Source organism: Streptomyces sp. Ag109_O5-1 (assembly GCF_003814875.1).
GTDB lineage: Bacteria > Actinomycetota > Actinomycetes > Streptomycetales > Streptomycetaceae > Streptomyces > Streptomyces sasae.
The window spans coordinates 3,826,882-3,940,827 of the sequence record NZ_RKQF01000001.1; the positions used below are offsets into that span (position 1 = coordinate 3,826,882).

The 113,946-nt window shown below is 70.5% G+C and carries 97 protein-coding genes, 5 tRNA genes and 4 pseudogenes (2 of these 106 cut by a window edge); 35 read left to right on the top strand and 71 right to left on the bottom strand.

Translation table 11 applies throughout. The features are described 5' to 3' along the window. A protein-coding gene (locus EDD90_RS56375; RefSeq protein WP_221305110.1) for a site-specific integrase crosses the window boundary here: on the top strand, nt 1-1,254 show its 3' portion. 1,056 nt of this gene lie to the left of the window's left edge; only the last 1,254 of its 2,310 coding nucleotides appear in the window; its start codon lies off the left edge, out of view; it ends in the stop codon at nt 1,252-1,254. Between the two features lie 147 nt (nt 1,255-1,401). Then, nucleotides 1,402-1,905: a DUF6262 family protein gene (locus tag EDD90_RS17275; protein WP_123973878.1), complete on the top strand. Its 504-nt coding sequence runs from the start codon at nt 1,402-1,404 to the stop codon at nt 1,903-1,905. 380 nt (nt 1,906-2,285) lie between these two features. On the opposite strand, the gene EDD90_RS17280 is transcribed toward EDD90_RS17275, so the two are convergent. Then, nucleotides 2,286-3,296, bottom strand: a complete 1,011-nt coding sequence (locus EDD90_RS17280; RefSeq protein ID WP_123973879.1) for a GlxA family transcriptional regulator — start codon at nt 3,294-3,296, stop codon at nt 2,286-2,288. An 87-nt stretch (nt 3,297-3,383) separates the two neighbouring features. On the opposite strand from EDD90_RS17280, the pseudogene EDD90_RS56380 reads away from it, so the two are divergent. Next, nucleotides 3,384-4,319, top strand: a pseudogene (locus EDD90_RS56380) (NADP-dependent oxidoreductase); the annotation flags it as partial. Between the two features lie 30 nt (nt 4,320-4,349). After that, nucleotides 4,350-5,111 (top strand): annotated as a pseudogene (locus EDD90_RS57355) (nuclear transport factor 2 family protein); the annotation flags it as partial. A gap of 61 nt (nt 5,112-5,172) precedes the next feature. Here the strand turns inward: EDD90_RS57355 and EDD90_RS17295 are convergent. The 4 genes from EDD90_RS17295 to EDD90_RS17310 form a co-directional block, all read right to left on the bottom strand. Next, nucleotides 5,173-5,691 (bottom strand): enoyl-CoA hydratase/isomerase family protein, encoded by a 519-nt coding sequence (locus EDD90_RS17295; protein WP_123973881.1) that lies wholly within the window; start codon nt 5,689-5,691, stop codon nt 5,173-5,175. 464 nt (nt 5,692-6,155) lie between these two features. Beyond that, nucleotides 6,156-7,013: an aldo/keto reductase gene (locus tag EDD90_RS17300; RefSeq protein ID WP_123973882.1), complete on the bottom strand. Its 858-nt coding sequence runs from the start codon at nt 7,011-7,013 to the stop codon at nt 6,156-6,158. Then, nucleotides 7,010-7,444, bottom strand: a complete 435-nt coding sequence (locus tag EDD90_RS17305) for a cupin domain-containing protein (RefSeq protein ID WP_123973883.1) — start codon at nt 7,442-7,444, stop codon at nt 7,010-7,012. The genes EDD90_RS17300 and EDD90_RS17305 overlap by 4 nt, the downstream gene beginning before the upstream one ends. A gap of 72 nt (nt 7,445-7,516) precedes the next feature. Further along, nucleotides 7,517-7,837 carry a carboxymuconolactone decarboxylase family protein gene (locus tag EDD90_RS17310; protein ID WP_123973884.1) on the bottom strand — a complete coding sequence of 107 codons (321 nt, stop codon included), beginning with the start codon at nt 7,835-7,837 and terminating at the stop codon, nt 7,517-7,519. Nucleotides 7,838-8,049: 212 nt separating this feature from the next. Between EDD90_RS17310 and EDD90_RS17315 the strand changes: the two genes are divergently transcribed. Beyond that, entirely contained in the window at nt 8,050-8,961 is a 912-nt protein-coding gene (locus tag EDD90_RS17315; RefSeq protein ID WP_123973885.1) for a helix-turn-helix transcriptional regulator, read from the top strand. Between the two features lie 126 nt (nt 8,962-9,087). Beyond that, nucleotides 9,088-9,522 (top strand): hypothetical protein, encoded by a 435-nt coding sequence (locus EDD90_RS57365; RefSeq protein WP_260327904.1) that lies wholly within the window; start codon nt 9,088-9,090, stop codon nt 9,520-9,522. A 159-nt stretch (nt 9,523-9,681) separates the two neighbouring features. Here the strand turns inward: EDD90_RS57365 and EDD90_RS17325 are convergent, their stop codons facing one another. From EDD90_RS17325 to EDD90_RS17335, 3 genes are all read right to left on the bottom strand, one after another. Continuing rightward, entirely contained in the window at nt 9,682-10,596 is a 915-nt protein-coding gene (locus tag EDD90_RS17325) for an alpha/beta hydrolase (protein ID WP_030928346.1), read from the bottom strand. A 217-nt stretch (nt 10,597-10,813) separates the two neighbouring features. After that, on the bottom strand, nt 10,814-11,500 hold the full coding sequence (locus EDD90_RS17330; protein WP_123973886.1) for a TetR/AcrR family transcriptional regulator: 687 nt from the start codon (nt 11,498-11,500) through the stop codon (nt 10,814-10,816). A 41-nt stretch (nt 11,501-11,541) separates the two neighbouring features. After that, a complete protein-coding gene (locus EDD90_RS17335; RefSeq protein WP_123973887.1) occupies nt 11,542-12,297 on the bottom strand; it encodes an SDR family oxidoreductase in 756 nt (251 codons plus the stop codon). Nucleotides 12,298-12,886: 589 nt separating this feature from the next. On the opposite strand from EDD90_RS17335, the pseudogene EDD90_RS17345 reads away from it, so the two are divergent. After that, nucleotides 12,887-13,546, top strand: a pseudogene (locus EDD90_RS17345) (FAD-dependent oxidoreductase); the annotation flags it as partial. Here EDD90_RS17345 and thiD read toward each other — a convergent pair. Together thiD and EDD90_RS17355 are read right to left on the bottom strand one after the other, a co-directional pair. Then, nucleotides 13,521-14,336 carry a bifunctional hydroxymethylpyrimidine kinase/phosphomethylpyrimidine kinase gene (gene thiD / locus EDD90_RS17350; RefSeq protein ID WP_123973888.1) on the bottom strand — a complete coding sequence of 272 codons (816 nt, stop codon included), beginning with the start codon at nt 14,334-14,336 and terminating at the stop codon, nt 13,521-13,523. The pseudogene EDD90_RS17345 and the gene thiD overlap by 26 nt on opposite strands. Beyond that, nucleotides 14,333-15,298, bottom strand: coding sequence for a thiamine-phosphate kinase (locus EDD90_RS17355; RefSeq protein ID WP_123973889.1), 966 nt, complete (start codon nt 15,296-15,298; stop codon nt 14,333-14,335). Before EDD90_RS17355 ends, thiD begins: the two co-directional genes overlap by 4 nt. A 206-nt stretch (nt 15,299-15,504) precedes the next feature. Between EDD90_RS17355 and EDD90_RS17360 the strand changes: the two genes are divergently transcribed. Both EDD90_RS17360 and EDD90_RS17365 read left to right on the top strand, forming a co-directional pair. After that, nucleotides 15,505-15,738, top strand: coding sequence for an Lrp/AsnC family transcriptional regulator (locus EDD90_RS17360; RefSeq protein ID WP_093498875.1), 234 nt, complete (start codon nt 15,505-15,507; stop codon nt 15,736-15,738). 20 nt (nt 15,739-15,758) lie between these two features. Continuing rightward, nucleotides 15,759-16,247, top strand: a complete 489-nt coding sequence (locus EDD90_RS17365) for a DUF3515 domain-containing protein (protein ID WP_123973890.1) — start codon at nt 15,759-15,761, stop codon at nt 16,245-16,247. A 110-nt stretch (nt 16,248-16,357) separates the two neighbouring features. Here the strand turns inward: EDD90_RS17365 and EDD90_RS17370 are convergent, their stop codons facing one another. From EDD90_RS17370 to EDD90_RS17380, 3 genes are read right to left on the bottom strand one after another with little or no spacing between them, the layout of a single operon-like run. Further along, nucleotides 16,358-17,515: a D-alanine--D-alanine ligase family protein gene (locus EDD90_RS17370; RefSeq protein ID WP_123973891.1), complete on the bottom strand. Its 1,158-nt coding sequence runs from the start codon at nt 17,513-17,515 to the stop codon at nt 16,358-16,360. Between the two features lie 59 nt (nt 17,516-17,574). After that, a complete protein-coding gene (locus EDD90_RS17375) occupies nt 17,575-18,585 on the bottom strand; it encodes an NAD(P)H-dependent glycerol-3-phosphate dehydrogenase (RefSeq protein WP_123973892.1) in 1,011 nt (336 codons plus the stop codon). Continuing rightward, nucleotides 18,582-19,370 carry a 1-acyl-sn-glycerol-3-phosphate acyltransferase gene (locus tag EDD90_RS17380; protein WP_123973893.1) on the bottom strand — a complete coding sequence of 263 codons (789 nt, stop codon included), beginning with the start codon at nt 19,368-19,370 and terminating at the stop codon, nt 18,582-18,584. The genes EDD90_RS17375 and EDD90_RS17380 overlap by 4 nt, the downstream gene beginning before the upstream one ends. Before the next feature lie 177 nt (nt 19,371-19,547). Between EDD90_RS17380 and cofC the strand changes: the two genes are divergently transcribed. Together cofC and EDD90_RS17390 are read left to right on the top strand one after the other, a co-directional pair. Beyond that, a complete protein-coding gene (cofC, locus tag EDD90_RS17385) occupies nt 19,548-20,186 on the top strand; it encodes a 2-phospho-L-lactate guanylyltransferase (RefSeq protein ID WP_123973894.1) in 639 nt (212 codons plus the stop codon). 9 nt (nt 20,187-20,195) lie between these two features. Further along, entirely contained in the window at nt 20,196-20,399 is a 204-nt protein-coding gene (locus tag EDD90_RS17390; protein WP_123973895.1) for a hypothetical protein, read from the top strand. 151 nt (nt 20,400-20,550) lie between these two features. Here the strand turns inward: EDD90_RS17390 and EDD90_RS17395 are convergent, their stop codons facing one another. The 4 genes from EDD90_RS17395 to leuC all read right to left on the bottom strand — a co-directional run bounded on the left by EDD90_RS17395 (nt 20,551) and on the right by leuC (nt 23,855). Beyond that, entirely contained in the window at nt 20,551-21,171 is a 621-nt protein-coding gene (locus tag EDD90_RS17395; protein ID WP_123973896.1) for an HU family DNA-binding protein, read from the bottom strand. Between the two features lie 140 nt (nt 21,172-21,311). Then, nucleotides 21,312-21,542, bottom strand: coding sequence for a hypothetical protein (locus EDD90_RS17400; RefSeq protein WP_123973897.1), 231 nt, complete (start codon nt 21,540-21,542; stop codon nt 21,312-21,314). Between the two features lie 288 nt (nt 21,543-21,830). Next, nucleotides 21,831-22,424 carry a 3-isopropylmalate dehydratase small subunit gene (gene leuD, locus EDD90_RS17405; RefSeq protein WP_123973898.1) on the bottom strand — a complete coding sequence of 198 codons (594 nt, stop codon included), beginning with the start codon at nt 22,422-22,424 and terminating at the stop codon, nt 21,831-21,833. A gap of 6 nt (nt 22,425-22,430) precedes the next feature. Further along, nucleotides 22,431-23,855 (bottom strand): 3-isopropylmalate dehydratase large subunit, encoded by a 1,425-nt coding sequence (leuC, locus tag EDD90_RS17410; RefSeq protein ID WP_123973899.1) that lies wholly within the window; start codon nt 23,853-23,855, stop codon nt 22,431-22,433. 210 nt (nt 23,856-24,065) lie between these two features. On the opposite strand from leuC, the gene ndgR reads away from it, so the two are divergent. After that, nucleotides 24,066-24,782 (top strand): IclR family transcriptional regulator NdgR, encoded by a 717-nt coding sequence (ndgR, locus tag EDD90_RS17415; RefSeq protein ID WP_123973900.1) that lies wholly within the window; start codon nt 24,066-24,068, stop codon nt 24,780-24,782. Nucleotides 24,783-25,070: 288 nt separating this feature from the next. On the opposite strand, the gene EDD90_RS17420 is transcribed toward ndgR, so the two are convergent. Continuing rightward, on the bottom strand, nt 25,071-25,568 hold the full coding sequence (locus tag EDD90_RS17420; protein WP_123973901.1) for a DUF4188 domain-containing protein: 498 nt from the start codon (nt 25,566-25,568) through the stop codon (nt 25,071-25,073). Between the two features lie 81 nt (nt 25,569-25,649). Here EDD90_RS17420 and EDD90_RS17425 point away from each other — a divergent pair, with 81 nt between their 5' ends. Next, nucleotides 25,650-26,294, top strand: coding sequence for a MerR family transcriptional regulator (locus tag EDD90_RS17425; protein WP_123973902.1), 645 nt, complete (start codon nt 25,650-25,652; stop codon nt 26,292-26,294). Nucleotides 26,295-26,350: 56 nt separating this feature from the next. Here the strand turns inward: EDD90_RS17425 and EDD90_RS17430 are convergent. The 10 genes from EDD90_RS17430 to EDD90_RS17475 all read right to left on the bottom strand — a co-directional run bounded on the left by EDD90_RS17430 (nt 26,351) and on the right by EDD90_RS17475 (nt 32,670). Continuing rightward, a tRNA-Glu gene (locus tag EDD90_RS17430) sits at nt 26,351-26,423 on the bottom strand. 28 nt (nt 26,424-26,451) lie between these two features. After that, nucleotides 26,452-26,523: transfer RNA gene (locus tag EDD90_RS17435), tRNA-Gln, on the bottom strand. 20 nt (nt 26,524-26,543) lie between these two features. Next, a tRNA-Glu gene (locus EDD90_RS17440) sits at nt 26,544-26,616 on the bottom strand. Nucleotides 26,617-26,644: 28 nt separating this feature from the next. After that, nucleotides 26,645-26,717: transfer RNA gene (locus EDD90_RS17445), tRNA-Glu, on the bottom strand. A gap of 39 nt (nt 26,718-26,756) precedes the next feature. Next, nucleotides 26,757-26,828: transfer RNA gene (locus EDD90_RS17450), tRNA-Gln, on the bottom strand. A 91-nt stretch (nt 26,829-26,919) separates the two neighbouring features. Further along, nucleotides 26,920-27,651: an HAD family hydrolase gene (locus EDD90_RS17455; RefSeq protein ID WP_123973903.1), complete on the bottom strand. Its 732-nt coding sequence runs from the start codon at nt 27,649-27,651 to the stop codon at nt 26,920-26,922. A gap of 27 nt (nt 27,652-27,678) precedes the next feature. Then, entirely contained in the window at nt 27,679-29,934 is a 2,256-nt protein-coding gene (locus EDD90_RS17460) for a hypothetical protein (RefSeq protein WP_123973904.1), read from the bottom strand. Nucleotides 29,935-30,103: 169 nt separating this feature from the next. Continuing rightward, a complete protein-coding gene (gene gltX, locus EDD90_RS17465; RefSeq protein ID WP_123973905.1) occupies nt 30,104-31,588 on the bottom strand; it encodes a glutamate--tRNA ligase in 1,485 nt (494 codons plus the stop codon). Then, nucleotides 31,572-32,357 (bottom strand): fumarylacetoacetate hydrolase family protein, encoded by a 786-nt coding sequence (locus tag EDD90_RS17470; protein WP_123973906.1) that lies wholly within the window; start codon nt 32,355-32,357, stop codon nt 31,572-31,574. The genes gltX and EDD90_RS17470 overlap by 17 nt, the downstream gene beginning before the upstream one ends. Before the next feature lie 124 nt (nt 32,358-32,481). Beyond that, entirely contained in the window at nt 32,482-32,670 is a 189-nt protein-coding gene (locus tag EDD90_RS17475) for a hypothetical protein (RefSeq protein ID WP_123973907.1), read from the bottom strand. A gap of 573 nt (nt 32,671-33,243) precedes the next feature. Between EDD90_RS17475 and EDD90_RS17480 the strand changes: the two genes are divergently transcribed. The 8 genes from EDD90_RS17480 (at nt 33,244) to EDD90_RS17515 (ending at nt 43,885) form a co-directional block, all read left to right on the top strand. Next, nucleotides 33,244-37,104 (top strand): nitrate- and nitrite sensing domain-containing protein, encoded by a 3,861-nt coding sequence (locus EDD90_RS17480; RefSeq protein WP_123973908.1) that lies wholly within the window; start codon nt 33,244-33,246, stop codon nt 37,102-37,104. 9 nt (nt 37,105-37,113) lie between these two features. Continuing rightward, a complete protein-coding gene (locus EDD90_RS17485; RefSeq protein ID WP_121890767.1) occupies nt 37,114-37,527 on the top strand; it encodes a roadblock/LC7 domain-containing protein in 414 nt (137 codons plus the stop codon). Between the two features lie 110 nt (nt 37,528-37,637). Continuing rightward, a complete protein-coding gene (locus tag EDD90_RS17490; RefSeq protein WP_019058642.1) occupies nt 37,638-38,036 on the top strand; it encodes a DUF742 domain-containing protein in 399 nt (132 codons plus the stop codon). Next, the gene (locus EDD90_RS17495; protein ID WP_046729249.1) at nt 38,017-38,592 is read left to right on the top strand and encodes an ATP/GTP-binding protein; all 576 of its coding nucleotides are present in this window, start codon (nt 38,017-38,019) and stop codon (nt 38,590-38,592) included. The genes EDD90_RS17490 and EDD90_RS17495 overlap by 20 nt, the downstream gene beginning before the upstream one ends. Before the next feature lie 392 nt (nt 38,593-38,984). Beyond that, nucleotides 38,985-42,233, top strand: coding sequence for a nitrate- and nitrite sensing domain-containing protein (locus EDD90_RS17500; protein WP_123973909.1), 3,249 nt, complete (start codon nt 38,985-38,987; stop codon nt 42,231-42,233). 10 nt (nt 42,234-42,243) lie between these two features. Beyond that, a complete protein-coding gene (locus EDD90_RS17505) occupies nt 42,244-42,657 on the top strand; it encodes a roadblock/LC7 domain-containing protein (RefSeq protein ID WP_123973910.1) in 414 nt (137 codons plus the stop codon). A 96-nt stretch (nt 42,658-42,753) separates the two neighbouring features. Further along, on the top strand, nt 42,754-43,323 hold the full coding sequence (locus tag EDD90_RS17510; RefSeq protein ID WP_123973911.1) for a DUF742 domain-containing protein: 570 nt from the start codon (nt 42,754-42,756) through the stop codon (nt 43,321-43,323). Then, the gene (locus EDD90_RS17515; protein ID WP_123973912.1) at nt 43,304-43,885 is read left to right on the top strand and encodes an ATP/GTP-binding protein; all 582 of its coding nucleotides are present in this window, start codon (nt 43,304-43,306) and stop codon (nt 43,883-43,885) included. The genes EDD90_RS17510 and EDD90_RS17515 overlap by 20 nt, the downstream gene beginning before the upstream one ends. A 428-nt stretch (nt 43,886-44,313) precedes the next feature. On the opposite strand, the gene EDD90_RS17520 is transcribed toward EDD90_RS17515, so the two are convergent. Then, entirely contained in the window at nt 44,314-44,511 is a 198-nt protein-coding gene (locus tag EDD90_RS17520) for an acyl-CoA carboxylase subunit epsilon (protein WP_123973913.1), read from the bottom strand. A 35-nt stretch (nt 44,512-44,546) separates the two neighbouring features. After that, entirely contained in the window at nt 44,547-46,142 is a 1,596-nt protein-coding gene (locus tag EDD90_RS17525; RefSeq protein ID WP_123973914.1) for an acyl-CoA carboxylase subunit beta, read from the bottom strand. Between the two features lie 468 nt (nt 46,143-46,610). On the opposite strand from EDD90_RS17525, the gene EDD90_RS17530 reads away from it, so the two are divergent. Beyond that, nucleotides 46,611-47,207 carry a YceI family protein gene (locus EDD90_RS17530; protein ID WP_123973915.1) on the top strand — a complete coding sequence of 199 codons (597 nt, stop codon included), beginning with the start codon at nt 46,611-46,613 and terminating at the stop codon, nt 47,205-47,207. 116 nt (nt 47,208-47,323) lie between these two features. Here the strand turns inward: EDD90_RS17530 and EDD90_RS17535 are convergent, their stop codons facing one another. Continuing rightward, the gene (locus EDD90_RS17535; RefSeq protein ID WP_123973916.1) at nt 47,324-47,911 is read right to left on the bottom strand and encodes a YdeI family protein; all 588 of its coding nucleotides are present in this window, start codon (nt 47,909-47,911) and stop codon (nt 47,324-47,326) included. A 37-nt stretch (nt 47,912-47,948) separates the two neighbouring features. Then, nucleotides 47,949-48,632: a DUF899 family protein gene (locus tag EDD90_RS17540; RefSeq protein WP_185149127.1), complete on the bottom strand. Its 684-nt coding sequence runs from the start codon at nt 48,630-48,632 to the stop codon at nt 47,949-47,951. 268 nt (nt 48,633-48,900) lie between these two features. On the opposite strand from EDD90_RS17540, the gene EDD90_RS17545 reads away from it, so the two are divergent. Beyond that, nucleotides 48,901-49,494, top strand: coding sequence for a YdeI family protein (locus EDD90_RS17545; protein WP_123973917.1), 594 nt, complete (start codon nt 48,901-48,903; stop codon nt 49,492-49,494). Here the strand turns inward: EDD90_RS17545 and EDD90_RS17550 are convergent, their stop codons facing one another. Next, nucleotides 49,495-49,899 (bottom strand): ATP-binding protein, encoded by a 405-nt coding sequence (locus EDD90_RS17550; protein ID WP_260327905.1) that lies wholly within the window; start codon nt 49,897-49,899, stop codon nt 49,495-49,497. Between the two features lie 254 nt (nt 49,900-50,153). On the opposite strand from EDD90_RS17550, the gene EDD90_RS17555 reads away from it, so the two are divergent. Further along, nucleotides 50,154-50,612 (top strand): MarR family winged helix-turn-helix transcriptional regulator, encoded by a 459-nt coding sequence (locus EDD90_RS17555; protein ID WP_123973919.1) that lies wholly within the window; start codon nt 50,154-50,156, stop codon nt 50,610-50,612. On the opposite strand, the gene EDD90_RS17560 is transcribed toward EDD90_RS17555, so the two are convergent. Further along, the gene (locus tag EDD90_RS17560; RefSeq protein WP_123973920.1) at nt 50,609-51,664 is read right to left on the bottom strand and encodes an FUSC family protein; all 1,056 of its coding nucleotides are present in this window, start codon (nt 51,662-51,664) and stop codon (nt 50,609-50,611) included. The genes EDD90_RS17555 and EDD90_RS17560 overlap by 4 nt on opposite strands. Nucleotides 51,665-51,725: 61 nt before the next feature. Between EDD90_RS17560 and EDD90_RS17565 the strand changes: the two genes are divergently transcribed. After that, complete coding sequence (locus tag EDD90_RS17565) at nt 51,726-52,148, top strand: MarR family winged helix-turn-helix transcriptional regulator (RefSeq protein ID WP_123973921.1); 423 nt, start codon at nt 51,726-51,728, stop codon at nt 52,146-52,148. A gap of 1 nt (nt 52,149) precedes the next feature. On the opposite strand, the gene EDD90_RS17570 is transcribed toward EDD90_RS17565, so the two are convergent. Together EDD90_RS17570 and EDD90_RS17575 are read right to left on the bottom strand one after the other, a co-directional pair. Beyond that, nucleotides 52,150-53,523, bottom strand: a complete 1,374-nt coding sequence (locus EDD90_RS17570) for a hypothetical protein (protein ID WP_123973922.1) — start codon at nt 53,521-53,523, stop codon at nt 52,150-52,152. Nucleotides 53,524-53,563: 40 nt separating this feature from the next. Then, nucleotides 53,564-56,575 (bottom strand): glycoside hydrolase family 3 N-terminal domain-containing protein, encoded by a 3,012-nt coding sequence (locus EDD90_RS17575; protein ID WP_123973923.1) that lies wholly within the window; start codon nt 56,573-56,575, stop codon nt 53,564-53,566. A 127-nt stretch (nt 56,576-56,702) separates the two neighbouring features. Here EDD90_RS17575 and EDD90_RS17580 point away from each other — a divergent pair, with 127 nt between their 5' ends. After that, a complete protein-coding gene (locus tag EDD90_RS17580; RefSeq protein ID WP_123973924.1) occupies nt 56,703-58,592 on the top strand; it encodes a ricin-type beta-trefoil lectin domain protein in 1,890 nt (629 codons plus the stop codon). Nucleotides 58,593-58,685: 93 nt separating this feature from the next. On the opposite strand, the gene cimA is transcribed toward EDD90_RS17580, so the two are convergent. The 6 genes from cimA to ureA all read right to left on the bottom strand — a co-directional run bounded on the left by cimA (nt 58,686) and on the right by ureA (nt 65,916). After that, entirely contained in the window at nt 58,686-60,296 is a 1,611-nt protein-coding gene (gene cimA / locus EDD90_RS17585; protein WP_123973925.1) for a citramalate synthase, read from the bottom strand. Nucleotides 60,297-60,601: 305 nt separating this feature from the next. Beyond that, on the bottom strand, nt 60,602-61,711 hold the full coding sequence (locus EDD90_RS17590) for a WD40 repeat domain-containing protein (RefSeq protein ID WP_123973926.1): 1,110 nt from the start codon (nt 61,709-61,711) through the stop codon (nt 60,602-60,604). Between the two features lie 108 nt (nt 61,712-61,819). Then, nucleotides 61,820-62,419 (bottom strand): TetR/AcrR family transcriptional regulator, encoded by a 600-nt coding sequence (locus EDD90_RS17595; RefSeq protein WP_123973927.1) that lies wholly within the window; start codon nt 62,417-62,419, stop codon nt 61,820-61,822. An 18-nt stretch (nt 62,420-62,437) separates the two neighbouring features. Then, nucleotides 62,438-63,478, bottom strand: coding sequence for an agmatine/peptidylarginine deiminase (locus EDD90_RS17600; RefSeq protein ID WP_123973928.1), 1,041 nt, complete (start codon nt 63,476-63,478; stop codon nt 62,438-62,440). Between the two features lie 27 nt (nt 63,479-63,505). After that, entirely contained in the window at nt 63,506-65,218 is a 1,713-nt protein-coding gene (locus EDD90_RS17605) for an urease subunit alpha (RefSeq protein WP_123973929.1), read from the bottom strand. Then, complete coding sequence (gene ureA / locus EDD90_RS17610; protein WP_123973930.1) at nt 65,215-65,916, bottom strand: urease subunit gamma; 702 nt, start codon at nt 65,914-65,916, stop codon at nt 65,215-65,217. The genes EDD90_RS17605 and ureA overlap by 4 nt, the downstream gene beginning before the upstream one ends. 169 nt (nt 65,917-66,085) lie before the next feature. Between ureA and EDD90_RS17615 the strand changes: the two are divergent. After that, nucleotides 66,086-67,541, top strand: a pseudogene (locus EDD90_RS17615) (cytosine permease). 546 nt (nt 67,542-68,087) lie between these two features. Here EDD90_RS17615 and EDD90_RS17620 read toward each other — a convergent pair. Next, the gene (locus tag EDD90_RS17620; RefSeq protein WP_123973931.1) at nt 68,088-69,176 is read right to left on the bottom strand and encodes a branched-chain amino acid aminotransferase; all 1,089 of its coding nucleotides are present in this window, start codon (nt 69,174-69,176) and stop codon (nt 68,088-68,090) included. A 262-nt stretch (nt 69,177-69,438) separates the two neighbouring features. After that, nucleotides 69,439-70,482 carry a 3-isopropylmalate dehydrogenase gene (locus tag EDD90_RS17625; RefSeq protein ID WP_123973932.1) on the bottom strand — a complete coding sequence of 348 codons (1,044 nt, stop codon included), beginning with the start codon at nt 70,480-70,482 and terminating at the stop codon, nt 69,439-69,441. A gap of 131 nt (nt 70,483-70,613) precedes the next feature. On the opposite strand from EDD90_RS17625, the gene EDD90_RS17630 reads away from it, so the two are divergent. Then, nucleotides 70,614-72,176 carry a metallophosphoesterase family protein gene (locus tag EDD90_RS17630; RefSeq protein WP_123973933.1) on the top strand — a complete coding sequence of 521 codons (1,563 nt, stop codon included), beginning with the start codon at nt 70,614-70,616 and terminating at the stop codon, nt 72,174-72,176. A 78-nt stretch (nt 72,177-72,254) separates the two neighbouring features. On the opposite strand, the gene EDD90_RS57375 is transcribed toward EDD90_RS17630, so the two are convergent. From EDD90_RS57375 to EDD90_RS17645, 3 genes are all read right to left on the bottom strand, one after another. Further along, entirely contained in the window at nt 72,255-72,386 is a 132-nt protein-coding gene (locus EDD90_RS57375) for a hypothetical protein (protein WP_089098576.1), read from the bottom strand. Between the two features lie 284 nt (nt 72,387-72,670). Next, complete coding sequence (locus EDD90_RS17640) at nt 72,671-73,210, bottom strand: GNAT family N-acetyltransferase (RefSeq protein WP_123973934.1); 540 nt, start codon at nt 73,208-73,210, stop codon at nt 72,671-72,673. A 20-nt stretch (nt 73,211-73,230) separates the two neighbouring features. Then, a complete protein-coding gene (locus EDD90_RS17645; protein ID WP_123973935.1) occupies nt 73,231-73,926 on the bottom strand; it encodes an SDR family NAD(P)-dependent oxidoreductase in 696 nt (231 codons plus the stop codon). A gap of 88 nt (nt 73,927-74,014) precedes the next feature. On the opposite strand from EDD90_RS17645, the gene EDD90_RS17650 reads away from it, so the two are divergent. Continuing rightward, complete coding sequence (locus tag EDD90_RS17650; RefSeq protein WP_123973936.1) at nt 74,015-74,878, top strand: helix-turn-helix transcriptional regulator; 864 nt, start codon at nt 74,015-74,017, stop codon at nt 74,876-74,878. Between the two features lie 86 nt (nt 74,879-74,964). Here the strand turns inward: EDD90_RS17650 and pruA are convergent, their stop codons facing one another. Then, nucleotides 74,965-76,596 (bottom strand): L-glutamate gamma-semialdehyde dehydrogenase, encoded by a 1,632-nt coding sequence (gene pruA, locus EDD90_RS17655; RefSeq protein ID WP_123973937.1) that lies wholly within the window; start codon nt 76,594-76,596, stop codon nt 74,965-74,967. Nucleotides 76,597-76,655: 59 nt separating this feature from the next. Then, a complete protein-coding gene (locus EDD90_RS17660) occupies nt 76,656-77,582 on the bottom strand; it encodes a proline dehydrogenase family protein (RefSeq protein ID WP_123973938.1) in 927 nt (308 codons plus the stop codon). 142 nt (nt 77,583-77,724) lie between these two features. Between EDD90_RS17660 and EDD90_RS17665 the strand changes: the two genes are divergently transcribed. After that, complete coding sequence (locus EDD90_RS17665) at nt 77,725-79,020, top strand: CdaR family transcriptional regulator (protein WP_185149128.1); 1,296 nt, start codon at nt 77,725-77,727, stop codon at nt 79,018-79,020. Between the two features lie 30 nt (nt 79,021-79,050). On the opposite strand, the gene EDD90_RS17670 is transcribed toward EDD90_RS17665, so the two are convergent. Continuing rightward, nucleotides 79,051-80,466 carry a PLP-dependent aminotransferase family protein gene (locus EDD90_RS17670; protein ID WP_123973940.1) on the bottom strand — a complete coding sequence of 472 codons (1,416 nt, stop codon included), beginning with the start codon at nt 80,464-80,466 and terminating at the stop codon, nt 79,051-79,053. A 47-nt stretch (nt 80,467-80,513) separates the two neighbouring features. On the opposite strand from EDD90_RS17670, the gene EDD90_RS17675 reads away from it, so the two are divergent. Then, complete coding sequence (locus EDD90_RS17675; RefSeq protein WP_123973941.1) at nt 80,514-81,755, top strand: MFS transporter; 1,242 nt, start codon at nt 80,514-80,516, stop codon at nt 81,753-81,755. Nucleotides 81,756-81,768: 13 nt separating this feature from the next. Here EDD90_RS17675 and EDD90_RS17680 read toward each other — a convergent pair whose 3' ends face one another. Next, nucleotides 81,769-82,344 carry a TetR/AcrR family transcriptional regulator gene (locus tag EDD90_RS17680; protein ID WP_123973942.1) on the bottom strand — a complete coding sequence of 192 codons (576 nt, stop codon included), beginning with the start codon at nt 82,342-82,344 and terminating at the stop codon, nt 81,769-81,771. Nucleotides 82,345-82,442: 98 nt separating this feature from the next. Between EDD90_RS17680 and EDD90_RS17685 the strand changes: the two genes are divergently transcribed. Further along, the gene (locus EDD90_RS17685) at nt 82,443-83,960 is read left to right on the top strand and encodes an MFS transporter (RefSeq protein WP_123973943.1); all 1,518 of its coding nucleotides are present in this window, start codon (nt 82,443-82,445) and stop codon (nt 83,958-83,960) included. 63 nt (nt 83,961-84,023) lie between these two features. Here EDD90_RS17685 and serA read toward each other — a convergent pair whose 3' ends face one another. From serA to EDD90_RS17715, 6 genes are all read right to left on the bottom strand, one after another. After that, a complete protein-coding gene (gene serA / locus EDD90_RS17690) occupies nt 84,024-85,613 on the bottom strand; it encodes a phosphoglycerate dehydrogenase (protein ID WP_123973944.1) in 1,590 nt (529 codons plus the stop codon). 230 nt (nt 85,614-85,843) lie between these two features. Further along, nucleotides 85,844-86,842 (bottom strand): ketol-acid reductoisomerase, encoded by a 999-nt coding sequence (ilvC, locus tag EDD90_RS17695; protein WP_123973945.1) that lies wholly within the window; start codon nt 86,840-86,842, stop codon nt 85,844-85,846. A gap of 120 nt (nt 86,843-86,962) precedes the next feature. Beyond that, the gene (gene ilvN / locus EDD90_RS17700) at nt 86,963-87,487 is read right to left on the bottom strand and encodes an acetolactate synthase small subunit (RefSeq protein ID WP_123973946.1); all 525 of its coding nucleotides are present in this window, start codon (nt 87,485-87,487) and stop codon (nt 86,963-86,965) included. 21 nt (nt 87,488-87,508) lie between these two features. Further along, nucleotides 87,509-89,359 carry an acetolactate synthase large subunit gene (locus EDD90_RS17705; RefSeq protein WP_185149129.1) on the bottom strand — a complete coding sequence of 617 codons (1,851 nt, stop codon included), beginning with the start codon at nt 89,357-89,359 and terminating at the stop codon, nt 87,509-87,511. A gap of 243 nt (nt 89,360-89,602) precedes the next feature. After that, nucleotides 89,603-92,605, bottom strand: coding sequence for an EAL domain-containing protein (locus EDD90_RS17710; RefSeq protein WP_185149130.1), 3,003 nt, complete (start codon nt 92,603-92,605; stop codon nt 89,603-89,605). Between the two features lie 399 nt (nt 92,606-93,004). Next, nucleotides 93,005-93,955, bottom strand: coding sequence for a 2-hydroxyacid dehydrogenase (locus EDD90_RS17715; RefSeq protein WP_123973949.1), 951 nt, complete (start codon nt 93,953-93,955; stop codon nt 93,005-93,007). 74 nt (nt 93,956-94,029) lie between these two features. Here EDD90_RS17715 and EDD90_RS17720 point away from each other — a divergent pair, with 74 nt between their 5' ends. Both EDD90_RS17720 and EDD90_RS17725 read left to right on the top strand, forming a co-directional pair. Then, the gene (locus EDD90_RS17720; RefSeq protein ID WP_123973950.1) at nt 94,030-95,028 is read left to right on the top strand and encodes an aldo/keto reductase; all 999 of its coding nucleotides are present in this window, start codon (nt 94,030-94,032) and stop codon (nt 95,026-95,028) included. 215 nt (nt 95,029-95,243) lie between these two features. Then, entirely contained in the window at nt 95,244-96,398 is a 1,155-nt protein-coding gene (locus EDD90_RS17725; RefSeq protein WP_185149131.1) for a sorbosone dehydrogenase family protein, read from the top strand. Between the two features lie 30 nt (nt 96,399-96,428). On the opposite strand, the gene EDD90_RS17730 is transcribed toward EDD90_RS17725, so the two are convergent. The 6 genes from EDD90_RS17730 to EDD90_RS17755 form a co-directional block, all read right to left on the bottom strand. After that, a complete protein-coding gene (locus EDD90_RS17730) occupies nt 96,429-99,467 on the bottom strand; it encodes a helix-turn-helix transcriptional regulator (protein WP_123973952.1) in 3,039 nt (1,012 codons plus the stop codon). Nucleotides 99,468-99,622: 155 nt separating this feature from the next. After that, entirely contained in the window at nt 99,623-99,814 is a 192-nt protein-coding gene (locus tag EDD90_RS17735) for a hypothetical protein (RefSeq protein WP_123973953.1), read from the bottom strand. Nucleotides 99,815-100,011: 197 nt separating this feature from the next. Next, on the bottom strand, nt 100,012-100,614 hold the full coding sequence (locus tag EDD90_RS17740; RefSeq protein ID WP_123973954.1) for a hypothetical protein: 603 nt from the start codon (nt 100,612-100,614) through the stop codon (nt 100,012-100,014). A gap of 36 nt (nt 100,615-100,650) precedes the next feature. Then, nucleotides 100,651-101,223 (bottom strand): GNAT family N-acetyltransferase, encoded by a 573-nt coding sequence (locus tag EDD90_RS17745; protein ID WP_123973955.1) that lies wholly within the window; start codon nt 101,221-101,223, stop codon nt 100,651-100,653. Continuing rightward, nucleotides 101,201-103,429 (bottom strand): MMPL family transporter, encoded by a 2,229-nt coding sequence (locus EDD90_RS17750; protein ID WP_123973956.1) that lies wholly within the window; start codon nt 103,427-103,429, stop codon nt 101,201-101,203. Before EDD90_RS17750 ends, EDD90_RS17745 begins: the two co-directional genes overlap by 23 nt. A gap of 203 nt (nt 103,430-103,632) precedes the next feature. Next, nucleotides 103,633-103,953: a hypothetical protein gene (locus EDD90_RS17755; RefSeq protein ID WP_123973957.1), complete on the bottom strand. Its 321-nt coding sequence runs from the start codon at nt 103,951-103,953 to the stop codon at nt 103,633-103,635. Between the two features lie 186 nt (nt 103,954-104,139). Here EDD90_RS17755 and EDD90_RS17760 point away from each other — a divergent pair, with 186 nt between their 5' ends. Further along, nucleotides 104,140-104,949: a cyclopropane-fatty-acyl-phospholipid synthase family protein gene (locus EDD90_RS17760; RefSeq protein ID WP_123973958.1), complete on the top strand. Its 810-nt coding sequence runs from the start codon at nt 104,140-104,142 to the stop codon at nt 104,947-104,949. A 65-nt stretch (nt 104,950-105,014) separates the two neighbouring features. On the opposite strand, the gene gatB is transcribed toward EDD90_RS17760, so the two are convergent. The 8 genes from gatB to ligA all read right to left on the bottom strand — a co-directional run. Next, nucleotides 105,015-106,529 carry an Asp-tRNA(Asn)/Glu-tRNA(Gln) amidotransferase subunit GatB gene (gene gatB, locus EDD90_RS17765; RefSeq protein WP_123973959.1) on the bottom strand — a complete coding sequence of 505 codons (1,515 nt, stop codon included), beginning with the start codon at nt 106,527-106,529 and terminating at the stop codon, nt 105,015-105,017. Between the two features lie 15 nt (nt 106,530-106,544). Next, nucleotides 106,545-106,787: a hypothetical protein gene (locus EDD90_RS17770; protein ID WP_123973960.1), complete on the bottom strand. Its 243-nt coding sequence runs from the start codon at nt 106,785-106,787 to the stop codon at nt 106,545-106,547. Then, nucleotides 106,784-108,277, bottom strand: coding sequence for an Asp-tRNA(Asn)/Glu-tRNA(Gln) amidotransferase subunit GatA (gene gatA / locus EDD90_RS17775; RefSeq protein ID WP_123973961.1), 1,494 nt, complete (start codon nt 108,275-108,277; stop codon nt 106,784-106,786). Before gatA ends, EDD90_RS17770 begins: the two co-directional genes overlap by 4 nt. A 5-nt stretch (nt 108,278-108,282) precedes the next feature. Continuing rightward, nucleotides 108,283-108,579 (bottom strand): Asp-tRNA(Asn)/Glu-tRNA(Gln) amidotransferase subunit GatC, encoded by a 297-nt coding sequence (gene gatC, locus EDD90_RS17780; RefSeq protein WP_018531282.1) that lies wholly within the window; start codon nt 108,577-108,579, stop codon nt 108,283-108,285. Between the two features lie 288 nt (nt 108,580-108,867). Further along, entirely contained in the window at nt 108,868-109,359 is a 492-nt protein-coding gene (locus tag EDD90_RS17785; protein ID WP_123973962.1) for a cupin domain-containing protein, read from the bottom strand. 31 nt (nt 109,360-109,390) lie between these two features. Further along, on the bottom strand, nt 109,391-109,762 hold the full coding sequence (locus EDD90_RS17790) for a DUF4267 domain-containing protein (RefSeq protein ID WP_123973963.1): 372 nt from the start codon (nt 109,760-109,762) through the stop codon (nt 109,391-109,393). Nucleotides 109,763-110,113: 351 nt separating this feature from the next. After that, nucleotides 110,114-112,345: a bifunctional diguanylate cyclase/phosphodiesterase gene (locus EDD90_RS17795; protein WP_123973964.1), complete on the bottom strand. Its 2,232-nt coding sequence runs from the start codon at nt 112,343-112,345 to the stop codon at nt 110,114-110,116. 213 nt (nt 112,346-112,558) lie between these two features. After that, nucleotides 112,559-113,946, bottom strand: the 3' portion of a protein-coding gene (ligA, locus tag EDD90_RS17800) for an NAD-dependent DNA ligase LigA (protein ID WP_123973965.1). 805 nt of this gene lie beyond the right edge of the window; the window shows 1,388 of its 2,193 coding nt (coding positions 806-2,193); its start codon lies off the right edge, out of view; the stop codon is at nt 112,559-112,561.

Below are 113,946 nucleotides of genomic sequence, written 5' to 3' on the forward strand. Positions count from 1 at the left end.
GCCCACCCCGCGCTCCTGGAACGCCAGGACATCGTCAACTTCAGCAACCGTCTGGCCTTCCTTGCCGAGCAGGGGGAGATCAGCACCTACACGTGGATCTTTGTCGCCCGCGCGGTGAGGAAGTGGCTCAGCCTGATGCGGAGCATGGGCCTGACCCGGTCCGGGCAGCCCCTGCACGGCCTGCCCGCTGACTTCATGCTGCTCACCCAGGACATCCCCGACGAGCCCGAGGACTCCGAAGCCGGCAAGGACCTGCCCGACGAGGTGATGCGTCAGCTCTGCGCCCACCTCGACGTCCTGGAGGAGAAGTCAAGCCGCGAGGTACGCGTCGCCGTCGAGCTGCTCATCGACACCGGTCGGCGCCCCTTCGAGATCTGCCACCTGCCCTACGACTGTCTGCCCCGGGACGCCGATGGCAAGCCCGTCCTGCTCTACGACAACCAAAAGGAATTGCGCCTGCGCCGTCGCCTGCCCATCCCTGAAGCCACCGCGGGGCTGATCATCGCGCAGCAGGCACGGGTCCGCGCCCGCTTCCCCGCCACAGCGCTCGGCCGGCTTGTGCTGCTGCCCTCCGTTGTGTCCAACCCCGAGGGGACCAAGGCGATCTCCGATGTGCTCACCCAGCATCGTGACTGGGTCGCAGCGCTGCCCAACGTGGCGCTGACGATGACCGTGCAGGAGGAGGGGAAGCCCGTGGCCAAACAGCTCTGCTTCGACAAGGAGAAGATCTTCCCCTACGCCTACCGGCACACTTACGCCCAGCGTCACGCGGACGTCGGCGTACCGGTCGACGTGCTCCGCCAGCTCATGGACCACCGGCAGTTGACCACCACTCAACGCTATTACCGGGTCGGCGAGCAGCGCCGTCGGGAGGCCATCGACAGGGTCACCGCGATGCAGTTCGACCGGCACGGTAACCGGATCTGGCGGAGGGCGAAAGCCCTGCTGGATTCCGAGCACGCCCGCCGCGCGGTCGGGGAGGTCGCGGCCGTACGGGGTGTGCACCGAGCCGTCGAACGTCGCGGCCGGCGGTCACGACTGCCCCGTCCGCTTCCGCTGTGTGGGCTGCGGGCACTTCCGCACCGACGTGTCCTACCTTCCCGATCTGGAGGCCTACCTCGCCGATCTGCTGCGCAGTCGGGAACGGCTCGCCGCGTTCAGCGCCGACACCTGGGCCAGGGAAGAGGCGATGCCGTCCGACGAGGAAATCACTCGTGTACGGCGGCTTATCCGGCGCGTCCGCACCGACCTTGACGACCTCACCGACGAGGACCGGACGCAGATCCAGCAAGCCGTCGCAGTGGTCCGCCTCAGCCGCCAGGTCGTCACCCTCGGCATGCCCCGCGTCGCTGCGCCCGTGCTCAACCCGCGTCCCGAAAGGCCTTCCGTGTGACCAGCCGATTGACTGAAGGCAGAACTGCGGACTCCGCCCGCCGCCGCGAAAGGGTCCTCAAGGCCCTCGACACGGCAGTGCGGACCGGTGGAGACATCACCGTCTCCGGTCTCGCCCGCGCCGCCCGGGTTGACCGTACCTTCCTCTACCGCCACCGTGACCTGCTCGAACGCGTCCACGCCGCTGCCACGGCCCCGGCGGGGGACGGGGCGGTGGCAGCAGTCAGCCGTGCCTCGCTTCAGACCGACCTGGCCAACGCCCTGGAACGCAACAGCCGCCTGGCCGCACGTCTGCGGCAACTGGAGAAGCGCCTATCGACCGAGCTTGGCGAGCGTGTCTGGGCCGCGTCCGGGCTTGGGGCACCCACTGACATCGACAACCTTCAGCGGCGCATCACACTGCTGGAACAGGAACTCGAAGACACCCGTGGTGAGTTGGAGGAGCGCAAGCAGGAACTGACAGCCGCGCGGGCCGCGAACCGAGAGCTCACCCGCGCCCTGAACCAGTCATAGTCGTCCCCTGGTGTCCGAGGCGCCTTATCACCCAAGCCCGGTCGTCACCTGACCAGAACTTGACGGGCTCGGCGTAGCTCCGGCGGGCGTGGTGGCCGCGCCGTCGCAATGCCCAGGTGACCGCCCGGGCAGCGGTTCTGGGCGACCCGAAATCCAGTACGGCGCGGCAGGTGAACCAGAAAGAGGCACTCTCGGACGGCACTGCGCTGACAGACACTAGCCCGTGCCTTCGCGGGTGCGCATGCGCAGGAGGTCGACTTCGAATTCGGCGAAGGTGGGCGTCGAAGCCGATCTCGTCGAGCAACTCACGGGTGCGTTTGCTGTCATACCCGCGACCGATACCGGTCCCCAGCATAGCCGATGGTATGACGTACATAATTTTACGGTCCAGGGCGACATGCTTGCCCGTCCCGCCGAGCATCCGCCGCGGCGGCACGGCTCGTTGCCGGTGCGCCTCGGAAGGTCCGCCGGTAGGCCAGTGGTGTGACGCCGATAGCGGCGTGCAGGTGTTCGCGCAGCGAGGTGCCGCCGGCGAAGCCGACCTGGCCGGCGATCTCGTCGACCGGCAGGTCGGTGGATTCCAGCAACTGCCGGGCCCGGTCGACGCGTTGCTGGATGAGCCAGCGTCCGGGGCTCAAGCCGACTTCTTCCTTGAAGCGGCGGGCGAAGGTGCGCTGGCTCATGTTCGACTGCTCGGCAAGGTCGCTCAGAGTCAGCGGCTTGTGCAGGTTCTGCAGCGCCCACTGCCGGGCGGCGGACGTGTCGTTCGCCGTTGCATCGGGAACCGGGTGTTCGATGTACTGCGCCTGGCCTCCGTCGCGCCACGGGGGGACGACGCAGGTGCGGGCCACACGGTTGGCGATCTCGCTGCCGTGGTCCTTGCGGACAAGGTGCAGGCAGACATCGATGCCGGCAGCGGCACCGGCCGAGGTCAGCACGTCGCCTTCGTCGACGAACAGGACGTTCGGGTCGAGTTCCACCTGCGGGTACCACTCCCGGAAGAGGCCCGTGGCGTGCCAGTGCGTGGTGGCCCGGTGCCCGTCGAGCAGCCCCGCCGCGGCCAGCACGAAGGCGCCGGTGCAGGTGGACACGATCCGGGTGCCGGGGGCCACGTACGCGAGGACTTGCGCCAGGTCGACCGGCGTTTGACGGCGGGGGTTGCCGGTGTGGAACGGTGGGATGATGACGGTGTCGGCGGTGCGCAACGCCTCCGGGCCGTGCTCGACGGTGATGGAGTAGTCCGCGTTGGTGCGCACCGGGTGACCGTCGATGGTGCAGGTCACGACCTCGTAGCGGCCGTCCGCGGCGCCGAAGACGCGGTGGGGAATGCCCAGGTCGAACGGGTACACCCCGTGTGAGGCGAGGACAACGACGCGGTGCACCTTGATCATGGCAGGATCCCGTCGAAAATTGGCGATCGCGCGATTGTAGCTGCCTGTGACGGCGGCAAGGCTGGGCCCATGACGGACACCGAAACCATGCGAGCCATCAGCCAGAACACCTACGGCACCCCCGACGTGCTGCAGGAGACCCTGCTGCCCAAACCGGCGCCAGGGGTGAGCGAGATCCTGGTCGCCGTCCACGCGGCCGGGGTCAACCCGACCGACTGGGGGAACCGTGGCCAGTCCGCGACCATCGCCCGGATGCCGCTGGTGCTCGGCTGGGACGTCTCCGGCGTCGTCGAGGCCGTCGGCGTGGGCGTCACGCTGTTCAAGCCCGGCGACGAGGTCTTCGGCATGCTGCCCTACCCGGGCGGAGTCGGCTCGCACGCCGAGTACGTGACCGGGCCGGCCCGCGTCTTCACGCACAAGCCCGCCGGCATCGACCACGTCCAGGCCGGTGCGCTGCCGCTGGCCGCGCTGACCGCCTACCAGGCACTGGTCGACACCGCCGGGGTCCGGGCCGGGCAGCGAGTCCTGATCCACGCGGCGGCCGGCGGCGTCGGTCACCTCGCCGTGCAGATCGCCAAGGACCGCGGCGCGTACGTGATCGGCACCGCCAGCGCCGCCAAACACGACTTCCTGCGATCCCTCGGTGCCGACGAGGTCATCGACTACCACAGCGTCGACTTCACCGAGGTGCTCAGCGACATCGACGTGGTCTTCGACCCGATCTCCCGTGACTCCGCCGCCCGCGCCCGATCCGTGGCCGTGCTGCGCCCGGGCGGCACCCTCGTCTCGATCCTTCCGGTACCCGTCGACGCCGGCGAACTGGCGGCGATCGCCGAGCGGGGGATCCGCTACGAGTCGCTGCTGGTCGAGGCCGACCACGCCGGCATGCAGGCCATCGCCGCCCTCGTCGAGACCGGCGCACTGCGCGCCCACATCGAGGCCACCTTCCCGCTCGCCGAGGCCGCGAAGGCGCACACGCTCGGCGAGACCGGCCGCACCACCGGCAAGATCGTGCTGACCGTCCGAGACAGCAAGGCGCAACTTGCCAAGCAACTACTGGAGGACGTGTTCGTCCGCGGTGACACGGCCATCGTCGATCGGGTCGTGCGGCCCGATTTTTACATCCAGCACAACCCCCTGGCGCCCGACGGAGCCGACGCCCTCAAGTACTTCAGCGGAGGCGTCCGACAGCAGTTCCCGCAGGCCGCCTTCGAGCCACGACGGATCATCACCGAAGGTGATCTGGTGCTGCTGCACTCCCGCTACGTCATGGTGCCGGGCACCGAGGGTCTGGCCGTGTTCGACCTGTTCCGCTTCCAGGACGGCAAGATCGCCGAGCACTGGGACGTCATTCAGGAAGTGCCCGCCACCACGGCCAGCGGCAACGACATGTTCGCCACGCTCAGCGAGCCGCGGACCGACGCGGTCGGGCAGCGCTGGTTCACCGCCTACCACAAGGAACTGGTCACCGCGTTCGTCGACCAGCTGCTGGTCCGCAAGAACCTGACCGCCATCGACGCCTACGTCGGCGCCGACTACCACGAACACAGCCCGAACATCTCCGACGGCGCGGCCGGCCTCAAGGCCGACCTGGGCAGCTACTTCGACAAGTTCCCGCAGTCGAGTGTCACACCGAAACGCGTCATCGCCGAAGGCGACCTGGTCGCCGTGCACAGCCACTACGTCGACACGCCGGGCGAGCGTGGCCGGTCGGTCATCGACCTCTTCCGGGTCCGCGATGCCAGGATCGTCGAGCACTGGAGCTCCGAACAGGCCGTGCCCGAGACCGCCGCCAACGACAACACGATGTTCTGACAGCCGCCGGGGGCGGGGCGAATCGTGTCCAGCCCCCACAAGAGCGACCGGCATTAGGCCATCAGCGCGGCGATCCCCGAACCGTCGATCCCGTCGCTCTTGAACCGACGCCCAGCCGTCTCGATGATCCGCCACCGCGTCTCCTGCTTGCGCTCTCGCCCGTATCGGGCCCCGCACTCTCCTTCACTCGTCCAGCTGGCCGCTGGCCGTAGCGCAGGTCACAGGCGAGGGCCAGCTCGTTGCCGGCACCCCGGGTACGGCCCCGGATGGCCGCGATGCTGACGAACGGAGCCTTGCTCAGCCGCAGGACCATGTCGGTCCACAACGGGTTGTCGTCCTCGTGCTCGGGCGTGGGAAGGTCGGCGGCCGCGGCGGCGTCGAATTGATTGATGAAGAAGTCGGGGAGCTCGCTGGCGAAGACGACGACCTGGATGTCCGGGTCGTTCTCCAGCTCCGAGACGATCTTGTGCAACGTCACGATCGACTCGGGAACCACCAGGTTCACGGGAGGATTCGAGAACGTGATCCTCGCGGTCCGCGGAGTCGTCCGCTCAAGGCGGATCGTGCTGGACTGGCTCATGGCGTGGCTTCCGTCTGATCAACCGCGTCAAAGCGGACCTCGACGACCTCACCGCGGAGGAGCAAGCGCAGATCCAGCAGGCGGTCTCGGTCATCCGCCGCGGGCGCAGCGTGATGCTCGGGATGCCTCGCATCGGCCAGCCCCTGCCCGACGTCCGACCGAGGAGGACTACGTGAGCTCCGCGATGAGCGCCGGCCGCAAGGCGGACGGCGATCGGCGCCGCCAGCGGGTCGTGAAGGCCATCACCGCCGCCGCACAGAAGGGAAGCCGCATCACGGTCTCGGGCATCGCCCGTCAGGCCGGTGGCTCTGTTCACGAGAACCGACAGCACCTGTACAGGAGTTTGGGGGGCATCGACGGCGCGTTGTGTTCGATATTCACGGAGAACCACACGGCCTGGGCGCAAGCCCCTCACATGTCCTTCGGCCGGATTTATGGGGGTGCGCACAGTGGCCCGTCCGGCGTCACTTGCCGCTGTAGACGGGGAACGCACTGTGTTCGCCGTAGTCCACGCCGCGCAGGTCCCGCAGGACGTCCATGTCGGCGCCGGAGATCTCGAAGTCGACCTCGGCGTTGGAGCGCATGTGCTCGGGGTTGGCCGTCTTGGGCAGCGACACCGTGCCCAGTTGCAGGGTGTAGCGGATGCACAGCTGAGGGACGGACGCGCCGTACTTCTGTGCCATCGCCTGGACCTCGGCGTTCTTCAGGATCGCGCCGTGGGCGATCGGCGAGTACGCCTCGATGAGGATCTGCTTGCTCTGGCAGTAGGCCAGCAGGTCGGAGGGGGTGTTGCCGGCGTGCACGAGCAGCTGGTTCACGTGCGGGACCACGCTCGCGCCTTGCAGGATGTTCTCCAGGTCGTGCTGCTGGAAGTTGGAGACGCCGATGGAGCGGATCTTGCCGGCCCGGTGGGCGTCCTCCAGGGCACGCCATGCCTCGCGGTTGCCCTGGGCGTAGTCGCCGCCGCGGAAGTCGTCCCAGGGCTGCGGGCTGTGGATCAGCATGAGGTCGACGTGGTCCAGGCCCAGCGTGGTGAGGGAGCCGTCGATCGCGGCGATCGCCTGGTCGTAGTCCTTGATCTCGGCGGCGAGCTTGGTCGAGACGAACAGCTCGTCGCGAGGCTCCCCGCAGGAGCGTACGCCGTCGCCGACGCCGTGCTCGTTGCCGTATGCCTTGGCGGTGTCGATGTTGCGGTAGCCGATCCCGACGGCCGCACGCACCGCCTCGGCCGCCTTGTCGTCGTCGATGAACCAGGTGCCGAGCCCCAGCTTGGGGATCTCGACCCCGTTGGACAGTGTGTAGATCTCGTCCAGGGCGGTCATGCGTGCGCTCCGTTCTGCGGCAGCTGCCCGTACGTCTCGTCGGTGACGGGCTCCAGCCATTCGTTGCTGACGTTCTCGCCCGGGGTGATGAAGGCGAGGTGGGAGAACCACGAATCGGCCTTCGCACCGTGCCAGTGCTTTGTGCCCGCCGGGACGCGGACCACGGTGCCCGGCTCCATGCTGACGGGCTCCTCGCCCTCGGCCTGGTACCAGCCGCTGCCCGCCGTGCACAGCAGGATCTGGTCGCCGCCCCCGCCCGTGCCGTGGTGGATGTGCCAGTTGTTGCGGCAGCCCGGCTCGAAGGAGACGTTGCTGACGGGAACGCTCCCCGTGGCCAGCGGGGCCAGGTAGCTCTGGCCGGTGAAGTACTGCGCGTAGGCGTCGTTCTTCTCCCCGAGGGGGAAGATCTGGTCGAATTCGCCTGCGGTCATGGTGTTCTCTCCTCGTCGGTCTCGTACGGCCGGCTGGCCGTACCGGGTGTGTTGCGTCGCTCGCGCCGAAGGTCAGGCGGAACGCTCGTCGGCGATCTTCTTCAGCTGCGTGATCGCGGTCATCGCGTTGGGCCAGCCCGCGTAGAACGCCAGATGCGTGATCGCCTCCGACAGCTCCTCCGCACTGAGCCCGTTGTCCAGGGCAACACCGAGGTGGTAGCCGAGCTGCTCACTGCGGTAGAGCGCCGCCAGGACACTCACGGTCACCAGGCTGCGGTCGCGCGGCGACAGCCCGGGGCGCTCCCAGATGTCACCGAAGAGAACCTCGTCGGTGACCTCGACCAGCTTCGGGGCGATCGCGGCAAGCGCCTGGGGGGCGGACTGCTTCGGCATGAGAAAGGTCTCCTAGATCGAACGGGTGGACCAGGCTGGTTCCACAATGTGTCGGACCGGGCACCACGGCAGCCTGCTCCCGTACGGCTCCCGACCGCGCCGGCGGCCTGTGATATCGAGGAAACACCAGGTCAAGAAGGTGGAGAAGGGTCTGCTGTTACAGGTACCGACAGGCCCCCCACATTTGCCCCGCCCGGCTTAGCGTGGAAGGCATGAGTACCGAGAGCGACATCCGCGAGTTCCTGGCCTCCCGCCGCGCCAAGATCACCCCGCAGCAGGCCGGGCTGCCCGCCTACGGCGGCAACCGGCGCGTGCCCGGCCTGCGCCGCGAGGAAGTCGCCCTGCTCGCCGGCGTCAGCATCGACTACTACGTCCGCCTGGAGCGCGGCCACCTCGCCGGAGCCTCCGAAGAAGTCCTCGACGCGCTCGCGAACGCCCTCCAGCTCGACGACGCCGAACGCGCCCACCTGCACGACCTGGCCCGCGCCGCCGCCCACCGCCCCACCCGTCGCACCCGGCGCCCCCGCGGCCCCCTGCCCGACAGCGTGCTGCGCGTCCTGCGCTCCATGGACGACTGCCCGGCCTTCATCCGCAACGGCCGCCTCGACGTCCTGGCCACCAACCCCCTCGGCCGCGCCCTGTACAGCCCGCTCTACGCCACCGGCGCACGCGAACCGGTCAACATCGCCCGCTTCCAGTTCCTCGACCCCACCGGCCCCGACTTCTTCCCCCGCTGGGAGGAAGCCGTGAACACCACCGTCGCCCTGCTGCGTACCGAAGCCGGACGGGCCCCGCACGACACCGAGCTGACCGGGCTGATCGGCGAGCTCGTCACCCGCAGCGACGAGTTCCGCACCGCTTGGGCCAAGCACAACGTGCGCCTGCACCACACCGGCCGCAAAGCCTTCCACCACCCCGCCGTCGGCGAGATCACCCTCGACTTCGACGCCATGGAACTACCGGCCCAGCCGGGACTGACCCTGACCGCCTACAGCGCCGCCCCCGGCACCCCCGACCACGACACCCTGCGACTCCTCGCCACCTGGGCCGCCACCGAGCACGCCCCAGGTGCAGACGGACTCCCCGGCAAGTCGTCAACCGACACCACCTCTGGCAGGCGCTGAGAACGCCGATCCGACAGCGCTCGTCGCGCCCGGCATCAGCGGACTGTTCGATTCCTGCAGTGAGTCGAGTGCTGTCCAAACTCGTGTACAAGTGCTGTCGGTTCTCGTGAACAGAGCCAGGCCGGGGTGGACCGGACCTTCCTGTACCGGCACCGGGATCTGCTCGCCCTTGTTCACGCCGCCGAGCTCGAGCCGCCTGAGCAGGACCCGTCGTCGGGTGCCTCCGCGGTGAGTAGGGCCTCGCTGCAGGCAGATCTCGCGAACGCGCAGGCCCGCACCGTCCGCCTGTCCGCACGAATTCGGCAGTTGGAGAGGCGCTTGTCTCAGGAACTGGGCGAGCAGGCCTGGCGCGAGTCCGGCCTTGGCGCTCCAACCGACATCGAGGAGCTGCAACGAACGATCACGAGACTCGAGCAGCGTAACGTCGAATTGACCGAGGCGCTGGAAGAGAGCAAGGCCGATCTGAAGGCAGCCCGGGAAGCCAATCGTGAACTGACCCGGACCCTCAACCAGCGTGGAGACCGGAACCAGGACGCACCCGCCGGCAGTAAAGCTGGATGAGGCCCCGGGGCGGGCCCGTCACAGATCTGTCCTCCCACTCCGGGGACCAGGACGGTTGGTTTGTGGACAGGGGTGAGAACTGACCGATGACCGCTCTCAGCCTTGGCCCAGGAAAGTCAGGGGCGCGGTGACATTACGTGAAGGCCGGTGCCGCCGACGTCAGTTGACAGGTTGGGGCCGGTCGGCACTCAGGTGGGCGGTGAGGAAGCTGGCGGCGCGGTCCAGTGCGGCATCCGCCTCGTCGAGACGGCCGTAGTGGAGCTGGAAGACATGAGGGAGGCCAGGCCCGACCTCGAGCGTGACCTCGACGTCGTCGGCGCCCGCACGGCCGGCCAGCCGGACCGCGTCGTCGAGCAGCACCTCGTTCGCCCCTACCTGCACGAGCAACGGCGGCAGCCCGGTGAGGTCGGCGAACAACGGGCTGGCCAGGGGATGCGCCCGGTCGCCCGCACCGACGTAGTGATCGGCGAGGGCGCGCAGGTCGGCCTCGATGAAGAGGGGGTCGGCGTCCTGCTTGGCACGCATGCTTTCACCGGCGAGGGTGAGGTCGACCCACGGGGAGAAGACGACCACGGCCGCTGGTTGCGGCAGTCCGGCGTCCCGGGCTGCGAGGAGCGTGGCGATGCTCAGGCCGCCGCCGGCGGAGTCACCAGCCACGACGAGGTTGCGTGGGTCGATGCCCGCGTCCAGCAGCTCGCGATACGCCGCGAGCCCGTCGTCGACGGCCGCCGGGAAGGGATGTTCGGGAGCCAGCCGGTAATCCACCGACACCGCGCGCAAACCGAGGCGGCGGGCCAGTTCACCGACCAGCCCTTCATGGGTGTCCGGTGAGCCGACGACGTAGCCGCCACCGTGCAGGTAGAGCAGCCGGCCCCGGCCGGAGACTTCGGCCGGCTCCAGCTCCAGGGCCGGCCGTCCACCCAGAACGGTCTGGCGGGTGACCACGCCCGCTTCAGCGGGCCGGGTGAGAGCCGCGCTGAATCCGCTGCGTTGTTCCGCCACCGTGGGGGGCGTCTCGCTCCGGGGGGCGGAACGGAGCATGGCGTCCAGGGCGTCGCGCTCGGATCGGGACATGGGAAACCTCTATCGGCCAGAAGGACAGCACGTCGCAGCGGGACCGGCATCGGCCCCGGGTTCGCACGTGCTGGAGGATCGCGTTGATCACTGGTCGATGCTCACGCCACCGGGCGCAAGGCCGGGGTGTACGCCGGCAGTACCGGGAGGGCGCGTGCACCTGTCCCGGTAAGGGGACGTATCGGGGTTGTGGCAGCGTGAAGTGGTGGTGCGGGGTTCAGGATCCGGTGCTGTAGCGCTTGAGCATGAGGGCGACGGCTTCGTCCACGATCGCGGGATCAGTGGGGCTGGGCGGGACGAAGTCGGTCCGTACGAGTTGAGGCCACAGCAACTGGCTGCAGATCATGCCGAGGAACTGCTCGGCCACGACGCATGCGGACTGCGGCTGTCCGTCGGCCGAACGGAAGTCGAGTGTGCCGGCGTGTGCTTCGGCCTCCAGGTAGTCGCGGAGCCGGTCGAAGAAGGGTCCGCGGTCGATGGCGAAGCCGGTGCCGACGATGTCGGCGAGTTCCGGCATCTGGGGAAGCTCGGTGATGATGAGCCGGCACAGCGCCGCCGTGCCGGGCCGCGCGACCAGGCAGGCGTAATCGCGGCCGATGTGGTCCAGACCGAACCGGGGATCACCGGGCGGTGGCGGTGCGGCGTACTGCACGTCCAGCTGCCATTGTTCGGAGGTGACGGCCGCGAACAGCGCGGCCTTTGTGGGGTACCGCTTGAAGAGGGTGCCGGTGGAGACGCGGGCCTCCTTGGCGATCTGGGCCAGGGAGGTCTTGTCGTATCCCCGGGCGAGGAAGAGGTCGCGGGCGGCGCGGATGATGCGGGCGCGGTTCTCCGCTTTGATCTGCGCGTGATACCCGGCCTGGCACGTGTCGCCACCGGTTTCCGCTCGGTCCTCCACCGACATACCTAACGTCCCTCGCCCGTTTCCCGGCCACGTCCTCGCTGTCAGAGGACGGTCTGGCCGCCGTCCAGGATAAGGTCCTGGCCCACCGCGAAGGCGGAGGCGTCGGAGGCCAGGTACACGACGGCTTCCGCGACCTCCTCCGGCAGACCCATGCGGCCCAGCGGGATGCCGGCGCTGATCCCCTCCAGGACCGCCGCCTGGACCGCGGGGTCCTCGATCCCGAGCTTGGCGTAGAGCGGGGTGTCCACCGGGCCGGGGCTGACCGCGTTGAACCGGATGCCGTGCGATTTGAGCAGGTCCGCGTTCCACGACCGCATCAGGGAGCTGAGAGCCGCCTTCGTCGCGGCGTAGGCGTTCGCCTGCCCGTAGCCGCCGTGCACGCTGGCGGACGCGTTGAGGATGACCGAGGACGGGTTGGCCAGCACCGGCACCAGGGCCTGCGTCAGGAAGAAGACGCTCTTGACGTTGATGTCGAAGAGCCGGTCGTAGCTGTCCTCCGTGTGGTCCTCGAACGACCGCCAGTCCGAGACGCCGGCGTTCAGGAACGCCACGTCCAGCCCCCCGAAGTGCTCACCCACCTGCTTGGCCAGGCCGCGCTGCGCATCGAGATCGCAGGCGTCGGCCTGCACCACCGGCACCTTGTCCCCGAGGACCTGCCGCGCCCTGTCGATGCTGGCCGGGGTCACGCCCGTGACCAGCACGTCGGCCCCCTCCGCGAGGAACCGCTGCGCGGTCTCCAGACCGATCCCGCTCGTGCCGCCGGTGATGAGGGCGCGCTTGCCCGCAAGACGAGTCATGTTCATTGTTCCTTGCCGAGTCGAAGGTGAGTCGATTGACTTACCTTTTTGAAGGTAGCTCCCGCGCTACCTCTATGGCAAGTCGATCCACTTACCTTAAGGACCTGAAGCGGTCCGGCACTGCCGGAGAAGGTGGCCGGCACCGACTCAAGGACATGGCGCCGCCGTCTGCGACGAGCCAGCCGATGCTGGCTTTCCCAGCGCCGGGCGACCCCGCAAGGTGGTGGAGGTGAGGCGCCGCTGGGCGACCATGCGGGCACAGCAGTGGCGTCCACCGGCGAGGACCTGGCGCCGCGCGGTGTTCGCGTGAACACCGTCTCCCCGGGCGTCGTAGCCAGTCGGCTGTGGAGCGGACCCGGACGGTTTCGGCGGCAAGGTCGCCGCCACACTCGATGTCGGCCACGGCGACCAGCTCGCAGGCCTGCCCGGGCAGGCCTGCATCGCCTCGGGGCGCCTACGGCGCGCCCCTTACCTGATCGGGTGATAGCGCCACACCTGTTGCACGAGATAGCGTCCTTCGTACTGCTGCTGAGCTGCACTGATCCTCACCGGATCACGCTGCACGACGGTTGACCCCGCTAGAAGCTGCCACTACGTGGCCGGCTTCGACGTCCCCAACCACCTGGCCCTGGACCGCACCGGCCGCGTCTACAGCGAGCCCGGCCGCGCGGCCGTCGTCGGCAACTACGACGGCGACCCCGACCGGGCCGGCGCGCTGCTGGTCTTCCGGTCCGAGGAGCTGTCGTACGACCGCAGGGACGTCACGGCGGTCAAGCGGATCCTGGCCGAACGCTTCGCCGGGATGGGCTGGGAGCTCCCCGCCGTCCTCAAGGCGCTCGAAGAGGCCGACGACGTCTACTTCGACGCGATCGCCCAGATCCATGTCGACCGGCTGGTCAAGGGGCGGGTGGTCCTGCTCGGGGACGCCGGATACGGGGCGACCATGGGCGGGATGGGGACCGGGGTGGCGATCGTCGGGGCGTATGTCCTCGCCGGTGAACTCGCGCTCGCGGGCGGTGACTTCCGTGTCGCGTTCGCGGAGTACGAGTCCCGGATCCGGGACTTCGCCAAGGGCTGCCAGAAGATCTCGGGGAACGCGGGCCCGTTCTTCGCCCCGCCGACCGAGCGGCGCATCCGCAGCCGGGACCGGATGTACCGGCTGCTCGCCTCCCGCCCGCTGGCCCGCTTCTTCAAGCGGATGACCGAGAAGGCGGCGACCGACATCAAGCTGCGGGAGTATCCCTTCTGAGCCCCGTCCCTAGGGCCCAGCCGTGGTCCACGGGCCCGATCCCGGCGCCGAGCGCGAACCCGGCCGCGATCGCCCCGGTGACGTACTCCTTGGCCGCCGCCACCGCCTCCGGCACGGACCGCCCCTTCGCGAGCTGCGACGCGATCGCCGACGCGAGGGTGCAGCCCGTGCCGTGCGTGTGCCGGTTGTCGTGCCGGGGAGCGCGCAGCAGGTGCTCGTCGGTGCCGTCCGTGAGCAGGTCGACGGCTTCGCCGGGGAGATGACCGCCCTTGATCAGCACCCACTTCGGTCCGTACGACAGCACGGCCGCCGCGGCCCGTCGTAGATCCGCCTCGGACTCGACGTGTACGCCGGTGAGTTGGGCCACCTCGTCGAGGTTCGGGGTGGCGACGGTGGCAAGCGGGAGGAGCCTGGTGCGGACCGAGTCCAGGGCGGAGGCGGCGAGCAGCGGGTCGCCGTGCTTGGAGACCCCGACCGGGTCGACGACCACCGGCGCGTCGGTCCCGGCGATCAAGTCCGCGACCGTCTCGACCAGTTCGGCCGAGGCGAGCATCCCGGTCTTCACGGCGTCGACGCCGATGTCGTCGACGACACTGCGGTACTGGGCCCGGACGGCCTCGACCGGAAGCTCCCAAGCGCCCTGAACGCCCTGGGAGTTCTGCGCGGTGACCGCGGTGAGCACGCTCATGCCGTGCACACCGAGCGCGAGCATGGTCTTCAGATCGGCCTGGATCCCGGCCCCGCCGCCGGAGTCGGAACCCGCGACCGTCAGCACGCGCGGGACGCTCATGACTCGATGTCCCCGAAGTGGTCCCAGCCGCCCTTGCTGGTCCAGGGCGCGCCGTCGACGGTCACCTGGGGCAGCGCGGACGGGTTGAGGACCTCGCCGATGACCTTCCAGCGGGCGGGCAGCTTCACGTCCTGGGGGAAGGTCGCCACGATCGCGTGGTCCTCTCCCCCGGTCAGCACCCACTGGATGGGGTCGACGCCGACGGCCTGGCCGATGTCGTTCATCTGGGTCGGGATGTCGATCGCGCCGGAGCGGATGTCGATACGGACCTTGCTGGCCTCGGCGATGTGCCCGAGATCGGCGATCAGCCCGTCGCTCACATCGCACATCGCGGTCGCGCCGAGGGCGGCGGCGGCCGGGCCCGCGTGGTACGGCGGCTCGGGCCGGCGGTGGGCCTCCACGAAGGCGCGCGGCGAGCGGAAGCCCCGGGAGAGCACCGCGTAGCCGGCCGCGGACCAGCCCAGCCAGCCCGTGACGGCCACCAGGTCGCCGGGCTGGGCGCCGGCCCGGGTGACCGGCTCCTGGTTGCGCAGATCGCCGAGCGCGGTGATCGACACCATGATCGTGTCGCCGCGGACCACGTCGCCGCCGACCACCGAGGCGCCGGCCACCTGGCACTCGTCGCGGATGCCGTCCATCAGCTCGCTGGGCCAGGTCACGGGCAGTTCGGCGGGCACGACCAGGCCGAGCAGCAGGGCGGTCGGCACGGCGCCCATGGCGGCGATGTCGGCGAGGTTCTGTGCGGCGGCCTTGCGGCCCACGTCGTAGGCCGTGGACCAGTCACGGCGGAAGTGCCGGCCCTCCAGCAGGATGTCGGTGCTCGCCACGACCCGGCGGTCGGGCGCGGCGACCACCGCGGCGTCGTCGCCCGGGCCGACCCGGACCGCCGGAGTGGTGGTCAGACGGGAGGTGAGCTCCCTGATGAGCCCGAACTCACCTAGCTCACCAACAGTGCCCTTCATTGTGCTTGCGCCCCTTCTGTGCCTTGCCGTGCCCGCTCGCGCGTCATCGTCGTCCTGGATACGGTCGAGGTGACCGTCAACTTCTGTCCTGCCTGCACCCTGGCGCGCAAGCCCCTGTCCGCGCAGGTCTCCCCGCGGTGAGCGACGACGCGATACCGTGGCGTTCCTTTTCCCCACATGATCCTCGTGGCCGCCCTGGAGGTTCCGTGGTACAGGCGTACATCCTGATCCAGACGGAGGTCGGCAAAGCGTCGACCGTCGCCGAGATCATCAGCAAGATCCCTGGAGTGATCCAGGCCGAGGATGTGACAGGACCGTACGACGTCATCGTGCGCGCGCAAGCGGAGACCGTCGACGAACTCGGCCGGCTCGTGGTCGCGAGAGTCCAGCAAGTGGATGGCATCACGCGTACCCTGACCTGCCCGGTCGTCCATCTGTAGCCCCCGTCTACGCTTGGCCGGTGAACTTCTTCCGTCACCGGCCATTCGGTCTGCCCGCGCTCGCCCTGCTGACGATCGCGGCGGCGGGCTGCTCATCAGCAGACGACGGCCCGTCGGCGACGGTTCCCCACCCGGGGGCGGCGGTTACGAAGCTGTGCCGGCACCTCGACGAGGTGCTGCCGACGAAGGTCGACAAGCTGAGCCGACGTGATCCGGAACCGGCCTCTCCGCTGACCGCCGGCTGGGGTGGCGACCCGGCGATCATACTGCGGTGTGGTGTGGATCGGCCTGCGAAGATGTCCGACCCCGAAGCCGACGGGGTCGAGGTGAACGGGGTCGGGTGGCTGCTGGAACAGCGGTCGGACAAATCATTCCGGTTCACCACGACGTTGCGGAAGGCGTATGTCGAGGTGACGATTCCGGCGGGGCGGACCGTGGATGGCATGGCGCCGTTGGTGAGTCTGGCGCCCGCCGTCAAGAAGGCGATTCCGGAGGGGATCGCCGACTAGGCGCCGTGGGCGGACCGGTCGACTGTCGGCCCACGGTGCGTTGTGGCCGGTCGCGCCCACGCGGCGGTAGCCGCATATTCAATACGGCCCCGCGCCCCTTTCGGGGCGCTCTAGCGCAGCCCGGTCGAGCGGCTCAGCGCTGCCTGCACCAAGCGGTCGATCAGGTCCGGGTAGCTGATACCCGACGCCTGCCACATCTGCGGGTACATCGAGATCGGTGTGAAGCCCGGCATCGTGTTGATCTCGTTGATCACGAAGTCGCCGTCCTCCGTGAGGAAGAAGTCCGCGCGGACCAGGCCCTCGCAGGACGCGGCCTCGAAGGCGTCCACCGCGAGCTTCTGGACCTCGGCGGTCTCCTCCGGGGTGAGGGGGGCCGGGACGATGCCGGGGGTGGAGTCGATGTACTTGGCCTCGAAGTCGTAGTACGCGTGCTCGGAGGGCGGCGGGATCTCGGCGGGGACCGAGGAGCGCGGGCCGTCCTCGAACTCCAGGACGCCGACCTCGATCTCGCGGCCGCGGACGGCCGCTTCGACCAGGATCTTCGGGTCGTGGGACTGGGCCTCGGCGATCGCCTCGTCCAGGCCGGACAGGTCGTCGACCTTGGTGATGCCGATCGACGAACCCGCACGCGCGGGCTTCACGAACAGCGGCCAGCCGTACTCGCCGGCGAAGTCGACGATCCTCTTGCGGGCCGCGGACTCGTCCTGCCGCCACTCACGGGGGCGGATCACCAGGTAGGGGCCGACCTTGAGCCCGAACGAGGTGAACACCCGCTTCATGTACTCCTTGTCCTGGCCGACGGCCGAGGCGAGCACGCCCGCGCCGACGTAGGGGACGCCGGAGAGCTCCAGGAGGCCCTGCAGGGTGCCGTCCTCGCCGTACGGGCCGTGCAGCACGGGGAAGACCACGTCGACCTCGCCGAGCGCCTTGGGCACCGAGCCGGGCTCGCTGTAGACGACCTCGCGGTTGGCCGGGTCGACGGGGAGGACCACGCCGCCCTCGGTGGACTCGGCGAGGTCACCGACCTCGGGCGTCCGGCGCTCGGTGATGGCCATGCGCTCGGGTTCGTCGGCCGTGAGCACCCAGCGGCCTTCCCGGGTGATGCCGATCGGCAGGACGTCGTACTTCGTCCGGTCGATGGCGTTCAGGACGGCTCCGGCGGTGACCGTGGAGATCCCGTGCTCGGAGCTGCGACCGCCGAACACGACGGCCACGCGCGGCTTGCGAGCGGGCTGCTCAGGGCTCTGGGGGAGGTTCTCGGTGCTCATATCGGGTTGAGAGTACCCGGTGGTAGGGCCCCGAGACAGCGTCCGTCGCGTGCCGTGGCTCAGCGTCGCTCGGGCTTCGCGCTGCGCGACATCAGCTCCTTGAGGGCGACCACCGGCGGCTTGCCCTCGTGCACGATGTCCACGACCGTCTCGGTGATCGGCATCTCCACACCGTGCCTGCGGGCCAGATCGGCCACGGACTCGCAGGACTTGACGCCCTCGGCGGTCTGCTTGGTGACCGCGATGGTCTCCTCCAGGGTCATGCCCTTGCCGAGGTTGGTGCCGAAGGTGTGGTTGCGGGACAGCGGCGAGGAGCAGGTGGCCACCAGGTCGCCGAGACCGGCGAGTCCGGAGAAGGTCAGCGGGTCGGCGCCGAGCGCCATGCCCAGGCGGGTGGTCTCGGCGAGACCACGGGTGATGAGGGAGCCCTTGGCGTTGTCGCCGAGGCCCATGCCGTCGGCGATGCCGACCGCGAGCCCGATGACGTTCTTGACCGCGCCGCCGAGTTCGCAGCCGATGACGTCGGTGTTGGTGTACGGCCGGAAGTACGGCGTGTGGCAGGCGGTCTGGAGGCGCTGGGCGACCGTCTCGTCGATGCAGGCGACCACCGCGGCGGCCGGCATCCGGGCGGCGACCTCACGGGCGAGGTTGGGGCCGGTGACGACGGCGATGCGGTTCGGGTCGATCTTGGCGACGTCCGCGATGACCTGGCTCATCCGCATGGTGGTGCCGAGTTCGATGCCCTTCATGAGGGACACCAGGATCGTGCGGGGCGCCAGCAGCGGCGCCCAGTCGGCCAGGTTGGCCCGCATGGTCTGGGAGGGCACCGTCAGGACCGTGAAGTCGGCGCCGGCCGCGGCCTCGGCGGGGTCGGTCGTGGCCCGCAGGTTCTCGGGGAGTTCCACTCCGGGCAGGTAGTCGGGGTTGGTACGGCCGGAGTTGATGGCCTCCACCACCTCCGCGCGCCGCCCCCACAGGGTGACGTCGCACCCGGCGTCGGCCAGCACCATCCCGAATGCCGTACCCCACGAACCCGCGCTGAAGACCGCCGCCTTGGCAGGCTTGCTCACTTGCCGCTCTCCTCTTCCACACCGCTCTGCGACTTTTCCAGACCGCTCTGCGACGCACGCGTCCGGCGCCGCTGCTCGATCCGCACCTGGCGTGGATCGTAGGGGGTTGCGGGGGCCTTCTCGCCGCGGATCTCCTCCAGCTGGCGGGTGATGGCGGCCATGATGACCTCGGTCGCCTCCTTGAGGACGTCCTGGGTCATCTCCTTGTCGTAGAAGCGCGAGAGGTCGACCGGCGGGCCCGCGAGGACGTGGTGGGTCTTGCGGGGCAGCACGTTGAGCTTCTTCGCGTACGGCGGGAGAAGTTCGTTGGCGCCCCACTGGGCGACCGGGATCACCGGGCACTTGGTCTGCAGGGCGACGCGGGCGGCACCGGTCTTGCCGGTCATGGGCCACTGGTCCGGGTCGCGGGTGATCGTTCCCTCGGGGTAGAAGGCGACGCACTCGCCGCGTTCCACGGCGTCGATCGCGGCCCGGAAGGCGCTGAGCGCGTCGGTGGACTCGCGGTAGACGGGGATCTGCCCGGTGCCCCGCATGGCGGCGCCGACGAATCCCTTCTTGAAAAGCCCGCTCTTCGCCAGGAAACGCGGAACGCGGCCGGTGTTGTACTGATAGTGGGCGTAGGCGAAGGGGTCGACATGTGAATTGTGGTTCACCGCGGTGATAAATCCACCCTCGGCCGGAATGTTCTCCATTCCGCGCCAGTCCCGCTTGATCAGAACCACCAGCGGAGGTTTGCAGAGCACCGCAGCGAAGCGGTACCAGAAGCCGATTCTCCGGCGGGGCACGCGGACACCTTCCTCTAGGACTTCTTCCCGGTCTCCGGGACTTCCTCTCCCGGACCGGGGGCTGGGAGAAGTGTGGCCCCGGTCCGCCGGTCTGTCGAGGAACACCGTACGCCTCGCTGCCGCTCCTGCCTCGGGGCCCGGGTGACAATGAGGCAACAAGGGAGGGACGGTACGTCGGTGCAGTGGACCTTGGTCATACCCCTCAAGCCCTTGGCTCGCGCCAAGAGCAGGCTCGCGGACACCGCGGCGGGCAGTTTGCGTCCGGGACTGGCCCTGGCCTTCGCCCAGGACACGGTGACCGCGGCCCTGGCCTGCCAGGCCGTGAAAGATGTGGCAGTCGTCACGGACGACACGCTGGCCGGACGCGAGCTGTCGGCGCTGGGTGCGCGCATCGTGCCGGACACGCCGGGAAGCGGCCTGAACGCCGCGCTGCGGCACGGAACGGCGGCCGTACGCGCATCGCGACCGGAAAGCCCCGTGGCGGCCCTGAACGCCGATCTGCCGGCGTTGCGCCCGCTGGAATTGTCCCGGGTGCTGGACGCGGCCGCGGAATTCCCGCGCGCTTTTGTCCCGGACGCCGCGGCAATCGGCACCACCCTGCTGGCGGCGACCCCCGGCAATGAATTGGCGCCCGCATTCGGTCCCAATTCCCGCGCCCGCCATGCCGCCTCGGGCGCCGAGGAACTGCGGCTGATCGGCGTGGACTCGGTACGCCAGGACGTGGACACCGGCGCGGACCTGCGCACGGCCCTGGCCCTGGGCGTGGGCCCGCGCACCGCGGCAGTGGCGGCCCGCCTGCTGATCCCGGACCAGTAGGCTGCGCTCATGCAGGCGACCGCATACACGTACGACCCGGAAACCCACGCCGGCCAGGTGCTCCTGGACGACGGAACTCCGGTCCCCTTCGACGGCAAGGCCTTCGAGGCGGGCGGACTGCGGCTGCTCCGACCGGGTCAGAGGGTACGGATCGAGACGGAGGGGTCCGGCGAGAATCTTCGCGTCACCCTGGTGACCTTGCAAACGTTCTGAGGCGGAAGCGCCCCTTCGGGGGCGCGGGGAACTGCGCGACCAGCCCCCACCCGAAACACAACGCACCCAGAACACACCGCGGGCCGGACTCCCCAAGGGAGTCCGGCCCGTCGCGTGAGTGTCCCAACCCCGCCGTGCAGCGGGCCTCGCCCTAGCGCGCCGTCGCCGTCTTCTTGGCGGTGGCCTTCCGCGCCGTCGACTTCTTGGCCGGCGCCTTCTTCGCGGTGACCTTCTTGGCCGGCGCCTTCTTCGCGGCCGTCTTCTTCGCCGTCGCCGTGGTCTTCTTGGCGGTCGCCTTCTTCGCCGTGGTCTTCGCGGCGGCGGCCGTGGTCTTCTTGGCCGGCGCCTTCTTCGCGGTGACCTTCTTGGCCGCGGCGGTCGCCTTCTTGGCGGTCGTCTTCTTCGCCGCCGCCTTCTTGACCGTCGCCGAAGCGCCGCCGGTCAGGCTGCCCTTGGGCGCCTTCTTGACCGCGACCTCACCGCCGCGCGGGAGCTTCTTCGTTCCGCTGACCAGGTCCTTGAAGCCCTGGCCGGCGCGGAAGCGCGGCACAGAGGTCTTCTTGACCCGAACCCGCTCGCCCGTCTGAGGGTTGCGGGCGTAACGGGCCGGACGGTCCACCTTCTCGAAGGACCCGAAGCCCGTGACCGAGACCCGGTCACCCGCGACGGTCGCACGGACGATGGCGTCCAGGACCGCGTCGACCGCGTCGGCGGCCTGCTGGCGGCCGCCCACCTTGTCGGCAATCGCTTCTACGAGCTGCGCCTTGTTCACGTCTTCCCCTTCGGAGACATCGCCAGAACGAATGTGTTCAAGCTTTTTCGCACGTTAGGCAGATATATACCGCAAATCAAACACGAAACGGGCTTATCACCCTTGTGCCGCAACGGATTCGGTCGTCACGGGCGGTCCAGTCAGCGTTCCTCTTCAGGGATTCGACCCTCGTCGAGGTCCGCGTTGAACCGCTCGAGCCGCCTTGCCGCGTCGGCGAGGTCGTGCTTGGCCGCGGCCGTAATGACCAGCAGCTTCCGGGTCAGCGCCATCCGTACGCCCTCCGGGACTTGCAGTGCGCGCACTTTTGTGTGCGCTTCCTTGAGTTGGCCCGCGACCGCCGCATAGAGCTGGAGTTGGCCGTCGTGTTCCATGCACAGATTGTGCCATCTGGGGCGAGTTGTCGCCTGCGCAGGGGGCAACTGCCGCCTCAAATGGCCTTCCGGGCACTTGCGGAAGCCACGGACACAGCACTCACGTACCCCCACAACATCCGCCCTAACGTGGGAAGTTGGCAAGACCTGCGACAACGCGAGCGCCCGTTCGGGTGCAGACATGGCTGTACCCCCAATCGTGGCGATCGGGGGTACAGGCGGGATGTTGCGGTGGCTGAAACCAGCCGTATTCAGATGTGGTGGATCACGCCCTGACCGGGCTCCGGATCAGACCTGGAGCGTCCGCGGCTTGTACGACGGCCGCTTGGCCTCGTACGCGGCGATGTCGGCCTCGTTCTGGAGGGTGATGGAGATGTCGTCCAGCCCGTTCAGCAGCCGCCAGCGGGAGTTCTCGTCCAGCTCGAAGGAGGCGGTGACGCCCTCGGCGCGCACCTCACGAGCCTGGAGGTCGACCGTGATCTCGGCCTGCGGGTCCTTCTCCGTGAGCTCCTGCAGCGCCTCCACGACCTTCTGGTCCAGGACCACCGTGAGCAGGCCGTTCTTCAGCGAGTTGCCCCGGAAGATGTCGGCGAAGCGGGAGGAGATCACGGTCTTGAAGCCGTAGTTCTGCAGCGCCCAGACGGCGTGCTCACGGGAGGAGCCGGTGCCGAAGTCGGGACCGGCGACCAGGACGGTCGCACCCTGCCGCTCGGGGCGGTTGAGGATGAAGTTCTCGTCCTTGCGCCAGGCCTCGAACAGACCGTCCTCGAAACCGTCCCGGGTCACCTTCTTGAGCCAGTGAGCAGGGATGATCTGGTCGGTGTCGACGTTGGAGCGGCGCAGCGGGACGGCCCGGCCGGTGTGCGTGGTGAATGCTTCCATGGCTGATCAGACTCCAGCGGGCGTACGAGCGTCGGACAGGTCGGCCGGGGAGGCCAGGTGGCCCAGGACGGCCGTGGCGGCCGCGACCTGCGGGGACACCAGGTGGGTACGGCCGCCCTTGCCCTGCCGGCCCTCGAAGTTGCGGTTCGAGGTGGACGCGGAGCGCTCGCCCGGGGCCAGCTGGTCGGGGTTCATGCCGAGGCACATCGAGCAGCCCGCGTGCCGCCATTCGGCGCCGGCGTCCTTGAAGACGACGTCCAGGCCCTCGGAGACGGCCTGCAGACCGACCCGCGCGGAGCCGGGGACAACCAGCATCCGTACGCCGTCGGCGACTTTGCGGTCCTTGAGGATCTCGGCGGCGGCGCGCAGGTCCTCGATACGGCCGTTGGTGCAGGAGCCTACGAAGACGGTGTCCACGTTGATGGAGCGCAGCGGCTGGCCGGCCGCCAACCCCATGTACTCCAGGGCCTTTTCTGCGGCGAGGCGCTCCGAAGCGTCTTCGTAAGAAGCCGGGTCGGGGACGTCGGCCGAAAGCGGCGCGCCCTGGCCGGGGTTGGTACCCCAGGTGACGAACGGCGAGAGGGCGGCGGCGTCGATGTGGACCTCGGCGTCGAAGACCGCGTCCTCGTCCGTCTTCAGGGTCTTCCAGTACGCGACGGCGGCGTCCCAGTCCTCGCCCTCGGGGGCGTGGGCGCGGCCCTTGATGTACGCGAAGGTGGTCTCGTCGGGGGCGATCATGCCCGCGCGGGCGCCGGCCTCGATCGACATGTTGCAGATGGTCATGCGGGCCTCCATCGAGAGCTTCTCGATGGCGGAGCCGCGGTACTCCAGGATGTAGCCCTGGCCGCCGCCGGTACCGATCTTGGCGATGATCGCCAGGATCAGGTCCTTGGCTGTGACGCCGTCGGGCAGCTCGCCGTCGACCGTGATGGCCATGGTCTTCGGGCGGGCCAGCGGCAGCGTCTGGGTGGCCAGCACATGCTCCACCTGGGAGGTGCCGATGCCGAACGCGAGGGCGCCGAAGGCACCGTGCGTGGAGGTGTGGGAGTCACCGCAGACGACGGTCGTACCGGGCTGCGTCAGACCCAGCTGGGGGCCGACGACGTGCACGACACCCTGCTCGACGTCGCCCAGCGGGTGCAGCCGGACGCCGAACTCGGCGCAGTTCTTGCGCAGCGTCTCCAGCTGAGCCCGGGAGACCGGGTCCGCGATGGGCTTGTCGATGTCGAGGGTGGGGGTGTTGTGGTCCTCGGTCGCGATGGTGAGGTCGAGGCGCCGCACCGGGCGGCCGTTCTGCCGCAGACCGTCGAACGCCTGCGGGCTGGTCACCTCGTGCAGCAGGTGCAGATCGATGAAGAGGAGGTCGGGCTCGCCCTCGGCGCGCCGGACGACGTGGTCGTCCCAGACCTTCTCCGCGAGTGTCCTACCCATCGCTTTCCCTCCGGCCGGCAAACGTCCACCGGCCCAACTAGAGATCTTGAGGAAGCGGCGGCTGCCCTTCAACCAAGGGCCCCTGAAGTCGTGATTCCGGGCGTCCGCCGCCGGGCCCGTTGGTCCGCGGGCCACTGTGTCTCTCCAGGGTGGCGCGTTCCACGGAAAATTGAACTTGCGTTTCACAGAGTGAGACGTGAGTATCGTTGCATGGACAACAGTAGCGGCGTCGGCGTTCTGGACAAGGCGGCCCTTGTCCTCAGCGCTCTGGAGTCCGGTCCGGCCACCCTCGCGGGTCTGGTCGGGGCCACCGGACTGGCACGACCCACGGCCCATCGGCTGGCCGTGGCTCTGGAACACCACCGCATGGTGGCACGCGACATGCAGGGCCGTTTCATTCTCGGCCCGCGACTCGCGGAACTGGCCGCGGCGGCCGGCGAGGACCGCCTGCTCGCGACGGCGGGCCCGGTGCTCACGCATCTCCGTGACATCACCGGTGAGAGCGCGCAGCTCTATCGCCGTCAGGGCGACATGCGTATCTGCGTCGCCGCCGCGGAACGCCTGTCCGGCCTTCGGGACACGGTCCCGGTCGGCTCGACGCTCACGATGAAGGCCGGGTCCTCGGCGCAGATCCTGATGGCCTGGGAGGAGCCGGAGCGGCTGCACCGCGGCCTCCAGGGCGCCCGCTTCACGGCGACGGCCCTGTCGGGCGTCCGCCGCCGCGGCTGGGCCCAGTCCATCGGAGAGCGGGAGCCGGGCGTGGCGTCGGTGTCGGCGCCGGTGCGCGGGCCTTCCAACCGGGTGGTGGCGGCCGTCTCCGTCTCCGGCCCGATCGAGCGCCTCACGCGCCACCCCGGCCGTATGCACGCACAGGCCGTGATCGACGCGGCGGCCCGCCTGTCCGAGGCACTGCGCCGCTCGGGCTGAGGCCCCAGGGATGTTCTTGCCGGAAAGGGCCGGCCTCAACGCCGCGGCAGGCCCTTTCCGAGGAGAGCTGAACCTTTTGGGCACGGGAACCGGTCCCGCCCAGGGGCGCTGGGGGTGCCCCCGGCCGAAGGCCGGGGGAGGAACTGCGCGACCAGCCCGATGCGGCCCGCACCCGCCCAGTGGCCGAAGCCCCCACGGCGCCACGTCTGCCCCCACCCGCCGTCGTCCGGCCGCCGCGCCGTCGTGGCTTGTCGCGCAGTTCCCCGCGCCCCTGACGGGGCGCTCCACTCACGCGGATCGATAAGCGAACCGGTCCTTCCCGTACCGCCCCCGCTGTTCCACCGGCACCACCCCGTTCGCCGCGCCCAGGCCGAACTCCGGCATGTCGAAGTAGATCGACTCGTACGAGCCCTCGGGTGCGACATACGTCTCGTGCCACAGGCCCACGTGCCGGCGCAGCTTGCCCGCCCGCTCCTTGCGGTTCAGGACGGCCCACATCCCGTGGTGGAGCATGTCCGGCGAACTCGCGTACTTGTACAGCTTCTCCTTCGATTCCCAGTACTGGACGACGTAGTACGTACGCGGCGAGGCCGTCAGCAAGACGTGCCCCCGCAGCCCCCGCTCAGGGGCCCGTCCAAGCTCCCGCAGCATGCGGATCATCGACCACATGACCGGGAACCACTGGTGCGCCGCCCAGAAGTGGTTGATCCGCATGCCGATGAGCAGCACGACCACATCTCCCTCGGCAGCCGCGGTCGTACGGCCCGGCACCGGTTTCGCGAACATGACGGTCCCCCTCGTCGGATAGCGTCACTATCCTTCCGGCAATGCTTGGATAGTGGCACTTACCAAGGAAGGGCGCAAGAGATGCGGCTTGCCCAGTTGAGCGCGCGCAGCGGGGTGTCCGCCGCGACGATCAAGTACTACCTGCGCGAAGGGCTGTTGCCGCCGGGCCGCCAGGTGAATGCCACGACGGCCGAGTACGACGAGGAGCATCTGCGCCGGCTGCGGCTGGTGCGGGCGATGATCCAGGTCGGCCGGGTGCCGGTGGCGAAGGTGCGCGAGGTGCTCGGGCACGTGGACGACGACTCCCTGGGCCGCACGATCCGCCTGGGCGCGGCGCTGTGGGCGCTGCCGCAGGTGCCGGAGCCGGACGAGGACGACGAGTACGTCCGGGCCGCGCACGACGAGGTCGGCACGCTCCTCGACCGGCTCGGCTGGGAGAACGCCAAGCAGCTCACGACCATCTCCCCCGCGTACCGCTCGCTGGTGGTGGCGGTGGCCGCGTTCCGCCGGCTCGGCTACGACTGGGGCGCCGAAGTGCTCGCGCCGTACGCCGAGTTGATGCACCGGACGGCCGTCCTCGACCTGGACCTCCTGGAGACGCAGCCGTCGGAGCCGGAGCGGATCGAGTTCGCGCTCCTGGGGGCGATCCTCAACGAGCCGGTGCTGCAGGCGCTGCACCGGCTGGCCCAGGAGGAGGAGTCGTCGCGGCGCTACGGCTTCGAGTAGCCGGCGCCGCCGGGTACGACGAAGGCCCTCCGCCGAAGCGAAGGGCCTTCTTCCTGTACCCCCGACCGGATTCGAACCGGCGCTACCGCCTTGAGAGGGCGGCGTGCTAGGCCGCTACACAACGGGGGCGTGGATCTTACGTTTCCGCAGATCCGAGCTGGTCTACCTGGACTCGAACCAAGACTAACTGAACCAGAATCAGTCGTGCTGCCAATTACACCATAGACCAATGTGGTTTAGACCAGTTCGTACCCCCGACCGGATTCGAACCGGCGCTACCGCCTTGAGAGGGCGGCGTGCTAGGCCGCTACACAACGGGGGCCCTAGCGATCATCCACAGATGATTACCGTACCCCCGACCGGATTCGAACCGGCGCTACTGCCTTGAGAGGGCAGCGTGCTAGGCCGCTACACAACGGGGGCTTGCGGATGTGATCCGCGCGTGCAGATGAGCTCTGCGAGCTGGCCTACCTGGACTCGAACCAAGACTAACTGAACCAGAATCAGTCGTGCTGCCAATTACACCATAGGCCACTGGAACGCAAGCCCCTGAGGGGTTCTTGTTCTAGTTGTGCTCCTCCGGTTCCGGCCTTTCGGCCCGCTCCCCGGCGGCGCAGGAAGAACATTACCTGAAGGTGGACGGGGCTCCAAAACGGGTATCGGCGCGGAGGATCGCGGGCAGTTCGGCGAGGGACGTGATCCGGTGGGGCCCGACGGGTGCGTCGGCCCCGGTGGACGGCCCGCGACGGTCGATCCACACCGACAGCAGCCCGGCGTCGGCGGCTCCGCGCCCGTCGATCTCCGGGTGGTCGCCGACGTACGCGACCTCGTGCGGGGCGAGTTCCAGCGCCTCGCAGGCCGCCAGGAAGGCACCGGCCGCGGGCTTGGAGACGCCCAGTTCGGCGGCGCACAGGATGGCCTCGAAGCGGTCGTGCACACCGAGCGTGCGCAGCTTGTGGTCCTGGACGTGGAGGCTGGAGTTGGACAGCACGGCATGCCGGTGGCTGGCCGCGAGCGCGTCCAGGGCCGGCAGGACGTCCGGGAAGAGGGCCCAGGCGTCCTCGTAGTGGGCCCGGTAGCGGCGGAACCAGTCGTCGGCCTCGGCGTCGCTCAGTGTCACGCCCAGGAACACCCGCACCCGGTCCCGCCGCTGCCCCTCGAAGCTCACCTCGCCCGCCGAGAACCGCGCCCACTGCTGATCGGTGATCTCCCGCCACCGCACCAGGGCGGCCTCCGCGCTCTCCCATCCCGCGAGCAGCTCCTCCGCCGCCAGATACGCCCGCATGCCCTCGCGGTCGGCACTCGTGTAGTCGAAGAGAGTGTCGTCCACGTCCCAGACCACGGCCCTGATCGTCATGACACCGACCGTACTCTCCGCGCGCCGTCAGCCCAGGGTGATCGTGCCGGTCAGGGTCAGGTTCCGGCCCTGGCCGTCGCGGGGGCGCGCCGTGAGCTTCCAGGTGTACCTGCCGGTCGCGGCGGCGGCGCCGCTGTCGGTCCTGCCGTCCCAGGCCGGGCGTACGGCCGCGCCCGTGGAGGTGCCGGTCAGGGTGCGCCGGACCGTGCCGGAGGGGGTGGCGAGCGTCAGGGTCCAGGAGGACGGCTTGCTGAGCTGCCACACCGGTGACCACGGGGCCGACCTGGTGATGACGGACGGCGAGTAGACCTGCGCCTCCAGCTGGGCCAGCGGCGAGGTGGGGACTCGGCTGGGGACGATCCACACCTTTCCGCCGTACCCGAGGTAGGCGATCGGGCCGCCGAACCGGTCCACGGCCCAACGGCCGTTGCTGCCGCCGGTGTTCTGGTCGGTCGTGGGCAGCACGGCCAGGACGCCGGTCTTCGCGGTACCGGTGTGGACGTCGGTGAGCAGCAGTTCGTGCGTGGTCCGGTTCTCACGTACCAGGAAGCCGTCGCCGAGGCGGGCCGGAGCGGAACCGGCGGGTACGGGGACGTTCCGCCTGGCCGTCCGGTCGTAGACGCCGGCCGGGCCGGAGGCACCGCAGCTCCAGTAGAGACGGCTGCCGACGGCCTGGATGTCGGTGGGCGTGCACCGGGCACCGGTGACGACGGTGGCCGTGGTCCTGCCGGTCTTCAGATCGCGGCCGGTGATCGATCCCTTGGTGCTGCCGGGCGTCCACAGGACCTGGCCCCACAGGGCGGCGGCGGTGCGGTTGCGGCTGAGCGGGATCCTGCCGGTCGTGGCGCCGCGCGGGAAGTCGACGATCTTCTGCACGCCCGGCGTACCGCCGTTGTAGAGCACGTAGCGGCCCGTGCCACCGGCGATGCGGCCGCGGGAGTCGCCGATCGGCACACTCTGCAGGGAGGCGGTGTCGAGGCCGAGGCCGGTCCGGACCACGTACTCCCGGCCGGAGGAGTCGGTGAAGAGGAGGGCGACGTGTCCGTCACCGAGGGCCTCCAGCTGAGGGCAGGCGGTGTCGCCGGGGAGGCAGGTGGCGTCCGCCAGGATGGGGCTGCGCCCGGTCTGGGGTCCGAGCGGTGCGCCGACGGCGTTGAGCGCGAAGCCGGAGATCCGGTGGCCGTTGCCCTGCCTGCCGTCCAGGAACAGCTCGCCCCCGGCCATCGCCAGCCCCTCGACCGGTATCCGGTCGGCGGGGACCCGGGCCACCTTCGTGGTGGCGGTGCCGCCGTCCGCGGTGGGGGTGATGCGGTGGACGTTCCAGTCGAAGCTGGAGGGCCCGGCGGTGGCGAGCGCGCCGCCGTCCGGGGTCGGGACCATCCCTCCGTAGGAGTTCGCAAGGACGATGCCGGTTTCGCCGGTGGTGAGCGAAAGGGCGGTCAGCGCGGGCTTGGTGCCGGGCAGGACGAAGGCCGGGTTGCCGATGAGGAGCTGGTCACCGACGACGGCCACCGGCTCGGCGGGCGAGCGGGGAAGCCGGCCGGGCTCGGTGCCGGGGGCGGCGTCGACGCGGATGTGTCTCCAGTCGACGACCAGCCAGCGGTCGTTGAAGCGGACCTGCGGGGCGGCGGCCACTCCCGTGACGTAGCTGCGGAAGGTGCCGTCCCGCAGGTCCACGAGACCCACGGAGGTCGTGCCGTCCAGGGTGTAGACGATCGCGGCGCGGCGGACCGAGCCCCCCGGAACGTAGCCGGTGGGCCGGGCACCCGCGGGGAGCCCGGTCACCGGGAGATCGGTGGTGGAGCCGTCGGCCGCGGCGCGCAGGACGTGCGGGGTGCCGGAGTCGTCCTGGGTGAGCACGCTCCAGCCGGACGTGGTCTCGTAGGTCTGGCCCGCCGGGACGGTCACGGTGGCGGTCACGCCGGTGGAGTGGTGCTGCTGGGTGACCTCGGCACCGTCCCAGGTGCTGACCACGTCGGTGCCGGTGGCCAGGTCGTCCGGGCCGGCGTGCACCGGCGGGACGAAGCCCGGGTAGCCGACCCAGGTGCCGGAGCCGACGGCGTTCCAGGGTTCCCACTGGAACCCGGACGCCCCCGCCCACATGTAGTTCACGACGGTCGGCCGCTCCGACCCGAGCGTCACGAAGCCGACCGGCGACGGCAGGGCCACAGGCCCGGCCTGCGCGGGCGAGGCCGCCGCTACGCAGCTCAGAGCCACTGCTCCGGCGGCGACGGCCGTGGCCAGTCTTCGCGAACGGATCGCCTTGTTCCGTGAACGGGTCACGCCCCCACCCCCTGTACCGGCCGCGCATGCACATCATGCGCACAGGGAACATCCAACGTCCGCACAGGAAGCCGGACTCGGCCGTAGGGGTTAACTCTCGGAGACGGATCGGGAACGCGCGAAGGGCGGCCCCCGGTGATCCGGTTGCCGCCCCTCCTGCGCGTGTGCGTTACGCGGCGAGCTTGGCCAGCGCCGCGTCGATGCGGGCCAGCGTCTTCTCCTTGCCCAGGACCTCCAGGGACTCGAAGAGCGGCAGGCCGACCGTGCGGCCGGTGACGGCCACCCGGACCGGGGCCTGGGCCTTGCCGAGCTTGAGGCCGTGGGCCTCGCCGGCGGCCAGGACGGCCTCCTTCAGGGACTCCGGGGATGTCCAGTCGGCGGACTCCAGCTTCTCGCGGGCCGTGGCCAGGAGGGCGTCGCTGCCCTCCTTCATCGCCTTGGTCCACGACGCCTCGTCGACGACCGGCTCCGCGAGGAAGAGGAAGTCGACGTTGTCGGTGATCTCCGAGAGGACCTTCAGGCGGGTCTGGGCGTGCGGGGCGATCGCCTGCCACTTCGACTCGTCGAAGTCCTCCGGGGCCCAGGGGGCGAAGGGCGCCTTCAGCCAGGGGGCGCAGCGCTCCGTGAAGTCCTTCACGTCCAGCATCCGGATGTGGTCGGCGTTGATCGCCTCGCACTTCTTCAGGTCGAAGCGGGCCGGGTTGGGCTGGACGTCCGCGATGTCGAAGGCCGCGACCATCTCGTCGATCGAGAAGATGTCCTGGTCCGCGGAGAGCGACCAGCCCAGCAGGGAGAGGTAGTTGAGCAGGCCCTCGGGGAGGAAGCCGCGCTCGCGGTAGAGGTTGAGGGACGACTCCGGGTCACGCTTGGAGAGCTTCTTGTTGCCCTCGCCCATGACGTAGGGAAGGTGGCCGAAGGCGGGGGTCTGCTTGGCGATGCCCAGCTCGGTCAGCGCCTTGTACAGGGCGATCTGGCGGGGGGTGGAGGAGAGCAGGTCCTCGCCGCGCAGGACGTGGGTGATCTCCATCAGGGCGTCGTCGACCGGGTTGACCAGCGTGTACAGCGGGGCGCCGTTGGCGCGGACGATGCCGTAGTCCGGGACGTTCTCCGCGGTGAACGTCAGCTCGCCGCGGACCAGGTCGGTGAAGGTGATCGTCTCGTCGGGCATCCGGAAGCGGACGATCGGCGTACGGCCCTGGGCCTTGTACTCCTCGACCTGCTCGGCGGTGAGGTCGCGGCAGTGGCCGTCGTAGCCGGACGGCTTGCCGGCGGCGCGAGCGGCCTCGCGGCGGCTGTCCAGCTCCTCCTGGGAGCAGTAGCAGTGGTAGGCGTGGCCGGCGTCGAGCAGCTTGGCGGCGACGTCCTGGTAGATGTCCATCCGCTGCGACTGGCGGTACGGCGCGTGCGGGCCGCCGACCTCGGGGCCCTCGTCCCAGTCGAAGCCCAGCCAGCGCATCGCGTCGAGCAGCTGGTTGTACGACTCCTCGGAGTCGCGGGCCGCGTCGGTGTCCTCGATGCGGAAGACCAGGGTGCCCTTGTGGTGCCGGGCGAACGCCCAGTTGAACAGGGCGGTGCGGACCAGGCCCACATGGGGGTTACCGGTGGGCGAGGGGCAGAAACGTACGCGGACGGGTGCGCTAGCCACGCTTGACAACCTTGTTGGTGAGAGTGCCGATGCCTTCGATGGTGACGGCGACCTCGTCGCCGACGTTCAGGGGGCCGACCCCTGCCGGGGTGCCCGTGAGGATCACGTCGCCGGGGAGCAGCGTCATGGCCTCGGTGATGTTGACGATCAGGTCCTCGATGGAGTGGATCATCTCGCTCGTGCGGCCGAGCTGGCGCTGTTCGCCGTTGACCGTGAGCTGGACCGTCAGGTCGGACGCGGTGGCGAGGTCCAGGTCCGTCTCCACCCAGGGGCCGAGCGGGCAGGAGGTGTCGAAGCCCTTGGCCCGGGCCCACTGCTTCTCGCGCTTCTGGACGTCGCGGGCGGTGACGTCGTTGGCGCAGGTGTAGCCGAAGATGACGTCCGCCACGCGTTCGCGCGGGACCTCGCGGCACAGCCGGCCGATGACCACGGCCAGTTCGGCCTCGTGGTGGAGCTCCTGGGAGAACGAGGGGTACTGGATCTCGTCGCCGGGGCCGATCACCGAGGTGGACGGCTTGAAGAAGGCGAAGGGGACGTCCGGGACCTCGTTGCCCAGCTCCTTCGCGTGCTCCGCGTAGTTGCGGCCGTAGGCGACGACCTTGTTGGGGAGTACCGGCGGGAGCAGCCGGACCTTGCTCAGCGGGACCTTGGTCCCGGAGAGCTCGAAGTCCGTGAACGGAATGCCCTTGATGATGTCGAGGACGAGTTCGTCCTGCTTGTCGCCCTCGACGGCGCCGAAGGCGACGTTCCCGTCGATGGAGAACCTGGCGATGCGCACGGGATCCTTGCGCCCCTCACTGAGCCGGCTGGAGTCTGACGCTCCAGGCTAACGCGGTAAGGGGCGGCCGCCGTGGAATAACCCGGTGACCGGGTGAGTGAGTGAACGGCGGCCCTGCCCCGTACTACTCGCCGACCGAGGTCCCGGCCGGGATCTCCATGAGAACGGTGCGCCGGGGGTTGGCGGTCTGGGCGGGGAGGTCGAGGGAGTGCTCGGGGAGCTCCGGGGTCTGCAGTTCCTCGGCGTCCTTGAGGTGGGCGAGGGTGGTGCGCCGGGGGTTGGCTATGTTGCGGAACATCATCGTCGTCTTCACGGTTGTCGTAGACCCCGTCGTGTCGTGTGGGTTGGCAGAGACTTCCCTCTTGTAAAGCGCCAGGCTAAACATCGAATTCCCGACGGAAGCCGCCAAGTGGCCTTGATCCGTGTGTGAGTTTGCTCACGAAGGCGAGGGCAAAGCGGTCATTTCAGACCTGCAATTCGGCGCTCCGAAACGGACATTGGCGAACTGAACCTGTCATTCCGCTCCTGATCATGGCGACTGGGACACACCCCTCGCACTCGCGACTGGCAAGGATACGTCCGTTATGTACGCGATCAGCTTCGACATCTCGTAACGTGTCACTCACACGCTGTCACGGAGGTCACAGCTCGGTCCACGGCCCTTGTTGGAGATCCGGCACTGTGCTGGAATTCCACGGACCGCCGCGGGATCGAGCCGGCGCGCAGGGGGCGCAACGCAGCGCCGAGTGGCGGCGAGACAGGGGGAGCCAGCGCCGGTCACACTGACGACCAACTGGGGGCGTATTCAGGGCGCTCCCCCCTACAACGCCGACACCGTGTCCCTCCGTTCAGCGGAGGGGTGCCTGGTCCAGAGGTTGCGACGCTAGTGCAGGGACGATTCAAGAGGGATGGCAGCGCTTCGGCAGAGCCGGAGGCGCACGGCGGGACCGACCGCGGTTCCTCGCCCCAGCACGCCCAGAACCAGGGCCCGGCCGCAGCCGGTGGTGGTGACGGCGGTGAGCGCCCAGGGCGCCCCGCCGTGTCGGCGTCTTCGGGGTCCTCGGGCCCCCAGCCGACCGCCGCACCGACGCCGACGGTCAAGCCCGCCAAGGGCATGTCGAACCCGGGCTCGCGCATAGCCCTGCGCAACTGGCGTATCTCCACGCGCCTGGTGTCGCTGCTCGCGCTCCCCGTGGTGGCGGCGACGACGCTGGGCGCGGTCCGCATCAACCAGTCGCTCGACGACATCCAGCAGCTCGACAACATGAAGCTGCTGACGGACATGACCGCGCAGGCCACCGAGCTGGCCGCCGCGCTCCAGGAGGAGCGCGACCAGTCGGCGGGTCCGCTGGCGCACGGTGCGTCCCCCAACGACGTGACGGTCAAGGGCCTTGAGCAGAGGACCGACCGGGCCCGCGAGAACTTCCTCAACGCCTCCGAGGAAATCGACACCGCGAGCAAGAACGGTCAGCTCCAGGGCGTCCGCGACAGCCTCGTCGGTCTGGCCGGCCAGCTGGACGGCCTGGCGAAGATCCGCAAGGACGCCTATCAGCAGAAGGACAACTCGACCCAGACGGTCGAGTCCTACCACCGGCTGATCACCCAGCTGATCGACCTCTCGCAGGACATGGCGCAGGCCTCCAGCAACTCGGAGATGATCCAGCGCACCCGCGCCCTGGCGGCGTTCTCCACCGCCAAGGAGTACGCGTCCGTGCAGCGGGCCGTCATCGCCGCGGCCCTGCCCGCCAACAACACCTCCTTCGGCAACCTCTCCGAGAACGACCGGCTGTACGCCGAGTCGGCTCAGGAGAGCGAGACCTCCGAGCTGACGATCTTCCGCAAGATCTACGTGGGCAACGCGTCCTCGCTGCTCACCCCGATCGACGGCAACAACCCGACGATCGAGTCCGCGGACACCTACGCCAAGCGTGCGCTCGGCGCCACGAACGGTCTGAACGAGCTCGCCAAGCGGTCGTACCGCGACTGGGTGGACGACAGCTCGACCAAGATCGAGCAGATGAAGAAGATCGAGCACACACTGCTCGAGGACATGGAGCAGAAGGCCCGCGAGCTGCGCGCCTCCTCCGAGCAGGAAGCGATCATCTCCGGTGCGCTGATCCTGCTCGTCCTCGGTGTGTCGCTGGTCGGCGCCTTCGTCGTCGCCCGCTCCATGATCCGCTCGCTGCGCCGCCTCCAGGAGACCGCCACCAAGGTCGCCCAGGACCGCCTGCCCGAGCTGGTCAAGCAGCTCTCCGAGTCCGACCCGCAGGACGTCGACACGTCCGTGGAGTCGGTCGGTGTGCACTCCCGGGACGAGATCGGCCAGGTGGCCGCGGCCTTCGACGACGTGCACCGCGAGGCGGTCCGCCTCGCCGCCGAGCAGGCCCTCCTCCGGGGCAACGTCAACGCGATGTTCACCAACCTCTCGCGCCGCTCCCAGGGCCTCATCCAGCGTCAGCTCTCGCTCATCTCCGAACTGGAGTCCCGCGAGGCCGACCCGGACCAGCTGTCCTCCCTCTTCAAGCTCGACCACCTCGCGACGCGTATGCGCCGTAACGGTGAAAACCTTCTGGTCCTCGCGGGTGAAGAGCCCGGCCGCCGCTGGACCCGCCCGGTCCCGCTGGTCGACGTGCTCCGCGCCGCCGCGTCCGAGGTGGAGCAGTACGAGCGCATCGAACTGGCCGCCGTGCCGACCACCGAAGTGGCCGGCCGTGTGGTCAACGACCTCGTGCACCTGCTCGCCGAGCTGCTCGAGAACGCGACCTCGTTCTCCTCGCCGCAGACCAAGGTCAAGGTCACCGGTCACGCCCTGCCCGACGGCCGGGTGCTGATCGAGATCCACGACACCGGTATCGGCCTCTCCCCCGAGGACCTCGCGGCGATCAACGAGCGGCTCGCCTCGCCGCCCACCGTGGACGTCTCGGTCTCCCGCCGCATGGGTCTGTTCGTGGTCGGTCGTCTGTCGCAGCGGCACGGCATCCGTATCCAGCTGCGTCCGTCCGACTCCGGTGGTACGACCGCGCTGGTCATGCTCCCGGTCGATGTCGCCCAGGGCGGCAAGAAGCCCGGTCCCGGCAAGCCCGGCGCCCCGGCTCAGTCCGGCGGTCCGGCCGCCGCGCAGGCTGCGGCCGGTGCGGCCGCGGCCCGGCGGGGCAACGGCCAGGGCGGTTCGCTCGGTGCCGGTGCCCCGGCCCCGGCTCTCGGCGGCGGTGCCGCAGCGGGCGGCGGGCGCGGTGGTGCCCCCGGTTCCGGCGGGCCCTCCGGTGGCGGACTGCTCGGTGCCGGCGCCGGTCCGCGCGGCCAGGTCGGTGCGGGCCAGGGTCCCCGGGCCGCACTGCCCGGTGCCGGTCCGAACGGCGGTCGTCCCGGTGCGCCGGGCGGCGCGCGGGGTCCGCAGGGTCCGGCGGCTCCGCCGCAGGGCCGGCCGACCGCTGGTGCCGGTGCCTTCGGCGGTCAGGACGCGTTCGGCAACAGGCAGGACTCCTTCGGCGGTCAGGACGCGTTCGGCAACCGAGGTCCGGTTCCGCCGCAGCGCTCCGCGAACTCCTCCGACCAGGGCCGTCAGCCCCAGCTGCCGCCGCGCGGTGGCCCGCGGGCCGAGCTGCCCGGCGGCAACCCGCCGGCGGGCCGGCCCAGCTGGAGCGACGAGAACGCCCAGCCGCCGCTCTCCCGCGCCTCGCTGGACACCCCGCGCGGCCATGACGAGCAGGACCCGACCCACACCGCGCCGATGCCCCGCATCGACGACCGGCAGGACCTGGGCGCGACCTCGCAGATGCCGGCGATCCCGCAGAACCCGTCGTCCACCGGCGAGTTCCCGCGCCCGGACTTCAACACGGGCTCCCAGAACACCGGCTCGTACCCCCGTCCGGGCATGAACGGCCAGCAGGACACCGGCTCGTTCGTCCGCTCGGACGTCTTCGGCACGCCGGCCGCGCCACCGAACGGCTCCCAGAACACCGGGCAGTTCGCCGCTCCGCAGGCCTACGACAACGGCTCCACCGGCCAGTTCGGCACGCCGTCCTTCGACGGCGGCTCCACCGGGCAGCACTCCCTGCCCGGCCGCCAGAACGGCTACGCGAACAACGGCCAGAACGGCAACGGCCAGCACAACACGGGTCAGTTCGAGCGTCCGCAGACCAACGGCCGCGGCATCGACTACGGCGCGGCCCAGCGTCCGCCGGCCCCGACCCTGCCGCCCGCCCGTCAGGAGCCCGAGGCACTGCCGCCGGCCAGCGGTCCCGGTGACGGTCGTACCCCGCTGTACGACACGCTGGAGACCAACTGGTTCCACGGCGGCCCGCAGGAGCAGCAGCAGCGCCCGCAGAGCAACGGCAACATCAACGGCGCGCAGGGCAACGGCAACGGCAACAGCCCGGCGCCGCTCCCGCCCGTCCCCCAGCAGCCGCCGGCCCCCGTGGCCGCGGCCCCCCAGCGTCCCGTGACCAGCTCCTGGCGCCCTTCGCCCAACGACGAACTCGTCCGTCAGGCGGAGCGCGTACGGCAGCCGGCCGCGGGCGGTGTCACCACCTCCGGGCTGCCGCGGCGAGTGCCCCGGGCGAACCTCGTACCGGGTACCGCACAGCAGCAGCAACAGCACCAAGCAGGTCCGCAGGTCTCGCGTTCGCCTGATGACGTCCGCGGCCGGCTGACCAATCTCCGTCGGGGTATCGCGCAGGGTAGGCAGGCCGCACCCGGCCCGCAGACCGGTAGCTTCCCGAGCCCCACTCACCAGCAGGAGCGTTAGTTGAGTCCGATGAGCCAGGCGGCACAGAACCTCAACTGGTTGATCACCAACTTCGTGGACAACACCCCGGGTGTGTCCCACACCGTCGTCGTGTCCGCCGACGGTCTCCTTCTGGCGATGTCCGAAGGCTTCCCGCGTGACCGTGCCGACCAGCTGGCGGCCGTCGCGTCCGGGCTCACCTCGCTGACCGCCGGGGCTTCCCGGATCTTCGAGGGCGGCGACGTGGCGCAGACGGTCGTCGAGATGGAGCGCGGCTTCCTCTTCCTGATGTCCATCTCCGACGGCTCGTCCCTCGCCGTGCTGGCTCACCCGGAGTGCGACATCGGCCTCGTCGGCTACGAGATGGCACTGCTGGTCGACCGCGCGGGCGCGGTACTCACGCCCGACCTGCGCGCCGAACTGCAAGGCAGTCTGCTCCACTGAGAGCCTGGATCCAACCCACCTCACCAAATCACCGTCCGGCCGCCACAATCCCCCCACCGGCCACGTCCGACGGCACGACTGACCGACTTGCTGTCCCGCCCGGAGGAACGATGACCCCGCCCACCGCCTCTCATGATCCGTACGCGGAGCCGTACGGGGACGAGGGCGACCAGCCGCTGGTACGTCCTTACGCGATGACCGGCGGCCGGACCCGGCCGCGCTACCAGCTCGCCATCGAGGCGCTGATCAGCACCACGGCCGACCCTGCAGCACTCATGGGGCTGCTCCCGGAGCACCAGCGCATCTGCCACCTGTGCCGTGAGGTGAAGTCGGTGGCCGAGGTGTCGGCTCTGCTCGCCATGCCGCTGGGTGTGGCCCGGATCCTGGTGGCCGACCTCGCCGAGGCCGGCCTGGTCGCCATCCACCAGCCGGGCGGCGACGAGAACAACGGCGGCGCTCCGGACGTGACGCTGCTCGAAAGGGTGCTCAGTGGACTTCGCAAGCTCTGACGGAGGCCGGGCCACCACCTCCGCGAAGATCGTGGTGGCGGGCGGCTTCGGCGTCGGCAAGACCACGTTCGTGGGAGCGGTCTCCGAGATCAACCCGCTGCGCACGGAGGCCGTCATGACGTCCGCCTCGGCGGGCATCGACGACCTGACCCACACCGGGGACAAGACCACCACCACGGTGGCCATGGACTTCGGCCGCATCACGCTCGACCAGGACCTGATCCTGTACCTGTTCGGTACGCCGGGCCAGGACCGCTTCTGGTTCATGTGGGACGACCTGGTGCGCGGTGCGATCGGCGCGGTCGTCCTGGTGGACACCCGCCGGCTCGCGGACTGCTTCCCCGCGGTCGACTACTTCGAGAACAGCGGTCTGCCGTTCGTCATCGCGCTCAACGGCTTCGACGGGCACCAGCCCTACACGCCGGAAGAGGTACGCGAGGCGCTGCAGATCGGACCGGACGCACCGATCATCACGACGGACGCCCGGCACCGTGCGGACGCGAAGTCGGCGCTGATCACGCTGGTGGAGCACGCTCTCATGGCACGACTGCGGTAGCAGCCGGACCGCGGACAAGTCCGTCGTCGTGTACGGCAGTTGTCGTAAGGAAACCGGAGCCGACTGTGGCCTTTGACACGGTCGGCTCCGGTGTTCATAACGTTTCGGCAGAGGAATCCGGTGGTATCGCCACGCGTCGCGGTCGCGCGGTACCGCTGCGCTCACAACAGCCCCGCCTTTTGGCGGGGCTCGCTCTTTATGACCGTTTTATCTGGGCCTTACATCCGTGCGCTCTGCCCTAATGGACTGTTTGGAAGTGCGCAGGCCCCCATGCTGGAATGCCTGAACTGCCCAATAGTCAAAGACGTACTCCCTAGTGGTCTGTGACACACCGGGCTCTGAGAGACTGCGGCACGACGATAGGTGCCCGCCGCCGAGAGGTTGTTGGTCGAGTGAGGCGAAGCAAGAACGGTCCCGAGCCGTCGGCACGGGGCAACTTCACCCCGCCGCCGCGCGCTGCGGCGCCCACCCCTGTGCCAGCCGCGGAACCACCGGCCGCGCCCGCGAAGAGCGGCGGCCGTTTCTCCCCGCGGAACTGGCGAGTACCGACCAGGCTGAACGCGATCCTGCTCATACCCGTGGTCGTCGGCCTGGTCATGGGCGGCTTCCAGGTGAAGAGCTCCATCGACACCTGGCAGGAAGCCCAGGACGCGGAGAACACCGCGCGTCTGGTGCGCGCCGCCCTGAGCTACGGGGACGCTCTCTACAACGAGCGTGACATCACCGCGGCACCGCTGCTCCTGAACAAGAACAAGCAGACGGTCACCGACGCCCGCGCGCTGACCGACAAGGCCGCCGACGCCTTCGACTCCGCCGCACAGAACATGCCCAAGAAAGCCGGCCTCGAACGCCGGCTGAAGCTGTTCCGCGAGGCCGAGCCCCAGCTCACGAACCTCCGCGCCGCGGCGTACACCACCAAGCTCACCGGTGTGCAGACCGAGGAGGGCTACACCCAGATAGCCCACCCGCTCATGGAGTTCGCCAACGAGCTCGGTCTGGGCACCGGAAACATCACCTCCTACGGCCGTACCGTCTACGCCATCTCGCTCACCAAGGCGGCCCTGTCGCTGGAGCGGTCGATCGGCATGCACCTGCTGATCAAGCCCGGCCCCGACGCCGGCAACCTGGCCTCGCAGCGGGTCGCCCTCTCCTCGTACGCCTACCTCGAAGGCATCGCCGTCGAGGAGTACATCGGCGGTGGCACCGAGGCCGACGCGCAGAAGCTCACCGATCTCGAGAAGAAGATCAAGACCGACGGCGCGGCGATGGTCCAGCAGGCCAAGGCCAAGGACCCGAACTACGTGGCTCCGCCGTCCAGCACCACCACGATGGTCTCGGCGCTGGCGACGCTCCAGAACACCGACACCACCACCCGGCAGGTGCTGGCCGCCAAGGGCATCACCGCCGAGAACTGGTGGGCGGTCAACACACTCAAGTACAACGCCTACCGCACCATCGAGTCGGACATGGCCGACAAGGCGGTGAGCGAGGCGTCCGGCATCGCCGACGACGCCAAGACCTCGGCGTTCATCACCGGTGCCGCGGTCGTGGTCGCACTGCTCGCCGCGTTCATCCTGGCCGGCATGGTGGCCCGCCAGATGTCCCGCTCGATGCGCCAGCTGCGCAACGCCGCCTTCGGCATCGCCGAGCAGCGCCTGCCGATGCTGGTCGACCAGCTCTCCCGCACCGACCCCGGCCGGGTCGACACCCGGGTGGCGCCGATCCCGATCACCTCGACCGACGAGATCGGCGAAGTCGCCCGCGCGTTCGACCAGGTCCACCGCGAGGCCGTACGGCTCGCCGCCGAGCAGGCCCTGCTGCGGGGCAACATCAACGCGATCTTCACCAACCTGTCGCGCCGCAACCAGTCGCTGATCGAGGGCCAGCTGACCCTGATCACCGACCTGGAGAACAACGAGGCCGACCCGGACCAGCTGGAGAACCTCTTCCGGCTGGACCACCTCGCGACCCGTATGCGCCGCAACGGCGAGAACCTCCTGGTCCTCGCCGGCGAGGAGCCCGGCCGCCGCTGGGACCAGCCGGTCCCGCTGGTCGACGTGCTGCGCGCCGCCTCCTCCGAGGTGGAGCAGTACGAGCGCGTCGAGCTCTCCGGCGTCCCGGAGGCCGAGATCCACGGCCGTGCCGTGACCGACCTCGTGCACCTGCTGGCCGAGCTGCTGGAGAACGCGACGACGTTCTCCTCCCCGCAGACCAAGGTCCGGGTCACCGCGACCCGTCTCCCCGACGGCCGCGTCATGATCGAGATCCACGACAAGGGCATCGGTCTCACCGCCGAGGACTTCGCGGACATCAACCACAAACTGGCCAACCCGCCGACCGTGGACGCCGCGATCTCCCAGCGCATGGGCCTCTTCGTGGTCGGCCGGCTGTCCGACCGGCACGGCATCCGGGTCCAGCTGCGCCCCTCGGGTGAGCAGGCCGGCACCACCTCGCTGGTCATGCTGCCGGACGCGATCACGCACGGCGGTGGCGGCGAGCAGCCCATGGACCGCGACGAGTTCACCGTCTCGCAGATCATCCCGGAGCAGCAGTTCCAGGGTGAGAGCTTCCAGCAGCCGCAGCTCCAGCCGATGCGCACCGCCGCCGAACTCGGTTTCGACGACAGCCGCTACATCGAGGTCCCCGACGACATCCGCGACCTCGACCCCGTGGGCCGCTCCCTGATGCGCGAGGAGCGCCGGGCGGCCCTGGAGGCCCAGACACACGGCCCGGAGGCCGCACAGGGCCTGCAGACGCCTCAGGCGCCGCAGGAGACCGCCGAGATCCCGGCGTACGTCGACGAGTTCGACAGCGGCCGGCAGGGCTACGACACCGGCGGTACGGGCTTCCAGGAGCAGCCGGCGGCCTTCGACGCGCAGCCGTCGTACCAGGAGCAGTCGCAGAGCACGTACGACGAGCAGTTCTACGCGCCGAACGGCGGCCTGCCGCAGAACGACCCCTTCTCCACCGGTGGCGGCTACCCCGAGCCCGCTTATCCGGAGCCGGTCCAGGAGGAGCCCGCGGCCGCGCAGGCCGCCGCCCCGGACTCGTTCCCGGCCTTCGGGGAGCAGGCCTACCAGGACGACTGGCCGCAGCAGGACAGTTACCAGAACGGTTACCCGGCCCAGTACGCTCCGGAAGCGGAGTCGGCGCAGGCCGGTGACGTGGACGAGCGGAACCGCGTAGGCTTCGACCGTCCGGGAGCGGCCCCCTCCGCCGGTCACCAGCTGACCAACGCCGGGCTGCCCCGCCGGGGCTCCACCGGTGGGACGGGCGGCTCGAACGGCACGGGTCCCGTGCGGCACGCACCGGCACCGGCGGCTCCGGCCGCGGAGCCGAGTGGCGACGACAGCTGGCGTTCCCAGAACGACGAGCGTTGGCAGCAGGCCGCGCAGCTGCGCAAGCCGAAGGCGGGCGGGGTCACCTCCTCCGGTCTGCCGAGGCGGGTACCCAAGGCCAACCTGGTCGAGGGAGCCGCCGAGAGCACCCCTCAGGGAGGCCCACAGGTCTCCCGCGCCCCGGAGGACATCCGGGGCAGGCTGAGCAACCTGCGTCGTGGCGTCGAACGCGGACGCAGCGCAGGCAGTGAAACGAACGGCCAGGGCTTCGGCCCTGACAGCACCTACAACCAGGAGCGTTAGTGTGAGCCCGATGAGCCAGGCGGCACAGAACCTGAACTGGTTGATCACCAACTTCGTGGACAACACCCCGGGGGTGTCCCACACGGTGGTGGTCTCCGCCGACGGACTCCTTCTGGCGATGTCCGAAGGCTTCCCCCGCGACCGCGCCGACCAGCTCGCGGCCGTCGCCTCAGGTCTGACGTCTCTGACGGCAGGCGCCTCCCGGATCTTCGAGGGCGGCCACGTGAATCAGACGGTTGTGGAGATGGAGCGGGGATTCCTCTTCATCATGTCCGTTTCTGATGGTTCCTCGCTGGCGGTCCTCGCCCACCCGGAGGCCGACATCGGCCTCATTGGGTACGAGATGGCCCTTTTGGTGGACCGCGCAGGCACGGTTCTTACCCCGGATCTGCGCCAGGAACTCCAAGGAAGCCTTCTCAACTAATAGTCAGACGGTGCGTTTTGGCGTCCCGGGGCCGTAAGGTTTCGGGACGCGGCTCCACAAGGATGGGTGCCCGGCACGGTCGGAGGAGGAGAGAGAGTGGCAACACCCCCAGGCGGTTCGAATAACGGCAACTGGTCGTACGGTCCTGCGCAGGGCCCGGGCGACGGTTCCGCGAACCGGTACAACTTCCCCTCCACGCCCAGCCACCGGCAGCCGTACGCGCCGCAGGGCCCCGGTCCGTCGCCGTACGACCAGCCCCCGGCGCCGCGCATCCAGCCGGTGCAGCCGCAGCGCCGCCCCGAGCCGGCTCCCGCCGGGGCGTCGAACAACCCGCTGGTGCGTCCGTACGCCATGACCGGCGGCCGGACCCGCCCGCGGTACCAGCTCGCCATCGAGGCGCTGGTGCACACCACCGCACAGCCGCACCAGATGCAGGGCCAGCTGCCCGAGCATCAGCGGATCTGCAATCTCTGCCGGGAGATCAAGTCGGTGGCCGAAGTCTCGGCCCTCCTGTCGATCCCACTCGGCGTGGCCAGGATCCTCGTCGCCGACTTGGCGGAGGCGGGCCTGGTCGCCATCCATCAGCCCGGCGGCGACGAGAACGCCGGCGGCCAGCCAGACGTGACACTGCTCGAAAGGGTGCTCAGTGGACTTCGCAAGCTCTAGCGGCGGTCCTTCCCGCTCCACCACCTCCGCGAAGATTGTGGTGGCGGGCGGCTTCGGCGTGGGCAAGACCACGTTCGTCGGCGCTGTCTCGGAGATCAACCCGCTGCGCACAGAGGCCGTGATGACGTCCGCGTCGGCCGGTATCGACGACCTCACCCACACCGGGGACAAGACGACCACCACGGTCGCCATGGACTTCGGTCGTATCACCCTGGACCAGGACCTGATCCTGTACCTGTTCGGCACGCCCGGCCAGGACCGCTTCTGGTTCATGTGGGACGACCTGGTGCGCGGCGCGATCGGCGCGATCGTCCTGGTCGACACCCGCCGGCTCGCCGACTGCTTCCCCGCGGTCGACTACTTCGAGAACAGCGGCCTGCCGTTCGTCGTCGCCCTCAACGGCTTCGACGGCAGCCAGCCGTACAACCCCGAAGAGGTCCGCGAAGCGCTCCAGATCGGCCCCGACACCCCGATCATCACGACGGACGCGAGGCATCGTGCCGATGCGAAGTCGGCGCTGATCACTCTCGTGGAGCACGCACTGATGGCCCGCCTGCGCTAGCGGTTGTTTCTCCGAGGGGCCCTTTCCATCCGGAACGGGCCCCTTTGTCATAGGCCCCTTTGTCATACCCCCTGTCACACTGGCCACGACAGAGGGGGACTGTGAGATGGGTGCTGAAGCAGCGGCGTGACGCCTCGGGACGACCGTGGCCCGCTCGGCGGCCCAGCGGGCCTGCGCCTGCAACGCGGCGTGGAGCGCCAGTTCGGCGACGGCGGGTGCGGCAGCCGCGCATCGGCTCCTTGGAGCTGTACGGCCGTGACGGCAGCATGCCGAAGGGGCTCACCACGCCGGCCGACCGCCCAGGGCCGCGGATGAAGCCGATGCACTTTGATGTCGCCGCATGGCACCGCCGACATCACCTGACGACGCACCACGGCCCCGCCCTCCCGAAGGAGAAGCGGGGCCGTGGTTCACGTCGCCCGGAGGGGTCAGTGCCAGCTGTGCGGGGCGCGGAAGCCGTTTTCGCGGTCCAGGCGGCGCCAGCCGGCCTTGGCGCGGCCTCGGTGGGTCTGCTCGGTGTCGGCGGTCGGCCGGGCGGCCGCGCGGGCCAGGAGGACCGCCGTTATGGCGGCGACTTCCTCCGGGTCGGCGTTGCCCTTCTCGACGCGGATGTCAGGCACGTTCATGGGTGTCAGTCTCCGTGAGAGAGGTTTCCGCAGGATTACTGCGGGGGGTTGCCGTGCTTACGGGACGGCAGGTCGGCGTGCTTGGTCTGCAGCATCGCCAGCGACTTGGCGAGCACCTCGCGGGTCTCGGCCGGGTCGATGACGTCGTCGACCAGGCCGCGCTCGGCCGCGTAGTAGGGGTGCATGAGCTCGGACTTGTACTCCTTGACCATGCGGGCCCGCATGGCCTCGGGGTCCTCGGCGGAGGCGATCTGCCGACGGAAGATCACGTTGGCCGCGCCCTCGGCGCCCATGACCGCGATCTCGTTGGTCGGCCAGGCGTACGTGAGGTCGGCGCCGATCGACTGGGAGTCCATCACGATGTAGGCACCTCCGTACGCCTTGCGCAGGATCAGCGAGATCCTCGGCACGGTCGCGTTGCAGTAGGCGTAGAGGAGCTTCGCGCCGTGGCGGATGATCCCGCCGTGTTCCTGGTCGACACCGGGGAGGAAGCCCGGTACGTCCAGGAAGGTGACGATCGGAACATTGAAAGCGTCACACATCTGGACAAAGCGCGCAGCTTTTTCACTCGCCTCGATGTCCAGGACACCTGCCAGCACCTGCGGCTGGTTGGCGATGATGCCCACGACCTGGCCGTCGATCCGGGCCAGCGCGCAGATGATGTTCCGCGCCCAGCGCTCGTGGACCTCCAGGTACTCGCCGTCGTCGACGATCTCCTCGATGACCTTGGTCATGTCGTACGGCCGGTTGCCGTCCGCCGGGACCAGGTCCAGGAGGACGTCGGAGCGACGGTCGACGGGGTCGGTGGACTCGGCGCGGGGCGGGTTCTCGCGGTTGTTCTGCGGGAGGAGGGAGAGGAGGTAGCGGACCTCCGCGATGCAGGTCTCCTCGTCGTCGTACGCGAAGTGGCAGACACCGGAGGTCTCCGCGTGGACGTCGGCGCCGCCGAGGCCGTTCTGGGTGATCTCCTCGCCGGTGACCGCCTTGACGACGTCCGGTCCGGTGATGAACATCTGCGAGGTCTCGCGGACCATGAAGACGAAGTCGGTGAGGGCGGGCGAGTAGGCCGCGCCGCCCGCACACGGGCCGAGCATCACGGAGATCTGCGGGATGACACCGCTCGCCTTGGTGTTGCGCTGGAAGATGCCGCCGTAGCCGGCGAGGGCGGACACGCCCTCCTGGATACGGGCGCCCGCGCCGTCGTTGAGGGAGACCAGGGGCGCGCCGGCCGCGATGGCCATGTCCATGATCTTGTGGATCTTGGTGGCATGGGCCTCGCCCAGCGCACCACCGAAGATCCGGAAGTCATGGGCGTAGACGAAGACGGTACGGCCGTCGACCGTGCCCCACCCGGTGATGACACCGTCGCTGTACGGCTTCTTGGCCTCCAGGCCGAAGCCGACGGCACGGTGCCGGCGCAGCTGCTCGACCTCCTGGAAGGAACCCGGGTCAAGGAGCAGCTCGATGCGCTCCCGGGCCGTCAGCTTGCCCTTGGCGTGCTGCGCCTCGGTCGCCTTCTCGCTGGGTCCCGCCACGGCCGCCGCACGGATCTCGTGCAGCTCGGCGACCCGCCCGCGCGCGTCCGTCGGTTCGCCGGTGGGCTCGCCCGTCGTCTCTTCCAAAACGGTCATGTAGTGACCTTACGAAGGACACCAAGGAATGCGAGACGTCGACTCCGTACAGTCTCCGACGCGTTTTCCTGGAAGCACCGAACAGAACCAGAACAGCATGCAGTCGTTCCAACTGTTCAGAGGGCTGTGGTGTTGTAGGGGTGCCACAAAGACATCTCCTGAGACACGGCTCACATCAACCGGCAGGCCGTACCGCCCCCGGAGTGACAGGGGCCCCCGGACGGCCCCCACACCCCCCGCGCCCCATACCAGCAGAGCCTAGTCGCACCCCTTCACCGCATAGCGAGACGGGCAACCTGAGATTACGCTGAGTAATAACCGAGACACACCGACGGATGATGTTGAAGATTGAACGGAATAGGTCTACGGTGACTTTCGTTAAGTTCGTTGAACGTTAAACATCAACGCCCCGCGTCTTCGGTATCCACCGCTTCGAAGCCGCGACCCGTCCCCCAAGGAGCACACGTCATGGGCATCTTCGGCCGCAAGAACGACCAGACGACCGCCGCCGGCGCCACCGCCGACACGGCCGCGCTGACCGGCGACTACACGATCGACCCCTCGCACACGACGCTGGGCTTCGTGGCCCGCCACGCGATGGTCACCAACGTCAAGGGCAGCTTCCAGGAGTTCGAGGGCACGCTGCACCTGGACGGCAAGGACCCCTCGCAGTCCACCGCGTCGCTCGACATCAAGATGGAGAGCATCACCACGGGCAGCCCCGACCGTGACGGTCACCTCAAGTCGGCGGACTTCTTCAAGACCGACGAGTTCCCGACGATGACCTTCCGCTCCACCAAGGCGGAGGCCCTCGGCGGCGAGGACTACCGCATCACCGGCGACCTCACGATCCTCGGCGTCTCCAAGCCGGTCACCATCGACCTGGAGTTCAACGGCGCCGCCAAGGACCCGTTCGGCAACGAGCGCGTCGGCTTCGAGGGCAAGGCCGAGATCAAGCGCTCCGACTGGGGCGTCACCTGGAACGCGGCGCTGGAGACCGGTGGCGTCCTCGTCTCCGACAAGATCAAGCTGAACTTCGACATCTCGGCGATCAAGAGCGCGTGACCCGACGGCGGGAACCGCCGGAAGCAGCGCGGCTTCCGAGCGCCCCCGTCCCCTGCTTGTCACTGCCCGTAGCGCCCGCCCCTCCGTTTTTCCCCGTACGGAGGCCGGGCGCTCGGTCATGTCCGCGGCCGGGAGGACAGCCCGGCCAGGGCGGCCGCCAGTCTGTTCGCCCGGCCCTGCGGGGTGCGGGCCGTGAGCAGTCCGAAGATCACCTGGTATCTGTCCGTCCGCCCGAGGGCGTCGAAGGCCGTCCCGGCTTCGGGGTTCCGTTCCAGCGCCGCCGCCAGGTCCTCGGGGACACCGGCTTCGCTCTGCGGCTCGTACGCCGCGTCCCACCGCCCGTCCGCCTGGGCGGCGGCCACCTCCGCGAGTCCCGCGGGACGCATCCGGCCGGTGGCGGTCAGCTCCGCCACCCGGCGCACGTTGACCATGGACCAGAGGCTGCCCGGCCTGCGCGGGGTGATCTTCTGCAGGAAGTACGTCGCGTCCAGCGCCTTGCGCTGCCCGGTGATCCAGCCGTGGCAGAGGGCGACGTCGTTGACCTCGGCCCAGGTGACGGAGACCAGGCCCGAGCCCTTCTTGGCGACCTTCACCCAGAGGCCGGGGTGCGGGGCGGGGTGGGCGGCGAGCCAGGCGTCCAGGCCGGAGGTGGCGGCGAAGGCCAGGGCGGGGGGTGTCTCGACGGTGTCGTCGCTCGCGGTCATGGCGACACCGTAGGGAGGGAATAGGTCGGTATCCGTCCTAATAGTCGGTGGTCGGGTACCAGTCCCCGCGTCCCCGCGGGGTCAGGTCGAGCAGGTGCCAGACGGGCGCCAGCAGGTCGATGCCGCGTTCTTTGATGTCGTCGGCCATGCGCGGATGGGCGGAGTAGGTGTGCCGGACCGTGCCGTCGCCCTCCCGGGTGAAGACGGAGACCGTGGAGTCCTGCTCGCCGTCCTCGTCCTCGCTGCCCAGGTCGTACTTGAACGTGCTGTCACCGCAGCTGAGCAGCCGCAGCCGGCGCCACCCGCGATCGCGGGCGTACTTCCGGAGGGTGGGCGGGTCGGCGGCCGCGGCGATGACGAAGTCCGCGTTGCGGGCCACGTGGTGGGCGATGCCGTTGTAGCCGTCGATCCACAGGGTGCACATCGGGCAGGGATCGGCCTGCGACTTGCCGTACATGAAGTGGTAGACGATCAGCGGCCGTTCGGGCCCGGAGAACAGCTCGCTCAACGCGACCTCGCGGACCGGGGTGTCACCGGCGTCGAGGTCGCCGGGCCCTTCGAGGAAGGCATAGTCGTCCACCACCGGCCCCGCCGGCAGCGCCCGCCGCAGCGCCGCGACCTCCTCACGGTGCCGCATGAGCGCGATCTCGGCCAGCCGCAGCTCCTCACGGGCGGCGAGGTAACCCTCGGACTCCCCGGCCAGCCTGGTGTGCCGCACCATCGCGTCCTCCTGGGGTGGGGTCCCCTCCCAGACCCTCAAGTCTAGGACGGCCGCTCGGCTCACTCACCTTCGTAGCGGCGCGCCAGGTCGACCAGGATCACCTCTCCCCGGCCAGCAGCGCGGTGACGTGACGCGGCCGCTCCAGATCCCCATGGTCGGCCAGGACAGATGCGGATCCCGTGCGGCCTGGATGACCGTGGAGCCGACATCCCGTATGCGGCACCCTGCATCCGAGGCCGTGCCCGAATGCGTCACGACAATCGGCCGGGTGTGGTTCGCTGCTGGGGTGACTCAGGACTTGGAGATCGTCGCATTCGCATCCGCCGAGGCGTTCGAGGCATGGCTCGGTGAGAACCACGCCGTCTCTCCCGGCATCTGGCTCAAGCTTCGCAAGAAGGGCCCCGGAATCGTCGCGCTGGACTACGCCCAAGCGCTCGACGTGGCACTCTGCTACGGCTGGATCGACGGCCAGAAGGCCAAGCTCGACGACCAGTGGTGGACCCAGCGGTTCACCCCGCGCACGCCGCGCAGCAAGTGGTCCAAGATCAACCGGGACAAGGTGGCCGCTCTGGTCGAGCAGGGCCGGATGCGTCCGCCGGGGCAGGCCGAGGTCGACCGCGCCAAGGCGGACGGCCGCTGGGAGGCGGCCTACGACGGTGCGAAGACCGCCACGGTGCCGGACGACCTCGCGGCGGCCCTGACCGCCGACCCGGGCGCGGCGGAGTTCTTCGAGACACTGGACCGGCAGAACCGCTACGCGATCCTGTACCGGATCCAGGACGCCAAGAAGCCCGAGACCCGGGCGCGCCGGATCGAGAAGTACGTGGCGATGCTGGCGAAGGGCGAGAAGTTGCACCCGTAGTCACTCCCGCACCTCGAACTCGCACCAGACCACCTTCCCCGGCTCCCGCTCCCCCACCCCCCACTTGTCCGCGAGCAGGCTGACCAGCAGCAGGCCCCGGCCGTGTTCCGACTCCGGTGACATGTCGCCGTAGCGGAGTTCACCCGGGCCGCTGTCGTGGACCTCGGTGCGGAGGACTCCGTCGGGGTGCAGGGCCAGCCGTAGGCGGAAGCCGCGGCCCGGGGGGACGCCGTGGAGCAACGCGTTGGTGGTCAGTTCGCTCACGCAGAGCAGCACGTCGTCCGCGCATGGGCCGACTTCCCAGTCGGTGAGAGCCTCGCGGGTGAAGTCCCCGGCCACTGGATGCCGTTCGCGGAACAGGAACTCCGGTGGGACCTCGCGTGTCGGCGGGAGCCCGACGGGCACTGGCGCGGGCGGATCAGCCTGTCGGTCGACGCCCGCGCCCTGCGGCGGCTCGGACTGCACCCGGATCAGCCGTCGTCCGCCGTCAACGGACCTTCCCCGCCCGCCTGGTGGCATGCCGCCGGGCTGCGTTACGCCTCCGCGCGTCCAGATCGGAAGTCGCCGGATACAGCCGAAGCACCTTGACCTCAAGGCAGGTTGAGTTTCTACGGTCGGTCTATCCGAAAGCAGGTCAGGCGAAGACGGAGGGACCGCCCATGCAGTACTCGCACACCGACGCCGAACTGGTCCAGCAGCCCATCGGGTACTGGAGCTGGGCCGCCTTCAAGGCCGTCGTCGACCGCACCCGCGCCGCGCTCGCCGGGATCGGTACCACCCAGCCGCAGTGGTGGGTCCTCGCGCAGGTCGCGCGGGCCGACGACGTCAAGACCCGCAACGAGGTGTCCCGCCTCCTGCGGAACTACCTCGACACGGGCCCGGAGATCATGGAGTCCGAGATCGATACGACCGTCGCCCACGGGTGGATCACCGAGGACACCGAGGGCCGCCTGAGCCTCACGGCCGACGGCAGGGCGTTCTACGACAGGGCCGCGGCCGTCCAGGACGAACTGTGGGCGGAACGGCACGCGGGCATCTCCGAAGAGGAGTACCTCGTCACTCTCAAGGTGCTGCAACGCTTCATCCACAACACGGGCGGGCGGGCCTGGCACCACTAGGTTCGCGCCGGCCGCAGCACGCCGGGCCCGGTCCGTTTCCGTACCGGCAGCAGCCACCACGCCGAGGCCACCGACAGGACCGCGCCCACCGCGATGCCCTCCAGGCGGGTCGGCAGGAGGGTTGCCGCGTTCTGGCCGAAGTAGCCGAGCAGGAGGGAGAGGGCGCAGGTCATGCCGGCGGCCCAGTAGGCGTAGTTGAGGGGGCGCAGCCAGAGGGCGATCGTGAGGACCGTGAACATCAGGGCCACTGCGGTGTGGCCCGTGATGCCGGCGGCCGCCAGGCCCGTCGCCAGGAGTGTGCCGACGCAGGCGCCGATCAGGCGCTCGATTCCCTTGCGCAGTACGTCCGTTCGGCCGCGGTTGCCGCTCGCGGCGACGTACGCGGTCAGGACGACCCAGGGCCAGTGGTCGTCGAAGAGCAGGCGGCCGAGGGTGAAGGCGGCGGCGATTCCGGCCGCCATCTGCAGCGCCATACGGGTGCTGGGGCGGGGGTGGAGGCGGGAGCGGCGCGGGGGTGGAGTGGGGGCCGGGTCCGGGTGCCAGGGGCCGAAGCGGTCCGCCAGCCCCTGCACCAGCCATACCGTGGCGCACGCCAGCGCCGCGATCAGCGCCGACCAGCTCCAGGTCACCAGCCCGCTCTGCGCCTCGGGCGGCAACGCCGGGCCGGGGACGACGAGCAGGGCGACCAGGGGGAGGGCGATCAGTGTGCCGGCCTTGGTGGCGGCGGGGCCGTAGCGGCGGATCCAGATCGCCAGGGCCATGCCGGCCGTGTAGACGGCGGCGCCGACCGGATAGTGGGAGGCGATCAGGCGGCCGAGGAAGATCGACGCACCCGCCGCCATCGGGAGCAGCACCAGCGCGGTCAGGCGTCGCCGGGTGTCGGCGGTGCGCTGGCTTGCGGCGAGGGTCAGGGTCAGCGCGACCGCGAGGACCAGCACATCGGTGTGCAGCCCGGCGGCCCCCTCCAGCGCCAGCGCGGATCCCCAGCAGAGCAGCACAGCCGCCATCGTCAGCCCGGATTCGTACGCGTTGCGTATGAGTTTGACGGTCATGGCTCAGAGAATACGGTGATTATTCGTGTACGACAGTAAGTAATCACGTACGATCTCCTCTATGGAGCACCTTGCCGAAGCCGCCCGTGTACGTCGTGCCGTCCTCCTGTTCAACCGTCGGCTGCGGCAGGAGCGCGGGGACGGGAGCCTCAGCCCCAATCAGCTGTCGGTGCTCGGGCATCTGTACCGGCACGGGCCGGCCACGCCCGGCGAGGTCGCGGCCGCCGAGCGGCAGCGGCCGCAGTCGCTGACGCGGGTCTTCGCCGAGCTGGAGGCGGAGGGGCTGGTCGAGCGGGCGGCGGACCCGTCGGACCGGCGGCAGGCGGTGCTGAGTCTCACCGCGGCGGGGCGGCGCGCGCTGGAGGCCGACATGGCCCAGCGGGACGCCTGGCTGGCCGAGGCGTTCGGGGCGTTGAGCGAGACCGAACGCGGGGTGCTGTCACTCGCCGCCTCCGTGCTGGAGCGGCTGGGGAATGCCCCGTAGGTCAGAAACCCCCGCCGAAGTCCCCGCCGCCCCCTCCCCCGAAGTCCCCGCCCCCGCCGAAGCCCCCGAAGTCCCCCGGGTCGAAGTCCGCGCCCGACACATCGCCGCCCTGGTAGCCGCCGGTGTCGAAGCCGCCGAAGTCGCCGTACCCGGTGCCGTAGTCGGCCGCGTAGGCCGGGGCGGACATCCAGCCGCCCAGGGCCGTGCCGAGGAGGAGACCGGGGAGGATGCCGCCGCCGAAGTAGCCGCCCGCCCACGGGCCGTAGGCCGGGCCCGCGTCCCAGTACGGGCGGCGGCCGAAGTCGGTGTCGACCTCGCGGACGACCGGGTCGCGGCCGTCGGCGAGCCGGGTCGCGTCGGCCGCGCAGACCGGGACCTCGCGGGATGAACCGCCGGGCGGGGTCCAGGTGGCGTCCGTGACGGAGGGGCCGTGCCGGGGGTCGAAGAAGCACGGCGGGCGGCGCTCGGGGAGGGGGCGGCCCTCGCGGCGGGCGGCGAGCTGGGCGAGCGAGAAACGGCCGTCCTCCAGCGCCTGGGTGACCGTGCGGACGTCCTCCGGTCTGCGGGCGTCCGCCATGGCGGCCTTCGCCTGGTCGTAGGCGTTCAGCGCACGCTCGTAGTCGGCGCGCATCGCGTCGTCGGCGCCCGGTTCGGCCGGGTGGAAGTCGAGGCGGTCCAGTTCCTCGCCGAAGGCGGTGATGTCCTCGTCCACGACCACCCGGAGCCGGTCCAGGGCGGCCCGCTGCTCCTCCTCGTGGCGCCTGCGGTTGCGGCGGACCAGCGCGTACGCGCCCGCTCCGCCCGCCACGACCACTGCTCCGATCACGATCAGCGCCGTACTGGACACTCCGGTCCCCGCGCTGCCGCCGCCCCATGTCGTGGGGGCCTTGCCGCCCATGTTGGCGAGGGCGCGGTCGGTGAAGTCGGTCAGCTGGGCCTTGGTGCCCTCGCCCTGGACGCTGGTGACCAGGTTCTGCACGGCCGTGCGGGGCATTACCGAGGAGTCGGCGCGGGCGTCGAAACGGTCGCCGAGCCGGACGGCGTACAGGCCGGTGATCCCGGTGGCCGTGCGCAGGTTCGTGAAGAGGTTCTGGGTGGGGTAGCCGGCCGGCAGGACGGCGATGAACAGGGGTTTGTCCGCGTCCTTGATCTGCCGGGCGAGGACGGAGGCGTCGGCCGTGGACAGCCGGCCGGCGGCCGCCGGGTCGACGTACACCGGGCTCTTGCGCAGGGCCTCGGCGATCGTCGAGACGCCGGTGTCCGCAGTGGCCGCCGTGGCCGTCGTGATCCGCGGGGCGAACGCGGTCAGGGCGACCAGCGCCAGCGCCAGAAGCAGCAGCCCCGGGAGGCTTCGGGTCCGTCGCACGGCCTTCATACTTCGAAATTACCCGAAGCCTCCCAAAAGCAGTCATTCCTTACGCTGCCTCGTAGGCCTCCGTCAGCTTCTGCACCGCCGCTCCGTACCTGCCGGTCAGCAGCAGATGGTCCGCGTCGGCGAAGGGCTTCGAGACGGCCGCCGTGATCGACTGGCCGACCTTCGCCTGGACCAGCAGCCGGGCCTCGCCGACCAGCTTCCGGCCCGTCGAGGAGGCGCCCGCCCGCTCCGCGGCCCGGGCGGCGGCGCCGAGCGCCCGCAGGGTCGCCTCGCCGCCCTTCGGGGCCTTGGCCAGGGTCGTCAGACCCCAGCCGTACGGGTACTGCGGGTCGTACGAGGCGTCGCCCACGTTGATCGGCAGCTGCGCCTCGGACTTCGGCCAGGTGACCGGGAGCTGCCCGGTGAAGGCCCGCTTGCCGTAGAGCACGTCGGCCACGCCGTCGCCCTCGGTGCCGGGCAGCCAGGACGCCACCAGGGCGTCGATCTCGCCGAGCCGGTCGCCGATCAGCTGCGGGCGGCCCGAGACGATCAGCACCGCGCACTTCATGGCCGCGCAGACCTTGTCCACGGCCGCCTGGTCGGCGGCGGTCAGCACCAGGTCGTTGCCGTTGCCGACGTCTCCGACGCCCTCGGCGTACGGGGTCTCGCCGACGACGACCACGCCCACGTCGTACCCGCTCGTCGGCGCCGAGGCGTCCTTGGAGTAGGTGACGTCTCCCCCGGCGTTCTTCATGCCCTGGAGGATGGTGGTGCCGGTGGTGTGGGTGCCGGACTGGCCCTGCCAGGTGAGGGTCCAGCCGCCGGTCTGATTGCCGAGGTCGTCGGCGTTGGACCCGGCGACGTACACCTTCTCCGACTTCTTCAGGGGCAGGACGTCCCCGGAGTTCTTCAGCAGCACCTGCGACTCCGCGGCCGCCTGCCGGGCGACGGCCCGGTGCGCGGTCGATCCGATCTTCGAGGCGCCCGACGTGTCGGCGTACGGGTGCTCGAAGAGGCCCAGCCTGAACTTCTGGGTGAGGATGCGGGAGACGGCGTCGTCGACGCGCCGCTCGCTGACGCGGCCCGCCTTGACCTCGGCGATCAGGGTCGAGGTGAAGTCCTTGTAGCCGTACGGGACCATCATCATGTCGACGCCCGCGTTGACGGCCGTGCGGACATGGGCCGGGTAGTCGCCGGGGAGCTGGTCCATGGCGTTCCAGTCGCTGATCACGAAGCCCTTGAAGCCCATCCGGCCCTTCAGTACCCCGTCGATCATGTCGGCGCGGGCGTGCATCTTCACCGGGCCCAGGCCGTCGCCGACGATGTCGAGCGAGGAGTACGACGGCATGACCGTGCCGATGCCCCGGTCCACGGCGGTCTGGAACGGCGCCAGGTGGATCGCCTCCAGCTGCTGCCGGGTCACCGTGGTGACGCCCTGGTCGATGGTGTACGACCCGGTGGTGGAGGAGCCGTAGGAGGTGCCGCCGTCGCCGACGAAGTGCTTGGCGGTGGCCAGGACCTTGTCGTCGCGGCTCAGGTCGCGTCCGTCCGCGCGCCCTTGCAGCCCCTGGATGATCGTCTCCATGGACTTCACCAGGGCCGGGTCCTCGCCGAAGGACTCGTAGGAGCGGCCCCAGCGTTCGTCACGGCTGACGCAGAGGCAGGGGGCGAAGTCCCAGGGGATGCCGGTGGCACGCACCTCGGACGCCGTCACCGCGCCCGCCTTCTCGGCCAGTTGGGGATCACGGGTCGCGCCGATGCCGATGTTGTGCGGCATGATCGTGGCGCCGGCCAGGTTGTTGTGGCCGTGCACCGCGTCGACGCCGTAGATCAGCGGGATCTGGAACCGGGTCGCCTGCGCCCGGAGCTGGAAGGAGTCGATCATCTGCGCCCAGGCCGCGGGCGTGTTGGGCGTGGGGGTCGAGCCGCCGCCGGACAGCAGTGAGCCGAGGTCGTAGGCCGCGATGTCACCGCCGGTCCCCACGGCGCCGCGCTCGGCCTGGGTCATCTGCCCGGCCTTCTCCTCCAGGGACATCCGGGAGAGCAGATCGGCGACCCGCTTCTTCACGGGCAGTTTGCTGTCCAGGTACGGCAGTCCGTGCGCGTCGATGACGACCTGCGGGGTCTCCGCGGGGGCCTTGGCGCCGGTGACCGTGAGCTTCAGCGGGATGGTCTCGGCCGATTCGGCCGGCCGGTCCTTCAGCGTCGGGACCTGGATGGTCTGCGTGGCCCCGGAGGCGGTGCCCGCCGGGAAGGTGAGGGTGCCGGAGAGCGCCTTGTAGTCCTTGCCGACCTCGGCGGTGCCGCCCGTCGTCTCGTATGCGACCGTCACCGGGTCGTCGATCGGGGCGGAGCCAGTGGTGGCGACGGTGACCTTGACCGACGCCGTACCGCCCTCCTTCACCGGGTAGACGGCCGCGTCCGTGGTGACGGAGGCCCGCAGCGCCTGGTCCGCCTTGCCGTACAGCTCCACGTCGTCCATGGCGAACTGCCCCTTGATGCCGACGGGGAGCGTGACCGCGTAGCCCCACATCTGCGTCAGACCGAGGACGTGGTCGATACCGCCGACCGGCTGGTAGTCGGTGCGGTAGACGAAGTCGGTGAAGGGGATCTCGATCTGCTTCCAGCCGGTGAAGTCGTCGGTGAAGGACGTCGTCCAGAGCTCCGAGGCCTCGCCGTTGGTGCCGCCGTCCTTGATCTCGAAGGCGGTCTTCTTGCCGTTGTCCTGGCCGTCCCACCAGAAGCGGATGCCCTTGTGGGCGGACCAGTCGTGGGCGGGTTCGGTCGCCGCGAAGTCGTGGGTGAAGCCGCCGTAGCCGCTGATGTCGTACGTCCCCGAGAGGACCTTGGCGCCCTCGGGGGCGTCGGTGCGCTCGGCGAGCTGGAGGGTGGGCGGGTCGTCGCTGTCGCTTCCCCAGGTGAAGATGCCGTCGGCCGGCTGGGAGGCGAAGGGCACCTCGCCCTCGAAGCGGTCCACGGGGGTCGGCGCCGGGTCGTCGGCGGCGCGGGCCACCGACAGGGGTACCAGCGCGGCGAGTAGGGCGGTGGAGACGAGCAGGGCGGTTCTTGGCATGGACCTTCCCTCGACTCTCTGGTTCACTCAACACTCTCGGAGTTCACTCATGGCTTAGATCACGACGTGAGTTAACTAACGGCTCGCACCCCCGTCAAGACGTCCCGTCAGGAAGGGCGATGTGTCGATGAGAAGCACCCCCCACGTGCCGACGAGAAGAACCCCCCGTACGGTCCGGCTGCTGCTGGCCGGGCTGCTCACCGCGGCCGGTGTCAGCGTGGTCGTACCGCCGGCGCACGCGGCCGGTGAGCAGGTCACCGCGTACCTCACGACCACCGACGACTCCGCCGGACGCCATGTCACGCGCGGGCTCCAGGCGCAGACGCCGTTCGTCTTCTCCGCCGGGACCGGCGGCAGCGGCGAGAACATCACCGTCGACGAGAACACCCGCTACCAGACCTTCACGGGCGGCGGCGCGTCCTTCACCGACACCGCGGCCTGGCTGATGAACGGCAGCGGGGCGCTGTCCGCGGCGACCCGGGACGCGACCATGAGGAAGCTGTTCTCGCCGACGGACGGCATCGGGCTGTCGTTCCTGCGCAATCCGATGGGCGCCTCGGACCTGGCCCGCTACGGGTACACGTACGACGACGTGGCCTCCGGGCAGACCGACCCGAACCTGAACAGCTTCTCCATCGCGCACGACCTCGCGGACGTCGTCCCGCTCACCAAGCAGGCACTCCAGCTGAACCCCTCTCTGACTGTCATGGCCTCGCCATGGACGGCACCGGCGTGGATGAAGGACAGCGGGTCGCTCAGCGGCGGCTGGCTCAAGTCCGAGGACTACGCGGCCTACGCCGCCTACTTCGTGAAGTACCTCCAGGCGTACAAGAACCAGGGCGTCAACGTCTCGTACGTGACCCCGCAGAACGAGCCCACCTGCTGCTCCGGGTACCCGTCGATGAGCTGGAACGCCTCGGGCCTGCAGTACTTCCTCAAGAACGACCTGCTGCCGCAGCTCCAGTCGGCGGGCCTGTCCACCAAGGTCCTCGCCCACGACTGGAACTGGGACGTCTACGACTCCTACGCGTCCGCGCTCGTGAACGACTCCACGATCCGCAACCACCCGAACTTCGGCGGGATCGCCTGGCACGGCTACGGCGGTGACGTCTCCGAGCAGACCACCGTGCACAACCAGTACCCGACGCTGGACGCCTTCGGCACCGAGCACTCCGGCGGCACCTGGATCTCGAACCAGCAGAACGAGGACATGGCCAACATCGTCGACTACACCCGCAACTGGGCGAAGTCGGTGACCAAGTGGTCGCTGGCCGTGGACCAGAACATGGGTCCGCACAACGGAGGTTGCGGCACCTGCACCGGCCTGATCACCGTGCACAACGGGGACGGTGCGAGCGGGACCGTGGACTACACGGTCGAGTACTACGACATGGGCCACCTGACCAAGTTCGTACGACCCGGCGCACAGCGGATCGCCTCCACCGCGTCCACCGCCGTACCGAACGTCGCCTGGCGCAACCCGGACGGCTCCAAGGCCCTGATCGCCTACAACAGCTCGTCCTCCGCCAAGACGGTCACCATCGACTGGGGCTCCCAGCACGCCACTTACTCGCTCCCCGGCAAGACCTCGGCGACCTTCACCTGGTCCGGCACCCAGTCGGGCGGCGGCAGCCAGACGGGCGCGTTCGTGGGCCTGGCGAGCAAGTGCCTGGACGTGGCGGGCGGTTCGAGCACCAACGGCACCGCCGTCCAGCTCTACGACTGCAACGGCTCCACCGCCCAGCAGTGGACCGTGGGGTCCGACGGGACGGTCCAGGCGCTCGGCAAGTGCCTGGACGTGACGTCGGCGTCGACGGCCGACGGGGCCAAGGTGCAGTTGTACGACTGCAATGGAACCGGCGCTCAGCAGTGGTCGTACAATTCCGCGACCGGTGACGTCGTGAACACGGCGGCGAACAAGTGCCTGGACGTCACGGACAACTCGTCGGCGAACGGGGCCCGGGCGCAGATCTGGACGTGCACGGGGGCGTCCAACCAGAAGTGGCACCTCCAGTAAGGCCCTTGCCCACCCGGCGCCGGTCGAACCGGCGCCGGGTACTCCGTCGGCGTCCGCCGTGGCGGAAACGGGCAGCCGGCCTCCTGCTCCCGGCTACTCCGCCGGCTCGACCCCGGCCCGCAGCAGGCCGTACGTGTACGCGTCCTCCAGGGCCTGCCAGGACGCCGCGATGACGTTCTCGGCGACGCCGACCGTGGACCATTCGCCGGTGCCGTCGGTCGTCGAGATCAGCACGCGGGTCGTGGACTCCGTGCCGTGCTTGCCCTCCAGGATGCGGACCTTGTAGTCGACCAGGTCGAACTTGGCGAGCTGCGGGTAGATCTTCTCCAGGGCGACACGCAGGGCGCGGTCGAGCGCGTTGACCGGGCCGTTGCCCTCGGCCGTGGCGACGATCCGCTCGCTCTTGGCCCAGAGCTTGACCGTGGCCTCGTTGGCGTGGGTGCCGTCGGGGCGGTCCTCGACGATGGCCCGCCAGGACTCGACGCGGAAGTAGGAGCGGGGCTTGCCCTCGACCTCGGCGCGCAGGAGGAGTTCGAAGGAGGCGTCGGCCGCTTCGTAGGTGTATCCCCGGAGCTCGCGTTCCTTGACGCGCTCCACCACCCGGCCGACCACCTCGCGGTCGTCGCCGAGGTCGACGCCGAGTTCCTTGCCCTTGAGCTCCACCGAGGCCCGGCCGGCCATGTCGGAGACCAGCATGCGCATGGTGTTGCCGACGAGGGCGGGGTCGGTGTGCTGGTAGAGGTCGGGGTCGACCTTGATCGCGGAGGCGTGCAGGCCGGCCTTGTGGGCGAAGGCCGAGACACCCACGTAGGGCTGGTGCGTCGACGGCGTCAGGTTGACGACCTCGGCGATGGCGTGGGAGATGCGGGTCATCTCGCGGAGGCGCCCGTCCGGCAGCACCTTCTTGCCGTACTTCAGCTCCAGCGCGGCGACCACCGGGAACAGGTTGGCGTTGCCGACGCGCTCGCCGTAGCCGTTGGCCGTGCACTGGACGTGGGTCGCGCCCGCGTCGACGGCGGCGAGGGTGTTGGCGACCGCGCAGCCCGTGTCGTCCTGGGCGTGGATGCCGAGCCTGGCGCCCGTGTCCGCGAGGACGGTCGAGACCACGGCCTGGACCTGGGCCGGCAGCATGCCGCCGTTGGTGTCGCAGAGGATGACGACGTCGGCGCCGGCCTCGGAGGCGGCGCGGACGACCGCCTTCGCGTACTCGGGGTTGGCCCGGTAGCCGTCGAAGAAGTGCTCGCAGTCGACGAAGACCCGGCGGCCCTGGTCCTTCAGGAAGGACACCGTGTCGCGGACCATCTCCAGGTTCTCGTCGAGGGTGGTGCGCAGCGCCAGCTCGACATGCCGGTCGTGGGACTTGGCGACCAGGGTGATCACCGGGGCGCCGGACTCCAGCAGCGCCTTGACCTGCGGGTCGTCCGCCGCCTTGGCGTTCGCCCGGCGGGTGGCGCCGAAGGCGACCAGCTGGGCGTGCCTGAAGTCGATCTCCTGCTGGGCGCGGGCGAAGAACTCGGTGTCCCGGGGGTTGGCGCCCGGCCAGCCGCCCTCGATGAAGCCCACGCCGAAGTCGTCCAGGTGCCGGGCGATGGCCAGCTTGTCCGCGACGGTGAGGTTGATGCCCTCGCGCTGCGCGCCGTCGCGCAGCGTGGTGTCGAAGACGTGGAACGAGTCGTCCAGCTCGTTGGTTTCCGTCTCGGTCATGGTCTCAAGGCTCCTGATGTCGAATCTCGGTCGTACCGGAATGACCGGCTCCACCGTCCCTCCATGGTCCCTCGCGCCTGCCTCCCGGCTGAAGGTGGGCCGGAAAACGAAAAAACCCCTCGCGGGTGCGAGAGGTCTGCGCGCGGGTCGAGGACGACGATGGCCACCCGTACCTGGTCGTACGTGGTGGTCACTGCGGACCGGCGCGCCTGCTGCCAATAATCATGGCGAACGAGAGCACGGAGGCAGTTTGGCACAAATCCGCCCCCGGCTCACTCACCGTCTCAGGATGCGGTCGTCTCGGCTCAGGGGCGCAGGAAGCGGACGAAGACGTCGTTCACCCCGTTGGTGTCGTCCGGTACCAGGTCGGAAGCGCCGGAGAGGAACTCGACCTCGCGGCCGTCGCGGGAGACCGCGCCGGTCACGGCCAGGGCGCCGGAGGCCACGGGGCGGCTGCGGCCGGTATGGACGTCGAGGAGCGACAGGGCCTGGGTGTCGTCGTCGCTGAGCAGGACGTGCCGTGCACCGCCGTCGGCGGCGACGGCTCGGGCGCCGTCGGGGCCGAGCTTGCGGACGTGCCCGGTGCGCAGGTCGACCAGGCGGACGCTCACCACATCGTCCGGGTAGGACCGGCAGTCGAGGACCACGCGTCGGCCGTCGGCGGAGAGCCCGGCGAGGGAGGAGCCGCCGTACGCGTCGGTGTCCGCGCGGAGCGTCTCGCCCGTGTCGAGGTTCCTGACCCAGACCTGGCCTACCCGGTCGAAGCCGCCGGGCACGAGCAGACCGTAGGCGACGGTACGGCCGTCGGCGCTGAGCTGTACGTCGGTCAGCTGGCCCGCGATCGGCGGCGAAAGGACCTGCGTGTCGGCGCCGGTGACCAGGTCGCGGACGTAGAGCACGCTCTCGTACGCGGGCGGGGTGCGGTTGCCGAGGGTGTAGGCCACGTACCGCCCGTCGGCGCTGACCGCCTGCGCGGTGCCCAGTTCGTAGCTGTCCGGCGGATCGGCGGGCCACAACAGCTGAGTGGTGCCGGTGCGACGGTCGTACACGTACGGCTTGGTGAAGCGGTTGCCGGAGGAGTACGCGACGGTGCGGGCGTCGGCGCTGGTGAGGATGTTGGCCGTGTAGTAGTACGTGCCGGGTATCCGGATCAGTTCCCCGGTGCGCAGGTCCTTCAGGTACCCGCAGTGGAACCCGCTCGCCTGGCAGCCCGGCGCCGGGTCCGTGGCGAGGAAGGCGGCGTACCGGCCGTCGCCGCTGATCGGGCCGCCGTAGACGTAGGCGCTGAACTGGCTGCCGTCGGTGCCCGTGTCCACACGTACGACGCGGGCGCCCGGTGCGGCGGTCGCCGTCGGTACTGCGGCGGTCAGGGCGAGCGCGGCGCCGAGCGCAGCGCCGTACAGCAGTCGTCTCATGACGTTGTCCCCCCGTCGCCCCGGCCCTGCGCCGAGGGCTGGACAGGATGCAACCGCACCACGAAACCCGGGTCAATCGCACTTATTCCGTACAACCCGGCCGGATGGTCACGCGTCCGCGAGAAGATCCGCTTCCAGGAACTCCCGTACATGGCCGAGAACCCGGGTCCGGTCCGTGCCGCGCAGCCCGATCGCCACATGGATGGAGAAGCCGTCGAGCAGGGCACGGAGACGGGCGGCGAAGCGGTCGGGGTCGACGGGCCGGAACTCGCCCCGCGAGATGCCCTCGGCGACGAGGGCCACGAGGTCGCGGTGCCAGGCGCCCTCGATCGCGGCCTGCCGGTCACGCGCCGTCTCGTCCGCGTTCTGCGAGCGGTTCCAGACCTCCAGCCAGAGGGTCCAGTGCGGGTCGCGGTGCCCCTCGGGGACGTACAGGTCGACATACGCCTCGAGGCGCTCGCGGGCACTGCCGCGGCGGGTGAGCAGCCGGCCGCGCTCACCGCCCAGCCGGCCCTCGCTCCACTCCAGGGTCTGGAGCAGCAGCTCGTCCTTGGAGTGGAAGTAGTAGAGGAGATGGCCGCTGCTCATACCGACCTCGCGGCCGAGGGCGGCCATGGTGAGCTTCTCCAGACCGCGGTCGGCGATCATGGCCATGGCGGCGGCGAGCACGTCCTCGCGGGGCGGGGCGTTCCTGCGCGCACCGGCCATCTTCGGCTCCTAGCTCCTCTAGCCCCTCGGCTGCTGTTGCGTGATGCAGTGGATACCGCCACCGCCCGCGAAGATCGTACGGGCGTCCACCAGTGTCACCGTCCGCTCGGGGAACAGCCGGCGGAAGATCCCGGCGGCGGTCTCGTCGCGCGGGTCGTCGAAGCCGCAGAGCACGACCCCGCCGTTGCAGAGGTAGTGGTTGATGTAGGAGTAGTCGGCCCAGTGTCCGTCGGCCTCCAGGACGGTGGGGGCGGGGACCTCGACGACCTCCAGGGCGCGGCCGTGTGCGTCGGTCTGGGACCGCAGCAGGCCGATGACCTCCTTGGTCACCTCGTGGTCGGGGTGCGCCGGGTCGGGCTGGTGGTGGGCGACGACCACGCCCGGGCGGGCGAAAGCGGCGACGATGTCGACATGGCCGAGGGTGCCGAAGCCGTGCGGCGGGTAGTCGCCGGTGAGGCCGCGGGGCAGCCAGATCGCCTTGCGGGTGCCGAGCATGCCGTGGATCTCCGCCTCGACCTCCTCTCGGGTCCAGCCGGGATTGCGCTCGGGGCCCAGCTGCACGGTCTCCGTCAGCAGGACGGTCCCCTCGCCGTCGACATGGATGGCCCCGCCCTCGTTCACCAGCTTCGAGGCGTACGTCTTCGCGCCCGCGAGGTCCGAGACCTCCGCGGCGATCTTGGCGTCGTGCTCCCAGCGGGCCCAGTGCTGGGCGCCCCAGCCGTTGAACGTCCAGTCCACGGCGGCAAGTCCGCCCTTGCCGTCGGTCAGGAACGTGGGGCCGATGTCCCGCATCCAGGCGTCGTCGAGCTCCCGCTCGACGGTGTCGACACCCGGGCCGAGCAGCGCCTGCGCGGCCGCCGACTGGCCGGGGTCGCACACGACGGTCACCGGTTCGAAGCGGAGGACCGCGCGGGCGACCTGGGCCCAGGCCACCCGGGAGCGGGCGAGGTCGTCCGGGTCGTCGAAGGTGGGGTTGGGGCCCGGCCACGCCATCCAGGTGCGCTCGTGCGGGGTCCACTCGGCGGGCATCCGGAAGCCGTCGGCGGCGGGAGTGCTCATGTGGGGGTCCTTCACAGGCTGTGTCGTTCAGAGGAAGTACAGGCGGTTGAGGGGGACGGAGTCGGCGGGCTCCGAGCGGAGCGGCTCCCCGTCGAGGGTGACCAGTCCGGTGCGCTGGTCGACGTCGACCGCCCCGGTACGGGAGTTGAGCCGCAGGTCGGCGGGGCCGATGCCACGGGTGCCGCGGACGGCGACCCGGCGGCGCCGAGTGGGCATCGTGTCGTTGCCCTGGTCGAGGGCGGCCTGCGCGACGAACGCCACCGAGATGTCGGCGGGGGTCGCCCCGTGCGCCCCGAACTGCGGTCCCAGGACGAGGGGTTCGCAGGTGTCGGTGGCCGCGTTCGGGTCGCCGGTCACGCCGTACGCCGGGAAGCCGGACTTGAGGACGAGCTGCGGCTTGGCCCCGAAGTACTCGGGCGACCACAGCACGATGTCCGCGAGCTTGCCGACCTCGATCGAGCCGACCTCGTGCGCGAGCCCATGGGCGATCGCGGGGTTGATGGTCAGCTTGGCGATGTAGCGCAGCACGCGCTCGTTGTCGTGACCGACGTCCGGGGCGCCCAGCTCGGCCTTCATCTTCCCGGCCATGGCGAAGGTACGGCGGACGGTCTCCCCCGCCCGGCCCATGCCCTGTGCGTCGGACGAGGTGATGCCGATCGCGCCCAGGTCGTGCAGCACGTCCTCGGCGCCCATGGTCCCGGCGCGGATACGGTCACGGGCCATGGCGGCGTCGCCGGGCAGATCGGTCTTCAGGTCGTGGACGGAGACGATCATCCCGTAGTGCTCGGCGACCGCGTCCCGGCCGAAGGGCAGGGTGGGGTTGGTGGAGGAGCCGATGACGTTGGGGACGCCGGCCATCTTCAGGACGTTCGGCACGTGTCCGCCGCCGCAGCCCTCGATGTGGAAGGCGTGGATGGTCCGGCCTTCGAGGACCCGGAGGGTGTCCTCCACCGACAGGCACTCGTTCAGCCCGTCGCTGTGCAGGGCGACCTGGACGTCGTGTTCCTCGGCGACCCGCAACGCCGTGTCCAGGGCCCGGGTATGGGCGCCCATGTCCTCGTGCACCTTGAAACCGCTGGCCCCGCCCTCGGCGAGGGCCTCGATCAGCGGGGCCCGGTGCGAGGACGAACCCCGGCCCAGGAAGCCGATGTTGACCGGCCAGGCGTCGAAGGCGCCGAAGGCGTGCTTCAGCGCCCAGGGCGAGTTGACGCCCACGCCCCACACCGGCCCGAACTCCTGCCCGATGACGGTGGTCACGCCGGAGGCCAGCGAGGCCTCCATGATGCGCGGCGACAGCAGGTGCACATGGGTGTCGACGGCCCCGGCGGTGGCGATGAGCCCCTCGCCGGACACGATCGAGGTGCCGGTGCCGACGACGACGTCCACCCCGTCGAGGGTGTCGGGGTTCCCGGCCCGCCCGATGCCGCAGATCCGCCCCTCGCGGATCCCGATGGACACCTTGCGGATCCCCAGCACGGCGTCGATCACGACCACGTTGCTGATGACGACGTCACACGTCTCCCGGACGGCGGCCGCCTTCAGGTGCAGTCCGTCGCGGGCGGTCTTGCCGAAGCCGGCGAGGAACTCGTCGCCGTAGCGCTGGGAGTCGGACTCGACACGGATCACGAGCCCCGAGTCGCCGAGGCGGACGCGGTCGCCGGCGCGGGGGCCGTGGGTGGCCGCGTACTCGTGCGGGGTGAGGCGGCGGGCCTCGGCCGGGTGGCCTCCGGGACGGCTCATCGCCCGGCCTCCTCGTCGTCGCGGATTCCCAGGTACCCGCAGGCGGCCGCCCTGCGCAGCGCCTCCTCGCGGGCGCCGGGCGCGTCCAGCGGCCCGTCGACGAGTCCGGCGAAGCCGATCGCGACCCGGGCGCCGCCGATCGGCACCAGACCGACCTCCAGCGACTCCCCCGGCCCGAACCGCACGGAGGAACCGGCGGGTACGGCCAGCCGCATGCCGTAGGCCTCGGCGCGGTGGAAGTCGAGGCGCGGGTTGGCCTCGAAGAAGTGGAAGTGCGAGGCGACGGAGACGGGGACGGTCGCGGTGTTGGTGACGGTCAGCCGTACGACCGCCTCCGGGTCGGTGTGCTCGGGCCCCGGGAGCAGGGCGCCCGGAGCCGGTCCGTCCAGCCCCCCGCCGCCGATCGGGTCGGTGACGACCGCGAGCCGTGAGCCGTCGTCGAAGACGGCCTCGACATGCACCTCGGTGACGATGTCGGCGACGCCCGGCAGCACGTCTGCCGGGCCGAGGACGGAGCGGGCCGCCTCGACGGCCTCGGCGAGCCGTCTGCCGTCGCGGGCGGCCTCGCAGACGGTGTCCGCGATCAGCGCGGTGGCCTCCGGCACGTTGAGCCTGAGGCCCCGTGCACGGCGGGCGCGGGCCAGCTCGGCGGCTCCGAAGAGCAGCAGCCGGTCACGTTCCGTGGGGGTCAGTCGCACGTTCCGGCACCTCCTTCGCTTCCTCTTGGCTTCCTCGACTTAGAACATCACTCTAAACGGTGGACTGCGGGAAGGGAACCATTGACACAGCTCCCCTGGTCGCCCACATTGAACGTCGCTCTAACTCTCTCAACCGCATGTCCCAGATGGCCGTCGAAGGAGACCAGCCATGCCGATAGAACAGCGCGGAGTCGACACCATCCCGGACGGGGAACGCACCAGCGGGCCGAAGGACCTGGTGTCGATCCTGCTCGGGTCCAACCTCTGCCTCGGCGTGATCATCTTCGGCTGGCTGCCGCCGTCCTTCGGGCTCGGCTGGTGGTCGTCGGTGAGCGCGATCGTGGCGGGCACGGTGATCGGCGCGGTCTTCACGGCACCGCTCGCGCTGGTCTCCCTGCGCACCGCCACGAACCTGTCCACGTCCTCCGGCGCGCAGTTCGGGGTGCGCGGCCGGCTGGTCGGCTCGGTGGTGGGCCTGCTGCTGGCCCTCGGCTACACCGCGCTGACCGTGTGGATCGGCGGCGATGTGATGGTGGGCGTGCTGGGGCGGCTGTTCGGACTGCCGGCGGGCGGGGTGGCGTACGCCGTGGTCTACACGGTGCTCGCGGCGGCGACGGTGGCGGGCGCGGTCTACGGCTACCGGGTGCTGCTGGCCATGTCCAAGGTGCTCGCCGTCGGTATGACGGCCCTCCTGATCCTCGGGATCTTCGCCTACGCCCCGCACTTCACCACCTCCGCGCTGCCGGGCGGGCGGCTATCTGCTGGGCGGCTACTGGCCGACGTGGTGCCTGGCCGCGGTGGCGGCGGGCCTGTCGGGCCCGGTCGCCTTCATCACACTCCTCGGCGACTACACCCGCTACATCTCCCCCGTCCGCCACTCCTCCCGCCGGGTCCTGCACGGCACCTGGCTGGGCCTGGTCCTGGGCCTCCTGGTCCCGCAGCTGTTCGGCACGTTCACGGCGTACGGTGCGCGGGCGGCGACGGACTACGCGGGCCCGCTGGTGTCGGCCTCGCCCGTCTGGTACCTGGTCCCGCTCCTGCTCTCCGCCTCGGCCGGCTCGGTCGGCAACGCGGGCCTGATGCTGTACTCGATGGGACTCGACCTGGACGCGATCCTGCCCCGCGCGTCCCGGGCCCGTGCCACCTACACCGTCGCGATCGTCGCCACGGCCTGCGTCTTCGTCGGCCACTACGCCTGGAACGCGCAGTCCGCGATGACGTCCTTCGTCCTCCTGCTCACCGCCATCGGCACCCCGTGGGCGGTCATCACCCTCATCGGCTTCGTCCGCTCCCGGGGCGTGTACGACGCGGACGCGCTCCAGGTCTTCAACCGGCGCTCGCGGGGCGGGATCTACTGGTACCGGGCAGGCTGGAACATCCGGGCGACGGCGTCCTGGGCACTGGGCGCCGGGGTCGGTCTGCTGGCGGTCTCCCTGCCGTCGTACCAGGGCCCGCTGCTGTCACTGACGGGCGGGGTGGACTGCAGCTTCCTGCTGTCAGGGGCCGTGGGCGGTGTCGCGTATCTGGCACTCACCGCCCAGCAGACGTCCCGCCCGGTCCCGGACGGGATCGGGGCCGGGACCGGAGCCGGGCAGGAACCGGCTCGCGCCGAGGGAAGACTGTAGCGCCGGGGGAAGGCTGCAGGGCGCCGGCCGCTCGCCTGGTTGACGAGCAGCACGACCAGCGAAGCGAGCCCCTGCCGCGCCGCGTCGCGGGCCACGCACACCTGCTTGATCACCAGAAAGCTGCCGAGCGTGATCCTGATGCGGCGGTTGAGCCACTCGTCCGGCTCGATCCGCTCGGCACGCACCGCCTGCGCCCGGTACACCTCCTCGGTGTACTCCGAGACCAGGAACCCGTCCCGGCTCGCGGTATCCGGATCGGCTGCCTCCAGGCTTCTGGACCGCGCCAGTTCGAGGATCTTCGGAACATGTTCCTGGGTCGCCCGCACGATCGCGGTCCGCTCCGTGGCAGGCACACTCACACACTCCCCCAAGACGACTGCATATGCCGAACCACCGTCAGCAGCCTGCCTTTGACGGTCCGTCGGATGCGAGCGTCACGCATCGCCGAAGCCCCAGCCCCCCGCACTCCGGCTGAGGAGGCGGGGGCCCGGGGCTCGGGACGGCTGAGTGCCGGTGGTTCGGGGCCGACGGGGGCTAGGGCCGGCGTCAGCCGAGCTGGTGCATCCAGCCGTGCTTGTCCTCCGCCGTGCCGCGCTGGATGTCGAGGAGCGCCTCGCGGAGCTTGAGGGTGACCTCGCCGGGCTCGCCGTTCGACTGCCGCCACTCGGCGCCGCTGCGCTTGACCGTGCCGACCGGGGTGATCACGGCCGCGGTGCCGCACGCGAAGACCTCGGTGAGGGTGCCGTTCTCCGAGTCGCGCTGCCACTGCTCGATGGAGACCCGGGCCTCCTCGGACTCGTAGCCGAGGTCGCGGGCGACGGTGAGGAGGGAGTCACGGGTGACGCCCTCCAGGATGGAGCCGGTGAGGGTGGGTGTGACGATCTTGTCGCCGTACACGAAGTACAGGTTCATGCCGCCGAGCTCCTCGACCCACTTGTGCTCGACCGCGTCGAGGTAGCAGACCTGGTCGCAGCCCTGCGCGGCGGCCTCGGCCTGGGCGAGCAGGGAGGCCGCGTAGTTGCCGCCGGTCTTGGCGTCGCCCATGCCGCCGGGGACGGCGCGGACGCGGTCCTCGGAGGCCCAGATGGAGACCGGTCGGACCCCGCCGGGGAAGTAGGCGCCGGCCGGGGAGGCGATGACCAGGAAGAGGTACTCGTTGGCCGGCTTGACGCCCAGGCCGACCTCGGTGGCGATCATGAAGGGGCGCAGGTAGAGGGACTCCTCGCCGCCGTGCGCCGGGACCCAGTCCTTGTCCTGCTGGACCAGGACGTCACAGGCCTCGATGAAGGTCTCCACCGGCAGCTCGGGCATGGCGAGCCGGCGGGCGGAACGCTGGAAGCGCTTGGCGTTCTGGTCGGGGCGGAAGGTGGCCACCGAGCCGTCGGGGCGGCGGTAGGCCTTCAGGCCCTCGAAGATCTCCTGGGCGTAGTGCAGCACGTTGGTGGCCGGGTCCAGGGGGATCGGCGCGTACGGAACGAGCTGGCCGTCGTGCCAGCCGCGGCCCTCGGTCCACTTGATCGTCACCATGTGGTCGGTGAAGTGGCGGCCGAATCCGGGGCTGGCCAGGATCGCCTCGCGCTCGGCGGCGGCGGTCGGGTGCGCGGACGGCTTGAGCTCGATCGTGGGCGTCGTCATGAGTGGTAGTCCTTCACCGGTTGTAGTGATGGGCCGCGCTCACACCCGTACGGTCGGCGTCCGGTCGTAGGACGTCCGAGCATTCCCTCATGCCGCGGCTCTGCGTTCGATTATCGCGCGGGGGCCTGGGTGGAAGGAATCGGGGTGAAAACGGACCCGGGGTCGATGGTGGCACCCGGTGGCAGGCATGGGGAAGCCGCCGGGTGCGTGTGCGACCCGGCGGCTTCGAAAGTCTTCGTGAGGCTTCGAGAAGCTCGGCAGGTCAGCCGGCTACTCGTACGGCGAGCGCGTCGCCGATCTCCGAGGTGGAGCGGGCGGGCTTGCCCTGGCGCTCGGTGAGGTCGGCGGTGACGGCCTCCTCGACGCGGGCGGCCTCGGCCTCGTAGCCGAGGTGGCGCAGCAGCAGGGCGACGGACAGGACCGTGGCCGTGGGGTCGGCCTTGCCCTGGCCGGCGATGTCGGGCGCGGAACCGTGGACCGGCTCGAACATCGAGGGGAACTCGCGGGAGGGGTTGATGTTGCCGCTCGCCGCGACGCCGATGCCGCCGGAGACGGCCGCGGCGAGGTCGGTGATGATGTCGCCGAAGAGGTTGTCGGTGACGATCACGTCGAAGCGACCGGGGTCGGTGACCAGGTAGATGGTCGCCGCGTCGACATGGATGTAGTCCGTGGTGACCTCGGGGAACTCCACGGCCACCTTGTTGAAGATGTTCGTCCACAGGTGCCCGGCGAAGGTCAGCACGTTGTTCTTGTGGACCAGCGTGAGCTTCTTGCGCGGGCGGGCCTGGGCGCGGGCGAAGGCGTCCCGGACGACACGCTCGACACCGAAGGCCGTGTTGACGGAGACCTCGGTGGCGACCTCGTGCTCGGTGCCCTTGCGGATGGTGCCGCCGTTGCCGGTGTACGGGCCCTCGGTCCCCTCGCGGACCACGATGAAGTCGATCTCCGGCTCACCGGCCAGCGGGGTCGCGACACCGGGGAGGAGCTTCGACGGACGCAGGTTGACGTGGTGGTCGAAGGCGAAGCGGAGCTTCAGCAGGAAGCCGCGCTCCAGAACACCGGAGGGGACGCTCGGGTCGCCGATCGCGCCCAGCAGGATCACGTCGTGCTGCTTCAGCGCGTCGAGGTCGGCGTCGGTGAGGGTCTCACCGGTGGCGTGGTAACGCCTGGCGCCGAAGTCGTACTCCTTCGTCTCCAGCTTCACATCCTGCGGGAGGACGGCGGAGAGGACCTTGAGGCCTTCGGCCACGACTTCCTGCCCGATGCCGTCACCGGGGATCACTGCGAGATCGATGCTGCGAGACATGCCCGGCACCCTACCCCTCGTCCCATGGAATGACATGCACTGTCCGCCATATGGACGCGTCGGGGTGTCCCGTCGACTGGCGTTCACCCGTACGTGTAAGGCGTTGGCCTGCGCTGGGCACCATTCCGGGCATGGACCTCCCCGACTTCGGTATCCCGCCGCAGCTCGCCGCCCGGATGAGCATGGCCGAGCAGTACGAGTATCTGCGCACCCGGCTGGTGAACCGCCGCACGCTGGTGACGGCGGGCGCGGTGGCGGGCGGCGCGCTGGTGACCGGTTGCGCGGGGAAGTCCGCGCGTCCGTCGGCGGCGGGTCCGACGCCGGCCACGTCGGCGGTCCACGGTGCGGCCGTCACACCGTTCGGCCGTCATCTCGCCTTCGGCGCCGACCCGAGGACGCGGATGCGGATCTCCTGGCAGGTGCCTGCCGCGGTGCGGAAGCCGTTCGTGCGGATCGGCTCGCGGCCGGACGCCCTGGGCCCGCGGGTCGCCGCGGAGATCCGGCATCTGCATACGCCGGGGGTGCGGGGGGTGCGCCCGGTGGTCGAGCAGTACTACGTCCACGCGGCCCTGGACGACCTCACCCCCGGTACGACGTACTACTACGGCGTCGGCCACGACGGCTGGGACCCGGCCGCCGCCGGCCACCGTGCCTCCATCGCCTCGTTCCGCACCGCGCCCGCAAGTCCGGAGAGGTTCGTGTTCACGGCCTTCGGCGACCAGGGGGTCGGCCAGGCCGGGAAGGCGAGCGACAACGCGCTGCTGAAGCAGAAGCCGGCCTTCCATCTGCACGCGGGCGACATCTGCTACGCGGACGGCAACGGCACCGGGAAGACCTCGGACGGCTACGACGCCCGGGAGTGGGACCGCTTCCTGCAGCAGAACGAGCCGGTGGCCCGCTCGGTCCCGTGGATGGTCACGACCGGCAACCACGACATGGAGGCCTGGTACTCCCCCGACGGCTACGGCGGCCAGTACGCCCGCTTCGCCCTCCCCGACAACGGCTTCGACCCGCACGGGGCGCCGGGCGTGTACGCGTTCACCTACGGCAACGTGGGCTTCGTGGCGCTGGACGCGAACGACGTGTCGTACGAGATCCCCGCCAACTTCGGCTACAGCGGCGGCCGGCAGACGAAATGGCTGGAGAAGAAGCTGAAGGAGCTGCGGGCGGCGAAGGGGGTGGACTTCGTGGTCGTCTTCTTCCACCACTGCGCGTACTCGACGTCCTCGCACGCCTCCGACGGCGGGATCCGGGCGGCCTGGCTGCCGCTGTTCGCCAGGTACCAGGTGGACCTGGTCGTCAACGGGCACAACCACGTCTACGAGCGCACGGACGCGGTGAAGGACGGCCGGGTCGGCCGCGCGGTCCCGGTCGGCGGTTCGACCGACCCGACACGGGACGGCATCGTCCACGTCACGGCGGGGGGTGGCGGGCGGAACCTGTACGCGTTCCCGTCCGGGGTCAAGGACAGCTACGAGGGGCACATCACCCGGCACGACGCGGTGGACAGCTTCCACTGGGTCAAGGGGCAGCACAACGTGGCGGAAACGGTGGAGTGGTCACGGGTGCGGTACACCGGCTACTCCTTCCTCAGGGTCGAGGCGGAGGCGGGTACGAGCCCGAGGCTGAAGGTGTCGGCGCTGACGCAGAGCGGGGCGCGGATCGACCACTTCGAGATACGGCGGGGCGGCTGACCCCGGGGTACGGCGCGGCTGTCCCGGCCGCGCCGTACCCCGTGCGGGTGCGGCTCCCGATCAGAGGACCGGCGCTGCTCAGTGGCCGGTCTCGCCGCCGTTGTCGCGGCGGTCGAGGGCGCGCTGGAGGGCGGCGGCGGCGTTCTTGCGCTCGGACTCGCTCGTGCGGGACACGTGGCGGACTCGGCGGCGGACGGTCGTCTCGGCCATGGGAATCGACTCCTTCGGGCATACGTGGAGTACGGCAGGGGGGTTGCGAGACGCCGGAAGGGGCGGGGAGCGGTGCCGCAGGGGTTGCCTGCACGGGGCCCGGCTCACGACCGCCATTCGCTTGATCGAGCGAGACGTTCGGCTCCTACAAAAGTAAGGGAGCGGCCCGCTTCTGTCTGCACAATTACTCGGACTTCCTACTATCTGAGACGGCGGAGTGGGTCACACGGCTGTGAGCTGGGGCTTTGACGGGTGGGGCGGATGATTCCGAAGGGGCGAACGGGTTACATGACGTCTCCGTCGCGCCAGTCGAAGACGAGTTCGTGGGCGGGGTCGAGGACGTCCCCGGCGAGGCCGGGCCACAGGTACACATCGCCCTCCTCGTCCGCCAGACGCACGATCCCGTCCTTGGGCGACAGCGCGCAGACCCGGCCGGCCCAACGCCGCCAGCCCCGGGCGGTGTAGAGCCGGGCCCCGTCCTCGCTCGCGGACAGCGCGCCGAGGTCGTACGCCCGCCCGGCGATCCCCTCCAGCGCCGCCATCACCTGCCCGCCGAGTCCCCGGCGGCGGGCGTCGGGCCGCACGCCGACGGCCTCGACATAGCCGACGCGCAGCCAGCGGCCCCGGTGCCGGGCCCTGCGCTGCACGACCGAGCCGTGCGCGGCGAGCCCGGCCCCGTCATGGACGAGGGCGTGCATGCCGCCGAGGCCGTGTTCCCAGTCGCTGTCGGCGAAGTCCCCGCCGAACGCCTCGTGGAGGAGGGCGCGGGCGGCACGGAGATCGGCGGGGCCGAGGTCGGCGGTGTGCGCGATGCGGAGCGGCATGGCCCCAGTGTCGTACGGGACTACCAGGCGACGGGGCCGTCCCGGTCGATGAAGCGGCCCGTTCCGGCGCCGGACGGCTCGGTGGCCAGCCGGACGATCGCGTCGGTGCCCTCGGTGACGGTCTGCGGGCCGCTGTGGGCGTTGAGGTCGGTCGCCGTGTAGCCGGGGTCGACGGCGTTGACGCGGATGTCCTTGAAGGCCTTGGCGTACTGGGTGGTGAGCATGACGAGGGCCGCCTTGGAGGAGTTGTAGAGCGGCGCCACGACGGTGGACTCGACGCGGGCCGGGTCGTGGGTGACGGCGACCGACCCCAGTCCGCTGCTGACGTTGACGACGACCGGGTCCGCCGACCTGCGCAGCAGCGGCAGGAACGCGGTGGTGGTGCGGATGACGCCGAAGAGGTTGACGTCGAAGACGGCGAGGGCGTCGGCCGCGGTGAGCTCGTCCGGGTCGACGTGCGGGCCGGAGACGCCGGCGTTGTTGACCAGTACGTCGATCCGGCCCTCGTGGGCGGCGACGTCGGCGGCCGCGGCGGCGACCGAGACGTCGTCGGTGACGTCGATCCGGACGAACCGCGCGCCGAGCGCGTCGGCCGCCGCCGCGCCCTGCTCCGGGTCGCGCGCGCCGACGAGGACGGTGTGGCCGAGTCCGACGAGGCGGCGGGCGGTCTCGCGGCCGAGGCCCTTGTTGGCCCCGGTGATGAAGGTGATGGTCATGCGTCGATCGTCCGCCCGGCGCGGGTCCCCTGCCAGGGACGCCTCGACCGTAGGAACGGCGGTACCAGGATCACCGGATTGGGGCACGATGGAGGGCATGGTGAGGAAAGAGGCGGCCGGTCTGGGCCCGACGATCCGTGCCTGGCGGGAGCGACTGTCGCCGACGGCCGTGGGGGTGCCGGAGACCGGCCGGGCCCGCCGTGCGACGGGACTGCGCCGCGAGGAACTCGCGGAGCTGGCCGGGATGTCGGTGGACTACGTCGTACGTCTGGAGCAGGGCCGGGCCACGACGCCCTCCGGGCAGGTGGTCGCCGCCCTGTCCCGCGCCCTGCGGCTGACCGACGGCGAACGCGAGCACCTCTACCGCATGGCGGGCCTGGTCCCCCCAAACGGCGGTCCGATCCCCGACGAACTCCCGCCGGGTGTGTGCCGCGTACTCAACCGGCTCGGGGACGTCGCGGTCGCCGTGTTCACCGCGCACTGGCAGCTGCTCTGCTGGAACGCCCACTGGGCCGCGCTCGTCGGTGATCCGTCGGCCACACCGCCGGAGCTGCGCAACTTCGCCCGGGAGCGGTTCCCGGTCGGCTCCGACGCCGTGCGCGTGGGCCGCTGGCCGGTGCTGGAGGAGGACCGCGCGCACACCGACCTCACGGTCGTGTCCGACCTGCGCCGGGCCACCGGCCGCTTTCCGCACGACGCCCGCCTGGCCGAGCTGGTCGCGGAACTCGTCGAGGGCAACGCCGAGTTCGCCCGGTTGTGGGCGAGCGGCACGGTGGCCGCGCACCGCGAGGACCACAAGACGGTCCGGCACCCCGAGGCAGGGCCGGTGGAGGTGGACTGCGACGTCCTGACGGACGGCGACTCGGAGTTCAAGATCGTCATTCTCTCGGCCGCACCCGGCAGCGTGGCCGAGGCCAGGCTGCGGACGCTGGTGAGGCCGGCCACGGGATAGCCGAACAGGGCACAGCCGCCCATGGGAACGGGCCGGGAAGCCTGCTCGTGGGTCAGGCTTCCCGGCCCGTGCTCGGGGGCTGAGGGTCAGCCCATGTGCGGGTACGCGTAGTCGGTCGGCGCGACCAGCGTCTCCTTGATCGCACGGGTCAGCGTCCAGCGCAGCAGGTTCTGCGGGGCGCCGGCCTTGTCGTTGGTGCCGGAGGAGCGGCCGCCGCCGAAGGGCTGCTGGCCGACCACGGCGCCGGTCGACTTGTCGTTGATGTAGAAGTTGCCGGCCGCGTAGCGCAGCTTCTCCATCGTGTACGCGGCGGCCGCGCGGTCGTTGGAGATGACCGAACCCGTGAGCGCGTAGTCGGACACCGACTCCATCTGGGTCAGCATCTCGTCGTACCGGTCGTCCTCGTAGACGTGCACGGCGAGGAACGGGCCGAAGTACTCGGTGCGGAAGACCTCGTTCTCCGGGTCGGAGCACTCGACGACGGTCGGGCGGACGAAGTAGCCGACCGAGTCGTCGTAGGAACCGCCCGCGATGATCTCGCACGCCGGGTCGGAGCTCGCGCGATCGATGGCCGCCTTGTTCTTGGCGAACGCGCGGTCGTCGATGACGGCGCCGATGAAGTTCGACAGGTCGGTGACGTCACCCATGGTGAGGTGGTCGACCTCGGCGGCGAACTCCTCACGGAAGCCGGAGTTCCAGATGGAGGCCGGGATGTACGCGCGGGAGGTGGCGGAGCACTTCTGGCCCTGGTACTCGAAGGCACCGCGGGTGAGGGCCGTCTTGAGGACGGCGCGGTCGGCGCTCGGGTGGGCGACCAGGAAGTCCTTGCCGCCGGTCTCGCCGACCAGACGCGGGTAGGAGCGGTACTTCTCGATGTTGTTGCCGACCGTCTTCCACAGGAACTGGAAGGTCTTGGTGGAGCCGGTGAAGTGGATGCCCGCCAGGTCCCGGTGCTCCAGGGCGACCTTGGAGACCTCGATGCCGTCGCCGGTGACGAGGTTGATGACGCCCTTGGGCAGACCGGCCTCCTCCAGCAGCTGCATCAGCAGCACGGCGGCGTGGGTCTGGGTCGGGGACGGCTTCCAGACGACGACGTTGCCCATGAGGGCGGGAGCGGTGGGCAGGTTGCCCGCGATCGCGCTGAAGTTGAACGGCGTGATCGCGTAGACGAAGCCCTCCAGCGGGCGGTGGTCGAGGCGGTTCCAGACGCCCGGGGAGTTGGCCGGGGGCTGCTCGGCCAGGATCTGGCGGGCGTAGTGGACGTTGAACCGCCAGAAGTCGATCAGCTCGCAGGGCGAGTCGATCTCGGCCTGCTGGGCGGTCTTGGACTGGCCGAGCATGGTGGAGGCGGCGATGGTCTCGCGCCAGGGGCCGGAGAGCAGTTCGGCGGCGCGCAGGATGATCGCCGCGCGGTCGTCGAAGGCCATCGCGCGCCAGGCGGGCGCGGCGGCGAGGGCCGCGTCGATCGCGTCCTGGGCGTCCTGCTGGGTGGCGTGGTGCCCGGTGCCGATGACGGCCTTGTGGTTGTGCGGCTGCACGACCTGGAAGGGCTCGCCGCCGCCGAGCCGCTTCGCGCCGCCGATGGTCATCGGCAGCTCGATCGGGTTCTCGGCCAGCTCCTTGAGCTTGGCCTCCAGCCGGGCGCGCTCGGGAGAGCCGGGGGCGTAGCCGTGCACCGGCTCGTTGACGGGGGTGGGGACCTGGGTCACAGCGTCCATGGGTTCCGTAACTCCTTGTACGTGAGCGGGTGTTGAGGCTTGCCGCAGCTTGTCGGGGATCAGCCCTTGCTGACCATCGAGCGGAGGAAGAAGCGCAGGTTCGCCGGCTTCTCCGCGAGCCTCCGCATGAAGTAGCCGTACCAGTCGGTGCCGTAGGCGGTGTAGACCCGCATCCGGTGGCCCTCGGCGGCGAGCCGCAGGTGCTCGTCGCTCCGGATGCCGTACAGCATCTGGAACTCGTACTCGTCGGGCTTGCGCCCGGCGCGCCGGGCGAGTTCCTGGGCGATCGAGATGAGGCGCGGGTCGTGGGACCCGACCATCGGGTACCCCTCGCCGTCCATCAGAGTCCGCAGGATCCGCACATACGCCTTGTCGATCTCGCTCTTCTGCTGGTAGGCGACCTCGGCGGGCTCCTTGTAGGCGCCCTTGACCAGGCGGACCCGGCTGCCGGCGTCGGCGAGGCGGCGGGCGTCGGCCTCGGTGCGGAAGAGGTAGGCCTGGATGACGCAGCCGGTCTGCGGGAAGTCCTTCCGCAGCTCCTCGTGGATGGCGAACATCGAGTCGAGGGTGGTGTGGTCCTCGGCGTCGAGGGTGACGGTCGTACCGATGGCGGCGGCGGCCTCGACGACCGGGCGGACGTTGGCGAGGGCCAGCTCGTGGCCGCCTTCCAGCGCCTGCCCGAACATCGACAGCTTGACGGACATCTCGACGCGCTCGCCGAGGCCCAGCTCGCGCAGCCGGTCGATCAGCGCCAGGTAGGCGTCCCGGGCGGCGGCGGCCTGCTCGGGGGTGGCGATGTCCTCGCCGACGACGTCCATCGTCAGCTCCAGGCCGCGGCCGGTGAGCTGTTCGATGATCGGGACGATGTCGCCGACGGTCTCACCGGGGATGAAGCGGTCGACGACCTGCTTCGTCACCGGGGCCGCCGAGATCAGGCGTCGCATCCGGTCGCTGCGCGACGCGGCGAGAATCACGGGACCCAGCACGGGGCACCTCCACAACACATGCCGTAACGGCCGCGATCCGACGATGTGGATACGGCACGGGGAACCACCGTGAAAGTTAAGGATCCCTCCGATCGTGGGCCATCGACAGCTGTCACGCATCCGTGCCACGGATCTCAGACAGATGTATGAAGGCATCCGTGAATTGCGGGAGAATGCCCGGGTGACGTCGGAATTCAAGGATGACTACCAGGAGCTGGTGGACGAGATCTCGGAGCTCCTCGGCGTCCCGGCGACCCTGGAGAACCGCGACTTCGAGCTGATCGCCTTCGGGGTGTACGACAGTGAGGGCGACCTCGATCCGTCGGCGCTGGACCCGGTCCGCACCCGTTCGATCCTGACCCGGCGCTCCACGGCGGCGGTCCGCACCTGGTTCGAGGGTTTCGGCATCACCCGGGCGACCGGCCCGGTCCGGATCCCGCCGACCCCGGAGGCGGGGGTGTACCGGGGGCGGATCTGCCTGCCGGTACGCCATCGGGGTGTCGTCCTCGGCTACGTCTGGCTCCTGGACAGCGACCCCGGCCCGACGGACGCCCAGCTGGCCGCGGCCATGGGCGTGGCCGGGCGGATCGGCGCGCTGCTCGCGGACGAGGCGCAGGCGGGGGCGGGGCTGGGCCGGGAGCTGCGGGCGGTGCTGGTCGCGGAGAGCGGCTGGCAGCGGGACATGGCGGTGGCCGAGCTGCGGACCGCCCTGGGTGTGCGCGCGGACGCCCCGCACACCCTGGTCTGCGTCGCCCCCTGGCCGTCCGCCGACCCGGACGACGCCCCGTCGCCGCGTACGGTCCCGCACGCCACCGCGCTGTGCACGCTGCCGTGGGGGGCCACCGGCCACAGCCTGGCCGTGCTGGTGCGGCTGCGCAGCACGGACGTGGCCACCCCCGCCCTGACGGCCGCCGCGCGGCTGCTCAAGGAGGCCGAGGAGGCCCGGGCGGCTGCGGCACGCGGGGCCGGAGCGCGGACGGCGGCGGCCGTGGCGGCGGGGTCCGCCGGAGCGGCCGCGGCGGCACAGGGCTGCGCGGCGGGGGTGGGCGAGGCCCGTACCGGGCTGGCGGAGCTGGGCACGGTCTGGCAGGAGGCCGCCGCGGCGACCCGGGCCGCGCTGGCGGAGCCCCGGTTCGGGCCGGTGGCGGAGTGGGCGCGCATCGGTCCGTACCGGCTGCTGACCACGCTGCCGCCGGAGGCGTCCCACGACCCGGCCGTGGCCCCGCTGCTCACCCCGGCCCACCGCGAACTGGCCCGCACCGCCGAGGTCTACCTGGACTGCGCGGGCCAGGCGGGCCGCGCCGCCGCGGCCCTCGGCATCCACCGGCAGACCCTGTACTACCGCCTGTCCCGCGTCGAACAGCTCACCGGCCTCGACCTGGACGACGGCGAGGACCGGCTGCTGCTGCACATGGCACTGAAGGGGGCACGGCTTTAGCAGCCCGTACGGCCGGGTCTCCGCCGCCCGTCACACACCCGGCGGCCGGAGGAGGTCCGCCACGGCCGCGATGCCCTCCGCGATCCGGTGTTCCGTCACGGTGCCGAATCCCAGGACCAGTTGGGGCGGGTGCGCGGCGCCGGAAGCGCGGAACGCGCTCATGCCGTACAGCCCCACCCCGCGGGTACGGGCCTGCGCCACCACGCTCGCCTCGTCGGCGCCGGCCGGCAGATGGGCCACGGCGTGGAAACCCGCCGCCAGGCCCGACAGCCGTACGGCGGGGGCGTGCCGGTCCAGCGCTTGGACGAGGGCGGTGCGACGGGCGGCATAGGTCGCGCGCATACGGCGCAACTGGCGGTCGTAGCGGCCGGATTCGATCAGCCGGGCCAGGGCCAGCTGGTCGAGGGTGGGTGAGCCGCGGTCTGCGATCCGTTTGAGGTCGGTGAGCGGTCCGGTGAGCGGGGGCGGGCAGAGCAGCCAGCCCAGACGCAGGGCGGGGGCGAGGGACTTGCTGACGGTCCCGATGGAGATCACCCGATCGCAGGCCAGCCCCTGCAGTGCGCCCACCGGTTCGCCGTCGTAGCGGAACTCGGCGTCGTAGTCGTCCTCGATGACGTACGCGTCCCGGCGCGCCGCCCAGTCGATCAGGGCGTGCCGGCGCTCGGGCGTCAGCACGACACCCGTCGGCCACTGGTGCGCCGGAGTGACGATCACCGCGCGGGCCCCGGTGGCGTCCAGCGCCCGTACGTCGACCCCGGCCTCGTCGACCGGAACGGGTACCGCCCGCAGGCCCGCCGCCTCCGCGGCCGCCCGCGCGGTGCCGGGGCCGCCCGGGTCCTCGTACGCCACGGCCTCGGCTCCCCGCCGCGCGAGTGCACTCAGGGCGAGGCTCAGCCCCTGGGCGTAGCCGGAGCAGACGACGGTACGGGCGGGGTCGGCGGCGGCGCCGCGGACCCGGCGCAGGTACCCGGCGACGATCTCGTGCAGGGCCGGACTCCCGCGCGGGTCACCGTAGTCGAGGTCCGCGGTGGGCATGCACCGGGCGGCCTCCCTGGTCGCCCAGAGCCAGTCGGCGACCGGGAAGGAGGTGAGGTCCGGGACGCCGTGCCGGAAGTCGGCGACCGGGCGGGGGCCGGTGCCGGGCGGGGCCGGCGCGGGGGCCTCGGGCACCTGAGCGCAGGGGGCGACGCGGGTGGCCGAGCCGACCCGGGTGACGAGATAGCCCTCGGCCTGGAGCTGGGCGTAGCAGTCCTGGACGAGCCCGCGGGACACCCCCAGCAGCCGGGCGAGTTCACGCGAGGACGGCAGCCGCTCGCCGGCCTGGAGCCGGCCCGAGCGGATCGCGTCCCGCAGCTGGCCCTCCAACTGCGCACACAGCCGCACCCCGCTCTCCCGCTCGACGGTCAGGAGGATTCCGGGCGACAGACCGGCCCACTGCACAGGCATGGAATTGGAGCTTAGCCGGGAGCCGGTCGGCTCATAGCGTCGAGGACATGACGACTTCGGCGAACCGCCCGGTCCTGGCCCCGACCCCGCGCCCGCGCCTGCTCAGCCGGGCGCTGCTGCTCCGCTTCGTGAGCATGGTCGGCGCGATGGTCAGCTTCTTCCTGCTGCTGTCGGTCGTGCCCGCGTACGCGGCCCAGGCGGGCGGGGGTGGGGCGGCGGGCATCGCCACCGGCTCCCTGATGCTCGCCACGGTCCTCGGTGAACTCGCCACTCCCCGGCTCGTCGACCGGTACGGCTACCGGGTGACGCTGATGGCGGGCCTGTTCCTGATGGGCGCCCCGGCCCTGGTGCTCACGGTCTCGCCGCACGTGGCGTGGATCGCGGCCGTCTGTCTGCTGCGCGGCCTCGGCTTCGCCCTCACGATCGTCGCGGGCGGCGCCCTGACCGCGACGCTGATCCCGCCGGAGCGGCGCGGGGAGGGCCTGGCCGTGGTGGGTCTGGTCTCCGGCGTGCCGTCGCTGATCGCTCTGCCCCTGGGCCTGTGGCTGGCCGGACACACCGGGTACGGGGTGACGGCCGTGACCGGGGGCATGGCGGCACTCGTGACGACGGTGTCGGTCCTCGGGCTGCCGGACCGCGAGAGGCGGACGGCACGGGCCGGCGGTGCCGGTCGGGACGCGTCGTCGGGGAGCGGTGCCGGTGCCGGGCGGCCGGTCCGGGACGAGCGTCCCCTCGGTGTCGTGCGCGGGCTGGGGACCGCTGCTCTGCTGCGTCCCGTGCTCGTGTTCGGGGCCACCGCGACCGCCGCCGGGATCCTGGTCACCTTCCTGCCGCTGGCGGTCGGGCGGGCGTCCTCCGGGGTGGTCCCGGTGGCGCTGTTCGTGCAGCCGGCCGCCGCGACCGTCACCCGCTGGCTGGCCGGGCGCCTCGGCGACCGGCACGGCAGTGCCCGGCTCGTGCTGCCCGGCCTGCTGCTGTCGGCCGCGGGCGTCCTGGTCACCGCGGCGACGGGCGTCCCGGCCGCCGTGATCGGGGCAACCGCCCTGTTCGGCGCCGGTTTCGGCATCGCGCAGAACGCCACCCTGGCCCTGATGTACGCCCGGGTCCCCGCCTCCTCGTACGGCACGGTCAGCGCGCTGTGGAACCTCGCGTACGACGGCGGGATGGGCGTCGGCGCCGCGGGCTTCGGCGTCCTCGCGGGGCTGACCGGCTACCCGTGGGCGTTCGCGGCGACGGCGGTGCTGATGCTGGGCGCACTTGTCCCGGCCCTGCGCGACCGCCGCCGCTGAGCGTCCGGGCGGGTCAGGTCCGGGTGGCGGCCTCCACGATCTGCCGCAGGCCCTCGGTGAGCGCGTCGCCGTCCGGCGCGGTCTTCGGGTCGAAGGTCCACTGGGAGATCAGGCCGGACATCAGGGTCATGTAGAAGCGGCCGAGGGTGTCGGCGGTCTCGTCGGAGACCTCCTCCTCCGGTACGCCCATCATCAGCGAGACCAGCCCGCGGCCCCCCTCGCGCTGGGCGCGGGACAGATGGTCCCGTACCTCGGGCAGTTGGTCGCCCATCGCCATGATCTCCACGCCGAGCCGCCACATCGAGCCGGGCACGCGCATGCTGTCGACGATGTTCGACCACACCTCGCGGAACCGTTCAAAGGAGCCGGGCGCTCCGGTAAGCCCCCCGTCGCCGCCCTCGAAGGACATCTCCTCCACCAGCGCGATGTAGGCCTGCGCGAGCAGTGCGTCCTTGGAGCCGTAGTGGTAGCCGATCGAGGCGAGGTTGGTCCCCGACTCCTTGACGATGTCGCGCGCCGTCGTCCGCGCGAACCCCTTCTCCAGCAGGCAGCGCTTGGCGCCTTCCAGCAGATCCTCACGGTGTCCCATGGGGGCCACCCTACCCCGCGATCCATACAACCGTCCTATACGCATGACTTATACATCCGTTCTAGACAAGCGTTTAAGACGCCCGTACATTCCTTGGCATGACGAACCCGACGAGCACGAACACCACCCCACCTGAGACCAACTCCCTTGCGGGACGCCGTGAATGGACCGCGCTCGGCGTGCTGATGCTTCCGCTGCTCCTGGTCTCGATGGACGTCTCGGTCCTCTACTTCGCCCTCCCGGCGATCGGCGCGGACCTGCGGCCGAGCGGCACCCAACAGCTGTGGATCCTGGACGTCTACGGCTTCGTACTGGCCGGCCTGCTGATGACGATGGGCGCCCTCGGCGACCGCATCGGCCGCCGCCGCCTGCTGCTGTCCGGCGCCGCGGCCTTCGGCGGCGCCTCCCTGCTCGCCGCCTACGCGGACAGCGCCGGGACCCTGATCGCGGCCCGCGCGATCCTCGGCATCGGCGGCGCGACCCTGATGCCGTCGACGATGGCCCTGCTGCGCACGATGTTCACCGACCCCGGCCAGCGCGCGAAGGCGATCGGTCTGTGGTCCGGGGTGATGACGGGCGGGATCGCGCTCGGCTCGGTGATGAGCGGGATCCTCGTCGAGCACTTCTGGTGGGGCTCGGTCTTCCTGGTCAACCTGCCCGCGATGGCACTGCTGCTGGTGCTCGGCCCGGTCCTGCTCCCGGAGTCCAGGAACCCCTCCCCCGGCCGCTTCGACTGGCTGAGCGTCCCGCTCTCGATGGCCGCCGTGCTCCCCGTCGTCTACGGCCTGAAGGAGATCCCCTCCGAGGGCTGGCACCCGCTGTACGTCGTCTCGGTCACCGTCGGCCTGCTCTTCGCGGCCCTTTTCGTCCACCGCCAGCGCACCACCGGCTCCCCGCTGATCCCCCCGGCCCTGCTGAAGGGCCGCGGCTTCACCCCGGCGCTGGTGCTGAACCTCGTCGCCTCGCTCGCCATGATGGGCTCGGCCATCTTCACCACGCAGTACCTGCAGTCGGTGCTCGGGATGAGCCCGCTCGCGGCGGCGCTGTGGAGCCTGCTGCCCTCGGTGTTCATCGGGGTCGCCGGACCGGTCACGGCACAGCTGGTGCAGCGGGGCGCGGACCGGGGTTACGTCGTCGCGGGCGGCTTCGCGGCCATGGCGGCCGGGTTCGTGCTGCTCGCCCTCGTCGGCACCGACTCGCTGTGGCTGGTGCTGACCGGGGCCGGCGTCCTCGCCTGCGGAATGGTCGCGATCATGTCCCAGCTGACCGACCTCGCGATGGGCGGCGCGCCGGTGGAACGGGCGGGCACGGCCTCCTCACTGCTGGAGACCAGCGCGGAGTTCGGCGGTGCGCTCGGGATGGCGGTGCTGGGGTCGATCGGTACGGCGGTCTACCGCCACGAGATGCCGGCCACGGCTCCGGCACAGGCCCGGGAGACGCTGGGCGGCGCGCTGGCCACGGCGGGGCGGCTGCCGGGGCACACGGGAGAAGCCCTGGTACGGACCGCTCGGGAGGCGTTCACCAGCGGGATGCAGGGGGCGGCGATCGCGGGGGCGGTGCTGCTGGTGCTGGCGGCGGTGGGGGCGGGGGTGACGCTGCGGAGGATCGGCAAGTAGGTGACACACGAACGCCGGGTGGGCCGACGGAAGTCGGCCCACCCGGCGTTCGCGCAATGGCCGCTAGACCAGGTTCACCGAACGAGCCGACGTGGCCCCGATCTCCGCCTCGACCTCGGCCAGCACGCCGGGGGCGACCGTGTCGTCGACGGTGAGGACGGCCAGCGCCTCGCCGCCGACCGCCGCACGGGCGACCTGCATGCCGGCGATGTTGATGCCCGCCTCGCCGAGGATGCGGCCGACGGTGCCGACGACACCCGGCCGGTCCTCGTAGCGCAGCACCAGCAGGTGGTCGGCGATCGCGAGGTCGACGTCGTAGTCGCCGACCGCGACGATCTTCTGGAGGTGCTTCGGGCCGGCCAGCGTGCCGGAGACCGACACCTCCTCGCCGTCCGCGAGCGTGCCCCGCACGGTCACCACGTTGCGGTGGTCGGTGGCCTCGGAGCTGGTGGTGAGGCGGACCTCGACACCGCGCTCCTGGGCGAACAGCGGGGCGTTGACGTAGGAGACGGTCTCGTCGACGACGTCCTCGAAGACGCCCTTGAGCGCGGAGAGCTCCAGCACCTTCACATCGTGCTGGGTGATCTCGCCGTAGACCTCGACGTCGAGACGGACCGCGACCTCGCCCGCGAGGGCGGTGAAGATACGGCCGAGACGCTCCGCGAGGGGCAGGCCCGGCTTGACGTCCTCGGCGATGACACCGCCCTGGACGTTGACCGCGTCCGGGACCAGCTCACCGGCGAGGGCGAGCCGGACGGACCTGGCGACCGCGATACCGGCCTTCTCCTGGGCCTCGTCGGTGGAGGCACCCAGGTGCGGGGTGCACACGACCTGGTCCAGCTCGAAGAGCGGGGAGTCGGTGCAGGGCTCCTTCGCGTACACGTCGAGGCCGGCGCCGGCGACCCGGCCCTCCTTCAGCGCCGCGTACAGCGCCTCCTCGTCGACGATGCCACCGCGCGCGGCGTTGACGATGCGCACGGACGGCTTGACCTTGCGCAGCGCCTCCTCGCCGATCAGACCGACCGTCTCGGGGGTCTTGGGGAGGTGCACGGTGATGAAGTCGGCGACTTCGAGGAGCTCGTCCAGCGACAGCACCTTCACGCCCATCTGGGCGGCGCGGGCGGGCTGGATGTAGGGGTCGTAGGCGACGACCTTCATCCCGAAGGCGGACATCCGCTGCGCGACCAGGGCGCCGATGCGGCCGAGGCCGACGACACCGAGGGTCTTCTCGGCGAGCTCGACGCCCGTGTACTTGCTGCGCTTCCACTCGCCGTTCTTCAGCGCGGCGTTGGCCTGCGGGATGTAGCGGGCGGTGGCGACGAGAAGACCGCAGGCGAGCTCGGCGGCGGTCACGATGTTGGAGGTCGGGGCGTTCACGACCATCACGCCGGCCTTGGTGGCGGCGGAGACGTCGACGTTGTCCAGGCCGACGCCGGCTCGTGCGACGACCTTCAGCTTCTTGGCCGCGGCGATGGCCTCGGCGTCCACCTTGGTGGCGGAGCGGATCAGGATCGCGTCCACGTCGGCGATCGCGGGGAGCAGCTCGGCTCGGTCTGCTCCATTGGTGTGCCGGATCTCGAAGTCCGGGCCCAGCGCGTCGACGGTGGCGGGCGACAGCTCTTCAGCGATGAGTACGACAGGTTTCGAGCTCACGTGAGTCCTCACAGGTCCAATGCGGACGGCCGTCCCGACGGCCGCAGGCGGTGGAGGTTGGCTAGCCGCGTGGAGACGCACGACGCTGTGGGCCTGACGCGTATGTAGTACGGCAGTGTAGTGGCGTGGCGGAGGTCGTCCTGCGCCTCTGCGGAAGGATCACCCGTCCGAGATTCGACGGGGTGGACAACGGGGCCGGAGCATAGCGCTCCGGCCCCGTCGGCTGAGGCTTACGCCTCCTCGTTCACCCAGCTCATCAGCTTGCGCAGCTGCTTGCCGGTGGTCTCCAGCAGGTGCTCGGAGTCCTGCTTCTTGTACTCGTTGTACTTCTTCAGACCGCCGTGGTACTCGTCCATCCAGTTGTTGGCGAAGGTGCCGTCCTGGATCTCGGCGAGGACCTGCTTCATCTCGGCCTTGGTGGCGTCGGTGATGATCCGCGGGCCGGTGACGTAGTCGCCCCACTCGGCGGTCTCGGAGACCGACCAGCGCATCTTCTCCAGGCCGCCCTCGTACATGAGGTCGACGATCAGCTTCAGCTCGTGGAGGCACTCGAAGTAGGCGATCTCCGGCTGGTAGCCCGCCTCGACCAGGGTCTCGAAGCCGGCCTTCACCAGGGCGGCGGTGCCACCGCAGAGGACGGCCTGCTCACCGAACAGGTCGGTCTCGGTCTCCTCGGTGAAGGTGGTCTTGATGACGCCGGCGCGGGTGCCGCCGATGCCCTTGGCGTACGACAGGGCCAGCGCGAAGCCGTTGCCGGTGGCGTCCTGCTCGACGGCCACGATGCAGGGAACGCCGCGGCCCTCCTCGTACTGACGGCGCACCAGGTGGCCCGGGCCCTTCGGGGCGACCATGCAGACGTCCACACCGGCCGGGGGCTTGATGAAGCCGAAGCGGATGTTCAGGCCGTGGCCGAAGAACAGGGCGTCGCCGTCGTTCAGGTTCGGGGCGATGGACTCCTCGTAGACCTGGGCCTGGATCGGGTCCGGGACGAGGATCATGATGACGTCGGCCTCGGCGGCGGCCTCGGCCGGGGTCACCACGCGCAGGCCCTGCTCCTCGGCCTTCGCCTTGGACTTGGAGCCCTCGTGCAGACCGACACGCACGTCGACACCGGAGTCACGCAGCGACAGCGCGTGGGCGTGGCCCTGGCTGCCGTAGCCGATGACCGCGACCTTGCGGCCCTGGATGATGGACAGGTCGGCGTCAGCGTCGTAGAACAGCTCGGCCACTTTGGGTTCTCTCCTTGGTGTGCAGATGTTGCGTCCCACCGTATGACGGCGGGTGGAAGGGAAGTCTCGGGGTCTCGGCATACGGGCGGCCGACGGTCGTCGGGCCGCCCGTTTCCAGCCTTACGCAGATCGGTCGAGTGCGCGCAGCGACCGGTCGGTGATCGAACGGGCGCCGCGGCCGATCGCGATCGTCCCGGACTGGACCAGCTCCTTGATGCCGAACGGCTCCAGCATCTTCAGCATGGCGGTCAGCTTCTCGCTGCTCCCGGTGGCCTCGACGGTGACGGCCTCCGGGGAGACGTCGACGGTCTTGGCGCGGAACAGCTGGACGATCTCGACGATCTGGGAGCGCGTCTCGTTGTCGGCGCGCACCTTCACCAGAACAAGTTCGCGCTGAACGGCCGAACCCGGCTCCAGCTCGACGATCTTGAGCACCTCGACGAGCTTGTTGAGCTGCTTGGTGACCTGCTCCAGCGGCAGGGCTTCGACGCTCACCACGATCGTGATGCGGGAGATGTCGGGGTGCTCGGTGACGCCGACGGCCAGCGAGTCGATGTTGAAGCCGCGGCGGGAGAACAGCGCGGCGATCCGGGCCAGGATGCCCGGCTTGTTCTCCACCAGGACGGAGAGCGTGTGCTTGGACATTTTCTTCTACGTCTCTCTCGCTCAGTCGTCTTCGTTGTCGCCGAAGTCGGGGCGGACGTCCCGGGCGGCCATGATCTCGTCGTTGGAGGTGCCGGCGGCGACCATCGGCCACACCATGGCGTCCTCGTGGACGATGAAGTCGACGACGACCGGGCGGTCGTTGATGGAGTTCGCCTCTTCGATGACCTTGTCGAGGTCGTCCGGGGACTCGCAGCGGATGGAGTGACAGCCCATGGCCTCCGCCAGCTTCACGAAGTCCGGGACCCGGGTGCCGCGGGCGTCCGGGTTGACGTCGTCGGGGCCGGAGTGCAGCACGGTGTTGGAGTACCGCTGGTTGTAGAAGAGGGTCTGCCACTGGCGGACCATCCCCAGGGCGCCGTTGTTGATGATGGCGACCTTGATCGGGATGTTGTTCAGGGCGCAGGTGGTGAGCTCCTGGTTGGTCATCTGGAAGCAGCCGTCGCCGTCGATCGCCCAGACGGTCCGCTCCGGCCGGCCGGCCTTGGCGCCCATGGCGGCCGGGACCGCGTAGCCCATGGTTCCGGCTCCGCCGGAGTTCAGCCAGGTGGCGGGCTTCTCGTACTGCACGTAGTGCGCGGCCCACATCTGGTGCTGGCCGACGCCCGCCGCGAAGATCGTGCCCTCCGGGGCGAGCTGTCCGACGCGCTCGATGACCTGCTGCGGGGAGAGCGAGCCGTTGTCGGGCAGGTCATAGCCGAGCGGGTAGGTCTCGCGCCAGCGGCTCAGGTCCTTCCACCAGGCGGTGTAGTCGCCCTGGTGGCCCTCGCTGTGCTCCTTCTGCACCGCCTGGATCAGGTCGGCGATGACCTCGCGGGCGTCACCGACGATCGGCACGTCGGCGGCGCGGTTCTTGCCGATCTCCGCGGGGTCGATATCGGCGTGGACGATCTTGGCGTACGGGGCGAAGCTGTCCAGCTTGCCGGTGACGCGGTCGTCGAAGCGGGCTCCGAGGGCGACGATCAGGTCGGCCTTCTGCAGCGCGGTGACGGCGGTGACCGCACCGTGCATGCCCGGCATTCCCACGTGCAGCGGGTGGCTGTCGGGGAATGCGCCGAGCGCCATCAGGGTGGTGGTGACGGGCGCTCCGGTGAGTTCGGCGAGGACCTTCAGCTCGGCGGTGGCGCCGGACTTGATGACACCGCCGCCGACGTAGAGGACGGGCCGCTTCGCGGAGGTGATCAGCTTGGCGGCCTCGCGGATCTGCTTGGCGTGCGGCTTGGTCACCGGGCGGTAGCCGGGCAGGTCCATGACCGGCGGCCAGGAGAAGGTGGTCTTCGCCTGGAGGGCGTCCTTGGCGATGTCGACCAGGACCGGGCCGGGGCGGCCGGTGGAGGCGATGTGGAACGCCTGCGCGATCACCCGGGGGATGTCCTCGGCCTTGGTGACCAGGAAGTTGTGCTTGGTGATCGGCATGGTGATGCCGACGATGTCCGCCTCCTGGAAGGCGTCCGTGCCGATCGAGGAGGACGCGACCTGCCCGGTGATCGCCACGAGCGGCACCGAGTCCATGTGTGCGTCCGCGATCGGCGTCACCAGGTTGGTGGCACCGGGGCCCGAGGTCGCCATGCAGACGCCGACCTTGCCGGTGGCCTGCGCGTAGCCGGTGGCCGCGTGACCGGCGCCCTGCTCGTGCCGGCACAGGACGTGGCGCACCCGGGTGGAGTCCATCAGCGGGTCGTAGGCGGGCAGGATCGCGCCGCCGGGGATGCCGAATACCGTGTCAGCGCCGACCTCCTCAAGGGAGCGGATGAGGGACTTCGCACCCGTGACGTGCTCGACGGGGGCGGACTGCTGTCCTCCGGAACGGGGCCGCGGCTGCGGATGGTGGGCCCCGGTGGCCTGCTCGGTCATCGGCATTCTCTTCTCGATGCTGAGGGTTTTTGCGAGGTTCGTACGGATTTTTACGTCCGTACGTCTGGTGCTGGTGCAACAAAAAACCCCTCGTGCCAAAAGGCAAGCGAGGGGAGCGCGCCGGTGTGGTCGCTGGGCTTTCCGGATCCTTCTCCGGTGGGGCCCAACTCAGCCGACGCGCTGTCCAAGTACGAGAATTCGGGTGCGCATGGGACTGACCCTCCCTCTGACGCGCACCACGTGTCAAGTGGGTGGGACGGGAGTCTCATTATGTGAGCGAAGGGCACTTCCGCCTCCGAGCACCGCGGGCACACCACCGGTGTACACCCCGGAGCGGCCGCCCGCGAACGCCGGCTCGGCCGGTGCGTGCGGTACCGGATAGTGGCCGGATCCGAGCGCCCGGCGCAGCCGGTACTCGTCCACCGGACCGGAGAACGCCATGCCCATCCCGTGGGTGCAGCCCATCGCGCGCAACGCCGTGACCTGCTCGGGCAGGTCCACGCCCTCGGCCACCGACTGGAGCCCGAGGTCACCCGCGATCCGCAGCAGCCCGCTGGTGATCTTGTGCAGCCGGGGCGACTCGACGATCCCCTCGACCAGACCGCGGTCGAGCTTGAGCACGTCGATGGGGAGCCTCCTGAGGGCCGTGATCGCCGCGTAGCCGCTGCCGAAGCCGTCCAGGGCGATCCGGACACCGTGCCGGTTGAGCACGGTCAGCCGGCGCTCCAGCTCGTCCAGCGGGATCCTCGGGTCGGTGTCGGACAGCTCCAGGACCAGTGCCCCGGAGGGCAGTCCATGCCGGGTGAGCAGGGACTCCACGGAGCCGAGCGGCGAGGACCGGTCGAGCAGCCGCCGGGCGCTCATGCGCACGGCGACCGGCACCACCAGTCCGTTGGCGGCCCGCTCGGCGGCCTGTTCGACCGCCTCCTGGAAGATCCACCGGTCCAGTTCGGCGGTCTTGTCGCTGTCCTCGGCCACCCGCAGGAACTCGGCCGGGGTGAACAGCACCCCCTGGGACGAGCGCCAGCGCGCCTGCGCGGAGACCGATTCGATCCGGCCACTCTCCAGACACACCACGGGCTGGTGCAGCAGCGCGAACTCGCCGTCGTGCAGCGCGGCCCGCAGCCGGGTGGCCAATTCGGCCTTGCGTACGACGTCCTGCTGCATCTGTGGCTTGTACAGCTCGACGCGGCCTTTTCCGGCCGACTTGGCGCGGTACATCGCCAGGTCGGCGTTGCGCAGCAGCTCACCCGCGCCGAGGCCGGGTTCGGCGAAGCCGACACCGATGGACGCGTTGACACGGACATCGTTGCCGTCAATGAGGTACGGCTGGGAGAGGGTCACCCTGAGGCGGTCGGCGAGCTCCAGGATGTGCCGCTCTCTGGCACTGCGGTCACGGGTGCCGTCGCCGACGATCAGCGCCGCGAACTCGTCGCCGCCCAGCCGGGAGGCGGTGTCGCCGTGGCGGACCGCGTCCTGGAGTCTGCGTGCGGCCTGCACGAGCAGTTCGTCGCCGGCCTGGTGCCCGATGGTGTCGTTGACGGCTTTGAACCCGTCCAGGTCGATGAAGAGCACCGCCGTGTTCCTGAGGGCGGGGCCCCGGTCGGAGGAGCGGCGGCCGGACAGGGCCTGCTGTACCCGCCGGGTGAACAGGGCGCGGTTGGGCAGGTCGGTGAGCGGGTCGTGCTCGGCGTTGTGCTGGAGCTGAGCCTGCAGCCGCACCCTTTCGGTGACGTCCCGGCTGTTGAAGATGAGGCCGCCGTGGTGCCGGTTGACGGTGGACTCGACATTGAGCCAGCCGCCCTCGCCGGACCGGAAACGGCACTCGATACGGGTGGTGGGTTCCTCCTGGGGCCGGGCGGCGAGGAAGCGGCGCACCTCGTGCACCACGCAGCCCAGATCCTCCGGGTGGATGAGGTTGGCCAGTTCCGAGCCCACCAGGTCCTCGGCGGGCCGTCCGTAGACCCCGGCGGCGGCCGGGGAGACGTACCGGAGGATGCCGTTGGGCGCGGCGATCATGATGACGTCGCTGGAGCCCTGCACCAGGGAGCGGAAGTGGTTCTCCTGCTGCGCCAGTTCCTGGGTGAGGGTGATGTTGTCGAGCAGCATGATGCCCTGGCGCACGACGAGCGCGAGGACCACACAGCCGGCGGTGATCAGGACGACATGGTCCGGACTGCGGCCGTTGAGGACGTTGTAGAGGATGCCCAGGGTGCACACGGTGGCGGCCAGATACGGGGTGAGTGCGGCCAGGGAACCGGTCAGCGGGCGACCCGCCGGGTACCGGCTGTGATCACCTCCCGGGACGGGCGCGGACGGCTGCTTGGACACCGCGACCCGCAGTCCGGGCACGTGCTCGTGGACCACGCGCGTGTGCCCCTCGGGCTCCTGGGTGCCCTGCTGCCGGGGCGCGGCCCAGGGGGCGTACGCGAGGAGCAGCGAGCCGGCGAACCAGCCCGCGTCCAGCAGTTGACCTGAGCGGTAACTGCTGTGCAGCAGCGGCGAGGTGAACAGGGCGTCGCACATCACGGTCAGGGCGAGCGCGCCGATCGCGGTGTTCACCGCGGTGCGGTTGCCCGGCGAGCGCCGGAAGTGCAGCGCGAGCACCATGCTGACCAGGGCGATGTCCATCAGCGGGTAGGCCAGCGAGAGCGCGGTGTGCGCGACGCTGGGTCCGTCGAACCGGGCGGCCTGGGCGAGCGCGAGGCTCCACGACAGGGTGAGCAGCGAGCCGCCGATCAGCCAGGCGTCCAGGCCCAGGCAGATCCACCCCGCCTTCGTCACCGGCCGCTTGGCCAGCACCAGCAGGCCGACGATGGCGGGCGGCGCGAAGCACAGGAAGAACAGGTCGGCGTAGCTGGGGCTGGGCACCGGCCTCTGGAGCACGACCTCGTACCACCCCCAGACCGCGTTGCCCAGGGCCGCCATCGCCGAGGAGAGGGCGAACAGCAGCCAGGCAGGTCGAAAGCGGACCCGCGGGGAGCGGGCGTAGAGGAAACACGACACGGCGGCAGTGCCGGCGGCCGCGGTCAGACCGAAGTCGCCCATGAACAGGGCGATTTGGTTCGAGCCCCAGTCGAACGCGGAACCGACGGCGTATCCCGCGCAGATCAGGGCCAGGACGAGTTGGCGGACCACGCCGGTCCCGCCGCCGACGGCCGGCGGACGGGGGTGCGGCTTCCCTGCCGGAGGCTGTGCCCGCAGCGCTCCGGGGAGGTTGGTCGTCACAGAGGTCGGCGCTGTCACGGGACCCTCCAGGTCAGCGCCGCTCCCGTGCCCCTCGGGTCCCGGTGCACCGGACGTGCGTGCCTCCGACGTCCGCTGTGCCTGTGGTGGTGATGGCTGGTGTGATGGCCGCGTCTGCGCGCAGCTGTGCGCCAGGGTCGCCGCCGGCGGCTCCGCCGCGTCGGATCGTTCGTCCATAGGCCGTGCATCGCTCGTCGCCCCCCTCACAATTCTGAAATGTCCATCCCCGGCGCCGAACGGTGCGCGGCGCAGCCCCTGTCGGGACGATACACCAGTCTCGTCACTCAGGGACATAGCCTCTCTACGCTCCGTGACGACCAGCGGCTATGTGCGTACGCACCGCGCTCGGAAGGTCGCGGACCGTACCGGAAGCGGATTACACGCGTGTTGCGGTGATGGTCAGTTGTCGGTGGATCCCGTCGTAAGGATCACGTTCCGCAGCGGCTCCCGGTTCATGTAGCGGTTCAACTGCTCGACGACGAGACGCCTGGCGCGTGGCAGGAAGGCCGAGGTGGGGCCGCCGACATGGGGGCTGATCAGCACGCCGGGCGCCTGCCACAGGGGATGTCCGGCCGGCAGCGGCTCGGGGTCGGTGACGTCCAGGGCGGCGGTGAGACGGCCGCTCTCCAGTTCGGCGAGCAGCGCCTTGGTGTCCACGACGGGCCCGCGCGCGACGTTCACGAGCAGTGCGCCGTCCTTCATCCGTGCGAGGAACTCCGCGTTGACCAGGCCACGCGTGGTGTCCGTGAGGGGCGTGGAGAGGATGACGACATCGGCTTCCGGAAGCAGATTCGGCAGTTCGGTGAGCGGATGCACGAGACCGCGCGCCGAGGCGCGCCCGGAGCGCGCAACGCGCGCCACCCGCGCGCACTCAAAGGGCACGAGCCGGTCCTCGACGGCCGCGCCGATGGCGCCGTAGCCGACGATGAGGACGGACTTGTCGGCGAGGGCCTGGTGGAAGCCGCTCTGCCAGTGCTCCTGCTGCTGGGCCCGGACGAACCCCGGGATACCGCGCAGGGACGCCAGTGTCAGGGCGAGCGCGAGTTCGGCGGTGCTCGCCTCATGCACCCCGCGTGCGTTGCACAGCGGTACGCCGGGGGCGATGCGGTCGAGGGCCGCGATCATGTCGTCGACGCCGGCGGTGAGGGTCTGGATGAGCCGCACGTTCCGCATCCCCACCAGCGGCCGCACCTTCACGTCCTGCCGCTTCATGTAGGGGACGACGTAGACGGCACAGTCCGCGGGGTCGCCCGGAAACTCCTGGTCACCGTCCCAGAAGAGGTAATTGAGCCCTTCGGGCAGGTCCGTGAACTCGTCGAGCGGGATGGGGAGCCATGCGTCGTGGGTCATGGTCAGGAGGCTATGTCAGAGGTGCGCGGGCGAGCGGGTTAGGTTGGGGGCCGGAGAAGGAGGTTCACGGGCTGGTGGAGCGCAGGACGATCGGCGCGGGGGCGCTGGCGGTGGGGGCCGTCGGACTCGGGTGCATGCCGATGAGCTGGGCGTACAACGGGTCGCGGCAGCGGGGTGACGAGTCCGTCAGAGCGGTGCACAAGGCGCTGGACCTGGGCGTGACGCTGCTTGACACGGCGGACATGTACGGGCCGTTCACGAACGAGCTGCTGCTGGGGCGGGTGCTCAAGGAACGGCGTGCCGAGGCCTTCGTGTCCACGAAGGTGGGCCTGCTGGTGGGTGACCAGCACATCGTGGCGAACGGCCGGCCGGGGTATGTGAAGCGGGCGTGCGACGCGTCGCTGCGCCGGCTTCAGACCGATGTGATCGACCTCTACCAACTGCATCGCGCCGATCCCGAGATTCCCGTCGAGGAGACCTGGGGCGCGATGGCGGAACTGGTGCAGGCGGGGAAGGTGCGGGCGCTGGGGTTGTGCGCCGTGGGGGCGCGCGGGGGGCGCAGGTCCGGCGCACGGCTCCATGACGCGACCCTGCGTCAGCTTCAGCGGGTGCAGCAGGTGTTTCCGGTGAGCGCGGTCGAGGCGGAGCTGTCGGTGTGGTCGCCGGAGGCGCTCGATGCGCTGCTGCCGTGGTGCGAGGCGCGGGGGGTGGGCTTTCTCGCGGCGATGCCGCTGGGGAACGGCTTCCTCACCGGGACGCTCACGCCGGGTGAGGGGTTCGAGCCGGACGATCTGCGGGCGCGGCATCCGCGCTTCACGGCGGAGATGATGGCGGCGAACCAGCCCATCGTGGCGGGGTTGCGGAGGGTCGCGCGCCGCCAGGGAGAGGGTGTCACCGCCGCTCAGGTGGCGCTGGCGTGGGTGCTGGCGCGGGGGCGGCATGTGGTGCCGGTGCCGGGGACCAAGCAGTGCCGGTGGGCGGCGGAGAACGCGGGCGCGGCGGACGTGCGGCTGACCGCGGAGGATCTGGCGGAACTGGGGCGGCTGCCGGCTGCGCAGGGGTCGTGGGATTAGCGATGCGGCTGCCGTGATCTGCCGGTGGTTCGCTGCGACACCGTTGTGGCTGGTCGCGCAGTTCCCCGCGCCCCTTGCAGGGCGCTGCTGCCGTCGGTTCGGCGCGGCGCCGTCGGGGCTGGTCGCGCAGTTCCCCGCGCCCCTTTGGGGCGCGCTGTACTACCGTCGGCAGGGAGGGGCTGCCGGAGGGATTTGTGATCGTGCAACGTCGAGCTGTGAGCGCCGTGTTGGCGGCGGCCGGGCTCCTGCTGGTGGTGGGGTGTTCCTCCGGTGGCAGTGGTGGGGCGCCGCCGCTCTGGGCCGCGAGTGCGTCCGCCGGTGCCTCTTCCTCTGCTTCCGCCTCCGCCGGAGCGGGCGACTCCGCCGCGCCCGCCAAGGGGTCGGTCAAGGTGGTGCGTACGGTTGCCGAGGGGCTGAAGTCGCCTTGGGGGCTTGCGCCGTTGCCGGGCGGGGCCGGGCTGCTGGTGTCCGACCGGGACGACGGGACGATCAGCAAGGTCGACGAGAAGACCGGGAAGATCACCGAGCTGGGCGTCGTCTCCGGGGTGTCCGCGGCCGGCGAGGGCGGGCTGCTGGGGATCGCCCTCTCCCCCGGCTTCGCCTCGGACCACATGATCTACGCGTACTTCACATCGGCCTCCGACAACCGCATCGTGCGCATGCTCTGGGACGAGAGCAAACCGGCCGAGGAACAGCTGGGCGCCCCCGACACGATCTTCAAGGGCATCCCCAAGGGGCTCATCCACAACGGCGGCCGGATCGCCTTCGGCCCGGACGGCATGCTCTACGCCGGCACCGGTGAGAGCGGGCAGCGCGGTCTGGCCCAGGACAGGAACTCCCTCGGCGGGAAGATCCTGCGGCTCACGCCGGAGGGTGAACCGGCCCCGGGCAACCCGTTCCCGGACTCCCCGGTCTACTCGTACGGCCACCGGAACGTGCAGGGCCTCGCCTGGGACGACAGACAGCGGCTGTTCGCCTCGGAGTTCGGGCAGGACACCTGGGACGAGCTGAACGCGATCAAGCCCGGCGGCGACTACGGCTGGCCGAACGCGGAAGGCAGGTCCGACGACCCCAAGTACGTGAACCCGATCGCCGAGTGGCACACCGACGACGCCTCCCCCAGCGGTATCGCCTATGTCGACGGCGTGATCTGGATGGCGGCCCTCAAGGGCCAGCGGCTGTGGCGCATCCCCCTGGACGGCACGACCGCCGCCGCGGAACCGCAGGCCTTCCTCACGGGCGAGTACGGCCGCCTTCGTACGGTCGTGGCGGCCGGCGGAGACAAGGTGTGGCTGGTGACCAGCAACACGGACGGGCGGGGGAAGCCCAAGGCGGGCGACGACAGGATCCTGGAGCTGGCGGTCAAGTAGCCCCGCCGGTCCCGCCCTCGGCGCCCGGTCTCACCTCCCTGCGGCCGCGCTGCGGTCGGGCGGGAAGAGCTCCAGGCGGTGCGCCACCGCCGCCGCCTCTCCCCGCCCCGAGACACCGAGCTTGCCGAGGATGTTGGAGACGTGGACGCTCGCGGTCTTCGGGGAGATGAAGAGCTCCTCGGCTATCTGGCGGTTGGTGCGGCCGGCCGAGACCAGGCGGAGCACGTCCCGCTCCCGGCTGGTGAGGCCGAGGCTCTCGGCGGGGTCGAGGGCCCGGCGTGGGGTGGCGGCGGTGAGGGTGAGACGGGCGCGCTGGGCGAGCAGGGCGACGGCCTCGGCGAGCGGGCGGGCGCCCAGGTGGTCGGCGACCGCCCCGGCGAGGCGGAGGAGTTCCGTCGCGCGGTCGCGTTCGTCGTCGCCGGCCGCCTCTTCCAGCAGGGCCTGGGCGAGGCGGCGGCGGACCCGGGCGAGGTCGTAGGGGCGGTCCAGGCACTCGAAGTCGGTGACCACGTCCGACCAGTTCGCGGCCGTGTCGGTACCCCGGGCGCGGTGCAGTTCGGCACGGGCCCAGCGCTCGTACGCCTGCCAGACGGGCGCGCCGGTGGTGAGCTTGCGGACGGCTGCGGTGAGCCGGTCGAGGGCCTCGGCACGGCCCTCGGCCGCCGCGGGCAGGTCGCGGGCGTCGGCCTCGGCGGTGGCGGCGGCCAGCAGCAGGTGCCAGCCGTAGCGGTGGGTGCCGGGCGGGAAGCCGGCCTCCAGAGCGCGGTGCAGTTCGGTGCGGGCGTCGAGAAGGCGGCCCTCCCCGGCGGCGACGCCGATGGCGACGCGGGCCACGGGCAGCGACTGCTGGGGCATGGGGTCATGGGTGCCGAGATGGGCGCAGGCGACGGACAGCCGTCGGCCGGCCTCGGCGATGTCGCCCCGGGCGAGGGCGAGATGGGCGAGGTGCAGGGCGCCGGAGCCCCGGGGTTTGGCGCTGGCCGTGGAGCCGAGGGCCCCCGCCGCGGCCTCGGCGGCCTCGTCCCACCGGCCCATCGCGTACAGCGAGTCGGCGAGGTTGCCCCAGATCCATGCCTCCTGGTCCAGCTGCCCGAACCTGCGGGTGAAGGCCAGGCCTTCGCGCAGGAGCTCCGCGGATTCCCGGGAGCGGCCGACCGCCTCCAGTTCCGAGGGCAGGTTCACATAGGCACGGCCCGCGACATGCGCCACGCCTTCCTTGAGCGCGGCCTCCTTGACCCGGTTCATCTCCGCCAGTCCGGCCTCGACGTCGCCCGCGTCGACCATGAGTCCGCCGAGGGTGAGGCGCGCGTTGAGCTCGATCTCGCGGGCGCCCACCATCCGGGCGTACTCCACGGCCCGTTCCGCCGCGGCGAAGGCCTCCGGGCCGGGTTCGTGGAGCATGGACCAGTTGGCGGCGGTGGCCAGCACCTCGGCGTGCACCTCGGACGGCGGCAGGCCGCGCACCAGGTCCTGGGCGGTGCCGAGTTCCTGCCAGCCGTCGCCGCGGCCCAGGGCCTGCACCAGCCGGGAGCGCTGCACCCAGAACCAGGCGGCGCGCAGCAGGTCGCCCTCCTCCTCGACCAGCCGCAGCGCCTTCTTGGTGATCTTCAGGGCGCGTTCGCGTTCGCCGCTGAAGCGGCCGGCGACCGCCGCCTCCGCCATCAGGTCGAGGTAGCGCAGCGGGGTGGTGGCGGGATCGCAGCCGCAGGGAGGGTAGACATCGGTGTAGTCGACGGGGCGCAGGGCGGCGCGGATCTCCTCGGGGGTGGTGTCCCACAGCTCCATCGCCCGCTCCAGGAGCCCCAGTTGCTCGCTGTAGGCGTGCCGGCGGCGGGCCACGACGGAGGCGTCGAGGACGGCGGGCAGGGCCTTGGCGGGGTCGTGGGCCTGGTACCAGTAGCTGGCCAGGCGGGTGACGCGGGCGTCGGCCGGCACCAGGGTCGGGTCGCTCTCCAGGGCTTCGGCGTAGCGCCGGTTGAGCCGGGAGCGTTCGCCGGGGAGCAGGTCGTCGGCGACGGCCTCGCGGACGAGGGAGTGCCGGAAGCGGTAGCCGTCGCCGGCGGGGGTGGCGGTGAGGATGTTGGCACCGACGGCCGCCCGCAGTGCCTCGATGAGGTCGTCCTCGGCGAGCTGGGCGACGGTGGCGAGGAGCTGGTAGCCGACGGTGGAACCGCCCTCGGCGACGATCCGGACGACCCGCTGGGCGCTCTCGGGCAGTGTTTCGACCCGGACCAGGAGCAGGTCGCGCAGCGAGTCGGTGAGCCCGGTGCAGCAGCCCTCGGTGGCGGCGACGGCGAGTTCCTCGACGAAGAAGGCGTTGCCGTCGGAGCGTTCGAAGATCTCGTCGACCTGGGTGGCGTCGGGTTCGGCAGCGAGGATGCCGGCGATCTGGCGGCCGACCTCCTCGCGGTTGAAGCGGGCGAGTTCCAGGCGGCGGACGGTGCGCAGCCGGTCGAGTTCGGCGAGCAGGGGGCGCAGCGGGTGGCGGCGGTGGATGTCGTCGGAGCGGTAGGTGGCGAGGACGACGAGCCGGCCGGTGCGCAGGGTGCGCAACAGGTAGGCGAGCAGGTGGCGGGTGGAGGCGTCGGCCCAGTGCAGGTCCTCCAGGGCGACAACCACCGTGCGCTCGGCGGCGACCCGTTCGAGCAGCCGCGCGGTGAGTTCGAACAGGCGGGCCATGCCCTGTTCGTCGTGGCGGCTGGAGGTGGCCTCGCCGAGTTCGGGCAGCAGCCGGGCCAGTTCGTCGTCCTGCCCGGCGGCGGCCGCGGTCAGCTCGTCGGGCAGCGCCGCGCGGAGTGCGCGCAGCGCGGTGGAGAAGGGGGCGAACGGCAGCCCGTCGGCGCCGATCTCCACACAGCCGCCCAGCGCGACGACCGCGCCCCGGCGGCAGGCGAGTGTGGCGAACTCCTCGACCAGCCGGGTCTTGCCCACCCCGGCCTCGCCGCCGAGCAGCAGCGCCTGCGGCTCGGCGGTCTCGGCGCGGGCGAGCGCCTCACGCAGTGTGTCCAACTCGTCGTTGCGGCCTACGAACACGGGACTCACGGACCTGGTTTCCACAGGCCAGAGCATCGCACGCGGCTCGGATCGGACGTCAGCGGTTTTCCACAGCACCGGTGCGCTTGTCGTACGACCCGAGGGCAGCCGCGGAGGCCGGTGGCCGACAGCACGGCCACCGGCCTCCGTTCGCTCGACCCCCGGGCGGCCGGTGCCGCCCGGCCCCCCGTTCACGCGGTGCGCGGGAGCCGGCGCCGGCCGCGGCGGCCGGTATGGGTTTCCTCCGCGGCGGCGGCCTTGCGGGCCGACTCCTCCCGGCGGGCGGCGCGACGGGTGCGGACGGCCTCGCGGACGAGGCGGGCGTCGGCGGCCTCGCGGCGCAGGTCGGCGGAGCGGATCTGGTGGAGTTCGTACTCGAACATGATGAATCCCTTGTGAGACCGGGTGGTTGGGCTTCGCTTTCCGCGATGCCTCCACTTTCGTCTCCCAGGGGGGTGCGCCACATCGGGAGAGTTCCGCATCTTCGGACGGCCACCGGGCCCCGGACACGCGTAAGGGGCCTTAGGGCGTCCGTAAGGTGCTTACGGACGCCCTAAGGCCCCTTGTGACCTGCGCTGTCTCAGCTGGTCGACGGCAGGCCGAGGAGCGCGTCGGAGTACTTGAGGACGGCCAGCAGCAGGCCGATGACGCCGAGCGCGACACCTGCCCAGGCGACCGACTTGATCCACGGGGCCTGCGACCTGCCGGGGGCGCCGAAGGCGGGCCGGGCGAGCACCACGACGCCGGTGATCAGCGCGACCAGCGCGAACAGACCGGCCCACAGTGCGGTGGTCTGCCACGCATCGCCGTACACCTCCTTGACCTGCTTGGCGACGCTCGCCGACGACGAGGTCTGGAGCTGGCCGATGAGGGTCTCACGGGCGGCGGCGACCGTGCCGATCCAGCCACCGGTGAGGGAGACCAGGCCGAGCGCGACGGAGACGATCGCACCGGCGCCCTGGCCGACACCGGTCGGGCCCTCCGGCTCCTCGGCAAGGTCCTCCAGCTCGTCGAGTTCGTCGTCGGCCGGCTCGGCGGAGTGCTCCGTCTCCGGCTCACCGGCCTCGTCGGAGGCCTTGGTGACATCCACCGCGGTCTCCTCGGCCGCCGTCTTGTCGGCCGCCTTCTCGTCGTTCTTCGCCTCGGCTCCGGCCTCGGCTCCGTCCACTGTCTTCGTTCCCATAACCTCGCACCGTACGGACGCTGTCTGAGAGGTCTCTTAATGATCGTCGGGCGTGGTTCGCGCGCGTGCCGCGCGCCATTCGGGGGCGAGCACCGACCAGACCTCGGTGTCCGTGCGCACACCCCGGTGGGGATGGTTCTCCCGCAGCACGCCGTCGCGGGTCATGCCCAGCCGCCGGGCCACATTGATGCTGGCCCCGTTGGCCAGCGACGCATGCCACTCCACACGGTGCATGCCACGCTCGTCAAACGCCCAGTCCAGGAGTACCCGCATGCCGCGCGTCACCAGGCCCCGCCCGGCGGCCTCGGGCTCCAGCCAGCAGCCGGCCTCACAGACCCCGCTGGGCGTGTCCCAGACCCGGAACAGCAGCCCGCCGACGAGCCTGCCGTCCAGCCGCACGCCGTGCAGGCTCCCGCCGTCGGCGGCGCGCTTCTCGGCGTAGGAACGCAGGTAGGCGCGGGCCCCGGCCAGGTCCTCGATCACGTCCGGCAGCCCGACGTGGCGGCCGATGAACTCCCGACCCCGGTCGATGTTCGCGAGCAGCTCCTCGGCGTGCCAGACCTCCAGGGGCCGCAGTTCCGCGCCGTCACCCAGGGATGTCGCGTACATCGTGCCGTTGCTCCTTCTCCAGTTCCTCCACGATCTCGTCGAGCCTCTCATGGGCGGCCCGGCACTCGGGCGGCTCGATGCTGATCCTGGGCAGCCGCAGGTCCAGCCAGCGGGGCAGCCACCAGTTGGCGGCGCCGAGCAGATGCATCAGGGCGGGCACCAGCAGGGTCCGCAGGACGAAGGCGTCGACGGCGACGGCGGAGGCGAGCGCGATGCCGAACATGGCGATCACCCGGTCGCCGCTGAGCACGAAGGCGAGGAAGACGGAGATCATGATGACGGCGGCGGAGTTGATCACGCGACTGGTCTCGGCGAGTCCGACGCGTACCGCCCGCCGGTTGTGGCCGGTCTCCAGCCACTCCTCGTACATCCGGCTGACCAGGAAGACCTGGTAGTCCATGGAGAGCCCGAAGAGGACGGAGACCATGATCACCGGGAGGAAGGGCTCGACCGGGCCCGCCCGCCCCAGACCGAGTGCCTCGCTCCCCCAGCCCCACTGGAAGACGGCGACGACGATCCCGAAGGCGGCGGCGACGGCGGCGATGTTCATCGCGGCGGCCTTCAGCGGGATGCCGACCGACCGGAAGGCGAGCAGCAGCAGGACGCAGCCGAGCCCGATCACCGTCCCCACGAACAGCGGGAGTTTGCCGACGATCACACTCGCGAAGTCGTCGTAGCTCGCCGTCACCCCGCCGACGAGGAGGTGCAGCGAGGTGCCGCGCTCCGCGCGCGGGAGTACCTCGGTGCGCAGCCGGTCCACGAGTTCGCTGGTGCGCAGCGACTGCGGGGCGGAGTCCGGTACGACGGTGAGGTACGCGGTGCCGCCGGTGCCGGAGTAGGTCACGGGGGTCACCGAGGCGACCCCCTCGGTGGCGCGGAGGGTGCTGTCCAGCATGTCGAGGGCGAGTTTGTCGTCGGCGCCGTCTACACGTGTCACGAGCGTGAGCGGCCCGTCGACACCGGGTCCGAAGCCCTCGGCGAGCAGGTCGTAGGCCTGCCGGGTGGTGGAGGCCGCGGGGTCGTTGCCCTGGTCGGAGGTGCCGAGACGGAGGGCGAGGGTGGGCAGCGCGAGCACCGTGACGACCGCGAGGGCGAGGGCCCCGAGCAGCTTGGGGTGGCGCTCGACGAACACCGACCAGCGGGCGGCGAGTCCGGTGGGCAGCTCGGGCTGCGGCCCGTGCTCGGCGAGCCGGCGCCGCTCCTGGCGGCTGAGGGCGCGCATACCGATGTACGAGAGCAGGGCGGGCAGCAGCGTGACGCTCGCCGCGACGGTGAGCATGACCGTCAACGAGGCGGCGATCGCCACCCCGTTGAGGAAGCCCAGCCGCAGTATGAGCATGCCCAGCAGTGCGATGCAGACGGTGGCACCCGCGAACACCACCGCGCGCCCGGTCGTCGCCGCGGCGTCGGCGGCGGCCTCGGTGACGGACAGGCCGCGCTTCAGGCCGCGGCGGTGCCTGGTCGCTATGAACAGCGCGTAGTCGATGCCCACGCCGAGCCCGATCAGCATGCCGAGCATGGGCGCGAAGTCGGCGACGGTCATGGTGTGTCCGAGCAGCACGATCCCGGAGTACGCGGTGCCCACGCCGACCAGCGCGGTGCCGATCGGCAGCAGGGAGGCGGCGAGCGAGCCGAAGGCGAGGAACAGCACCACGGCGGCCACGGCCACCCCGACGGCCTCGGCGAGATGCCCGCCGCCGGACTCGGTGAGCCCGATGGCGCTGCCGCCCAGTTCCACGCGCAGCCCGTCGCCCTCGGCGGCCTCGGCGACCCGGACGATGGCCTCGGCCTGTGCCCTCTTGATGTCCTCGGCCGGCCGGTCGAAGGTGATGACGGCATACGCGGTGTGCCCGTCACGGCTGATCTGTCCGGTGCCCCGGCCGCCGTAGGGACCGGTCACGGCGGCCACACCGGGCAGGCCGGCGATCTCGTCGAGGACACCGGTCATGGTCTGTTCGACTGCGGCGGCCCGGACGGTTCCGGAGCCGGTGTGCCAGACGACGGTGTCGCCGTCGCCGCCGAGGTGGGCGAAGCCCTCGCGCAGCAACTGGGTGGCGCGGCCCGATTCGGTGCCGGGGACCTCGTAGTCGTCGGAGTAGGCCGAACCGGCCACGGCAGCGGCGGCGCCGGTCCCGCCGAGGGCGAGGAGCCACAGCAGGACGACGGCCAGACGGTGCCGGACACACCAACGCGCGAGGGCTGCCAAGAACGTGCTCCCGGAGACGATTTGTAGATCTTTGACCGGGAACAGTCGTCTGCTAACCGAACAACCCGCAAAGAACGTATGAGGATTCGAGGGACACTCTTGCAGGCGGAAGCACTCGTTCAGCCTGGTTCACGGGTCCGCCCCCGCGACTGGGAGGTATGTCACAGGACAGTAACGACAACTCTGTCGCCCCAGCGGGGACGTCAGTCGAACTGGTCTCCGAGAGCCATCACCATGGTCCCCAGGATCATCAGCCACAGGGCCCAGCGGGTCCGGCCCCGGGCCCCCAGCGCCGACGCGGCCACACAGACGGCGGCCCCGGAGCCGTAGGCGACCGGCACCAGTGCGCGCACCCCGCTCAGTCTCATCAGCGAGGCGGTGAGCCCCATCAGAGCCAGCAGCGCCCCGGTCACGGTGGCGGTCCAGCGGGCCCGACGGGCGTCCTCGAAGAGGTCCTCGTCGTCGTCCGCGGCCTCCACGTCGGTTATCTCGGGTTCGGCGTCGGATTCGGCGTGTGCGGTCATGGCGGGCGAGCGTAGTACCCCCACCTGAGGAAACCGCCTGCGGACCATGTCCACAACTGCTAGCTTCCGCTGGTCAGCCTTGATCGGCCCCTCGCCGACGACCGAAGCGGGTGCATTGTTCGACATTCCGAATGAGCTCCTCTGCATCGCCCTTCACTACGAAGATCACAAGGAGCCCGTTCAACGATGTCCGACGCCGCCTCCCCCACATCGTCGAAGGATGACTCTCTCACCGGCCGTGTGACCCACCCGCGTTACCCGCTCAGCAGCACCTACGACGCCCGCTGGTCCGTCGAGAACCAGATGGGCCCGCACGCCCTGTGGCTGCTCGAATGGCTGGCCCCCGCCCTCGGCCTGGACGCCCTGCGCCCGTACGCGCGCGTGCTCGACCTGGGCTGCGGCCGCGCGATGACCTCGATCTTCCTGGCCAGGGAGTTCCATGCGCAGGTCACGGCTGCCGACCTGTGGGTCAGGCCCGACGACAACGCCGGTCGCATCGCCGAGGCCGGGTTCGCCGACCGGGTGCAGCCCGTGCACGCCGAGGCGCACGGCCTGCCCTTCGCCGAGGGCGGCTTCGACGCGATCGTGAGCATCGACGCGTACCAGTACTTCGGCACCGACGACCTGTATCTGCCCACGCTCACCCGGCTGCTGAAGCCCGGCGGACGGATCGGCGTCGTCGTACCGGCGCTGAAGGAGGAGATCACGGGCGCCGAGCCGCCGGAGCATCTGAAGCCGTGGTGGGAGCCCGACTTCTGGTGCTTCCACTCCGCCGACTGGTGGCACCGCCACTGGACCCGCAGCGGGGCCGTCGAGGTCGAGGCCGCCGACTGGCAGCCGGACGGCTGGCGGGACTGGCTGCGGTGGTGCGAGGTGGTCGCCGAGGAGAGCACGGACGACTTCCACGTCCGGATGGCGAGCCGGTCCGCGGAGATGCTCCGCGCGGACCAGGGGCGCACGCTCGGCTTCGTACGGGTCGTCGGGCGCCGTAAGTAGCCGCCTGCGCAACGGTACGGCCCCGGAGGCAGCGCCTCCGAGGCCGTGACCGCTTTTGCTGCCGCTCAGCCCTCGCTGACGCCGAGCTTCTCCAGGATCAGCTCCTTGACGCGGGCCGCGTCGGCCTGGCCGCGGGTCGCCTTCATGACCGCGCCGACCAGGGCGCCGGCCGCGGCGACCTTGCCGCCGCGGATCTTGTCGGCGATGCCCGGGTTGCCGGCGATGGCCTCCTCGACGGCCGTGGTCAGCGCGCCCTCGTCCGAAACGACCTTCAGACCGCGCTTGTCGACGACCTCGTCCGGGGTGCCCTCGCCCGCGAGGACGCCCTCGATGACCTGGCGGGCCAGCTTGTCGTTGAGGTCACCCTTCGAGACCAGCTCGGTGACCCGGGCGACCTGCGCCGGGGTGATCGCCAGCTCGTCGAGCGAGGTGCCCGACTCGTTGGCACTGCGGGCCAGTTCGCCCATCCACCACTTGCGGGCGGAGGCCGCGTCGGCTCCGGCGTCGATGGTGGCGACGATCAGGTCCAGCGCACCGGCGTTCAGGATCGCCTGCATCTCGGTGGCCGAGATGCCCCACTCCGCGAGGAGGCGGGTACGGCGGGCCAGCGGCATCTCGGGCAGGGCCGCCCGGATCTCCTCGACCCACGCGCGGGACGGGGCGACCGGCACCAGGTCCGGCTCCGGGAAGTACCGGTAGTCCTCGGCCTCCTCCTTCACGCGGCCCGAGGTCGTGGACCCCGTGTCCTCGTGGAAGTGCCGGGTCTCCTGGATGATCGTCCCGCCGCTGCTCAGTACGGCCGCATGCCGCATGATCTCGAAGCGGGCCGCACGCTCCACGGACCGCAGCGAGTTCACGTTCTTGGTCTCGGAACGCGTGCCGAACTTCTCGGTGCCGTTGGGGCGCAGCGACAGGTTCACGTCGCAGCGCATCTGGCCCATCTCCATCCGGGCTTCCGACACGCCGAGCGCCCTGATGACCTCGCGCAGCTCTCGGACGTACGCCCGCGCGACCTCGGGAGCACGCTCGCCCGCACCCTCGATCGGCTTGGTGACGATCTCGATGAGCGGGATGCCCGCGCGGTTGTAGTCGAGCAGCGAGTGCGAGGCGCCGTGGATACGGCCGGTCGCACCACCCACGTGGGTGGACTTGCCGGTGTCCTCCTCCATGTGGGCGCGCTCGATCTCCACACGGAAGGACTCCCCGTCCTCCAGCTGCACGTCGAGGTAGCCGTTGAAGGCGATCGGCTCGTCGTACTGGGAGGTCTGGAAGTTCTTCGGCATGTCCGGATAGAAGTAGTTCTTCCGGGCGAAGCGGCACCACTCGGCGATCTCGCAGTTCAGCGCGAGACCGATCTTGATCGCCGACTCGATGCCGATCGCGTTGACGACCGGGAGCGCGCCGGGCAGGCCGAGGCAGGTCGGGCAGGTCTGCGAGTTGGGCTCGGCGCCCAGCTCGGTCGAACAGCCGCAGAACATCTTGGTCTTGGTGCCGAGTTCGACATGGACCTCAAGGCCCATGACGGGGTCGTACGACGCCAGCGCGTCCTCGTACGGCACCAGGTCGGTCGTGGTGGTCACGGTGAAACTTCCCTCTCAGCCCAGCAGGACGTCGTCGTCGCCCAGCCGCTTCAGCTCGCGGTAGAGGATCGCGAGGCCGGTCACGATCGCCACGGCGGAGACCGTGGCGTCGATCAGCCGGAGCGTGTCGTGCTCGGCGCGGGCCTTCTTGATCTGCTTGGCGACACCGACCGCACCGAACGCGGTGGTGGCCATGGACAGGTACGTGCCGGACTTCGACTTCTTGAAGCCCTTGGCCTTCGACAGTGCGTTGCTCACAGCGACGGTGCCTCCTCCAGGAGCGGGTGGCCCCACTTTTCCACGAAGGCGGCCTCGACGGCGGCGCCGACCTTGTAAAGACGGTCGTCCTTCAGCGCCGGGGCGATGATCTGCAGGCCCACCGGGAGGTTGTCCTCCGGGGCGAGACCGCAGGGCAGCGACATCGCCGCGTTGCCCGCGAGGTTCGTCGGGATGGTGCACAGGTCGGCCAGGTACATCGCCATCGGGTCGTCGGCACGCTCGCCGATCGCGAAGGCGGTGGTGGGCGTCGTGGGCGACACGATCACGTCGACCTGCTCGAAGGCCTTCTCGAAGTCGCGCGTGATGAGCGTGCGGACCTTCTGGGCGGAGCCGTAGTACGCGTCGTAGTAGCCGGAGCTCAGGGCGTACGTACCAAGCATGATGCGGCGCTTCACCTCGGGGCCGAAGCCCGCCTCACGAGTGAGGGAGGTGACCTCCTCGGCCGAGTGGGAGCCGTCGTCGCCCGTACGGAGGCCGTAGCGCAGGCCGTCGAAGCGGGCGAGGTTGGAGGAACACTCGGACGGCGCGATCAGGTAGTACGCCGACAGCGCCAGGTCGAAGGACGGGCAGTCCAGCTCGACGATCTCCGCGCCCAGCTCCTTGAGGAGGGCCACGGACTCGTCGAAGCGCTGGATGACACCGGGCTGGTAGCCCTCGCCGCGGAACTGCTTGACGACGCCGACGCGCATGCCCTCGACGCTGCCGTTGCGGGCGGCCTCGACGACCGGCGGGACGGGCGCGTCGATGGAGGTGGAGTCCATCGGGTCGTGCCCGGCGATGACCTCGTGCAGCAGCGCCGCGTCCAGGACCGTACGGGCGCAGGGCCCGCCCTGGTCCAGGGAGGACGAGAACGCGACCATGCCGTACCGGGAGACCGCGCCGTACGTCGGCTTCACGCCGACCGTGCCGGTGACGGCGGCCGGCTGGCGGATGGAGCCGCCGGTGTCGGTGCCGATGGCGAGCGGCGCCTGGAAGGAGGCGAGCGCGGCGGACGAACCGCCGCCCGAGCCGCCGGGGATCTTGGTGAGGTCCCACGGGTTGCCGGTCGGCCCGTACGCGCTGTTCTCGGTGCTCGACCCCATGGCGAACTCGTCCATGTTGGTCTTGCCGAGGATGACGACGTCAGCGGCCTTGAGGCGCTTGGTGAGGGTGGCGTCGTACGGCGGGATCCAGCCTTCGAGGATCTTCGAACCGACGGTGGTCGGAATGCCCTCGGTGGTGAAGATGTCCTTGAGCGCGAGCGGGACGCCGGCGAGCGGCCCGAGCTTCTCGCCCCGGGCCTTCTTCTCGTCGACGGCGCGCGCCTGCGCCAGGGCGCCCTCGCGGTCGACGTGCAGGAAGGCGTGCACCTTCTCGTCGACGGCCTCGATCCGGGCGAGGTGGGCCTCGGTGACCTGGACCGCGGTGAGCTCGCCGGAGGCGATCTTCGCGGCGGTCTCGGCGGCGGTGAGTTTGATGATGTCCGTCATCGGGATCAGTCCTCCCCCAGGATCTGCGGCACCTTGAAACGCTGCTGCTCCTGGGCCGGGGCGCCGGAGAGCGCCTGCTCGGGGGTGAGCGAGGGACGGACCTCGTCCGCGCGCATGACGTTCGTCAGCGGCAGCGGGTGCGAGGTCGGCGGTACGTCTTGGTCGGCGACCTCGCTGACGCGGGCGACCGCGCCGATGATGTCGTCGAGCTGGCCTGCGAAGTGATCGAGTTCTTCGGGCTTCAGCTCCAGACGCGCCAGCCGGGCGAGGTGGGCGACCTCCTCGCGCGTGATGCCAGGCATGCAGCGATCCTCTGGGGTGAGTGTGTGTGGTTTGGAGCGGGGTGCTGGCGTCACATTTCCGCCGTCCGCCCGAAGGGCGGGCCCCGCGGCGTCTGGCGCGTGCGATCGCAAGACGCCGGAGCGCCCTCGTGGCGGAGCCACGTGGGCGATTCGGCAACGCGGCGAGCGTGCGTGCCAGGCGTCGCGAGGCAGGCGGAAATGTGACGCCAGTGCCCAATCCTATGGGGCGGGGCCCGGTGACCGTGCAACGGTTTCCCCCGGGCCCCGAAACGTCGGTACGTCCGCGGCTCAGCGGCGGGTGTCCCAGACCTCGCTCCGCAGGAAGTGGTTGTCGTACAGATCCTGCGCCTCCAGAAGGCTCTCCGGGGTGGCCTCGCCCAGGCGCAGGCGCTGCAGGTGGCGGAAGTACTCGAAGCGCTCCACGCCCGGTGTGATGACGATCAGGATGTCCGCGGTGCTGCCGGGAACGGCGGCGAAGGCGTGCGGTTTCCCGGGCGGGACGATGACCAGGTCACCGCGCTCGGCGGTGACGACGTCGTCGCCCGAGAGCAGCTCTGCGGCGCCGTCGAGCACGTAGAACATCTCGGCGGAGTTCCGGTGCAGATGCGGCACGGCGCCGTCGGCGCCCTCGCCGAGGCTCACCCGCACGGTGGACAGCGCACCGCCGCTGGCGCTGCTGTCGGCGAGCAGCCTGATCCGGCTCGGGTCGGCGCCGACCACCTCGGCTTCGGCCTCGCGCACGACCACGGAATCGTCGAATTTCGGTACGAACAGCGACATTTCCAAACCCCCTGTCAATGGATTGTGCCGTTCAGACGAGGAAGAGCAGCACGGCGCTGATCAGTACAACGATCGCGGTGGCGAAGTGGATCCCGAACGCGACGGCGCGCGCACCGCCGTGCCGCAGCACTATCAGCGTGTCACCCAGCGGCACGAGCGCCACGCACAGCATGAACCAGGCCTCGGCGTGCGCACCGGCGAAGGCCAGCAGCGCGAGGCCCAGGACGCCGAACGTGCCGTCCTTGAGCCCCTTGACGGAGAGATAGGCACCCGCGTCGCCCTTCGGGTCGGCGGGAACGCCGTATCCGGCGGCGGCCGGGCCCGGCTGGAACAGGAACCGGTAGCCGAGGAACAGGCAGAACAGGTCGAGCAGGACGGCGAGGGTGTAGGCGGTGACGGTCATGGAATGCCCCCTGTTTTCTAGCAGCGCTAGGACTAAGAGCAAAGTTAACAGATCGCCGACAGATTGGCTAGCGTTGCTAGAATCCTGGCAATGGGGATTCACGGGCAAGGACGCCCACCTTGTGACCGGGTAAGGGAAAGCGCCCCGTCAGGGGCGCTGGGAGTACCCCCGGCCGAAGGCTGGGGGAGGAACTGCGCGAGCAACCAACGACGCGCCCGAAGCCGAAAACGGTGAACGCCCCCTACGGCGGCGCCCACAACCGACCCATCGACAACCGCCGACGGCGCAACACCCCCGCGGGAGACGCTCACCTCTCGGGGAACGGACGGGTGGGCGGGCGGGCCGGTGGGGCTACTCCGCGGCCGGCAGAGCCGCCCGCGGCCGCTGCCACCCCCGCGACCCCCGCGCCAGCAGCCACGCCGTCGTCTCCTCCGGCGGCATCGCGGCCGCGACCAGCCACCCCTGCACCGCGTCACACCCGAGATCCCGCAACCGCTCCCACGTCTCGTCGTCCTCCACGCCCTCCGCGACGACCAGCAGCCCCAGCGAATGCGCGAGATCGACCGTGCAGCGCACGATCTCCGCGTCCTCGTTGTCCACCGCCAGCCGCGCCACGAACGACCGGTCGATCTTCAGCTCGCTCACCGGCAGCCGCCGCAGATGCACCAGCGACGAGTACCCCGTACCGAAGTCGTCGAGTGACATCTTCACGCCGTGCCCGTGCAGCCCCGCGAGGGTGTCGGCGGCCCGCTGCGGGTCCTCCAGCAGCACATGCTCGGTTATCTCCAGCTGCAGCGCCCCCGCCGGAACCCCGTGCCGGGCCAGCCGTGCCGCCACCAGGCCCGCGAACCCCGGCGTGTGGACGTCACGCGGCGAGACGTTCACCGCCACCGGCACCCGCAGCCCCTGTGCCCGCCACTCGGCGACCTGGCCGAGCGCGGTCTCCAGCACGTACTCCGTCAGATGGGGCATCAGCCCGGAGGACTCGGCGATCGCTATGAACTCGTCCGGCGGCACCTTGCCACGCTCGGGGTGCACCCACCGGACCAGCGCCTCGAGACCGGCCACCTGGCCGTCGAAGCGGACCTTCGGCTGGTAGTGCAGCTGCACCTCGTGCGCGTCCAGGGCGCGGCGCAGATCCCCCAGCAGGCCCAGCCGGTCCGGGGTGTTGGAGTCCCGCTTGGACTCGTACACCTCGACGCCCGTACGGTCCCGCTTCGCCTGGTACATCGCCACGTCCGCCCGGCGCAGCAGTCCCTCCGCGTCGAGCGCGTGGTCGGGGAAGACGGCGACGCCCGCACTGGCCTCCAGGACCAGCGTGAGTCCGTCGAGGTCGAGCGGGGAGGAGAGCACCGTGACCAGGTTCCGGGCCACCCGGGTCGCGGAGGTCGTGGAGTCGGCGACGGGCAGTAAGACCGCGAACTCGTCGCCGCCGAGCCGGGCGGCCTCCGCACCGCGCGGCAGCGCGGCCCGCAGCCGGTCGGCTATCTGCAGCAGCAGCCGGTCACCGGCGAGATGACCGAGCGTGTCGTTGACCGAACGGAACCGGTCGAGGTCGATCAGCATCAGGGCCGAGCGGGCGCCGATGCGCTCGGCGTCGTCGAGGGCGGTCCAGATCCGCTCCAGGAGCCACTGCCGGTTGGGGAGCCCGGTCAGCGGGTCGCGCAGCTGCTCCTCCGCCCGGGCCCTGGCTATCCAGAGGGTGGAGTCGAGGGCGACCAGCGGGATGGAGAACAGCGGCAGCAGCAGCGGCTGGGCGACGGCGACCACGCAGATCAGCGGGGCGATGCCGAGCAGGGCGACGGCGACCAGGCCCTGCCTCATCAGCGCGGTGCGGGCGACGGTGGGCACTCCGCCGCCGCGCGGTGCGTGCAGGTACCAGAGCAGGGCACGGGTGACGGCGAGATAGGCCACCGCGACGAGCACGACCTCGGGGGCCGCGGCGATGGTCCAACCGGCCGGGTCCCAGGGGGACTCCACGGTCGGGACGCGTCCGAACGCGCCGAGCACCAGCGCGCCGGCACCGATGCCGAGGATGTCCACCGCGCCGTGCAGGACGCCCTGCCGCCAGCGGTGGCGCCTGGCTATGCCGACCAGGACGACGACGGTGAGGCTGACCAGGCCGGCGGGCACCCAGCCGTAGAGCACGAGGACGGCGAGGGTGAGGGCGGCGCCGGAGCCGGTGCCGCCCCACCAGCGGGCGCGGCCGAGCAGCACGAGGTGGCCGACGATGATGCCGGTCAGCACGGCCAGCGCCCAGCCGACCGTGCCGGACGGGAAGAGGGCGTGGTTGTCGCTGAACGCGCGGTAGAAACCCGCGCCGAGGGCGAACGCGGCGGCCCCGACGACCCCGGCGGGCAGTGCGGGCCAGGACAGGTGCCGGTCGTGATCGGAGCCGGTCAGGTCGGGCGGCGGTTCGATGGCGGCCAGCGGCAGCGGGTCACGGGCGTCCGCCGCGCCGCTCGGTACGGGCAGGCCCACGCGCCGATCGCCCAGCACCGTCCACCGGCTCCCCCGCCACGCGCCCGGCCGGCGGCGCAGCGGCAGCCGCGCGTCCGGGGCGGCGCTCTCGGTCGGTTCCATTCCCGTCCCTCTCACAGCCGGCGGTGCCCACGCCATGCGGTCCGTGCCCTCCTGGAGCACGGGAATGCCCCGACCGCAGCTGGGCACGGCAGGCGCACACCTCAACAGTAGGCCGCAGAAGGCTTTCACGGGCAGCGGTCGCCGACGGTTGCCCGTTTGCACCCCGGCCACCCGTATGCATCTGGTATGCGCCGAACGGGTGGCCTTCAACCGCTACTCCTCGGTCGGAAGGGCGACTTCGGCCGCTGCGTCCGGTCCCTGCTCCAAAAGGACGACAAATCCGTCCTCGTTCAGAACCGGCACCTTGAGCTGCATCGCCTTGTCGTACTTCGATCCGGGGTTGTCACCCACGACCACGAAGGACGTCTTCTTGGACACCGAGCCGGTCACCTTGGCACCCCGGCTCTGCAGCGCGTCCTTGGCGCCGTCCCGGGTGAACTGCTCCAGGGTTCCGGTCACGACGACGGTGAGACCCTCCAGCGGACGCGGTCCCTCGTCCTCGCCGGTGGACTCGTCCTCCAGCGGGACTCCAGCGGTCTTCCACTTTCGGATGATCTCGCGGTGCCACTCCTCGGCGAACCACTCCTTGAGCGCCGTCGCGATGATGCCGCCGACGCCGTCGATGTGGGAGAGCTCCTCCTCGGTGGCCTGCTCGATGCGTTCGATGGAGCGGAACTCGCGGGCCAGCGCCTGGGCGGCGACCGGTCCGACGTGCCGGATGGACAGGCCGTTGAGGAAGCGGGCGAGCGGGCGGGTCTTCGCCTCCTCGATGTTCTGCAGGAGCGCGAGGGTGTTCTTCTTGGGCTCGCCCTTCTGGTTGGCGAAGACCGTGACGACCTTCTCCTCGCCGGTCTTGGGGTCGCGCTTGGGCAGCCCGCTGTCCGGGTCCAGGACGTACGCCTTGATGGGCAGCAGCTTCTCCACCGTGAGGTCGAAGAGGTCGCCCTCGTCGGCCAGCGCCGGGTCGGCCGGCTCCAGCGGTCGGGTGAGCGCGGCCGCGGCCACCGCGCCGAAGTGCTCGATGTCCAGGCACTCCCGGCCCGCGAGGTACGACACCCGCTCCCTCAACTGGGCCGGGCAGGTGCGGGCGTTGGGGCAGCGGAGGTCGATGTCGCCCTCCTTCATGGCCCGCAGCGGTGTCCCGCACTCGGGGCACTCGGCCGGCATCACGAACTCCCGCTCGGTGCCGTCCCGCAGGTCGACGACCGGGCCGAGGATCTCCGGGATGACGTCACCGGCCTTGCGGATGACCACCGTGTCACCGATGAGCACGCCCTTGGCCTTGACGACCTCCTGGTTGTGCAGGGTGGCGAACTCCACCTCGCTGCCCGCCACCGTGACCGGCTCGACCTGCGCGTACGGCGTGACCCGGCCGGTGCGGCCGACGCCGACCTTGATGTCGATCAGCTTGGTGTTGACCTCTTCCGGCGCGTACTTGTAGGCGATCGCCCAGCGCGGCGCACGCGCGGTCGAGCCCAGCCGCCCCTGGAGACGGATCTCGTCGAGCTTGACGACGACACCGTCGATCTCGTGCTCCACGGAGTGCCGGTTCTCGCCGTAGTACGCGATGAACTCCCGTACGCCGTCGAGGTCGTCGACCA

Coding starts and splice junctions, on each gene's coding strand:
- EDD90_RS17455 (WP_123973903.1), bottom strand. CDS start 27,651: ATGACGATCAGGGCCGTGGTCTGGGACGTGGACGACACTCTCTTCGAC.
- cimA (WP_123973925.1), bottom strand. CDS start 60,296: ATGACCGAGACGGAAACCAACGAGCTGGACGACTCGTTCCACGTCTTC.
- leuC (WP_123973899.1), bottom strand. CDS start 23,855: ATGGGTAGGACACTCGCGGAGAAGGTCTGGGACGACCACGTCGTCCGG.
- EDD90_RS17400 (WP_123973897.1), bottom strand. CDS start 21,542: ATGGAACACGACGGCCAACTCCAGCTCTATGCGGCGGTCGCGGGCCAA.
- EDD90_RS17520 (WP_123973913.1), bottom strand. CDS start 44,511: ATGAACGTGCCTGACATCCGCGTCGAGAAGGGCAACGCCGACCCGGAG.
- EDD90_RS17705 (WP_185149129.1), bottom strand. CDS start 89,359: ATGACCGAGCAGGCCACCGGGGCCCACCATCCGCAGCCGCGGCCCCGT.
- EDD90_RS17505 (WP_123973910.1), top strand. CDS start 42,244: ATGAGCCAGGCGGCACAGAACCTGAACTGGTTGATCACCAACTTCGTG.
- EDD90_RS17590 (WP_123973926.1), bottom strand. CDS start 61,711: ATGAGACGACTGCTGTACGGCGCTGCGCTCGGCGCCGCGCTCGCCCTG.
- gatA (WP_123973961.1), bottom strand. CDS start 108,277: ATGACGGACATCATCAAACTCACCGCCGCCGAGACCGCCGCGAAGATC.
- EDD90_RS17555 (WP_123973919.1), top strand. CDS start 50,154: ATGCAGTACTCGCACACCGACGCCGAACTGGTCCAGCAGCCCATCGGG.
- EDD90_RS17575 (WP_123973923.1), bottom strand. CDS start 56,575: ATGCCAAGAACCGCCCTGCTCGTCTCCACCGCCCTACTCGCCGCGCTG.
- EDD90_RS17640 (WP_123973934.1), bottom strand. CDS start 73,210: ATGCCGCTCCGCATCGCGCACACCGCCGACCTCGGCCCCGCCGATCTC.
- leuD (WP_123973898.1), bottom strand. CDS start 22,424: ATGGAAGCATTCACCACGCACACCGGCCGGGCCGTCCCGCTGCGCCGC.
- EDD90_RS57375 (WP_089098576.1), bottom strand. CDS start 72,386: ATGGCCGAGACGACCGTCCGCCGCCGAGTCCGCCACGTGTCCCGCACG.
- EDD90_RS17530 (WP_123973915.1), top strand. CDS start 46,611: ATGGGCATCTTCGGCCGCAAGAACGACCAGACGACCGCCGCCGGCGCC.
- EDD90_RS17645 (WP_123973935.1), bottom strand. CDS start 73,926: ATGACCATCACCTTCATCACCGGGGCCAACAAGGGCCTCGGCCGCGAG.
- EDD90_RS17295 (WP_123973881.1), bottom strand. CDS start 5,691: ATGAGCCAGTCCAGCACGATCCGCCTTGAGCGGACGACTCCGCGGACC.
- EDD90_RS17745 (WP_123973955.1), bottom strand. CDS start 101,223: ATGTACGCGACATCCCTGGGTGACGGCGCGGAACTGCGGCCCCTGGAG.
- EDD90_RS17325 (WP_030928346.1), bottom strand. CDS start 10,596: ATGTCCCGATCCGAGCGCGACGCCCTGGACGCCATGCTCCGTTCCGCC.
- EDD90_RS17790 (WP_123973963.1), bottom strand. CDS start 109,762: ATGACCGTCACCGCCTACACCCTCGCCGTCCTGCTCGACCTGTTCTGC.
- EDD90_RS17680 (WP_123973942.1), bottom strand. CDS start 82,344: ATGGGACACCGTGAGGATCTGCTGGAAGGCGCCAAGCGCTGCCTGCTG.
- EDD90_RS17735 (WP_123973953.1), bottom strand. CDS start 99,814: ATGTTCGAGTACGAACTCCACCAGATCCGCTCCGCCGACCTGCGCCGC.
- EDD90_RS17580 (WP_123973924.1), top strand. CDS start 56,703: ATGAGAAGCACCCCCCACGTGCCGACGAGAAGAACCCCCCGTACGGTC.
- EDD90_RS17595 (WP_123973927.1), bottom strand. CDS start 62,419: ATGGCCGGTGCGCGCAGGAACGCCCCGCCCCGCGAGGACGTGCTCGCC.
- EDD90_RS17330 (WP_123973886.1), bottom strand. CDS start 11,500: ATGTCGGTGGAGGACCGAGCGGAAACCGGTGGCGACACGTGCCAGGCC.
- EDD90_RS17390 (WP_123973895.1), top strand. CDS start 20,196: ATGCAGGCGACCGCATACACGTACGACCCGGAAACCCACGCCGGCCAG.
- EDD90_RS17620 (WP_123973931.1), bottom strand. CDS start 69,176: ATGACGACGCCCACGATCGAGCTCAAGCCGTCCGCGCACCCGACCGCC.
- EDD90_RS17490 (WP_019058642.1), top strand. CDS start 37,638: ATGACCCCGCCCACCGCCTCTCATGATCCGTACGCGGAGCCGTACGGG.
- EDD90_RS17525 (WP_123973914.1), bottom strand. CDS start 46,142: ATGACCGTTTTGGAAGAGACGACGGGCGAGCCCACCGGCGAACCGACG.
- EDD90_RS17280 (WP_123973879.1), bottom strand. CDS start 3,296: ATGATCAAGGTGCACCGCGTCGTTGTCCTCGCCTCACACGGGGTGTAC.
- EDD90_RS17715 (WP_123973949.1), bottom strand. CDS start 93,955: ATGACCCACGACGCATGGCTCCCCATCCCGCTCGACGAGTTCACGGAC.
- EDD90_RS17420 (WP_123973901.1), bottom strand. CDS start 25,568: ATGTTCGCGAAACCGGTGCCGGGCCGTACGACCGCGGCTGCCGAGGGA.
- EDD90_RS17685 (WP_123973943.1), top strand. CDS start 82,443: ATGACGAACCCGACGAGCACGAACACCACCCCACCTGAGACCAACTCC.
- EDD90_RS17425 (WP_123973902.1), top strand. CDS start 25,650: ATGCGGCTTGCCCAGTTGAGCGCGCGCAGCGGGGTGTCCGCCGCGACG.
- EDD90_RS17600 (WP_123973928.1), bottom strand. CDS start 63,478: ATGAGCACTCCCGCCGCCGACGGCTTCCGGATGCCCGCCGAGTGGACC.
- EDD90_RS17565 (WP_123973921.1), top strand. CDS start 51,726: ATGGAGCACCTTGCCGAAGCCGCCCGTGTACGTCGTGCCGTCCTCCTG.
- EDD90_RS17605 (WP_123973929.1), bottom strand. CDS start 65,218: ATGAGCCGTCCCGGAGGCCACCCGGCCGAGGCCCGCCGCCTCACCCCG.
- EDD90_RS17675 (WP_123973941.1), top strand. CDS start 80,514: ATGACGACTTCGGCGAACCGCCCGGTCCTGGCCCCGACCCCGCGCCCG.
- pruA (WP_123973937.1), bottom strand. CDS start 76,596: ATGGACGCTGTGACCCAGGTCCCCACCCCCGTCAACGAGCCGGTGCAC.
- EDD90_RS17370 (WP_123973891.1), bottom strand. CDS start 17,515: ATGAGCACCGAGAACCTCCCCCAGAGCCCTGAGCAGCCCGCTCGCAAG.
- EDD90_RS17740 (WP_123973954.1), bottom strand. CDS start 100,614: ATGGGAACGAAGACAGTGGACGGAGCCGAGGCCGGAGCCGAGGCGAAG.
- EDD90_RS17670 (WP_123973940.1), bottom strand. CDS start 80,466: ATGCCTGTGCAGTGGGCCGGTCTGTCGCCCGGAATCCTCCTGACCGTC.
- EDD90_RS17355 (WP_123973889.1), bottom strand. CDS start 15,298: ATGAAGGGCACTGTTGGTGAGCTAGGTGAGTTCGGGCTCATCAGGGAG.
- EDD90_RS17760 (WP_123973958.1), top strand. CDS start 104,140: ATGTCCGACGCCGCCTCCCCCACATCGTCGAAGGATGACTCTCTCACC.
- EDD90_RS17650 (WP_123973936.1), top strand. CDS start 74,015: ATGGAGGGCATGGTGAGGAAAGAGGCGGCCGGTCTGGGCCCGACGATC.
- gatC (WP_018531282.1), bottom strand. CDS start 108,579: ATGCCTGGCATCACGCGCGAGGAGGTCGCCCACCTCGCCCGGCTGGCG.
- thiD (WP_123973888.1), bottom strand. CDS start 14,336: ATGAGCGTCCCGCGCGTGCTGACGGTCGCGGGTTCCGACTCCGGCGGC.
- EDD90_RS17300 (WP_123973882.1), bottom strand. CDS start 7,013: ATGACCGCCCTGGACGAGATCTACACACTGTCCAACGGGGTCGAGATC.
- EDD90_RS17785 (WP_123973962.1), bottom strand. CDS start 109,359: ATGTCGCTGTTCGTACCGAAATTCGACGATTCCGTGGTCGTGCGCGAG.
- EDD90_RS17560 (WP_123973920.1), bottom strand. CDS start 51,664: ATGACCGTCAAACTCATACGCAACGCGTACGAATCCGGGCTGACGATG.
- ndgR (WP_123973900.1), top strand. CDS start 24,066: ATGGACAACAGTAGCGGCGTCGGCGTTCTGGACAAGGCGGCCCTTGTC.
- ilvN (WP_123973946.1), bottom strand. CDS start 87,487: ATGTCCAAGCACACGCTCTCCGTCCTGGTGGAGAACAAGCCGGGCATC.
- EDD90_RS17665 (WP_185149128.1), top strand. CDS start 77,725: ATGTATGAAGGCATCCGTGAATTGCGGGAGAATGCCCGGGTGACGTCG.
- EDD90_RS17625 (WP_123973932.1), bottom strand. CDS start 70,482: ATGTCTCGCAGCATCGATCTCGCAGTGATCCCCGGTGACGGCATCGGG.
- EDD90_RS17630 (WP_123973933.1), top strand. CDS start 70,614: ATGGACCTCCCCGACTTCGGTATCCCGCCGCAGCTCGCCGCCCGGATG.
- EDD90_RS17305 (WP_123973883.1), bottom strand. CDS start 7,444: ATGACCGCAGGCGAATTCGACCAGATCTTCCCCCTCGGGGAGAAGAAC.
- EDD90_RS17755 (WP_123973957.1), bottom strand. CDS start 103,953: ATGACCGCACACGCCGAATCCGACGCCGAACCCGAGATAACCGACGTG.
- EDD90_RS17535 (WP_123973916.1), bottom strand. CDS start 47,911: ATGACCGCGAGCGACGACACCGTCGAGACACCCCCCGCCCTGGCCTTC.
- EDD90_RS17310 (WP_123973884.1), bottom strand. CDS start 7,837: ATGCCGAAGCAGTCCGCCCCCCAGGCGCTTGCCGCGATCGCCCCGAAG.
- EDD90_RS17795 (WP_123973964.1), bottom strand. CDS start 112,345: ATGGAACCGACCGAGAGCGCCGCCCCGGACGCGCGGCTGCCGCTGCGC.
- EDD90_RS17485 (WP_121890767.1), top strand. CDS start 37,114: ATGAGCCAGGCGGCACAGAACCTCAACTGGTTGATCACCAACTTCGTG.
- EDD90_RS17570 (WP_123973922.1), bottom strand. CDS start 53,523: ATGAAGGCCGTGCGACGGACCCGAAGCCTCCCGGGGCTGCTGCTTCTG.
- EDD90_RS17540 (WP_185149127.1), bottom strand. CDS start 48,632: ATGGTGCGGCACACCAGGCTGGCCGGGGAGTCCGAGGGTTACCTCGCC.
- EDD90_RS17315 (WP_123973885.1), top strand. CDS start 8,050: ATGAGTACCGAGAGCGACATCCGCGAGTTCCTGGCCTCCCGCCGCGCC.
- EDD90_RS17335 (WP_123973887.1), bottom strand. CDS start 12,297: ATGACTCGTCTTGCGGGCAAGCGCGCCCTCATCACCGGCGGCACGAGC.
- EDD90_RS17730 (WP_123973952.1), bottom strand. CDS start 99,467: ATGCTCTGGCCTGTGGAAACCAGGTCCGTGAGTCCCGTGTTCGTAGGC.